The 106,113-nt window shown below is 46.7% G+C and carries 98 protein-coding genes, 2 tRNA genes and 1 pseudogene (1 of these 101 running past the window's edge); 30 read left to right on the forward strand and 71 right to left on the reverse strand.

Features of this window, described 5'->3' with window-relative positions; all coding sequences use genetic code 11:
• The 5 genes from P364_RS0117700 to P364_RS0117720 form a co-directional block, all read right to left on the reverse strand.
• Nucleotides 1-23 carry the 5' end (the start) of a carbohydrate ABC transporter permease gene (locus P364_RS0117700; protein ID WP_024631420.1) on the reverse strand. It extends 880 nt beyond the left edge of the window, so the window shows 23 of its 903 coding nt (coding positions 1-23); it begins with the start codon at nt 21-23; the stop codon falls past the left edge of the window.
• Nucleotides 24-38: 15 nt separating this feature from the next.
• Entirely contained in the window at nt 39-1,022 is a 984-nt protein-coding gene (locus P364_RS0117705; RefSeq protein WP_024631421.1) for an ABC transporter permease, read from the reverse strand.
• Between the two features lie 363 nt (nt 1,023-1,385).
• Entirely contained in the window at nt 1,386-2,984 is a 1,599-nt protein-coding gene (locus P364_RS0117710) for a response regulator transcription factor (protein WP_024631422.1), read from the reverse strand.
• The gene (locus P364_RS0117715; protein WP_024631423.1) at nt 2,977-4,767 is read right to left on the reverse strand and encodes a sensor histidine kinase; all 1,791 of its coding nucleotides are present in this window, start codon (nt 4,765-4,767) and stop codon (nt 2,977-2,979) included. Before P364_RS0117715 ends, P364_RS0117710 begins: the two co-directional genes overlap by 8 nt.
• Nucleotides 4,768-4,961: 194 nt before the next feature.
• Nucleotides 4,962-6,140 carry an MFS transporter gene (locus P364_RS0117720; protein WP_024631424.1) on the reverse strand — a complete coding sequence of 393 codons (1,179 nt, stop codon included), beginning with the start codon at nt 6,138-6,140 and terminating at the stop codon, nt 4,962-4,964.
• A 142-nt stretch (nt 6,141-6,282) separates the two neighbouring features.
• On the opposite strand from P364_RS0117720, the gene P364_RS0117725 reads away from it, so the two are divergent.
• Complete coding sequence (locus P364_RS0117725) at nt 6,283-6,894, forward strand: TetR/AcrR family transcriptional regulator (RefSeq protein ID WP_024631425.1); 612 nt, start codon at nt 6,283-6,285, stop codon at nt 6,892-6,894.
• 100 nt (nt 6,895-6,994) lie between these two features.
• Here the strand turns inward: P364_RS0117725 and P364_RS0117730 are convergent, their stop codons facing one another.
• The 5 genes from P364_RS0117730 to P364_RS0117750 form a co-directional block, all read right to left on the reverse strand.
• A complete protein-coding gene (locus P364_RS0117730) occupies nt 6,995-7,417 on the reverse strand; it encodes an OsmC family protein (protein ID WP_024631426.1) in 423 nt (140 codons plus the stop codon).
• A 201-nt stretch (nt 7,418-7,618) separates the two neighbouring features.
• Nucleotides 7,619-8,365 carry an amino acid ABC transporter ATP-binding protein gene (locus P364_RS0117735; RefSeq protein ID WP_024631427.1) on the reverse strand — a complete coding sequence of 249 codons (747 nt, stop codon included), beginning with the start codon at nt 8,363-8,365 and terminating at the stop codon, nt 7,619-7,621.
• 16 nt (nt 8,366-8,381) lie between these two features.
• Nucleotides 8,382-9,026 carry an amino acid ABC transporter permease gene (locus P364_RS0117740; protein WP_024631428.1) on the reverse strand — a complete coding sequence of 215 codons (645 nt, stop codon included), beginning with the start codon at nt 9,024-9,026 and terminating at the stop codon, nt 8,382-8,384.
• Between the two features lie 31 nt (nt 9,027-9,057).
• Nucleotides 9,058-9,891 carry a substrate-binding periplasmic protein gene (locus P364_RS0117745; RefSeq protein ID WP_024631429.1) on the reverse strand — a complete coding sequence of 278 codons (834 nt, stop codon included), beginning with the start codon at nt 9,889-9,891 and terminating at the stop codon, nt 9,058-9,060.
• A 176-nt stretch (nt 9,892-10,067) separates the two neighbouring features.
• A complete protein-coding gene (locus P364_RS0117750) occupies nt 10,068-10,700 on the reverse strand; it encodes a TetR/AcrR family transcriptional regulator (RefSeq protein WP_024631430.1) in 633 nt (210 codons plus the stop codon).
• Nucleotides 10,701-10,939: 239 nt separating this feature from the next.
• On the opposite strand from P364_RS0117750, the gene P364_RS0117755 reads away from it, so the two are divergent.
• Nucleotides 10,940-11,728, forward strand: a complete 789-nt coding sequence (locus P364_RS0117755; RefSeq protein ID WP_029881063.1) for an undecaprenyl-diphosphate phosphatase — start codon at nt 10,940-10,942, stop codon at nt 11,726-11,728.
• A gap of 210 nt (nt 11,729-11,938) precedes the next feature.
• On the opposite strand, the gene P364_RS0117760 is transcribed toward P364_RS0117755, so the two are convergent.
• The 5 genes from P364_RS0117760 to P364_RS0117780 all read right to left on the reverse strand — a co-directional run bounded on the left by P364_RS0117760 (nt 11,939) and on the right by P364_RS0117780 (nt 15,159).
• Nucleotides 11,939-12,265 (reverse strand): thioredoxin family protein, encoded by a 327-nt coding sequence (locus tag P364_RS0117760; RefSeq protein ID WP_024631432.1) that lies wholly within the window; start codon nt 12,263-12,265, stop codon nt 11,939-11,941.
• A gap of 84 nt (nt 12,266-12,349) precedes the next feature.
• A complete protein-coding gene (locus P364_RS0117765) occupies nt 12,350-13,258 on the reverse strand; it encodes an aldo/keto reductase (protein ID WP_024631433.1) in 909 nt (302 codons plus the stop codon).
• 147 nt (nt 13,259-13,405) lie between these two features.
• A complete protein-coding gene (locus P364_RS37850) occupies nt 13,406-13,585 on the reverse strand; it encodes a hypothetical protein (protein ID WP_024631434.1) in 180 nt (59 codons plus the stop codon).
• Between the two features lie 173 nt (nt 13,586-13,758).
• Nucleotides 13,759-14,502: a 2,3-diphosphoglycerate-dependent phosphoglycerate mutase gene (gene gpmA / locus P364_RS0117775; protein ID WP_024631435.1), complete on the reverse strand. Its 744-nt coding sequence runs from the start codon at nt 14,500-14,502 to the stop codon at nt 13,759-13,761.
• A gap of 72 nt (nt 14,503-14,574) precedes the next feature.
• Nucleotides 14,575-15,159, reverse strand: a complete 585-nt coding sequence (locus tag P364_RS0117780) for a DUF420 domain-containing protein (protein WP_024631436.1) — start codon at nt 15,157-15,159, stop codon at nt 14,575-14,577.
• Between the two features lie 377 nt (nt 15,160-15,536).
• On the opposite strand from P364_RS0117780, the gene P364_RS0117785 reads away from it, so the two are divergent.
• Complete coding sequence (locus P364_RS0117785) at nt 15,537-16,727, forward strand: cation:proton antiporter (RefSeq protein ID WP_024631437.1); 1,191 nt, start codon at nt 15,537-15,539, stop codon at nt 16,725-16,727.
• A gap of 147 nt (nt 16,728-16,874) precedes the next feature.
• On the opposite strand, the gene P364_RS0117790 is transcribed toward P364_RS0117785, so the two are convergent.
• The 10 genes from P364_RS0117790 to P364_RS0117835 all read right to left on the reverse strand — a co-directional run bounded on the left by P364_RS0117790 (nt 16,875) and on the right by P364_RS0117835 (nt 25,904).
• Nucleotides 16,875-17,360: a DedA family protein gene (locus P364_RS0117790; RefSeq protein ID WP_024631438.1), complete on the reverse strand. Its 486-nt coding sequence runs from the start codon at nt 17,358-17,360 to the stop codon at nt 16,875-16,877.
• 13 nt (nt 17,361-17,373) lie between these two features.
• A complete protein-coding gene (gene pssA / locus P364_RS0117795; protein WP_024631439.1) occupies nt 17,374-17,919 on the reverse strand; it encodes a CDP-diacylglycerol--serine O-phosphatidyltransferase in 546 nt (181 codons plus the stop codon).
• Nucleotides 17,920-17,939: 20 nt separating this feature from the next.
• Complete coding sequence (locus P364_RS0117800) at nt 17,940-19,697, reverse strand: sensor histidine kinase (protein WP_024631440.1); 1,758 nt, start codon at nt 19,695-19,697, stop codon at nt 17,940-17,942.
• Nucleotides 19,694-20,374 (reverse strand): response regulator transcription factor, encoded by a 681-nt coding sequence (locus P364_RS0117805; protein WP_024631441.1) that lies wholly within the window; start codon nt 20,372-20,374, stop codon nt 19,694-19,696. Before P364_RS0117805 ends, P364_RS0117800 begins: the two co-directional genes overlap by 4 nt.
• 241 nt (nt 20,375-20,615) lie before the next feature.
• A complete protein-coding gene (thiD, locus tag P364_RS0117810) occupies nt 20,616-21,428 on the reverse strand; it encodes a bifunctional hydroxymethylpyrimidine kinase/phosphomethylpyrimidine kinase (protein WP_024631442.1) in 813 nt (270 codons plus the stop codon).
• Between the two features lie 105 nt (nt 21,429-21,533).
• Entirely contained in the window at nt 21,534-22,232 is a 699-nt protein-coding gene (locus P364_RS0117815) for an ABC transporter permease (RefSeq protein WP_024631443.1), read from the reverse strand.
• Complete coding sequence (locus tag P364_RS0117820; RefSeq protein ID WP_024631444.1) at nt 22,225-23,148, reverse strand: ABC transporter ATP-binding protein; 924 nt, start codon at nt 23,146-23,148, stop codon at nt 22,225-22,227. Before P364_RS0117820 ends, P364_RS0117815 begins: the two co-directional genes overlap by 8 nt.
• Nucleotides 23,149-23,276: 128 nt before the next feature.
• Entirely contained in the window at nt 23,277-24,182 is a 906-nt protein-coding gene (locus tag P364_RS0117825; RefSeq protein WP_029881067.1) for a sensor histidine kinase, read from the reverse strand.
• 23 nt (nt 24,183-24,205) lie between these two features.
• Nucleotides 24,206-24,874, reverse strand: coding sequence for a response regulator transcription factor (locus tag P364_RS0117830; protein ID WP_052016671.1), 669 nt, complete (start codon nt 24,872-24,874; stop codon nt 24,206-24,208).
• Between the two features lie 187 nt (nt 24,875-25,061).
• Nucleotides 25,062-25,904, reverse strand: coding sequence for a DegV family protein (locus P364_RS0117835; protein WP_024631447.1), 843 nt, complete (start codon nt 25,902-25,904; stop codon nt 25,062-25,064).
• Between the two features lie 305 nt (nt 25,905-26,209).
• Between P364_RS0117835 and P364_RS0117840 the strand changes: the two genes are divergently transcribed.
• The 4 genes from P364_RS0117840 to P364_RS0117855 all read left to right on the forward strand — a co-directional run bounded on the left by P364_RS0117840 (nt 26,210) and on the right by P364_RS0117855 (nt 29,547).
• Entirely contained in the window at nt 26,210-26,986 is a 777-nt protein-coding gene (locus tag P364_RS0117840; RefSeq protein WP_024631448.1) for an ABC transporter permease, read from the forward strand.
• Complete coding sequence (locus P364_RS0117845; protein WP_024631449.1) at nt 26,983-27,783, forward strand: ABC transporter permease; 801 nt, start codon at nt 26,983-26,985, stop codon at nt 27,781-27,783. The genes P364_RS0117840 and P364_RS0117845 overlap by 4 nt, the downstream gene beginning before the upstream one ends.
• Before the next feature lie 22 nt (nt 27,784-27,805).
• Entirely contained in the window at nt 27,806-28,774 is a 969-nt protein-coding gene (locus P364_RS0117850; RefSeq protein WP_024631450.1) for an ABC transporter ATP-binding protein, read from the forward strand.
• A 95-nt stretch (nt 28,775-28,869) separates the two neighbouring features.
• Complete coding sequence (locus tag P364_RS0117855) at nt 28,870-29,547, forward strand: succinylglutamate desuccinylase/aspartoacylase domain-containing protein (protein ID WP_024631451.1); 678 nt, start codon at nt 28,870-28,872, stop codon at nt 29,545-29,547.
• A 120-nt stretch (nt 29,548-29,667) separates the two neighbouring features.
• Here the strand turns inward: P364_RS0117855 and P364_RS0117860 are convergent, their stop codons facing one another.
• From P364_RS0117860 to P364_RS0117905, 10 genes are all read right to left on the reverse strand, one after another.
• Nucleotides 29,668-30,075, reverse strand: coding sequence for a MerR family transcriptional regulator (locus P364_RS0117860; protein ID WP_024631452.1), 408 nt, complete (start codon nt 30,073-30,075; stop codon nt 29,668-29,670).
• 25 nt (nt 30,076-30,100) lie between these two features.
• Entirely contained in the window at nt 30,101-31,603 is a 1,503-nt protein-coding gene (locus P364_RS0117865; RefSeq protein WP_024631453.1) for an alpha/beta hydrolase family protein, read from the reverse strand.
• Between the two features lie 164 nt (nt 31,604-31,767).
• The gene (locus P364_RS0117870) at nt 31,768-33,315 is read right to left on the reverse strand and encodes a glycoside hydrolase family 32 protein (protein ID WP_081718014.1); all 1,548 of its coding nucleotides are present in this window, start codon (nt 33,313-33,315) and stop codon (nt 31,768-31,770) included.
• Between the two features lie 45 nt (nt 33,316-33,360).
• Nucleotides 33,361-34,188, reverse strand: a complete 828-nt coding sequence (locus P364_RS0117875; RefSeq protein WP_024631455.1) for a carbohydrate ABC transporter permease — start codon at nt 34,186-34,188, stop codon at nt 33,361-33,363.
• Nucleotides 34,188-35,072: a carbohydrate ABC transporter permease gene (locus P364_RS0117880; protein ID WP_024631456.1), complete on the reverse strand. Its 885-nt coding sequence runs from the start codon at nt 35,070-35,072 to the stop codon at nt 34,188-34,190. The genes P364_RS0117875 and P364_RS0117880 overlap by 1 nt, the downstream gene beginning before the upstream one ends.
• Nucleotides 35,073-35,258: 186 nt before the next feature.
• On the reverse strand, nt 35,259-36,581 hold the full coding sequence (locus tag P364_RS0117885; protein WP_024631457.1) for an ABC transporter substrate-binding protein: 1,323 nt from the start codon (nt 36,579-36,581) through the stop codon (nt 35,259-35,261).
• 164 nt (nt 36,582-36,745) lie between these two features.
• Nucleotides 36,746-37,726 carry a LacI family DNA-binding transcriptional regulator gene (locus P364_RS0117890; RefSeq protein WP_024631458.1) on the reverse strand — a complete coding sequence of 327 codons (981 nt, stop codon included), beginning with the start codon at nt 37,724-37,726 and terminating at the stop codon, nt 36,746-36,748.
• Between the two features lie 89 nt (nt 37,727-37,815).
• A complete protein-coding gene (locus tag P364_RS0117895) occupies nt 37,816-38,259 on the reverse strand; it encodes a FixH family protein (protein ID WP_024631459.1) in 444 nt (147 codons plus the stop codon).
• A 17-nt stretch (nt 38,260-38,276) separates the two neighbouring features.
• Nucleotides 38,277-38,729, reverse strand: coding sequence for a disulfide oxidoreductase (locus tag P364_RS0117900; protein ID WP_024631460.1), 453 nt, complete (start codon nt 38,727-38,729; stop codon nt 38,277-38,279).
• Nucleotides 38,730-38,991: 262 nt separating this feature from the next.
• Nucleotides 38,992-40,620 carry a copper amine oxidase N-terminal domain-containing protein gene (locus P364_RS0117905; RefSeq protein ID WP_024631461.1) on the reverse strand — a complete coding sequence of 543 codons (1,629 nt, stop codon included), beginning with the start codon at nt 40,618-40,620 and terminating at the stop codon, nt 38,992-38,994.
• A 329-nt stretch (nt 40,621-40,949) separates the two neighbouring features.
• Here P364_RS0117905 and P364_RS0117910 point away from each other — a divergent pair, with 329 nt between their 5' ends.
• The 3 genes from P364_RS0117910 (at nt 40,950) to P364_RS0117920 (ending at nt 43,179) form a co-directional block, all read left to right on the forward strand.
• Entirely contained in the window at nt 40,950-41,156 is a 207-nt protein-coding gene (locus P364_RS0117910) for a hypothetical protein (protein WP_024631462.1), read from the forward strand.
• A gap of 414 nt (nt 41,157-41,570) precedes the next feature.
• Nucleotides 41,571-42,677, forward strand: a complete 1,107-nt coding sequence (locus P364_RS0117915; protein WP_029881071.1) for a stalk domain-containing protein — start codon at nt 41,571-41,573, stop codon at nt 42,675-42,677.
• 226 nt (nt 42,678-42,903) lie between these two features.
• Nucleotides 42,904-43,179, forward strand: coding sequence for a WXG100 family type VII secretion target (locus P364_RS0117920; RefSeq protein WP_024631464.1), 276 nt, complete (start codon nt 42,904-42,906; stop codon nt 43,177-43,179).
• 95 nt (nt 43,180-43,274) lie between these two features.
• Here the strand turns inward: P364_RS0117920 and P364_RS0117925 are convergent, their stop codons facing one another.
• The 9 genes from P364_RS0117925 to P364_RS0117970 form a co-directional block, all read right to left on the reverse strand.
• Complete coding sequence (locus tag P364_RS0117925) at nt 43,275-43,544, reverse strand: DUF4176 domain-containing protein (protein ID WP_024631465.1); 270 nt, start codon at nt 43,542-43,544, stop codon at nt 43,275-43,277.
• A gap of 18 nt (nt 43,545-43,562) precedes the next feature.
• The gene (locus P364_RS0117930; RefSeq protein WP_442952278.1) at nt 43,563-44,297 is read right to left on the reverse strand and encodes a hypothetical protein; all 735 of its coding nucleotides are present in this window, start codon (nt 44,295-44,297) and stop codon (nt 43,563-43,565) included.
• The gene (locus P364_RS38265; protein WP_024631467.1) at nt 44,298-45,260 is read right to left on the reverse strand and encodes a hypothetical protein; all 963 of its coding nucleotides are present in this window, start codon (nt 45,258-45,260) and stop codon (nt 44,298-44,300) included.
• 41 nt (nt 45,261-45,301) lie between these two features.
• The gene (locus P364_RS0117945) at nt 45,302-46,108 is read right to left on the reverse strand and encodes a hypothetical protein (protein WP_024631468.1); all 807 of its coding nucleotides are present in this window, start codon (nt 46,106-46,108) and stop codon (nt 45,302-45,304) included.
• A gap of 199 nt (nt 46,109-46,307) precedes the next feature.
• A complete protein-coding gene (locus tag P364_RS0117950; RefSeq protein ID WP_024631469.1) occupies nt 46,308-47,354 on the reverse strand; it encodes a hypothetical protein in 1,047 nt (348 codons plus the stop codon).
• Between the two features lie 59 nt (nt 47,355-47,413).
• On the reverse strand, nt 47,414-49,102 hold the full coding sequence (locus P364_RS0117955; protein ID WP_024631470.1) for a DUF6138 family protein: 1,689 nt from the start codon (nt 49,100-49,102) through the stop codon (nt 47,414-47,416).
• A 357-nt stretch (nt 49,103-49,459) separates the two neighbouring features.
• Entirely contained in the window at nt 49,460-51,112 is a 1,653-nt protein-coding gene (locus tag P364_RS0117960) for an extracellular solute-binding protein (protein WP_024631471.1), read from the reverse strand.
• 99 nt (nt 51,113-51,211) lie between these two features.
• The gene (locus P364_RS0117965; protein WP_024631472.1) at nt 51,212-52,804 is read right to left on the reverse strand and encodes a response regulator transcription factor; all 1,593 of its coding nucleotides are present in this window, start codon (nt 52,802-52,804) and stop codon (nt 51,212-51,214) included.
• A complete protein-coding gene (locus tag P364_RS0117970) occupies nt 52,779-54,539 on the reverse strand; it encodes a sensor histidine kinase (RefSeq protein WP_024631473.1) in 1,761 nt (586 codons plus the stop codon). Before P364_RS0117970 ends, P364_RS0117965 begins: the two co-directional genes overlap by 26 nt.
• A 331-nt stretch (nt 54,540-54,870) precedes the next feature.
• On the opposite strand from P364_RS0117970, the gene P364_RS0117975 reads away from it, so the two are divergent.
• Nucleotides 54,871-55,830 carry an ABC transporter permease gene (locus tag P364_RS0117975; protein WP_024631474.1) on the forward strand — a complete coding sequence of 320 codons (960 nt, stop codon included), beginning with the start codon at nt 54,871-54,873 and terminating at the stop codon, nt 55,828-55,830.
• Between the two features lie 12 nt (nt 55,831-55,842).
• Nucleotides 55,843-56,721, forward strand: coding sequence for a carbohydrate ABC transporter permease (locus P364_RS0117980; RefSeq protein ID WP_024631475.1), 879 nt, complete (start codon nt 55,843-55,845; stop codon nt 56,719-56,721).
• A gap of 62 nt (nt 56,722-56,783) precedes the next feature.
• Here P364_RS0117980 and P364_RS0117985 read toward each other — a convergent pair whose 3' ends face one another.
• The 6 genes from P364_RS0117985 to P364_RS0118005 all read right to left on the reverse strand — a co-directional run bounded on the left by P364_RS0117985 (nt 56,784) and on the right by P364_RS0118005 (nt 60,913).
• Nucleotides 56,784-56,966, reverse strand: a complete 183-nt coding sequence (locus P364_RS0117985; RefSeq protein ID WP_024631476.1) for an aspartyl-phosphate phosphatase Spo0E family protein — start codon at nt 56,964-56,966, stop codon at nt 56,784-56,786.
• 229 nt (nt 56,967-57,195) lie between these two features.
• Nucleotides 57,196-58,212 (reverse strand): hypothetical protein, encoded by a 1,017-nt coding sequence (locus P364_RS0117990; protein WP_024631477.1) that lies wholly within the window; start codon nt 58,210-58,212, stop codon nt 57,196-57,198.
• An 18-nt stretch (nt 58,213-58,230) separates the two neighbouring features.
• Nucleotides 58,231-59,229: a hypothetical protein gene (locus tag P364_RS0117995; RefSeq protein ID WP_024631478.1), complete on the reverse strand. Its 999-nt coding sequence runs from the start codon at nt 59,227-59,229 to the stop codon at nt 58,231-58,233.
• Between the two features lie 25 nt (nt 59,230-59,254).
• Nucleotides 59,255-60,175, reverse strand: coding sequence for a helix-turn-helix transcriptional regulator (locus P364_RS0118000; protein ID WP_024631479.1), 921 nt, complete (start codon nt 60,173-60,175; stop codon nt 59,255-59,257).
• 84 nt (nt 60,176-60,259) lie between these two features.
• Nucleotides 60,260-60,448: a hypothetical protein gene (locus P364_RS36920; RefSeq protein WP_072735590.1), complete on the reverse strand. Its 189-nt coding sequence runs from the start codon at nt 60,446-60,448 to the stop codon at nt 60,260-60,262.
• Nucleotides 60,449-60,589: 141 nt separating this feature from the next.
• Nucleotides 60,590-60,913: an ArsR/SmtB family transcription factor gene (locus tag P364_RS0118005; protein ID WP_024631480.1), complete on the reverse strand. Its 324-nt coding sequence runs from the start codon at nt 60,911-60,913 to the stop codon at nt 60,590-60,592.
• A 210-nt stretch (nt 60,914-61,123) separates the two neighbouring features.
• Between P364_RS0118005 and P364_RS0118010 the strand changes: the two genes are divergently transcribed.
• Together P364_RS0118010 and P364_RS0118015 are read left to right on the forward strand one after the other, a co-directional pair.
• Nucleotides 61,124-62,500, forward strand: coding sequence for an MFS transporter (locus tag P364_RS0118010; RefSeq protein ID WP_024631481.1), 1,377 nt, complete (start codon nt 61,124-61,126; stop codon nt 62,498-62,500).
• A gap of 199 nt (nt 62,501-62,699) precedes the next feature.
• Complete coding sequence (locus tag P364_RS0118015; protein ID WP_024631482.1) at nt 62,700-63,914, forward strand: sugar efflux transporter; 1,215 nt, start codon at nt 62,700-62,702, stop codon at nt 63,912-63,914.
• A gap of 182 nt (nt 63,915-64,096) precedes the next feature.
• On the opposite strand, the gene P364_RS0118020 is transcribed toward P364_RS0118015, so the two are convergent.
• Nucleotides 64,097-64,504 (reverse strand): Rrf2 family transcriptional regulator, encoded by a 408-nt coding sequence (locus tag P364_RS0118020; protein WP_024631483.1) that lies wholly within the window; start codon nt 64,502-64,504, stop codon nt 64,097-64,099.
• Nucleotides 64,505-64,615: 111 nt separating this feature from the next.
• Complete coding sequence (locus P364_RS0118025; RefSeq protein WP_024631484.1) at nt 64,616-65,452, reverse strand: helix-turn-helix transcriptional regulator; 837 nt, start codon at nt 65,450-65,452, stop codon at nt 64,616-64,618.
• A gap of 118 nt (nt 65,453-65,570) precedes the next feature.
• Between P364_RS0118025 and P364_RS0118030 the strand changes: the two genes are divergently transcribed.
• Together P364_RS0118030 and P364_RS0118035 are read left to right on the forward strand one after the other, a co-directional pair.
• Nucleotides 65,571-66,575 carry a Gfo/Idh/MocA family protein gene (locus P364_RS0118030; protein ID WP_024631485.1) on the forward strand — a complete coding sequence of 335 codons (1,005 nt, stop codon included), beginning with the start codon at nt 65,571-65,573 and terminating at the stop codon, nt 66,573-66,575.
• A gap of 21 nt (nt 66,576-66,596) precedes the next feature.
• Nucleotides 66,597-67,544 (forward strand): aldo/keto reductase, encoded by a 948-nt coding sequence (locus tag P364_RS0118035; RefSeq protein WP_024631486.1) that lies wholly within the window; start codon nt 66,597-66,599, stop codon nt 67,542-67,544.
• A gap of 213 nt (nt 67,545-67,757) precedes the next feature.
• On the opposite strand, the gene P364_RS0118040 is transcribed toward P364_RS0118035, so the two are convergent.
• Together P364_RS0118040 and P364_RS0118045 are read right to left on the reverse strand one after the other, a co-directional pair.
• A complete protein-coding gene (locus tag P364_RS0118040) occupies nt 67,758-68,777 on the reverse strand; it encodes a Gfo/Idh/MocA family protein (RefSeq protein WP_024631487.1) in 1,020 nt (339 codons plus the stop codon).
• A 27-nt stretch (nt 68,778-68,804) separates the two neighbouring features.
• The gene (locus P364_RS0118045) at nt 68,805-69,581 is read right to left on the reverse strand and encodes a sugar phosphate isomerase/epimerase family protein (RefSeq protein WP_024631488.1); all 777 of its coding nucleotides are present in this window, start codon (nt 69,579-69,581) and stop codon (nt 68,805-68,807) included.
• Nucleotides 69,582-69,725: 144 nt separating this feature from the next.
• Here P364_RS0118045 and P364_RS0118050 point away from each other — a divergent pair, with 144 nt between their 5' ends.
• The 6 genes from P364_RS0118050 (at nt 69,726) to P364_RS0118075 (ending at nt 77,084) form a co-directional block, all read left to right on the forward strand.
• Nucleotides 69,726-70,544, forward strand: a complete 819-nt coding sequence (locus P364_RS0118050; RefSeq protein WP_024631489.1) for a helix-turn-helix domain-containing protein — start codon at nt 69,726-69,728, stop codon at nt 70,542-70,544.
• Between the two features lie 197 nt (nt 70,545-70,741).
• Entirely contained in the window at nt 70,742-71,440 is a 699-nt protein-coding gene (locus tag P364_RS0118055; protein WP_024631490.1) for a response regulator transcription factor, read from the forward strand.
• Between the two features lie 20 nt (nt 71,441-71,460).
• Nucleotides 71,461-72,903: a sensor histidine kinase gene (locus P364_RS0118060; protein ID WP_024631491.1), complete on the forward strand. Its 1,443-nt coding sequence runs from the start codon at nt 71,461-71,463 to the stop codon at nt 72,901-72,903.
• A 125-nt stretch (nt 72,904-73,028) separates the two neighbouring features.
• Nucleotides 73,029-73,787 (forward strand): ABC transporter ATP-binding protein, encoded by a 759-nt coding sequence (locus P364_RS0118065; RefSeq protein ID WP_024631492.1) that lies wholly within the window; start codon nt 73,029-73,031, stop codon nt 73,785-73,787.
• Nucleotides 73,788-73,790: 3 nt separating this feature from the next.
• Complete coding sequence (locus tag P364_RS0118070) at nt 73,791-76,193, forward strand: ABC transporter permease (protein WP_024631493.1); 2,403 nt, start codon at nt 73,791-73,793, stop codon at nt 76,191-76,193.
• Between the two features lie 33 nt (nt 76,194-76,226).
• Complete coding sequence (locus P364_RS0118075) at nt 76,227-77,084, forward strand: DUF4097 family beta strand repeat-containing protein (RefSeq protein ID WP_024631494.1); 858 nt, start codon at nt 76,227-76,229, stop codon at nt 77,082-77,084.
• Nucleotides 77,085-77,327: 243 nt separating this feature from the next.
• Here P364_RS0118075 and P364_RS0118080 read toward each other — a convergent pair whose 3' ends face one another.
• The 5 genes from P364_RS0118080 to P364_RS0118100 form a co-directional block, all read right to left on the reverse strand.
• Nucleotides 77,328-78,530, reverse strand: a complete 1,203-nt coding sequence (locus P364_RS0118080; RefSeq protein ID WP_024631495.1) for a Ger(x)C family spore germination protein — start codon at nt 78,528-78,530, stop codon at nt 77,328-77,330.
• On the reverse strand, nt 78,527-79,624 hold the full coding sequence (locus tag P364_RS0118085; RefSeq protein WP_029881075.1) for a GerAB/ArcD/ProY family transporter: 1,098 nt from the start codon (nt 79,622-79,624) through the stop codon (nt 78,527-78,529). Before P364_RS0118085 ends, P364_RS0118080 begins: the two co-directional genes overlap by 4 nt.
• A 27-nt stretch (nt 79,625-79,651) precedes the next feature.
• Nucleotides 79,652-81,346, reverse strand: a complete 1,695-nt coding sequence (locus P364_RS0118090; RefSeq protein WP_024631497.1) for a spore germination protein — start codon at nt 81,344-81,346, stop codon at nt 79,652-79,654.
• A gap of 149 nt (nt 81,347-81,495) precedes the next feature.
• Nucleotides 81,496-82,416 (reverse strand): methyl-accepting chemotaxis protein, encoded by a 921-nt coding sequence (locus P364_RS38615; protein WP_236642147.1) that lies wholly within the window; start codon nt 82,414-82,416, stop codon nt 81,496-81,498.
• A 339-nt stretch (nt 82,417-82,755) separates the two neighbouring features.
• A complete protein-coding gene (locus tag P364_RS0118100; RefSeq protein WP_024631499.1) occupies nt 82,756-83,589 on the reverse strand; it encodes a MurR/RpiR family transcriptional regulator in 834 nt (277 codons plus the stop codon).
• 204 nt (nt 83,590-83,793) lie between these two features.
• On the opposite strand from P364_RS0118100, the gene P364_RS0118105 reads away from it, so the two are divergent.
• The 4 genes from P364_RS0118105 (at nt 83,794) to P364_RS0118120 (ending at nt 88,215) form a co-directional block, all read left to right on the forward strand.
• Nucleotides 83,794-84,681, forward strand: a complete 888-nt coding sequence (locus P364_RS0118105; RefSeq protein ID WP_024631500.1) for a hypothetical protein — start codon at nt 83,794-83,796, stop codon at nt 84,679-84,681.
• Entirely contained in the window at nt 84,674-86,566 is a 1,893-nt protein-coding gene (locus P364_RS0118110) for an ABC transporter ATP-binding protein (RefSeq protein WP_024631501.1), read from the forward strand. The genes P364_RS0118105 and P364_RS0118110 overlap by 8 nt, the downstream gene beginning before the upstream one ends.
• A complete protein-coding gene (locus tag P364_RS0118115) occupies nt 86,541-87,368 on the forward strand; it encodes an energy-coupling factor transporter transmembrane component T family protein (RefSeq protein ID WP_024631502.1) in 828 nt (275 codons plus the stop codon). Before P364_RS0118110 ends, P364_RS0118115 begins: the two co-directional genes overlap by 26 nt.
• Before the next feature lie 67 nt (nt 87,369-87,435).
• Entirely contained in the window at nt 87,436-88,215 is a 780-nt protein-coding gene (locus tag P364_RS0118120; RefSeq protein WP_024631503.1) for a PHP domain-containing protein, read from the forward strand.
• Between the two features lie 91 nt (nt 88,216-88,306).
• Here P364_RS0118120 and P364_RS0118125 read toward each other — a convergent pair whose 3' ends face one another.
• On the reverse strand, nt 88,307-88,750 hold the full coding sequence (locus tag P364_RS0118125; RefSeq protein ID WP_024631504.1) for a VOC family protein: 444 nt from the start codon (nt 88,748-88,750) through the stop codon (nt 88,307-88,309).
• Between the two features lie 88 nt (nt 88,751-88,838).
• Here P364_RS0118125 and P364_RS0118130 point away from each other — a divergent pair, with 88 nt between their 5' ends.
• The gene (locus P364_RS0118130) at nt 88,839-89,825 is read left to right on the forward strand and encodes a helix-turn-helix transcriptional regulator (RefSeq protein WP_024631505.1); all 987 of its coding nucleotides are present in this window, start codon (nt 88,839-88,841) and stop codon (nt 89,823-89,825) included.
• A 57-nt stretch (nt 89,826-89,882) separates the two neighbouring features.
• On the opposite strand, the gene P364_RS0118135 is transcribed toward P364_RS0118130, so the two are convergent.
• Nucleotides 89,883-91,070 (reverse strand): MFS transporter, encoded by a 1,188-nt coding sequence (locus P364_RS0118135; protein WP_024631506.1) that lies wholly within the window; start codon nt 91,068-91,070, stop codon nt 89,883-89,885.
• 160 nt (nt 91,071-91,230) lie between these two features.
• Between P364_RS0118135 and P364_RS0118140 the strand changes: the two genes are divergently transcribed.
• The 3 genes and pseudogenes from P364_RS0118140 to catA form a co-directional block, all read left to right on the forward strand.
• Nucleotides 91,231-92,127, forward strand: coding sequence for a LysR family transcriptional regulator (locus P364_RS0118140; protein ID WP_024631507.1), 897 nt, complete (start codon nt 91,231-91,233; stop codon nt 92,125-92,127).
• A gap of 5 nt (nt 92,128-92,132) precedes the next feature.
• Nucleotides 92,133-92,807 carry a VOC family protein gene (locus tag P364_RS0118145; RefSeq protein WP_024631508.1) on the forward strand — a complete coding sequence of 225 codons (675 nt, stop codon included), beginning with the start codon at nt 92,133-92,135 and terminating at the stop codon, nt 92,805-92,807.
• 143 nt (nt 92,808-92,950) lie between these two features.
• Nucleotides 92,951-93,602, forward strand: a pseudogene (catA, locus tag P364_RS0118150) (type A chloramphenicol O-acetyltransferase); the annotation flags it as partial.
• Between the two features lie 359 nt (nt 93,603-93,961).
• Here catA and glmS read toward each other — a convergent pair.
• The 10 genes from glmS to P364_RS0118200 all read right to left on the reverse strand — a co-directional run bounded on the left by glmS (nt 93,962) and on the right by P364_RS0118200 (nt 106,082).
• Nucleotides 93,962-95,794, reverse strand: a complete 1,833-nt coding sequence (gene glmS, locus P364_RS0118155) for a glutamine--fructose-6-phosphate transaminase (isomerizing) (protein ID WP_024631510.1) — start codon at nt 95,792-95,794, stop codon at nt 93,962-93,964.
• A gap of 245 nt (nt 95,795-96,039) precedes the next feature.
• Complete coding sequence (locus P364_RS37595) at nt 96,040-96,213, reverse strand: hypothetical protein (RefSeq protein WP_161634269.1); 174 nt, start codon at nt 96,211-96,213, stop codon at nt 96,040-96,042.
• A 322-nt stretch (nt 96,214-96,535) separates the two neighbouring features.
• Nucleotides 96,536-97,876 (reverse strand): phosphoglucosamine mutase, encoded by a 1,341-nt coding sequence (gene glmM / locus P364_RS0118160; protein WP_024631511.1) that lies wholly within the window; start codon nt 97,874-97,876, stop codon nt 96,536-96,538.
• A gap of 73 nt (nt 97,877-97,949) precedes the next feature.
• Nucleotides 97,950-99,431, reverse strand: a complete 1,482-nt coding sequence (locus P364_RS0118165; RefSeq protein ID WP_024631512.1) for a CdaR family protein — start codon at nt 99,429-99,431, stop codon at nt 97,950-97,952.
• Nucleotides 99,424-100,263, reverse strand: a complete 840-nt coding sequence (gene cdaA, locus P364_RS0118170; RefSeq protein WP_024631513.1) for a diadenylate cyclase CdaA — start codon at nt 100,261-100,263, stop codon at nt 99,424-99,426. The genes P364_RS0118165 and cdaA overlap by 8 nt, the downstream gene beginning before the upstream one ends.
• 393 nt (nt 100,264-100,656) lie before the next feature.
• Entirely contained in the window at nt 100,657-101,271 is a 615-nt protein-coding gene (locus P364_RS0118175) for a zf-HC2 domain-containing protein (RefSeq protein ID WP_024631514.1), read from the reverse strand.
• 136 nt (nt 101,272-101,407) lie between these two features.
• Nucleotides 101,408-101,974: an RNA polymerase sigma factor SigW gene (gene sigW / locus P364_RS0118180; protein WP_017692117.1), complete on the reverse strand. Its 567-nt coding sequence runs from the start codon at nt 101,972-101,974 to the stop codon at nt 101,408-101,410.
• 256 nt (nt 101,975-102,230) lie between these two features.
• Complete coding sequence (ppc, locus tag P364_RS0118185; RefSeq protein WP_024631515.1) at nt 102,231-105,023, reverse strand: phosphoenolpyruvate carboxylase; 2,793 nt, start codon at nt 105,021-105,023, stop codon at nt 102,231-102,233.
• A gap of 905 nt (nt 105,024-105,928) precedes the next feature.
• Nucleotides 105,929-105,999 (reverse strand) — tRNA-Gly (locus P364_RS0118195).
• Between the two features lie 9 nt (nt 106,000-106,008).
• Nucleotides 106,009-106,082: transfer RNA gene (locus tag P364_RS0118200), tRNA-Pro, on the reverse strand.
• Between the last annotated feature and the right edge of the window lie 31 nt (nt 106,083-106,113).

Raw genomic sequence — 106,113 nt, forward strand, 5'->3', positions numbered from 1 at the left:
GCATTGAATGCTTTGTTCGCCATAATGTCGTCCCCTCCCTACATGATGCTTTCTTTGGTGAATTTTTTGAACAATCCGTTCGCTGTAAACAGAAGGATGATACTGACAACGGAATTGAATATGCCTATGGCTGTACCATACGAGAATCGTCCCATATTCAAACCATAATTGAGCGCGTATAGATCAAGAACTTCCGAGTAGTCGGTGACCAGACTGTTGCCAAGCAAGAACTGCTTCTCGAAACCGATACTGATCAGATGCCCGATCGACATGATGAAAAGTACGGAAATCGTGGTCCGTATGCCTGGCAGCGTGATGTGCCACATTTGTCTCCAGCGGTTCGCTCCATCCACACGGGAGGCTTCGTAGAGCTCTTGGTCAATACCCGTAATGGCTGCGAGATAGATAATGGCATTCCAGCCCGTTTCTTTCCACATATCTGAAGCGGTTACAATGTACCAAAACAAGTTCCCCTTGGCCATGAACTGGATCGGCTGGTCAATAATGTTTAGGTTTACCAAAAGGTCATTGATAATCCCTCCATCGGTGGAGAGCATCTTGGTAATAATCCCTGCCACTACGACCCAGGATACAAAGTGAGGCAGATATGATACCGTTTGCACGGCACGCTTGAAGAACATGCCTTTCATCTCATTCAAGAGAATCGCAAAGAAAATCGGCACGATAAAACCGATAACCAGTCCCATCAAGCTCATTGCAAGCGTATTTCGAAGTACCAGATAGAAGCGATCATCACTGAACAGCTCTGCAAAGTGTTTAAAACCAACCCACTGTTGATCGCCGAACGATCTGGCCGGTTTATAGTTTTGGAAAGCCATCGTCCATCCCCATAGTGGCAGATAGTTAAATACAAAAACCCAAACTACGAATGGCAATGACATGAGATAGAGATACTTTTGCTGTTTCATGCTGTCCCAAATTCTGTTCCGCCGTTTTTGTGTTGGCTGATTGGGGTCACTGCTTCTTTTCGCGGAAGCGGATTTTTTTGTTAGCGTTTCCATCTCCGTTCCCCCTCCTCTGTTTTATAAAATAATCATACCTGATAGAGCGTTTTCAAAATACCAGCTGGATTTTAGAGAAAATCATATGAAAATTAGATATCCCCCTATAAAATCCGATATTATATCTATAAAATTAGTGATAATGACGCTGTCTATTATTTATTAATGGAATTAAAAGGGAATTTAATTTGAAAATGGTAAATTCCGAAAACGTTTTATAGTAATCGTTTACTTTGCATAAATGGAATAGAAAAAAGGACCTCAAGGGTCCTTCAAATAGACTTTATGTTCGAAAACGTTTTATGACTAATTTGGAGAAATGCCTAGCGACAGAAGCACCTCCACTGAAATCACGGGCTACTCCTATTCCGGCTCTCCAGAAGAATCCTTAGACTGTGATCTGGCAAGCTCTCTAGCATGCTTGTATGCGGAAGGTGATTCCCCTACATACTTCTTGAATTTGCCGTGGAAGTAATCCACGTTGGCATACCCTACTCTTGCGGCAACCTGGTGAACCTTTAACCCTTCGTCTAGCAGTTCCTTCGCCTTCTCCATTCGAACCTTATCGAGAAATGCATTGAAATATTCCCCGGTATGGTTCTTGAACAGCTTGCCCAGGTAACTGCTATTGTAGTTAAATACCTCTGCAAGTACCTCCAGCTTGAGATTTTCACCCGGATTACGACGGATAAATTCAATCATCTGTTTCAGTACCGTATCCTTGCTGCCTCCACCCATGCGCTGAATAAGCCGGTTCAGGTGTTCAGCGGCCATCCCTTTGAGATCCAGCAGCGTTAATTGATGGTAAACCTCCGTAATGAGAACGGAATGCTCCTGCATAATGGATTGCATATGTTGATTGGCTGCCGCAAGTTTGTTAATCGCTAATGAAAACACTTGGGAGAACGCCGTCTTAATCGCTTGTTCTGTCTGGTGATGCGGAACCAGGCGTTCCTCCATCTCGGTCAGCACACGCATCACGGACTCACTGCTCCGAATGTCGAGCGCATAATACAGCTTGTCTGCTAATTCTGCTTCATCCGGTTCACCACTTTCTTCCCCAAGCACTACAACGGGCCCAGACACACCTTCGCTGTTCTCCTCTTCGTTCCATAACATTACGCGTTGTTCCGCAAACAGAAAACGTCTGCCTAATACTCCGTTGGCCTGAGTATAGGAATGTGCGATGTCTGCTGTGGAATTCACAGGTTGACCTGCTGCAACATACATGTGAATATTCCATTCTTCGAGCATGACTTTCAATTCATCGTATAAACTCTGCGCAGATTGTACAGTCAAAATAGCCTCTTTACATAACAATCCCAGTCCGGAATGGAATGAAAAAACAATGCCCCGATCTTTCTGGTCAAAAGCTTCCGCAAGTCTGCGTTTCACCACACTACCACGCTGTAAATCAGGTTCGGCATGCATCTCCACCAGCACAACCTGATACTGCGACCAATTCAACCCTAGAGCATTTGCTTCCATCGTGCCTGCACCTTCCAGGCTATCAAAAAGCAATGCTTCAATCTGGTGCTCCCGGTAGGCTGTATCCTCACCAGCATGGCGGGCCAGTGTTTCCCTCTCTCGTTTCAGCATCACAGAAATCCGCTCCAGCTCACTGATAATCTCCTCTTCATCCACTGGCTTGAGCAGATATCCATCCACGCCAAAACTGATGGCTTTCTTAGCATAATCAAAATCGGCGTATCCACTCAGGATCAGAAAGTGCGAACCCGGATGGGTCTGCCGCACTTCTTCAATGACATCCAGTCCGGTCATGCCGGGCATGCGAATATCAATGATCGTCAGGTCCGGTTGCAGTTCTTCGAAGCGGGTAATGGCCTCACGCCCACTGGCAGCTGTGCCAATCACTTGAAAGCCGTATTGTTCCCAATTAATAATCGTTGTCAATCCTTCACGTATGCTCGGTTCATCATCTACCAAAAATACTTTATACATGCTGGTCTCCTCCTGCTGGCAAGGTGAAAGAAACCTCTGTTCCTTCCCCGTACACACTCTTGATCTGTAATCCGTATGGCTCGCCGTAGGTCAACGTTAAACGTTGATGTACGTTACGCATGCCGATCCGGCTCTTCTCCTGCTCTTCCGGTCCACAGATGAACTGCATCACTTCAGCCAGACGCTCTGGTGTAATGCCTGCCCCGTCGTCATCGACTCGCACCTGCACTTCATCTTTCACCAAACGAATATCTATACTCACACGGACCGTGCCCTCTTTATTTTCCAAACCATGCACAATCGCATTTTCAACCAGAGGCTGAATGATCAAAGGAGGGATGTACATCTTCTCCACCTCCGGGTCGATATGGATCTGGAAAGCAAGACGGTCGCCGTAACGGAATTTCTGAATTTCCAGATAAGAACGTACCATCTCCAGTTCGGCTCTGAACGTCGTTTTGCCGCTGCCAATCTCTAGACTCTTACGCATAAGCTTGCCCAGCAATCTGACGATATTGGCAATCTCCGCCTCCCCTTTGATATGGGCTTTCATGCGGATCGACTCCAGTGCATTAAACAAAAAATGAGGATTGATCTGGCTGGCCATCATTTTCAGTTTAATCTCTTTCTGTGCTATTTCCAATTGATTGTTCTGTTCCGTAGCCTCTACCACCTGTGTCATCAGTTCATTAATACTCTTCACCATGTAATTGAACTGCCTGGACAGCTGCCCGATCTCATCATTCCCGTCAATACGGGAGGTGACATTCAGATCACCCAGCGCGAGCTTGTTCAGATGTTTACTCAAGCGTAACAATCGGTTCGACGTTAGAAAGGAAATGATATATACAAGCAGCAAGGCAATGACCAACACAAGCGTAATGAAAAGCATACCGATCATGCTAATGGTATTGGCGTCTTTGACAATATTTTTGGTTGCAAAAACTGAAATGATCTTCAGGCTGTTCATGCTCGATCCAGGACGCAGCTCATCAATGACAATATTGGATGGCTCCCCCCGAAAATCTGCTTCTATTGTGCCTTTGGTCTGATTTTGTAGATCTACACCAAAATCAAGCTCGTCCAGCGTCTTGCCCACTAGTTCGGTATTTTTGGCCGCAACCACATAACCCTGTTCGTCCGTAATCAACGTCTCGAACGGTTCCTGACGTAATAATCCATTCAGCTCATCCTGATTGATTACAATCATCAGCACACCCTCGGTCCTATATTCGGCAAAAGGCACTTTGCGCACCAGACTGAGCTTATGCACCGGATTATCTCCCTTGTCAGGAATATAAAACCAGCCGATGCTCGTCGTTTTAAGTGCCTTTTGGTACCAGTAGCTCTCCTCGGTCTGCTTATCCACCGGAATGAACTCCAGATTGTTGATCAGCGTCGGATTGGTGGAGTAGAACCGGATGCCCGCAACCTCACGGTACAGACGCTTATATTCCTGAAAATCTTTATACGCGAGGTAAGCCGAGGTCAGCTCCACAACGCTTTGGTATCGTTTGTTCACAATTTCCTTCAGTTCATTGTTGAACATCAGAATGTTGGAAATATCCGTAGGCACACGCAGTAGTGTGATGGTCTGACTCTTGACCTTGTCCACGTTGTTGATCGTCTGTCCAATGGCATTGTCCAGCGCCTGCTTGCGAAAGTATCCGGTTACAGCAAGTCCAATAATCAGTACCGGAATCATGACGACAAGTACATAGGATATGAGCAATTTATGCTTTAATTTAAGATTATTGGATGTTCGTATGAGCCTTCTAAACATATCTGCACCTTCCGTCGCTTATAAGCGCTTACATATAAAGGTCAGTACATATTACGTCTGCCCTTCCAATTTATCATACCACATAACAGCAAAAGCCCTGCAAGAGGGCTTCAAAAAAAAGGGCTGTATGCTGAATGATAAAACAAACAATATGCTTATATAGGTCATTCTAATGTAGGAAGGAAGTCAGAAGCTTATCGGCTGCGTGTTGAGCGGAATCCATGTCCTTTGGCACGCAGCGCGACAGTTAGAGCCACAAGGGATAGAAGCAGAATAGCCCAGGAAAAGGACGAAGCTCCCCATTGATTCAGAAGTACACCTCCCGCCAATCCGCCAATGGCAATAGCCAGATTCCAGACGGTCGTATTAATCGGCATAACGATATCCACACCCTGCTCCCCGGCTGCTTGGGCAAGCGCGGTCTGCAACAGTGTAGCCGCGCCACCAAATGTGAGACCCCACAGCGCAACAGAACCTAAGACAACGGCAGCGTGCTCACTCCAAAGACCCAATACAAGTGAGATCAGCGCAAAGCCCGCAAGACTTATGAGAACCAGCATACGCAACCACCGATCAATCAGAATGCCTGTAATCCAGATGCCTACCAATGCCATTAGGCCAAACACAAGTAACATGAATCCAACCTTTGATTCCAGACCAACATTGGCGAGGAAAGGAGCAATATACGTGTACAGAATATTATGAGCCAGCATCCAGGTCAGTACGACCGCCAGAATGGGAATTACGCCTGGGGTCAGCAGCACTTTTAATGAAGAAATGCGTTGATCAGCAGACTGTCCCGGATAATCAGGTACTTTCCAGAGCACCCAGAAAATCAGTACAAACGCCAGCAATGACATTAGCCAAAATACCGAGCGCCAGCCCATATAGGAACCCAGCAGTGTACCTGCCGGAACACCGAACGATAAGGCAATCGGTGTACCGATCATCGCAACAGCCATGCCCCTGCCCTTGAGATGGTCAGGCACCATCCGCAGCGCATAACCGCCAATTAGGCCCCAGGAGACGCCAGCTGCAACACCGGCAAAAAAACGAGCGCCAAGTGTCAGTACATAGTTGGACGAGAGGGCTGTAATGGTCTTGAAGACGAGAAAACCGATAATCGCTAGAAGTAAAAGCGGTCGGCGTCGCCAGCCTCTTGTCAGCACGGCCACAGGTATGGCGGCAATCAACGATCCAACTGCATAAAATGTGACAAGCTGCCCTGCCCCTGCCTCAGAGACCTGCAGTCCTTCCTTGATTTGCGGCAGCAGCCCCGCCGGAAGTGTTTCAGTCATGATGGCTACAAAGCCAGCCATAGCCAAGGCTAGCAGTCCTAACCACGGGAAGCGTAGAGAATATCTATCGGACATCTGTGCAGCTCCTTTTCAGATAATATAGGTCAACAATCGAATTGTGGATCGATCATTCCTTATATTATCCACCCCCTTCCAACTTGTCAACGACTTTTGGATCGATTAGTATATAATTAAGAAAAACAAGGGGGAATCTCTTATGGCAAGAACCGGACGTCCGCGCATTTTTGATCGGGAAGAAGCCTTATTACAGGCAATGATGCTCTTTTGGGAACAAGGATTCGAGGCCACCTCATTGCTTCAGCTACGAGCGGCCATGGGGGATATTTCTGCTGCCAGCTTCTATGCGGCCTTTGAGTCCAAAGAAGCTCTGTATAAAGAAGCGGTAGAACGATATATGGGTACGTTTGGACGCGTAACGGAAAGCTTCTCGGATCTTACGCTGTCTCCAAGAGAAGCGATTGAAACAACTTTAAAAAGTACCGCCAAAATGCAAACAGACAGCACCCATCCATCCGGCTGTTTAATTGTGCTGTCAGCCAGCACATGTTCTTCCAGAAACAATCATATTCGTGATATCGTCGCTGAGAAAAGAAAGCTGACTCGCGGCCGTCTGCAGGCATGCATCCAGCGTGCTGTGGAGATCGGTGAACTGCCAGCCTCCACTGATGTATCCATGTTGACCACCGTTTTTGATACCTTTATGCAAGGTATTTCTACACAAGCCCGGGACGGCGTCCCTTTTGCAACGCTTGATCAGGCCATCACGAAAATTATGGGCATCTGGAATCTGGCTCAACAGCCTGCCTGACCTGATTACTGCTTTTTCTTACTGACGATGGTGTAAAAAAAGCCAAAAGGCACTCCCATGATTGGAAGTGCCTCTTAAGTATAGAGTTTTCTCATTTGCATTATGGACGCGGAGTGTCTACCCCATTCAAAATTAACTTGGGATGAATATCTGCGCTCAGCGAAGCGGAAACTGCACAATACTTCTCTTCAGCCATTTGGATGGCTTTCCAGATCCGGTAATCCGGGATATCGCCGTCTACTTTGAAAATCAGATCAATGGATGTGAAGCCTTTTGGCATGCCTTCACTGCGAGTACCTTGTGCTTCAATCTCAATACCAGTAATTTTGTCCAGGAAAGCGTCCAGAATCATCGTGATATCGATCCCCATACAGCCTCCGAGACCTGCCAGTAACAATTCCATGGGTGTAGCACCCTTGCTGTCACCACCATAGGCAGCTGTGGCATCCATGCCAACCGCGTAGCCAGAGGGTCCTTCGGAAGTAAACGCGCGTTTGCCTTTCCATACAGTTGTTACATTCATGATGTTTATCCTTCTTTCTTAGAATAGTTTACGCTCTGCAGATATCCGTTCCGGGTACGGATCGTTCTTCCGATCGCTGTTGTCTCCAAATGTTTTTGATCTATTCCCATAAAGGATAACATTCGGAGACAAAGGCGAACGCTACGCTTCTTCAGAATCGATTCCGTCCCCTTCACTCAGACTGCTTATCTCTGAGAATTCTTAGAATTCAGTAATTTGCTGCAAAAATCTGCGTGTACGCTCCTGCGTTGGATGTTCAAAAAAAGCCTGTGGACTTGCTTCTTCCACGATCGATCCATCCGCCATAAAGACGATTTTGTTCGCCACATTCCGGGCAAACTTCAATTCATGCGTGACCACCAGCATCGTCATGCCTTCCTGTGCCAGCTCCTTCATAACGGAGAGTACTTCCCCCACCAGTTCAGGATCAAGGGCTGAGGTTGGCTCGTCAAACAGCATCACTTCTGGCTCCATGGCAAGTGCGCGAGCAATTGCCACACGCTGCTGTTGTCCACCAGACAAACGGGATGGATATGCATCCTGCTTGTCCGACAGCCCGACCCGATCCAGCAGAATCCGGCCGCGTTCGGCCGCTTCGTCCCGCTTGATTTTTTTCACTGTCACGAGACCTTCCATCACATTGCCAAGCACCGTCTTGTGCGGATACAGGTTGAACTGCTGGAATACCATACCGGTCTGCCGACGGATTTCTAACACCCGTGCCCGCTGGATTCGCTGCGAGTCGGCACTGTCCACTACCACTCCATTGACTTCAATCTTCCCGCCAGAGAGCTCTTCCAGACCGTTCAGACAGCGCAACAACGTACTTTTGCCTGATCCACTGGGTCCCAGCAGTACAACAATATCTTTTGCATCGACATGCAAATCTATATTTGTGAGAACTTCATTTTTCCCAAAACGTTTGGTCAATCCTGTCGTTGTAATCATCGCTTCTCCCCTCCTATCAGTAAGCCCGGGCTAGCCGGCGCTCCACTTGTTCCAGAATGGCCGAGAAGCCGATACTCATGATCCAGTAGATCACACCAATCGCCAGATAAAACGGCATATTCACCGCATATTGCGATACAAGCAATTGTGCTGACCGCAACAACTCAGTAACACCAATTGCTGCCACAAGGGATGTTTCCTTCAGCATGCCAATAAACGTGTTACCCATTGGCGGTATGGCAATGCGAACAGCCTGCGGGAAGATAATCCGTCTCATCGCTTGAGCCGGGGTCATTCCCGTTGCGTATGCAGCTTCCGTCTGCCCTTTCGGTACAGCTTGAATCGCTCCGCGGAACGTCTCGGACAGAAAGGCACCTGCATTAAGACTAAGACCGAGACAGGCTGCCGTGAGTGAGCCCAAGGTTACACCGTAATCCACCAGCCCATAATAAATAACGAATAATTGCACCAGCAGCGGGGTTCCCCGCATGATGGATACGTAAAAACGGGCGATCATCCTGAGCCACATCGGTCCTTTCAGACGCGCGATAGCGACGAGCACCCCGATAATAAAAGCAAAAAACATGGAGATTACAGTTACATACAGCGTGTAATATGCCCCCTTCAAAAAGAAGGGGATATTCTCAAATACCAATTCCATCGATCAAACTTCCCTTCGCCCTGCCGGTTCATTATTGCGCAGGCTCTTCACCAAACCATTTTTTGAAGATGGTATTGTACGTACCGTCATCTTTCATGCCTTTGAGCGCATCATTCAGTGCTGCTACGAGTTCCGGATTGTCTTTGCGCACAGCAATACCCGCCTGGTCACTCTTAATCGGTTCACCTACGGCTTTGATTTTTAATCCGTTGGCATCCACAATGGGTTTCAGCGCATACATGTTGTTGATTGTGGCATCGATCCGTCCAGCATTCAGGTCTTTGAGTGAAGAGATCACATCGTCATAGGTTTTAATCGTGAAGTCGCCCACTTTTGGCAACACTTCATTACGCAGATATGTTTCATCATTGGTACCCAGACCTACACCAATCGTTTTTCCTTTGAAATCTTCCAGCTTGGTAATATCATTGTTATCACTTTTCACAATGATTTTGACTTCGTTTGTAATATAAGGATCACTGAAATCCAGTACTTTCTTCCGATCATCGGTAATCGTCATCTGGCTGATGATGGCATCCAGCTTTTTGGCTTGCAGACTTGGTGTCAGGCCGGAGAACTCCTGGGATACAAATTCAATCTTAACCCCAAGACGCTTCGCAACCTCACGTGCGATATCTGCATCGTAGCCGTCCATTTCTTTCTTATCGTTCAGGAAGTTGTATGGTGCGTATGTGCCCATCATGCCCACTTTGATGACGCCAGCAGACTTGATCTGCTCCAGTTCATTATTCGCCTGTGCTCCATTACTGCTTCCATTGTCCGTAGCTTTACTGCCACAAGCGCTCAGTACCAGCACGGTCATAAGCAGCAGAGCTGTTAAAGTCCAGCCTTTGCGAGATTTCATTCCATATGTTTTATTCATGTCATTAACTTCCTCTCATCCATCTAGTCATGTCTTGTTGAAACTTATGTTTCCTTAGTTCTTTAACTACAGTTGTACCCATTATTCCCTGCTGCTGGCTTAATCATGTGAATATTTAATCCCGTTATTGAAAATAAACCTCCGGGGCCATCACACCTTTAAATACCGAGCAGTCCGTAAAACTCAAAGCTTGCCGCCTCCGCAGCGAGCGTTGTTGCGGTCATTGATGAGAACTCGCTGTGCAACTCTTCCGAGCCAAACAGCCAGCGCGTAATCATACCTTCAATCATGCTAACCAGCAGCGCAGCGCGGAGCGGAACATCCATGGACTGTGGCAGCATGCCCAGTTCAATGGCCCGCTGCATGTTGTGACGAAATGCTTGTTCTACCGCACCCCGTGTCTCTTCAACCAAACGATGTACCGACTCTTCCGACACGATGCCTTTGAGCAACAATTCCATAAAGTAACGATTGTCCGCTGCAAAGGAAAACAGGTCGGTGAACAGCCGTTCCGAAGCTCTCACCATATCCTCAACTGATCCGGCATCCTTGCGGTAACCTTGCCCGATCGCTTCAAGCAGCTCCTCCCTGCCGGTTAACACAATCTCCGAGGCAATGGCTTCCTTGCTTTTGAAGTGCCAGTAAAAGGTGCCTTGCGCTACACCGGCTTCGCGGACGATATCAGAAATTTTGGTCTGATGATAGCCCTGGGTTGCGAAACGCTCCATCGCTATACGTATAATTTGGTCCCGGCGTTCTTCTCCGGGTTCCAAATGATTAATTTTAGACATTTGCCTACCCTCCCGATTGATCAGTCAGTCAGTTAATGTATATCCTATTGGATAACTAGGTTTTTGTCAATATGGTTTTAAACAATTCATTACAAGCATAAGTTGAAGTTGAGCGCATTTGTGATCATAATAGATGATAGCCTTGTTCAAATGAACAGGCATTGTCACGCAGGACAGCCTTTATGCTGTCATCTGCATTTCAAGGAGGAAGAGAATTGGACTTTATATCATCAATTATTATGGGCATCATCGAAGGTTTGACTGAGTTTTTGCCCGTGTCCTCGACCGGACACATGATTCTGACTGCCCACTTGCTGGGATTATCGGAGGGCAACGAGTCAGTCAAAACGTTTGAGGTGGTTGTGCAACTCGGAGCTGTACTTGCTGTCGTTGTGCTGTACTGGAACAAATTCATTGATATGTTCCGCTTCACCGGAGGCAAAAGGAGCTACACCTCCCGTCTGAATCTCATACATATCTTTTTGGCGATGGTTCCTGCCGTGGTCATTGGACTTGTATTCCGGGACTGGATCAAAGCGCATCTGTTTGGTGCACAGACGGTACTGTACAGTCTCGTTATAGGTGGTATTCTGATGATTGTCGCTGAACGTTGGAGTCACCGCAGCGAACGCATTACAACCCATGATGTAGACGATATTACGTATAAACAGGCGTTTGTTGTGGGGCTTTTTCAGATTCTCGCATTATGGCCAGGCTTCTCCCGTTCCGGTTCGACGATCTCCGGTGGACTGTTCGCAGGAGTAAGCCGGGTTGCAGCAGCGGAATTTACATTCCTGGTCTCTGTGCCGATTATGATTGGAGCCACAGGATACGATCTATACAAAAGTATCGATCACCTGAACAGCAGCGATCTCCCGATCTTCGCGATTGGATTCATTGCCGCATTTATCGTAGCCATGCTTGCCATTAAGACGTTCCTGTCCATTTTGAAAAAACTGAGCCTGACCGTCTTTGCTGTTTATCGCTTCGTGCTGGCAGCCGTATTCTTTATCATTTTAATGATGTAACCCTATCTTCAATTCATGTAACCAAAAAGCCAATGGCGACCTGTTCCCTTACGGAACCTGGTCGCCATTTTTATTTTACACTACCTCATCATCAACCCGATTTCACTTCCACTCTAACTATTCCCTTCTCTTTTTCTTTTCCAATAGAAAAAACACCCCCTATTAGTGATAGGAGGCGTTTCGTCTGACTATATACACGAAGGATTCCGCTTATACCTTGGACTCCAAAGTCTGCAGGTACTCCGAGATTTGAGCAGGCGTTTTTGCCCATTTGCTGTGCAGATGCGCAATTTTCTTGCCGTTCTGGAATACCAGCAGACTTGGAATACCGCGTACACCGTTCTCTTCAGCAAAAGGCAGGAACTCTTCTGCATCCAGGGCATAGAAGGTTTTATCCGCATGCTGGTCGATAACGTCCCCGATAAAACGATCCAGGTTTTTGCAATCCGGACACCAGGTTGTATCAAATTTAATGACGGTAAGCCCGTCAGAATTGATTGTATCGCGATATTGTTGCTCACTTTGAATTCTTTCCATATGTCTTCTCTCCCTTATTTGATTCTTTATGGTTGACCTTCATTGTACCTCGTATAGTTACAATTGAAAATAGGCTACCAACGTTTAGCGGTGCTGCTTGTACAGATTGGCAGGGCTGAGCTCCCGTATTTCGTTAATCTCCGCATCCGTAAGTGCTGCTGATTCCGAGGCTGCGATATTATGCAACAACTGCTCTCTCGAACTGGCTCCTGGCACAACAGCGGCAACAGCCGGATGCGCTAGTGCATAACGAATGGCTGTTTGAGCCATGCTGCGATTGTCTGTAACCAAACGGCTCAGTCCTTGGCGTATGGTATGCAACTCCTCTGGTGTATAATCCAGATAACCTTTATCTGCCTTGGCAGCACCAGAATCGGCGAGAACCCCACTTGCCACGGGTCCACGAGCGATAACGCTAATGCCCTTTTGCTCCAATAAAGGCAATACTTCCTCTTCGGCCCGACGATCTGCTACGCTGTATTGATTCATTACACTGACAATGGAAGCCCTCTGCACATATTCCCGAATCACGTTAGGACGAATGGAGGATATGCCGTAACACCGGATAAGCCCTTCCTGCTTCAGTTCCTCAAAGGCTTCTATCGTCTCTTCGATTGGATCATCCATTGTACCGCCATGAAGCTGATACAGATCAATATAATCCGTCTGAAGCCGTTTCAGGCTGTCTCGTACAGCTTGTTTGATATAGGCTTTGGACGGGTCCCATGACCAGCCTTCTTTCCCCGGTAGGCGACGATTGCCAACTTTGGTTGCCACAATCACCTGATCCCGGCGGCCCTGAATGGCCTGTCCCACGATTTCCTCGTTTTTCCCCGCATCATAGAGGTCAGCGGTATCCAGAAGATTAACACCACGATCCAATGCTTCATGAATCAAGGCGACAGCAGGTCCCGCTTCGATTCCAAGCGACATACAGCCAAGCCCAATTTCACCAACCATGAGTTCGGATGAACCCAGACGATTTTTCTTCATAAGTTGCACATCCCCTTCCATACGTTCTGCAAGTTTCCATTGTATCATTCTTGCTGGCAAAAATCGCATATGACATATGAGCGCACACAAAAACCCGGGACCATACCAGCTCCGGGCTTCTCATGCAAAGTACTTTTATACCAAAATCTATTTTACATCCACACGTGAACCTGTTTTGCTTCCATACGTCGGTCTTGAAGATGAACTTGAATTTTTCATCAGTCCTGACACCGTAGAGAACAGCTTATCCCTTGCCTGTTTGTTCCTCATCAAGTACGTCACGCCTGCTCCAATAGCTGTTACAATGATTCCACTTTTCTTAGACATATGTTGTTCCTCCTTCAGGATTAATGTACATTGTGTCTTGCTTGAATTTACCCTGTAGGAGAAAAACGAAACGTCAGATGCCATCTCAAAATTAAAGAATGGCCTATTATAACGTCAAAAAATGGCACCTGAGAATTCAGGAGCCATTTTCTAACGTGTGTATTAGCATTCAATCAATCGGACGGTGGCGCGACATGAGTCATTTCCTCATGTTTGTACGTAGAGCCATCCGCAGTCAGGTAAAAGTGACCGATCGGATGCAAATCTTCATCCAGTTCGTAGACCAACGGAATGCCTGTCGGAATATTAAGCGCCATTACGTCTGCCTCGGACATTTGGTCCAGATGCATGACGAGTGAACGGAGCGTATTGCCGTGCGCGGAGATTAGCACCCTTTTGCCTGCTGACACAACCGGCTTGATCTCTGCATTCCAGTACTCCAGCACCCGCTTCGATGTAACCATCAAATTTTCGGTACGCGGGATGGTACAGCCCAACCGTTGATACTTGTCCTGGTCCTGTACATAACGATCATCTGTTTCGTCCAGCGCCGGGGGAGATACGCTGACGGAGCGTCTCCACTCCATCACCTGCTCCTCGCCATACTTCAGAGCAGTCTGCTGTTTGTTCAGTCCTTGCAAGGCACCGTAGTGGCGCTCGTTCAGCTTCCACGTCTTCGTGATCGGAATCCACATCCGATCCATCTCATCGAGTGCAATATCCAGTGTACGAATGGAGCGTTTAAGTACCGAAGCATAGGCGTAGTCAAAATCAAAACCCTGTTCCTTCAGGATCTTTCCCGCTTTGCGCGCTTCTCCGTATCCATCGGTCGTCAGATCCACATCCGTCCAACCGGTAAAACGGTTCTCCACGTTCCACATACTCTGTCCATGGCGAATCAATACAACTCTGTACATAAGCGTGAATCCTCCTTCCATGAAACCATTACCCGCAAGGCGAGACGGATATGCCCATGATATGTGAAATGATTAATAGTAAGGCGCCATCATCAGATATACAACTACGCCCGTTGAACTAACATAGAGCCAGATTGGCATCGTCCAGCGAGCAATTTTACGGTGTTTCTTCAATTGATTCGTCCAGCCCCATACCAGAGTGAACAGAGCAAGCGGCACAATGATGGCTGCCAGTATGCTGTGCGAAATCAGAATGAAGAAATAGATGGAACGAATGATACCTTCCCCGCCGTATTTGGACGTCTCAGGAGACAGATAATGAAACGACAAATACGTAACTAAAAATAAAAGCGTCGTTGAGAATGCAGCAAGGATGAACCTTTTGTGCAGTTTTACATTCCGTTTGATGATGGCAATTAATGCCGCGAGCAGAAAGATAAAGGTGAAGCTGTTGAACACGGCGTTAAACCGCGGCAAAATTGTAATGTCAAAGGCCACATCGCCTTTGTATCCGATAGATGGTGCAAAGAACAACAATAAAATAATGACGTTGGCGAGAATGGAAATGGTAATAATGAGACCTGCGAAATTTTTATTACTGGTCGGGGCAATCTGATTGGATTGAATGTTCGGGTCCCCTTTGTCCTGTTTGCCCAATGAAAAATCCTCCTCATATCCTAACTTCTATGTTCTATCTCATTATATCTTGCCAAATCTCGACTGTTAAGTGACAACACTCTGAACAAAAAGCCTTGTCAGGTTCCTTTAAAGTGCCCTCTTATGGCTATTTTCATTAAAAGCTCGCCTTCACTGGTTTACCCCATCCTGTATTTGTGGTATAATTAATGCAATTAAACACATACGCGTTGAACTGGAGGAGCCTGTCACCAAGGGCCCTCCTTGTCTTTTTTTAAGGCATAAAGCGGCACTCTTACAAGCGCTGTTTTATGCCTTTTTTTTGTTCGTCAGGCTTGGAATGATCCCCCCTTGGACAGGTAATCCTATAAACGCTACTGCTGGAGAGGAGCACACCTATGGAATTTATTTTGGTTCTTGCGCTAATTCTGATTTTCACCAAGTTAGCCGGAGATTTGTCGGTAAGACTTGGTCAACCCTCCGTATTGGGTAAATTGATCGTTGGTGTCATTCTCGGACCTGCTTTGCTCGGTTGGGTTCAACCGAATGATTTCATCCATTATATGGCCGAAATTGGTGTATTGCTGCTCATGTTCATTGCCGGACTTGAGACCGATTTGGAGCAATTAAAGAAAAACTGGAAGGCAGCCTTTGCCGTAGCCGTTGGGGGTATAATTTTACCTTTTATGGGGGGTTACGGTTCCGCAATAGCCTTTGGCATGTCGCAGACACATGCATTGTTCTTTGGACTTTTGTTCTGTGCAACATCCGTAAGTATCTCTGTCCAGACATTGAAGGACATGGATCAGTTGGGCTCACGTGAAGGCACTACGATTCTGGGGGCAGCTGTTGTAGATGATGTCCTGGTCGTGGTCATTCTCGCTGTCATGATGAGTTTGCTCGGAACAGGTGCTGGAGACACATCCATCCCTCTTCTCATTGGTAAAAAGCTGCTGTTCTTTGTTATTATTATCGCAGCCAGCTGGTTCCTTGTTCCACGCATTATGAAATGGATGGCACCGCTGAAGGTTACGGAAACCGTCATTACCGCGGGCCTGATCATCTGTTTCGGATTTTCGTACTTTGCGGAGTGGATGGGTGTTGCCGGAATTATCGGTGCATTTGCGGCGGGTATCGCCATCTCCCAAACCAACTTCAAACATGAAGTCGAAACTAAACTTGAGCCGATCGCTTACAGCATTTTTGTCCCCGTATTCTTTGTAAGTATTGGCTTGAATGTTACCTTTGAGGGTGTCGGTTCACAGATCTGGTTCATTGTTGTCATCAGTCTCATCGCCATTGTTACCAAGCTTCTCGGCGGAGGAGCGGGTGCACGGCTGACTGGATTTGATCGGGCCTCATCCTTGGCTATTGGATCAGGTATGATTTCCAGGGGGGAAGTTGCTCTTATTATCGCTTCCACCGGACTCGCTTCCGGATTACTGGATCCTGAATATTTCACTAGTGTGGTTATTATGGTTATCATTACAACACTGGTTACACCACCTCTGCTCAAAATCACCTTTGCTCGTAAAAAAGGCGAAGCCCGAGTTGAACAAGGCATTGAAGACTCGCATTTAAGTGGGTAAAACGAAATGTTATGTACCAGCTCGCCGTGGAAATTTCACGGTGGGCTTTTTTTATTTTCAATAGAGTTGATTCATGTACAAACAAAAAAAGACCCCTTACATGCAAAAGGTCTTAATCCTCGCCTGTTTATAACAGTCTGTCCCATTTTAAGTTAGCACCCCTACATAAAAACCGATGGATATAAAGACAACACACCATATAAACGCCCCAATGCCGGAGACCAGAACGTAACGCCCCATAGCCATACGGCTAATCCCGGAGAAGCAGCACATCAGATGACGAATGCCTGGAATGAAGTATCCCAGTATGATGGACCAGTACCCGTATTTCAAAAACCAGGACTCTACCCTGCCGAGCCGTTTGGCGTTGACCCCGACCCATTTGCCATACTTCTCAACCAGTGGCCGACCAGCCTTTTTGCCAATGGTGTAACTGAGAAGTCCTCCGGTGAACGCTCCGCCAAAACTGACAACGATGGACACCGAATAATTCAGCACCGAGATGGAGGCGAGATAACCGACAAAGGTCATCATCACCTCATCCGGAATAGGCATGCCAATTACGCCAAGAGCCAGCAGTCCGTAGATTGCGAAATAACCATATTGACCAATAAATTCTCTTGCAAATTCCATACTGACTCGCTCCTTATTTCGGCTCCACAATATCCTTCTCATGGGGGGCTAGCACTTGTTTTAGAGACGGGAATCGGATTTGGCTAACCATAAGACCGGATAATACGATAATGACAAGATAGGCTACACCATGAGTGAAATAAGGACTCCAGAGCGCAAAAAAGGACATCAGACCGCCTGCAAACGTAATCGGCATGCCAACAAAACCATGGCTTGCTGTCTTCTGGCAATTGTAACGGGCGAGACGCAATGCACCACATACCGGGAACAGTGCTGTCAGCGCCATACCCAGCGTACTTACTTCGTACATAGAGTTCAAATACAGGATCAGCACGGGGGCTGTTCCGAACGAAATGACATCAGCCAGTGAATCCAGCGCTTTGCCGAACTCCCCTTCACAATGCAATTTCCGGGCAGCGAACCCGTCAAACAGATCAAAGAACATCGCTACCCAAATCAGCGTCACGGCCAGTGCAAACTCGCCATGGATAGCCATTATGACAGCCAGCATGCCTGAAGTTAGGTTGCCCAACGTAAGAATGGACGGTAAAGATTTCATAGACTTGACTCCCTTTCGTTCTAAGCATTAGGAAAAATAATATAAAAACGGACTCCATCCGGCGTATTTTCTACGCCATAGCTGCATCCGTGCAGATCGAGAATTTGCTTCGCAATGGCCAGGCCCAGCCCGGTTCCCCCCATTTTACGATTACGTGAACGCTCCACCCGGTAGAACCTTTCCCAGATATACTGGCGTTCGACTTCCGAAATCCGTTCCCCTTTATTCTCAATCGAGATTCGAACCTGCCCTTCCGGCCTGCTGATCTCAATCACAATATCGGTATGGGGAACGGCATGGCGTATGGCGTTCATCATCATATTGTAGATCACTTGCTCCAGCTTGCTACGATCCCCTTCCACAGACTGTTCTGTGGTGGATACAAGCACAACTTCCAGCCCTTTATCCTTCAATTGCGGCCCAAGACGTCCCGCAATATCCTCAATCATATCTCCAAGAGCCACTGCATCGGTATTCAGCCTAACCGCTTGGGATTCAAGCCGTACCAGATCCAGCATCTCTTCTACCATCGTTTCCATTTTCACAGCTTCATCGGCAATGATCTCAATATATCGCTCTCGCTTGCCCTCACTTACACCATCCTTTAACCCTTCGGAGTACCCTTTGATGATGCTAATCGGGGTTTTGAGCTCATGAGACGCATCGGCAAAAAATTTACGCTGCCGTTGTTCGATCTGCTGCTTCATTTCCATATCCGTACGCATCTGGCTGTTAGCCTGCCTTAGCTCTTCCAGGGTCTGACCCAGTGTCGTTGATAATGCGTTCAGGCTTTCGGAAAGGCTGCCAATTTCATCATTGCGGCGAATTGGCGATTTCACGGTGAAATCAAGGGTCGACATTTTTTTGGCAACATGGTTCAGAGCGAGCAAGGGTTTGGTGACAATTCGGGACAAGAGCAGGGAAAGGAATACAATGAGTACAAATGCAGCAATACCGAAATACGCATAGAATAGCTGCGTCGCTTTACTCGCCTCTCTCATTTCTTGCAGTGATGTCAGCGAAAAAATAAGTTGCTGCTGGGGTCCTGAGCTGTGTACAGGTGCAATGGTAAGCACATTTCGTACACCGCTCCAGCTATCGGTCCATTCTTCATTGATCATCTTACCATTGGCCAGACTCTGCTGATCTTCCTTAGCCAGCGGGAAGCGGCTGTCCAGTGCCTGCACAAGCAAGCCCTGCCTTTGACTCCAGGTTGCCAGATTAGGAAGAACTACATCCGTTAATACCCCAGACCATTCCTGTACCGGTTCGGCTAATTCCTGAAAACTTTCTGTTCCCCACACAGAAGAGCTGGCATCTTTGATCTTAAATGGATAAACCATCGGTTCCGTCAACCCACTGGCTGGACCTGTTACCGTTAATTGCTGTCCATATTTGAGATGGGAAGCAATCCAGCCTGCATTCTCACTGTTGATAAACAGTGACAAGGATACCTTCACCTGAGTGCCGTCCTCACGGAGCAATGTAATGTGGAACGGATCATTGACCAGCTTGCCCGTATTCGTCAGGATGACCAGATGCGATTGATTCTGTCGCATGAAATTCCCGGTTTCCTTGGCCAGCTGTACATCATTCCAACGTCTGGCTGAATATTGCTGCTCGAATTTGGTCAGATTTTTCTTGATACTGCTAATCTTCTGATGTTGGTAAAAGTCCGGGAACCAGACCAGTTGGGCAATCACCGTGGTTCCATATAGAAGGAGAAGGAACCCGGCCATGACCAGAAACAGCTTCATCGTTACACCGTTACGTCTCATGCCTCAACCTCGAATCGATAGCCGGTACCAATGACGGTACGGATACACTTGGCTTCATCGCCAAGTTTGCTGCGCAGTTTCTTAATATGGGTATCCACAACACGGGAGTCCCCATCAAAGTCGTATCCCCATACCCGGTTGAGGATGGCATCACGGGACAATACAATTCCCTGATTACGAGTTAAATACAGCAGCAGATCATACTCTTTGGGTGCAAGCTCCACCTCAGCTCCATCCTTCTCAAGCCGACGAGCCCAGGGATCGAGCGTTACATGTCCAAACCGGATTACGCCCTGCTCCCTGCTAACTGCACCCTCTACCCTTTTCATTAATGTCTCTGCACGTGCCACCAGCACACGAGGACTGAAAGGCTTCGTTACATAATCATCCACACCAAGCTGAAAGCCATGAATCTTGTCATCATCTTCCGATCTCGCAGTCAGCATTATAATAGGTACGGTAGACTGAGAACGAATATGCCCACATAGGGTCCATCCATCCATTTCGGGCATCAGCACATCCAGAATGACCAGGTCCACTTCATGCATTGCCAGCAATTCCAGCGCCTCAACCCCATGTTCTGCTTCAATCACGTTCCATTGTTCTTTTATGAAATAATCGGCCACAATCTCACGAATGCGGCTTTCGTCTTCCACCAGAAGCACTGTTCTGACCATGGCCGACTCTCCTTTTAGCATTCTGTTGATAACATAACGATTCCATGTGTCGTCCGTGTGTCCATCCATGTTCTGGAACGGACTCCATCTTATATACGATTAATATATACCAGAAGTTACTAAATTTTATATGCAGCCGCAAAAAAAGAAGCCGTCAACGAGCAACATCCTGCTCATTGACAGCTACTCAAGTTGAAACCACGCTTTTTCTCCGCGATTACACACTACACGTGCGCACCGCTTAGCTTTGATGCTCCAGTCGGTGTGCCACATGCAATGTTGGGCCAACAAAGCGGTTCAGCGGGAATCCGCCAGCAATCGCTTTGGTCACGAAGGCTTTACCTTCACGAACAGCCTCTTTCACGGTCAGACCGCGCGCCAAACCTGCGGTAATAGCCGCAGATGTAGTGCAGCCTGCACCGTGTGTGTATCCGGAGCCAACAACATCGGCTTCAAACCATTCGTAGTTCGTTCCGTCATAGAGAAGATCCATCGCTTTGCCTGGGTTAATAACGCCTCTGTCCTTGATCAGGACATGCTTCGCCCCATGAGCGTGAATGACAGCTGCTGCAGCTTCCATCTGCTCCTTGGAGCGGATCAGTCCGCTTTTCGCCAGCTGCGATGCTTCAAATAAATTTGGGGTAACCAGATCAGCACCCGGCAACAGGAATTCAATCATCGCTTCTGTATTCTCAGGTTGCAGCACCTCGTCCGTACCTTTGCAGACCATTACCGGATCGATAACAATCTGTGGCAATCCACTCCGGCGGATATGCTTCGCAACCAATTCAATGATGTCTACAGAACCCAGCATGCCCGTCTTCATGGCATCAAAACCGATACCATCCAGAACGGTACGCAGCTGTGCCTCTACTACATTTAATTCCACAGGAAAGACCTGGTGATCCCACGTGTCAGGCTCCATCGCCACAACAGTAGTCAGCACCGTCATGCCATACACACCAAGCTCCTGAAAAGTTTTCAAATCTGCCTGAATCCCTGCGCCTCCGCTCGTATCTGAACCAGCTATTGTTAATGTTTTTGGAATCGTCATGGTAGTTGCATTCTCCTTCGTCCTTCAGTTGACATTATCCTATCCCTTGTACGAGCGGATGTCAATGGCATCTGAAGCCATACGGAGTATGGTTTCCAGAGGAATTCAGTTCATATCTTTTGTCTCCAGACTGAACATGGACAGTGAAGCAACCCATATTCCTATGGCCCCCAATGTCAGGGGAATCACGATAATCGTGTTAATTGAAAACGAAGGCCCGTTAAAGCCCGAACATACCACCATAACAAGCAAAATGGATGACACCAATGTAGTCGTGACCGAATGTTTACGCATCCCGAAGAATAAGGGAATCAGGGCCATGCCTGCAGCGGAGAGGGAACTGACGACATACTTCAACAGCAGTACCCATGCATCACGTATCGTCAACGTATCGGGAATGAAGTCATAGAAATGGTTTACCGCAACTAATAATGCCCCCATCAGCACATCGGTTAATAAAATCATCATGAAAGTAAACACAAACACTATAATCAATTTGGCAGCAATGATTTTATGCCTTTTAATCGGGTAGGTAAACATGACATTCATCGTTTTATTTCGATACTCACTGATAATCAGCTTCGCTATGAGCGCACCGCCAAAGATAATAAAAACAGCTCTGGCGAACGTATCGATTAACATGAAGGAAACGGAGTAATCGGCAAAGGCATAATCTTCAGCACCCAAATCGGTGTACCCAATCAGGAATAGAAACAGGATCAGGACGAGAACGGCAATACCTGCGGTTCTGAAATTCCGGGCAAACCGATGTTTGCGCAGTTCCAGCTGGATTAGTTTAAGCAACGTCCTCATCCCCCTTCATTAAGTTCATGAAGTGTTCTTCCAATGAATGTGCCCTTTTGAAAATGGATTCAATCTCAACGCCATGCTGGATCAGCTTACCTGTCAATTGCGATGGAGCGATACCTGGATCATAGATGCGTATGGTTTGATCATTGACCATTTTATAATTATTCAACTCCAATTGGTGCTCCAGGACATAGGCCGCTTTACGCGGGTCCAGCGTTTGCAGTTCAATGTATTCGCTATGGCTGCCGCGGATGCTGTCCATTGATACTTCCTCGACCAGACGTCCATTCCGAATGACCCCAACGGTGTCCGCAATCTGTTCGATCTCCCCAAGGATATGACTGGAGATTAACAGAGTAATCCGATACTGGGAGCTGAGACGTTTGAATAAATCGCGCATCTCCTTTATACCTAGGGGGTCGAGCCCATTAATCGGTTCATCCAAAATGAGCAGTTCCGGTGTTGTGATAAGCGCACGGGCTATGCCCAGACGCTGTTTCATCCCCAAAGAGAAGTCTCGTACCGGCTTCTTGCCCGTGTCCTTCAGCCCTACATTTTCCATCATGTTGTCAATGACCTTTTTGTTGTAGAATCCCATGTATTCACAATGGAGCTCCAAATTCTCCTTCGCGGACAACTGATCATAGAAAAAAGGATATTCAATGATGCTGCCCATACGCTTCAGCAGTTCATAGGACGTTGGGGTCAGCTTCTCACCGAATAATTCAATCTCCCCTACAGTCGGTTTGACCAGGTTGGTCAACATTTTCATCATGGTCGTTTTTCCCGCTCCGTTCGGACCAAGAAACCCGTAAATCTCCCCTTGCTTGATATTCATATTGACGTTGGATACAACCTCTGTCCCTGCATAGGTTTTGGTCACACCTATTGTCCGCGCAATATATGTCATGTTCTTATTCTCCTTTACGTTCGTCCCTGACGGGTTCTTATATCTGTATTGTAAAGAGAAAAGTCTTCTTTTTTATTACTCAAATCTTACAAAAATCTTAAGCTTAACGAAGTCCTTATTGAATGCACCTAAAAGGGTTTTAAAACAACCGAAAACGTCGTTCGTTCATAAGGAACACTGCGCAAATCAATGATCCCACCCATTCGCTCAACCAGCCGCTTCGTAATGGTCAGCCCCAGTCCGCTACCCTGATAGAGACGATTACGGGAATCCTCCAGCGTATACATGCGTTCGAATACACGGCTATGCTCCTGTTCTGGAATGCCCCTGCCCCGGTCCCAGACGCTAAGCTTTACCTGCTCCCCTGTCGAATAATCGATTGAAAGACCAAGCATCTTGCCATCCGCTCCATACTTCATGGCATTGGTAATCAGATTATCCAGTACACGGTCCAGTGCTTCTTCGTTGGCTCTCACAAAGATATCCGCTTCGGGAATCTCCAGCTCCACTTGCAGACCCAGATTCGTTAACATCTCATAAAAAGAAAGCATCTTCACTCGGCACAATTCGCTTAGATTAACCTTTGTCAGTGCAAGCTCGGTGTCTCCAGACTCCAGCTTCGCCAAGTCAAAAAATGAATGAATCAGACGCAGTACCTCCTGCGCCTTATCCTGAATTTTGCCAGTCATGACCACGCGTTCCTGATCTGTTAGGGAAGGGCTGTGCAGGAGTGTTTCACTATAACCGAGCACGACCGTTAGCGGCGTCTTCAGGTCATGTGAGATGTTGGAGAGCATATTGCGCATTTCCTTCTCCTGATTGGCATAACCCGCTTTGGCCCGGTGTGCATAATCCAGCAGCTCGTTCACATCCTTGAGAAGCTGGCTGATTTGAGCATCGCTATTAAACACGAGCAGGCGCTCAAAGCTCCCTTGATTCACAATCGCCGTTAATTTTTCATGGATGTAGAACAGATCTTTACTGCGTTTATGCATCCTTACGCTCAATAGGATAACGATAATAGCCAAGATCATGGTAGAAACAGCAAAGAGCAGCGTCACCCCGGGTCCACCTCCAGCTTATAACCAATCCCCCACAGCGTCTTGATGTATCGCGGCTCTGAAGGATCAGCTTCCAGTTTCTCGCGCAGACGGCGCATATGAACGTTAATGATATTTTCGTCACCATAGTAGTGATCGTTCCAAACGGAAGCGTAGATCTGGGCCTTGGTAAATACTTTGCCGGGATGGGTCACAAACATCTTGAGAATGCCAAATTCCTTGGAGGTAAGCCTTACGGGTGTCCCATCCCGCTCCACCTCATACGTCTCCATATCGACCGTAATGCCGCCAATCTCAATGCGCTGGGACTTAGGAGGGGCTGTAATCTCAGACTGTGCATTATAATTGGCACGCCGAATAGCCGCCTTGATCCGGGCGGTCAGCTCAATTAACGAGAACGGTTTGCTCAAGTAATCATCAGCACCGAACCCAAGTCCAAGGGCTTTGTCCACCTCCCCGTCCTTCGCAGACAGGATGAGAACAGGCACCAGACTGACGGCACGGATGGCCTGAAGCACTTCCATACCGCTTTTATGCGGCAGCATCAGATCCAGGATGACCAGATCATAGCCTGGCTGGGATTGGCTGAATTGGCGTTCTGCCTCTAATCCGTCATATGCATAAGAGACGTCATAGCCCTCTTTTTCCAAATAAGGACCGACCATCTCACTAATTGAGCGATCATCTTCAACAAGCAGCAAGCGATAACTTGACACGAGCTTCCCTCCAACATGAACGTTTTCCTTTATTACCTCACAGTTTGCATGAATTGGCAATGAAATACGAAAAACCCGGCCGGATCGCCACTTTATGTTTCAAAGTGAACCACCTGCCAGGTCTAATAAACAAATCCTATACCGTCTCGCTGCGTATCCAGCACAGTCCGATCGTCCCCGCACCTGCATGAATGCCTACCACAGGGATAAAAGGCATAATTTCCGTCTTTAAGCGGGGAAGCAAATCTGCAATCTGCTGTTTGATTGTAACAGCTTCTTCCTGATTGTTCGCATGCATGATGCATACATGCTTCACTTTCCCCATATCCACCTTGAGCACATCCAGCATGCGCTGTTTGGCCCGTTTGAACGTACGAATTTTCTCATTCACAACCACTTTGCCCTCTTCGAATCGCAAGAGCAGATGAATCTTCAACAATTGGCTAAGGATAAGCTGGGTCCCCGACACACGACCACTGCGGTGAAGATGCTGAAGACTGGCCGGGATGAGGTAAAAGGACATGTTATCAATCATCTGTTCGATATGAATTTTGATCTCGGATGCCGTACAGCCTTGCTTCTGCCATTCCAGTCCTTGCAGGATCATCTCTCGCAACGGATACGCACCTGCTCTGGAGTCAATGGCGGTAATCGTCACACCTGCAATCTCGGCAGCCTGCATCGAAGTGTGCAGCGTACCGCTAAGTGCAGTGGAGCAATGAATGGTAATAATCTCATCGTACTGGCCTTTCAACGACTCATACAGTTCAATAAATTCACCAATCGGCGGCTGTGAACTGCTTGCCCGTGATGCCTCCCCAAGTTTCTCATAGAATAGTTCCGATGAAATATCCTCCGTCTCCCGGTAACATTCCTCTCCAAATACAATGCGCAGAGGTACGATGTAAACATGATTCTGCTCAGCAAATAGCGGATCGAGTGTGCTCGTACTGTCGGTGACCCATGCAATTTTCCTCATTCCAACCTTCTCTCTTGCCGGATTGTTGAAGCTGTATCCTCAATCGTCAGGCTCATACCCGGCGGATTATTTATAATTTGAATAGTTTATATTGTAAACGTTTGCGTTCTTGCCCCTCAATTATAAAGGAACGGACAAACCACTGTCTTGTGGCGCATTGTTGAACAGCCTCATTTCTTCCGGTATATGCCAAAAAAATGTCTTGCCTGTGAAGGAATAAATTGGTATGCTGTTGTCCTTCTCTCTTTTTCGCCTTGACTGAAGTGAACGGAATCGCCGTTCAACCAACTTATCGGAGGTGTCACATGCTTTATTTCACTCTGGCTTCCAAAGCCTACTCTCGGAACCTGCAATACCGCGGGGCTCACATGGTACATAACCTGGCAAGCGCCATGTTCGGTTACATGTACGCCTGCCTCTGGATCGGCATCGGGGCCGACCACTCTCTCGGAGAATACGGGACACAGGGGATGATCAGTTACATTGCGTTTACGCAATCCTCTCTCTGGATCTCAGGTTTTCTCACCAATGGACTTGGTATTCCACTCACGGTCAGGACAGGGCAGATCGCGCTTGATCTCATGAGGCCGGTTCATCTGTTCACCCACCTGATGGCACGTGAATGGGGGCAAATTGCCTACCAGTTCGTGTACAAAAGCATTCCGATTTACCTGCTCTTCTCCATCGTATTTTCTCTGCAATGGCCCTCAGAAGCTTCAACCCTGCTATTTGCCGCAATTGGTCTTGCCGGCGCATCCTATTTATCCATCTGTATGAATTACATTATTGGCGCGACCGCGATGTGGACTACGGAGTCCTCCTGGCTGCATTGGGGCAATCACGCCATGATGAATCTGCTCGCAGGTTTCTTCATCCCGCTGGAATGGCTGCCAGACTGGCTGGAACGAATCGCCTGGTTATCACCCTATCCTTTCCTGCTCTATGTCCCAACCCGAATCTATCTGGGTTACGAAAACGGCTCCTTGCTATGGGGAACCTTGATTTGGTGCGTCCTCATGACGTTCGTCTGTCTGGCGATAACCCAGGTACTGCGCCGTAAAGTGGAGGTGCAGGGCGGATGAAAACCACTTCCTGGTTCACTTTATATAAAATGCTCATTCAAACTAGCATCCGTAGTCGGATGCAATACAAGTTCAATTTCATCATGGCCTCCGTTCTGGCCGCATTGATTCAAATCTCCGAGTTTCTAATGGTTGCCCTGGTGCTGCACAAATTCGGAGCCATCAAAGGTTGGTCCCTTCATGAAATTGGTTACCTCTTCGCGATCATGACCCTATCCAAGACGTTATATCGAACGTTTGGCAACGAAGTGCATCATCTGGAAAAATATTTGGTCGGCGGCGAACTCGATCAACTGTTAACCCGACCCATGCCCGTATTGCTGGCGTTACTGCCCCAAAACTTTCGAATTATGGCCGGTGAGGTGTTACAAGGCGGGTTTATTCTTTGCTGGTCGCTGGCGGGCATGATGCATAGCGGACAGATCGGCTGGACTGTCATCCCCTTCTCTCTGCTCGTCATCCTGACCGGGTCCATTATTCTTTTTTCGATTGGGCTGGCCACGGCAACGCTTGGATTCTGGACCACACGCATTGAGGAGCTGCAGACCATCACCGAGGATGCGGCCCGTACGGCTGCCCAATATCCGCTGACGTTATATCCCAAATGGATGTCCGGCATACTGCTTACCGTGATCCCGGTGGGGTTTGTTAACTATGTTCCGTCACTCTATCTGCTTCGCGGGGAATTAGGGGCATGGGTTCTTGTTGCGATTGTCGTAGTTGCCATCCTGAGCCTGGCCGCAAGTCTGCGTTTCTGGAAATTCGGTTTAACCAAATATCAAAGTACGGGTAGCTAAGGGGGAAAATATCGTCATGACCATGATTACAGCGCGCCATCTGCAAAAGGAATTCAAAACTCCTGTGGTACGCGAAGGCCGGTTCTCCGGGCTTCGCACCTTGTTTTCACGCGAATATCTGTCCAAGGAAGCGGTGCGAGACATTAGCTTTGATATTGGCAAAGGAGAGTTTGTTGGTTATATCGGCCCGAATGGGGCTGGCAAATCCACCACGATCAAAATGCTGACGGGTATCCTCCATCCAACCTCGGGTGAGGTGTTGCTCGGTGGCATGAATCCACATCAGGAAAGACGCCGCACGGTTGGACGTCTAGGTGTGGTATTTGGACAGCGCAGCCAGCTCTGGTGGGATCTGCCTGTGAAGGATTCGTATGATATTTTGGCCGAGATGTACGGAGTCCGTGCCGAGGACAAAAAGAGACGATTGGCCCAGTTCGCTGAGCTGCTGGATCTTGAATCATTCTGGGCCACGCCTGTCCGCAAGCTTTCGCTTGGGCAGCGGATGCGTGCAGATCTCGCAGCTTCCATGCTGCATGATCCGGAACTGCTCTTTCTCGATGAGCCGACGATTGGACTAGATGTGAATGCGAAGCGGAACATTCGTCAATTTCTTCGTACATTAAATGAAGAGTTTGGCAAAACGATTTTGCTGACCACCCATGACATGGACGATATTGAGCAGCTATGCAGTCGGGTGATGGTAATCAATCACGGTCAACTTACGTATGACGGCTCAATTCCCTCCCTGCGTGACACCATCGGTCTGCCAACGCTTATCCGGGTGACGTATCGGGGTTCGTTTCATATGCCGGATATCATATCGTCCGCCATTCAGATTACAGGGGCAGAAGGCCAAGTCGTCACCGTCGAAGTTAATCGTAAAGAGTGGAGCACGATGGACATTCTGAAACAGCTCGAACAATGGGGCCAGATTGAAGATGTCGAGATGAAAGAACCCGATTTTGAGGATATTATTCATCGGGTGTACTGACTGACCTATTTTATTCGGATCTGGATGAGGGCCTGTTCAAATGCCGTTACATGCAGGAAGGACATGACGTACTGTAATATTGGAGGTGAAGTGTCATGCTTGTTACCAAACACACACTTGCTGCATCCAGTGCACACGCCACTCCCTATTACATCGTTCGAGGCACGAAGCCCGGACCCGCCATCATGATCACATCAGGAGTTCACGGGAACGAAACCGCAAGCATGGCCGCTGCGCAGAAGCTGGCTAATGACTGCATGACAGGACGACGACACATGGTTCGCGGAATCCTCATTATTGTTCCACGAGTGAATCAGAAAGCCTATCGGAATAATAGCCGAGGAAAACCTGATTTAAACCGCACATTCCCGCGGCATCTCTCTGGCAAAGCCAAACATCCGCTTGCTTCCGCTGTCTTTCGGCTTGCCCGTCAATATGGACCTGCCTGGTGGCTGGACCTGCATGAAGCAAACGGGTTATCCCAACGCAGTTCACGGGTACTGGGACAAACCTTGATTACCAATCCAGGCAGCCGGGCTGTTCCGGTATGCAAACGAATAATAGCGCGAATGAATCGGTCGATTCCCATTCGTGACAGACACTTCAACCTGAAGCAACACGAATTGCCCGGTTCAGCACGCACAGCCGCAGCTCGCCTGCTTCAAGCGCGCTCGGTTACGGTAGAAACCTGCTGGAGTCTGAACCGTTCGGAACGGATCAAGTACCAGACGGCAATTGTGCACCATTTTCTGCGTGAAGCAGGTTTGTTTTGAATCAATTTCGGGATGGTTGGAACAACAAAGACACCTTCAAGGATATCTCTCACGCCGGACGCGTCAGAGATAATTCTTCGAAGGTGTTAATTGTTTACTGGGTTACATTATGAAGTCACCTTACGTATTCCCCTCCTCCCTATTGATTCGGAAAGATTCAATATAATTGTGAATATCATGCTCTGGCGTCTGAAGCAACCCAGCAAGAAGCGTCTGCATCTGCTGCAGGTTATCGATATGCAGTTGAATCTCTTCAATTCGGTCACGAACGAGTGCTTTTAGTGCTTCATTCTCCATATCCTCCTGACTAAGCAACTGTAACGTATCCTGTATTTCCTTTAGGGAATAACCCAGAGATTGAGCATCCTTAATGAATTTGATCTTAACCAGATAATCTTCGGTATACACACGGTATCCGTTGGATGAACGACGGGGAGCAGGCAGAATGCCGCTGTCCTCGTAATATCGAAGTGTTGCCATGCTTACACCCGTACGTTTGGCCAACTCTCCTCTTGTCATAGTTTTCATGCCTACTCCTCCATCCTTCTATGCATTATTCCGCCTGCTTGCTGCGCAGCTTGGTATACTTCATATCATAGGTGGCCTCCGGAAAATGGTTTGACGGCCCTTCCAGCAATGGTTGCTCCTCTTCACCCTTCAAGTAACGGTCAAAGAATGCCAATGTATACGATCTGGTAATGTCCACATTATGCTCCGGCGTCATGCCCTTGGCAAACATCTTGGGTGAAATTAAGGAAATATCCGTGAAACTCTGATGGAAGAAGCCATCCACGGTCAGATAATACGTGTCATTGAGACTGCTTGTCATCACTCGATCCAAATCCGGTTCAAACTCGGGATAGAACACCTTGTCTCTCTCGGTTACGCTCGGGTCCAGGCTTTTGGCTGTTTCTCCCGACATAATATACATAAACGGCTGTTTCAAGGCTGTCGTGGATACGGTCCCCCAGAATCCGCCTTCCAAACTGAGTCCTGCTTTGAAACGGCTATCCTGCGCCAGCGCTTCCGCTGTTGTCGCACCACCGTAGGAGTGACCAAAGATACCGACATGATCCAGATCAAGTTTGCCTTCGAGCAGTTGATTCGGATCATGTTTATTCCACTGGGTGAGCGTATCCAGTACAAAGCTTGCGTCAGCTGCACGAATACCAACACCTTCTATATTATGTTGATATAGTTCCTCTGACGTTGGATAGTCAGGATCCGGCTCATAAGAAGCAACATGTCCATCCGGGAATGTCACTTGGGCAGATGTATACGGATGGTCGATCCCAACAACAATGTAGCCATGGCTTACCAGTTCCTCAATCGCGGTCATACTTTGAAAGCGTACTGAGCGTACCCCAGGGGAGAACAGTAATACTGGATATTTACTCTGGGCGGCAGATACCTCAGCACCCTTAACAACATGTGTGGGAATCGTATCCAGGTAACTGAACACCATCGGCGGAATTCCAAATACGAGACTGATCGCCTCTCCCAACTCGGCCGGATAATGTTCTAGCGGCAATCCTTTGGCCGTTTCCTGGTCTACAGGATACCAAACATTGATCATAAGCTCACGCTTATCACCCGCTTCAGCCGTCTTGGTCTCTTCGCGGGATTCATCCGTTAGCTGCTGCGAAAAGGTGCCTATGGCGAATGAACCTGTTGGTTCAGGCATCGTGAACGCAGGGAAAAGCGACGTCAACACCATAGAACCTGCACTAAGAGCCAGCACCAGAACAGAGGACAGGGTCGTTGTGATCCATGGGCAACGTCTGGATTTCAACGTGCTCTGAGGTGCGTTGTGAGAATAGTGTCTACGGCGTCCCCATCTTACGAATTGAACGCTCCACAGAATTATAAGTACAAGCGACACGATATAGGTAGGCAGCATCTGCACTCGTAAATGATTGATAATGCCATGCAGCAGCACCGCCAGCACGAGAGCGGAAAACATCCCCATGGAATACGCACGGCGCTTAGGAGCCACCAGCAAAATTGCCGTAGCTAATATCGTGATGAATACCAAGATCCATTCTAAAATCCTCATTATTCTACCTCCAACTTGATGTAATACACCAAGGATAAACCTTGAAGTATACTTCAAGGTCAAGGTCCAATTTCAAGTCAGACTCCACGTATTCGAATGTTCTCGTTTAAGCAAAAAGAACTGTTCCTGACGCAGCAATCCGCGTGGGAACAGTTCTTTTCCATCTATACCTTCAGATCCCATTTGAGAACTTCAGTCAACGTGCAGTTACCGGAGGAAAATGCTGATATTCCCGTTGAGTCCGGTCCCGGATAAATACGCGCTGTCATGACCTTCTCCCCGCCTTGAATAAATACTTCAACCGATGAGACATCCACAAAAATTCGCAGCTCCAGCCTGCCGTCGTTCAGCTCCACGTCTGCAGCACGTTCACCACTCAGACCAGCTCCCGAACGATCCCGATTAAGACGGAGCTTACGCTCTTCCACCTGATAGGTGATAACGGTCTCTTCCCCCTCACCCACACGTAACTTCAATCCAAAGTTCTCTGCCATTCCCGTTTCAAAAACAACATACAGTTCATAGCGGTCACCCGGCATATCCAAATCACGTATCCCGTCCAAATGGATATTTTGTTGCTTGATCTCGTTCGTGCGATATTGCTCCAGCTCCGAGATCGGCAGAAAGAACAATCGCTCCCCTCTCAAAACAATCTGGCGTGGCAGCGTCATCGCTCCTGCCCAATGATGGTCATGCTGCGTAGGGATATCCGTTTCCCATGTTTCCATCCACGCCACCATGATGCGTCGGCCCTGCTCATCGTCCGTTGTCTGCGGTGCATAAAAATCAAACCCGTAATCGAGTGGATAATACTTCTCATATTCCAGCACACCCAGCTTATCATCCAGTGTGCCAATCATATAAACCGTGGAATGTAAATTTCGATAATTATCCATCTGAGCGGGCATCCGCTGCGGAGACATGATCAAAATATCTCGGCCTCCAAGAGAAAATAAATCGGGACATTCCCAGTTGTCTCCAAGGGTACCGTCGCTTTGCGCCATGACGTTAACGTAGTTCCATTTTTCCAGATTAGTGGATTGATACAACAGAATTACGCCTCGACCTGCCGCGTCGTTTGAACCCAGCACGCAATAGTAGATCCCATTTCGTTCAAACACCTTGGGATCACGGAAGTCCTTTGGACTTGTATGCTGCGGAATCTGATCCAGCCCAATGACCGGGTTCAGCGCACTTTTGACAAAATCAACGCCATTGTCCGATACAGCGATATTCTGCGTCTGCCTGTAATCATTGTCTTTGTCTGGTCCAGTCACGACATGTCCCGTGTACATAAGCAGCAGCTTGTCGCCCTGAACAAGTGCACTCCCTGAGAAGCACCCTCCACTGTCATAACTCTGATCCGGAGCTAACGCCACCGGGAGATAAGACCAGCTGACCAGATCCTTGCTCACCGCATGGCCCCAATGCATCGGTCCCCATACCGGAGCATAGGGATAGTACTGATAGAACATGTGGTACATCCCGTTGTAGTATACAAAACCATTAGGATCATTCATCCAGCCCACTTCAGGCATCAAATGGTATGCCAGGCGGTAAGCCGGATTAACCTGTTGCCGATTTTCCCTGATATACGCATTGGAGCGGGCTAGTGTATAAGTTTCCTGTCCAGGATGCGATATATCCAGTAGTTCATTGTTCGAGTCTTGTTTTGTTTCTGTTTCCCGTTTCAAGTATGATTCCTGATTCATATGTCTATCACTCCTGTCTCTCTACTTCAATCAATCTGAAACCAATTATTTGATGGACCCTTGCATCACGCCTTGAATAATATACTTCTGTGCAAACAGATACACGACTAGCACCGGCAACAAGGTGAGCACCAAACCAGCCATTAATGGACCGTAATCAACCGTATAGGTACCATAAAAATAAAAGGTGGATAACGGTAGTGTCCGCTGTTCGGATGAAGTCAGTACCAGAGAGGGCAATAAGAAATCATTCCAGATCCACAGGACGTTCAGCACGGTAATCGTAACGCTTGTTGGCAGGAGCACCGGCAATACGATGCGAAAGAAGGTCTGTACTCGGCCACAGCCGTCTATCAGGGCCGCTTCTTCCAGTTCCAGTGGGATGCTCTTGATGAAGCCATGATAAATAAAGACGGCGAGTGGACTGCCAAAGCCGATATACATATAGATAAGTGACCATTTGTTGTCCAGCATCCCCAGTGAACCATATATTTTCACGAGTGGAATCATGATTGCCTGAAAAGGAATAATCATTGCTGCCACCATCAGAAAAAAAAGATATTGGTTCAGCTTGCTTTTGTGCCGTACAAAATAATGAGCTGTCATCGCAGCGAGCATTGCAATCAGTAACACACCTGCCACCGTAATTAGCAATGAATTTCCGAAGGCAGACATATACCCCATTTTATCGAAGGCGCTAACGTAATTATCCCATTGAACGGACACTGGCAGGCCCAGTGGATCTGAAGTTATGGCCTGATTTGCCTTAAATGAATTCGTAATGAGCAGCAGAAACGGAAAAATGAACAACATCATCGCTACGATTAATAAAAACAGCTTGGCCCAGCCCATCATGCGCGATTGTCCTGCCATTATGCCTCCACCTCCAATTTCTTGCTGAAATAGACTTGGAGTAATGTAATAGTAGCGACTAGAATAAACAGTACAAACGCCTCTGCTTGACCAAGCCCGTAATCACGTGCCAGAAAGGCCTGTTCATACACATGCATGGATACCATTTCTGTGCTTTTGAAGGGTCCTCCGCTAGTAAGGGAGACATTGAGATCATAAACCATAAAGCCCCGTTGGAGGGACAGGAAAATGCATACGATAAACGACGGTACCATAAGTGGCAAAACGATCCGTGCCAGCATTCTGCGATTGCTTGCTCCATCAATACTGGCCGCTTCCATGACATCCTTGGGCACATTCATCAGCCCTGCAATATAGATCACCATCATATATCCTGCGTACTGCCATACGGTAACGACAACTAGTGCCCAGAACGCTTTATCGGGGTCCGATAGCCATGATGTTCCGAACAGCGGAATGTTCATTTTCTGACCGGCAAAAACCAGTACTTGATTGAAGATAAACTGCCATATGAATCCAAGCACAATTCCGCCGACCAGATTGGGTAGAAAAAAGCCAGCCCGGAACAAGCCCTGTGCCTTCATACCACGTGTTACCGCGTAAGCAAGTAGAAATGCCACGCCATTGGTCAACACCACGGTAATAAATACGTATTCCAGAGTCATCCCGAATGACTTCCAGAACACGGTATCCTTGAACACGCCGATATAATTGTCCCAGCCCACAAGACTTTGCTCAACAGCAATACCATCCCAATCCGTAAACGTCAGATAAATCCCGTACAGAAACGGAATAATCATGACCGTTGCAAACGCAAATAGTGTTGGACCCGTAAAAATTAGCCGGGTGCGCAATCGGGTCCATAATCCTTTTTCGGTAAGCATCGTTATCCTCCACTCTATCCCAGGGTGTATACAGTCGGTTGCCCGAAGACGAAGCGGGCGCGGAAAGTTGATCTCCCGCCCGACTAGTGTCCCCGATATCCCCACCATTCTCTATGTGAAGCATCCAAAACCCGGTGGACAACAGATAAAGAGTTGCTTTTATCTATGCCCTAACGCTGCTCCAGTTTATTTCACGTTGGTCCAATAATCTTGAATTTCCTTGGCGAGTCCATTACGGTCAATCACATCAGCCAAATATTTCTGCATGGAAGCACCCAGTTTGGACCAATGGTCAGCTGGAAGCGCGCTCATCGATTCCTCAATTTTGCCTGCCTTAATGTATTCACTAATCGACTTGCCCAGCGGATCAGCCGGTTCAAGTGTAATATTGCTGAATGCAGGAATGACGCTGGCCTGATTCACCAGGAAATCTTGACCTTTAGCCTCATAGACTATCCAGTCCAGAAATTTTTTCGCAGCTTCCTGCTGCGCTGGTGTGCTTTTTTCCTTGTCGATCAGAATGCGTTTGGATACGGCTGCAGAAATTTGCGTGTTGCCAAAATCATCGGGATTGTTGCTTATAGGAACCGGTAGGAAGCCATATTGTCCATCCGCGGTATCAAAGCTGTGAATTTGCGGCCATGCCCAGTTGCCTTGAAACCAGATGCCAACCTCGCCTTTACCCAGTACTTCGGGTCCACGCTCATACGTCCCGGACAACGGGGAGGCTTTGTCGATGTTATAGGTCTTCATCAGATCGAACGTATCCATCAAGCCATTGAATACAGCGTTGGAAGCCAAATCCACTGTACCTGCTTTCAGATCACTTATGAACTGATCCACTTTGGCGCGATCCGGAGACTGTCCGCCATATGCAAGTGCCAGATAGTGGGCGCCAAGCGACCAATCCATAGGTGATACAATTAAGGGTGATTTTCCGGTTGCTGCAATCTTCTGAAACAATTCATCGAGCTGTGCAGTGGTTTGCACCGATTGGGGATCAAATGTGCCGCCTACGGCCTGATCCAGTATCTTCTGGTTGTAGATGAAACCATATCCTTCAATGGAGAGTGGAAATGCATAATTTTTCTCCTCAAATGTTGTTGCCGTGGTGCTATTTTCGACGGCATCCTTCATCCACTTTTCAGAGGTAAGGTCCATGACACGGTCCTTGAATTTCTCAACATCTCCTGTATCCAGCATCATCATTGTTGTCGGATTGCCAGATGCATAGAGCGCCGAGGCTTTCTCAAAAGGAGATTGCCCACTTCCTACAGGTACGATTTCCAGTGTTATATTAGGGTTCTCAGATTGAAAATCCTTTGCTGCCTGCTCCAACTGACTGTTTATTTCAGCTTTGGAATTCAGCAGTGTAATTTTGACAATATCACCGGATGCGGACGATGACTCCGTTCCCGCTCCTGACTTGGCACCGCCACATGCCGAAAGAATAACTACCATAACCAATGATAAGACTGATAATTTCATCCATTTCCATTCTTTTTTCATCTGTTATTGCCCCCGTTCAATAATATAAAAGGAACCGCTTACAAAATTGATTATAGTGTCAAAGGTTTGACATGTCAATCGTTTGACATAAAAATAAATAAGTTACCTTTCCATTAATTATTAGAATGTATAGACGAATAAAAGCATGCAAAAAACGACCTTGTTTAGGTCGTCTCTCTCTCCACCAGTGTGACTGGCAATATATGCTCCATCCCGATTTCCTCCTCAGCGATCTGGCCTCGGATCAACTCTACGGCTAGCTCAGCCATGGCCTCCATTGGCTGCCTTATGGTTGTAATTCCTGGCATCGCGTAACCCGCCGCCTGGATGTCGTCATAACCAACAATTGCGATATCCTCGGGAACTTTGCGACCATGAAGCACGATTTGCTTCAAGGCATGAATGGCCATCAGATCACTGGTTACGAACAGTCCATCCACTTCGGGATGCTGAGCAAGCAGTTTTCCGACCAATTCGGTATACTGATGCTGACTGAACACATTCAGGTCGGTTTCATGGATCATGACCGGCTGGATTCCATGTGCCTTCAGTGTGTCCGTGAAACCTGTAGTTCTGCGATTAGACAGCATTTGCAGCCCTAGATTGCCGCAGATATGCGCCACGTGTCGTCTGCCCTTGGAGAGCAGCAATTCGGCTGCCATAACCCCACCCTGATAATTATCAGATGAGATGAACGGGATGTCAGTACTAATCTGTCGGTCCAATGTAACGATGGGAGAATGCAGATTCATGTACTCATCCACTTCGAGCGTATGACTGCCCATAATAATGCCGTCCACCCGATTCCCCTTGAGCATCTCCACGTACTCTCGCTCTTTGGAAGGGTCCATGTGCGAGTTGCACAGCATCATTTTTAACCCGTTCCGGTATGCATAATACTCAATATAATTTGCCAGTTCACCAAAAAACGGATGTGAAACATCAGGAATAATCAAGCCAATGACGTTGGACTGCTTGCGCAGCAGAGAACGGGCAATTTCATTGGGACGATAATTCAGTTCGTTCATGGTTTGGTACACTTTATCCCGAGTCTTCTGACTGATGTAACCCCGATTGTTCAATACACGCGACACGGTAGTTACGGAAACGCCTGCTTTGAGTGCAACATCATGAATTGTTGCCATAACAACCTCTTTTCCTACAACATTCTTCATATCTTAATAATTATATACGTATTTTCAGCCCCAAACCAATCCGCACGCCAGTCTGCTCTTTACTTCGCCTGGATCTTCGCTCTGGGCATACTATGCATGGCCCCATGTGTCACATGGGCCTGAACCACATACGTACCTGCCTGCTCAAAAGTATACTGCACCTCATACAGACCATTCTCTACCTCGCTTGCCTTCAAGGCGCCTTGTTCCTCCAGCTTATCCTCTGTCATCATTCCTAGTTCAGGCGAGACTGCCGGGGCATCCTCAAGCTCATCCCATATCTGGAATTGAACTTGATCCGCATCGCTTACCGGCACTTCACCCTGAGTAAGCTTCACCTGCAAGGTCACAGGCTTATGGAGAGAAGCCTTGTCAGGGACCACCAGCTGTACTTTGATCATCTCCGGCATCTCACCAGACTGGGACTGCTCCTCATAGGAGCATCCCGCAATCAGGAGGGTCAGAATGATGAAGGGCATGAACCAACGGACTTGTCCGCTCATCAATTATCTGTCCTTTCTTATGAAGAAGATTTTGGTGTTTTGCCAATTCCCCACAGCATCACAATAATGATGATAAATGCGATCAGTGCAAGTAACGGTATCGTAATAAAACCAAACCAGTTCAAGTAATCGGTATAACACGGAATTTGTCCACATGCCACTGAACTCCCCGTAGCGGAGTAAATACGCTGAATCGTTACATGATATAACGAGATTCCGCCCCCAATGAAACTAAGCGGAAGAACATATTTGGTGATGCCCACATCATCCTTGAAGTAGGCAATCCCCAGTAAAATCGTTAACGGATACATAAAGATCCGTTGGAACCAGCACAGATCACAGGGGATGTATCCCTTAATCTCACTAAAATAAAGGCTGCCTCCAGTCGCAATGACTGATACAGCCCAGGCAATAAACAGACGGGTATCAATGTTTTTTGCCCGTCCCTCAGGCTTTGAAGCTGTGTCCATCCGCTTGAACCCCCTTTTCTTGTTTGATCATACCGAATAATAATACAACATACATGACTCCAACGGGCTAGTGTTACAATTATGTACAGTCCATAACCGTACCGTGATCCATATAGACGTTTCGGTGAGGTTGCTGACTCCCCTGATTATACCAAATATTTGAATATTTTGATGTGGTCTTTTTGCGTCCAGGTGAAGCCGCTGAAACGGAAAAAAGCTGCCGTATGGGGCAGCCTTTTCGTTCTTCTTTTATAAATAGCGATTACATTGATTTAGTCAGTGTGATGGAACCATCTTTTTGAGCCCATTTTACATCCCAGCCAAGAAGCTCAGCGATGAAACGCAGTGGCACTTGTGTACGTCCATCTTTGTTTACAAAGACCGTTGCACCTACATTTTTCTTCATGCTGTTCACTTCCATAACGTTGTTGTTCACCCAGAATATCAGCGTATCATTACCAGCCATTACGGTTACTTGCTGTGCTTTTTTATCCCATTTCACAGTTGCACCAATTCCTTCACTCAGGAAACGCAGTGGAATGTAGGTTGTGTTTTTCCAGAGCATTGGTGTTGTGTCCATATTGGTTGTTTTGTCATTGATTTTCAGCATTTTGCTGTTCAGTTGCATCCATACAGTAGTTGTATCTGTTTCGGGCATTGTCGGTGTCGTGGGCTGCTCTTGGAATTTGTCGTTGAATTGCGTCACGATTGCATTACCAAGGGCTTGACCTACACCAAACATAACTTTGAATCCTTCACGGTTGGTGGTGTGCGAACCTTCGTAGTTAGCCGCAGCGTATTGATCCAATACTTGCTGCACTTGCTTCTCATGTGTAGTCAGTGCTTGTTGTCCGGCAGCTTTCGGCAGGTTACCTGCAGTTGCGGAATCCAGGAATGTCGCGAACTCCGTCGTGAATCCATCAATACGTTTTTCGACAGCTGCACGAGCCGCTGCATCATTGTTTTTAACGGCTGTTACATAGTCGCTTTGTGCATTTACATGGTTGGTTACCCAAATTTTCTCGAACGCATTTGCACCGTCGTTACCGTAAATGGAAGCGATCGCTGCTTTGAAATCCGCTGTGTTTCCAGCTTCAGCTGTAACCAGTGCATTCGATGCTGCTGGGCGACCATCATATTGCTCTTGCATTTGCAGAGCCGACAGAGCAAAGTGCTCGGAAGCCAAGTGATTCAATGCGGATCTCAGATCAGCTGCTGGTGTATCTGCTTTGCTATTCTCGAATTTCTCAGGCATTTGTGTTGTGATTGCTGTGGAAAGTGCTTTACTCACGTCGAACATTTCTTTGAAGCCTTCACGATACGCTTTGTATGCATCTGCGTAGTCACCAGCGACATATTCATCAAATACTTTTTGCACGAGATCTTCATGTACTTTCAAAGCATTTTTGGCTGCTGCTTTTGGCAATTTGCCTTCGGTTGCGGTGCTCAGGAATGTAGAGAATTCTTCTACAAAACCATTGATGTTATCCTGTGCCTGTTTGATCCCAGCCTGGTTGCCCATTTTAGTTGCTTTCACAAGATCGTCTGTATATTTGTTATGAGCGCGGAAGATGCGTTCGAATTCTTTGGCTCCTGCATCACCGTAAAGGGAAGCGATTGCCGGCTGCATATCCAATGCATTTTGGTCGAGTGCTTTGTAAGCTGCGTCCGCATCTTTTGCTCCGTCATACGCTTTCGCCATTGCGGTTACTGCGAGTGCAAAGTGTTCGGATAACAGATGATCCAAGCTCGCTCTCAGGTCAGCAGCAGGTGTATTAACACTTGCCTTCATCGTTGTCATCGGTGTCTGTGGTGCTGAAGCAGCCCCGGCGATTCCTGGCATCAATAACGTCAAGCTCAGCATGGGTGCGATAAATTTCTTCATTTTCATTACGTGTTCACTCCTCGGTTAGTTTTGTTTATCCTTTGTTTCCTCGTCGTCGTCTTCATAGGGTGTAACGTAGAGTTCTTCCATCTGGATCACCTCTCTGGGCAAAAAAAATCGCCGCCTCCGTCCAGGAAAGCCGCGAATGCGTGCCACAACAAGGTTTATCTCAAATTTAAAATTTTAAAATTATATTGATCCGCTCCATTCAGCACTACATACATACTGTAAGTGAAGAACTTTATTTTCCTATATTTATCAATAAAAGCTTACATCCAAGGTGAACCTGAAGTACAATGAACAGAACGATTGATTTCAATGAAGGAGGTCATCGCATGACATTGCTACCCTATATTTTAATTATTGGTATTGCCCTGTTCGGTGGTATTGCTACAATGATCATCGGGAATTCGAAAGCGAATCAGACCAGCAACCCCGAGTATGATCGCAGGACCAAGCAAAATTTGAGCAAACTTACCTATGTATACGTTGGTGCCATCGTTCTCGGCATAGGCGGTTTCGTCCTGTATTTATTCAACTGAATAACCTTACTCTCCGCAAAGTACATGTTTGAACTTTTTGAGTAATTGAAGGTTTCGTTGTACATATGGGATGGTTTGGCGAACCATTCCTCTCTCTCTTATGACGTTCAAGAGTCCACGTACCACCCACAAATGCATTTGTTCGTACAGGCTTGTCCTGCTGAACGAATTACCTCCCTGTGCATATCCCTGCTCAAAGTCAGCTACAATCTCTCCTGCTTCTCACTCCTTGCTTCTCCATCATCTATAATGTGAGTGCTCTCCTCTGTATATAACAAATTTCAAATGGCAAGATCCTTACACATGTTTACAAGTTGGAGATAATTCAGAATTATTCTGGATATGTTCAGCGGGTAATATAAAGCCATAAGGACAGCAAGCCATTATAAATAACAAAATTTAAAGGAGAGATATATGATGAAGAAAAACTTGAAGAAATCCGCAGCAACGATGATGGTATTGGGCATGACATTAACAGGAGCAACGGGTGTATTCGCTGGTACTCAATTGGAGAAAATCTCGGCATATCTTAACCACGGTATCAGCTTCAATGTAGACGGTGCGGCGTACTCACCAACGGATGGCAATGGCAACAAACTGGCTCCAATCACTTACAACAATTCCACTTATCTGCCTGTACGTGCCATTGCTGATGCGCTGCATGTACCTGTATCGTATGACGGCAAAAAAGGACAGGTCATTATCGGAGAAGCTACAAGCAATCCTTCCACTTTGAGTAATGTAACCTATAGCGCAGCGCAAAAAGAAGCCATTCAAAAGGCATTTGCACAGTTCGATGGTTTCGAGGCAGCTTACGCTCCTCAGCAAATGATTGCAGGTGATACGTTCAAGAGTGTAGGAGCTGGAGAAGACGGCGTAAGCTTTACGTTCAGTCATATGAAAGTGGGTGTGTCTCCAAGAGATTATTCGGACGGTTACAATGGTAAAGACGTAAAACTGTCTAATGGCGTCTCAGCCAAATGGTACACACCGGATCAAACGGGTATGCTCACGTTCAAACTGGATGATCGTTACGTTACGATTAGCTCACCGGATCATAAGCTGACTCAAGCTCAGCTCCAGCAAGTGGCTGTATCTGTGCAAAAGGTACAAGGCAACGATCAGGGCGTTACCGGGTTCGCTGATGTGAAATATACACAAGAACAGTCGGCTGCCATCCGCAAAGCATTTGCAAAATTCCAAGGATTTGAGACTGCTTACGCACCACAACATATGATTGCCGGGGATACGTTTAAAAGTGTAGGTGCTGGCGGGGACGGCGTAAATTTTGTTTTTAATCACATGAACGTGACAGTTTCACCCAAAGACTATTCCTTCAGCTATGACGGCAAAAATGTAAAACTGCCCAACGGCGTTACCGCCAAATGGTATACACCGGATCAAACCGATATGCTGACATTCAAACTGGATGATCGTTATGTGACCCTCAGCTCGCCAAAAAACGCATTAACTCACACACAGCTGGAGCAAATGGCGGTATCTGTGCAAAAAGTGAAATAATTTCGAATTTAAAATTAAGGAATCACTTTGAAAATCATACACCATAACAAACACACATCATTCCGTTCTTCCTGATGAGGGACAGATTTGATGTGTGCTTTGTCCTATTCCAAATGATCGCTATGATTCTAAAAACAAGGCTTTTGTCCAGATTCATTTCATATTGAATAACGTTATAATGAAGTATACTGCATTTAACAGAAGAAAAGATAAGGAGTAGATCATAATGGACCAGCGGATCGATCTATCCCCGGAGGAACTGCAGCAACTTGCGGGTGAATTCAACAAGGCCTCGCAAAACGGACATGATATCCTTGCGCAGCTCAAAACGATAATTGACCAGTCTGAAGGTCAGTGGGAAGGTGAGCGCCAGCGTGAGTTTTTACAACGAATAAATGGTAGCATAACGTCTATGAGCCATTATTTGCGTGGATTGCAGGAGACAAGCAATAGTCTTCAGCAGACGGCGACCCGTTTTCGTGAAGTAGATCAGTCCCGATAAAGCAAAACACATGTCACATCACATTGCATCAAAAAAACCATGTACCCGAAGATGATGATTTATCATTCTTTCAAGGCCATGGCTTTTTGAGATTTCTATGATTCACTCAAACTTACAGCAAACGCCTCTTCTTCCTCATCGGCATAACCCCTGAAAATGATCTTTTCGATATCTTCATGATTAAATACATACGTATAATCCGCATTGATATACCCTTCCGGATACAAACAGCCAATATAATCGAACTGACGTGGTGTTTCCGTCATCAACATTTGCTTGCGTCCATAGATGATTAGCTTTTTGGTGCCTTCTTTTAAAAGGATGACGGAGCCATTGGGCAGTAAAGTGGATGTTTCTTTTTCCATAGTGATCATGCTCCTTTATCATTTTATGTTTTTATTGGCATGAACTTCATTAGACTTGTTCAACACCCGGCGAAGCCAGTAATATCGGTGTACATCCATAATAAAGTGAAATACGACAAAAGCCAGCATAATGTACACACACATGAGCACAACAGCTACGGTCTGCTGCGTAATAAAAGCCAGTGAAATGTTGGCCAGAAGATATCCAGCTCCCGTTAACATCGTTAACATAGCGACTGGCATTCTGGAGCCCATTTCCCCTTTTTTTCGGTGAGGGGACTGTCGCAGTTTACGCAAATGAAACTTCGCATACTGATATAAGGCAAATCCATATAAGACAAACGATCCAATGGCGTACCACGGCGTTGTGAAGCCCAACATGCCGTATGCGAACTTTTGCACAATAATCATAAAGCCCAAAGAACAGACGATCCCAAACACACCCCGAAACAGGACATAATTCAGCTGCAACTTTCGTGGTGTTACGATCAAGGCGACGGCCCACACATTCATCACCACCAGCAGCGGCAGGAGAATATAAGCGTATACGGGTTGGAACGGAACACTGAACACGGGAATCAACAGAAATATGTTAAGAAAGAAAAGTACCAGCGTACCCGCACTGAACCGAATGCCCTCTACCGCATATACAGCCAGATAGTTTTCGAACGTCTCCCGGTGATAGGACGTTCCTTCGTACATTGCAGAAACCGTGGTACCGGTCGTTGAATTTTTACGTTTTTTGCTTGCCATTTATTTAAACCACCCCGCTACTGTAGACCAGGCTTTCTTCGCACCATGCTTAACGACATCCTTCACAGAATCATCCTTCCCATCGCCGTCCAGATCCATATTCATCGTTACCCCTTCCGCAAGATAAGTCAGGCCTACGGATACGCCCAAACCAACTGCGCCTACTGCCAACACAGGTGCTGCAGCAGGCAGAATAGCCGCTGTCAGGAGTGTTGCGCCAACGGTTGTTGCGCCGCCGACAACAACATTACCGATGATATCTCCAGCAATTTTGTCACTAGTCGCATTATGGCTAATGTTCTCCTGGGTATCTGTGAAGACATCAATGCCAACACTTGCCCATCCCAACTTGTCCGTTAATGCAGACTTGACCGCATAACCCGGCTTGACCATAGAGGCTATTTCCTTAATCTGCGGGGTAGCGGTTCCATTGGTAAGTTTGGCTTCAATGTCACGGACATAGTGAATTTTGTAGTCTCTGGGTCTTCCGTTCACAATCTTGTTATCTTTGACCGAGTCGTAGCTTTCACGAACCAAAATACGTGGCGTATTCCGGTCCAGCTGCGGCTTGACCATAAATCCGTTTTTTACGCGATATCCCAACCGTGCAACAGCCGCAGCTCCTGTCAGTGTTCCTACCGTGCTTCCCGGTCCATCGAATGGAGCGAATGGATTAATTCCGGTCAGCCCAAATGTACCACCTGACTGATCCTCTTGTTCCATTCGCTCACGGGTGGTTTTCACAAATGCCGCCAGTTGCTGCATATTCTCTCCAGCGTTCTGAAACCGCTGCTGGTGTGTCTGGTATAACCCAATGATGGTTTGACGATTCCCAGACTGCCAGGCTGCACCCTGAATGGAACGTTGCAGAGCGCCATCTACCTGCTGCAGTTGTGCGGTAACCTGTTCAATCTGCTGTGCGAGGGAGTTCAGGTACTCCGCTTTCATGATAATTTTGGTCAACTGGACTTCCTCCTTCGACTTAAGAAGATGCTTCCACCTGTTTAAACCGCAGGCAACATAGATAATGAACGTGTCGTTAGCAAAAACAGACTCTGCACCAACTCTTCTTCGGTCACCTTGAATGCGGTCAGATCTGTATCGTTACCTTCTAGGAATAACCAATTGCCATCGGTACTGCCCAGAAAATAAATGGTTTGCGACTTACCCTCCGTGCCACGAGTGTACACGTCAAATTGCCCCCTTCTCCGGATCGTCGAAAAAGCATGGGATAGCTCGTTGATCAACGATTCATTGAGATGATGGTCCTGCTGTAGAATCGATTGCATGGTCTCGAAGTCCGATCCAATCGGTAACGCGGATAGCTGCTGCAACGTTTCTGCCTGAATGGGTGTGCGCATCATTTCCTCTGCCGTATCGGGCAACTCGATCCGGTTTCCCATGAGTTGGAACAGATCCTGCAATTCTTCGAAAGAAGACAGTAACGCCTGATCCCGTGTGGGTGTCCATACCCATTCAACAATTTGCATGCCTGACAAAAAACCATAAATCACGGACGATTCACCATCCGCAATATGCAGATCAAGTCGGGTAACTGCACTACTGAGCTTACACCCCATCAGCAGGTTATGTACTTGCGGATCTATAGTGACTTGTCCACCTTCTACTTCAATGACACTATCTTTAACCAGACGGTTAACAACTTGTTTATACATGCACTCCGCCTGCTTACCCTCCAATGGGGGATCATTCAGATCTCTGATAAGCTGGTCAGCTTCGGGAATATTCATCAGTTGAAACAGAAACAAGGCCTCTCGGCCGGAACATTCAAACGATGTATATGAAGGCAAGACATTCCCTCTTTTCCTTAGTATAGGTTAAACATGTTATGGAAAAGGTCTATCATTTTATTGTAAAAGGTTATACAACTGCACTCAATGCGCCCTCGCTCCTGATATTGGGGTGATTAACCTGATTATATTTACCCAAAAAATGCATAGAGGCACAGCAAATGACACCGTCCCCCTACTAATTTGTCCACTATAAAATTCACCTTGCCCAATCGGCTAAACGGATCACTCTCCGATAATTCATATAATCGATCATTTCCTCCCAGTCCAACTCACCAGCATTACCATCACGATAGTATACGGCTGCAGCGGGCAGAAAACCAACCAACAGTCCCATGCCACCACAGATCATTGCGCCACCGTCGCCCCCTTTGGGTATCATGGTTCCAGATGCATCAACCGTAAGTTCATACGTATAGGGATCTCCTGCAAACTGGATACCAAAAAAGTTGGGCAGCTCCAGATCATATGGACGCTCATCCTCTTCCAATAGGGAACGGCCCGGCTCTGCCCATTCATCCACTCTTCCCTCAACCGCTTCGAGGCTCCCAAAATGCTTTAATTTCATCGTGTAGTCAAAGCTGTCTCCCCATGGAAATAATGTGCGGCAGCCACCTCCATACAGATACTCCCACTCATCTTCAGTTAGTAAACCAAAACCCGATTTTTCTTCTTCCTTGATGAGGTAATCCAGTGTTAAATCTTCATTGAACGAAAAAATCTGCACTGCCTCACCTTGACGTACCAGACGGAATTCTTGATGCAGTTCATATTGGTTCAGATCGGACAGCTTAAATTTCTCCAACTCTTCTGCCAAACAGGCATTCTCCTGCGCTACCGCTTCAGCTTCCGTCACTTCAATCCAGCCAAGGGAATGGTTGCTGCACTCCACTAACATGGGCGCAATATGGACTTCTCTCACAGGAGACATCTGGCTACATAAAAAAGAATCCACATTCTCCACACCATACTCACTGACCGTCTCCAGCAAATCCGCGGAAGTCTCGTCGTTCATCCCATCCTGCCAGCGATTCCACCCGAGTATTACCCGGTCACCAGGCACAAACACAAATTTCTGCTCATCATATGAAAATACACCTGTCTCGATTCCCTGATCGTATCGTTCAAATGTCTCTAATCCTTTATACTGCATACCTACGGGAAAATGACTAACCAAACCACGCAATAGTTCCTCTTTTTCCTGAGCAGATAATCCTTTCCATGCCTCCCGATTTAATGCTTCCACGCACTCTCCCACCTTTCACTTTTGCCCTCAACTACCTTAAAGCCCTCACGGGCATACCCTTATTTCCCAGCCGCCTTTAACAGTTCTAATAGCAATTCTTTCCGTCTTCCGTCGGCCTTGCGGGCCAGCGTTGCAAGCTTCTCCACCTTGCCCCAGATCGGATATAGCGCTCGCTCCACTTCATAAGACTCCAGCTTTTGCAACTGATTCACCAAAGGCTCAAGCTTCTCTTCATTTTCCAGTTCCGGCTGGATCTTGAGCTTCAGATAATCCGTAGAACGTCGCAAGCAAGCAACTAACGCAGGTATAGAACTAACCGTAACACCATGTGTCTCCGTAAAGGCAACGGTGAACTTATCCTGTACCAGCTGATGCTCATCATCTACTTGGCCCATATAATATTCAACCAAAGGGAAATACCGCTCATCTGTCAGCCCAAGTCCGAATGTTGCGTAGCTGCCTGGCATACAGCTTTTCTCACCTTCGGTATCCTCGTAAAATTCGAATTCTTCAATGGCTTCACGTGCATATTCTTCAAGAAGCGGTAACAGCTCTGGATATGATAATGCGTTAGCAAAAAAGCGATGCGTATCCGACTTCGCGAGTCCTTTAATCGGCAGGTATTGCTTTACGCTGGATTTGAGCTTGATCTTATAGCTTTTTGGAAAGCCCTGCTTCAACAGACGGATGATAAAAGCAATGGCCTGTTCGTAGGCAGCTGCTTCTTCCTTGCGAATGTGGATGGTAATCATCGAGAACACATCGTTCGCGGTGAACTCCACCAGCTCATTTTTCACATGAATATCTTCCTTGGCATAGGTTCCGCTACCTTCCGTCATCATGCGAACCGCACGGCTGCTGCCCAATTGTTTGGCCAGCTCCAAGAAAGTAAGGCCTTTCGGTTTACTGTAACTAGGCTCATAACGAAGAATCATTACGGCTGCATATAGCAGCAGATCAATGGGCTGTGCCACGTGCTTCTCATGCTCACTCTGAGCTTCGTCTTCCTCCAAAGAAGCACCTGGCTTAAGTGTATATACATTGGCGCTGTACGCTGAAGGCTGTACATCAAAGTATTGTGGCAAAAAATAATTCTCCGCCCACGACGTTATCGCACGGATAATATCACCACGATGCTCCGCCAGGGCTTCCTGACGCCCTTTATTTAACTCCTGAATCCGGTCATATTGCGCTATAGTCCACGCTACGTTCAGTTCAGGAAACAATTTTGGATCAAGCAGATGACGCGTCAGAAAAAAGGATTCCAACGGCTTTGTTGGATATGAACCTTTCAGCAGCTTTTGGTCTACGTATGTATGAATGCGCTCAAGCAGCTGCTGCCTTTTCCCTTCGTTGTTGTATTCGAGCATGGTCACTTGAAGTTTTCCTTCTGTCGTGGGGAATTTCCCGCGAAAGGTAAACCGATAGTCGATCAACGCTGTATCCACCAACTTGTCCAATTTCTCTTGAACGACTTCTACAAGCTTGGGCTGGATTTCATTTCGCACCTGTTCCTCGGTAAAAGGACCCGTTTTCTTCGATTTGAATCCTTCATCTAATCCAAGATCCACACTGTCTACCGTGGTCCGTCCAGGTCTGTAATCCAGCAAAATATCATTAAAGATCCCCATTTGCAGTGTTGTTCGCTTCACAGCCTTTTCCAGGTCATTCCGCTTCATCTGTTCCTCAAACCATTCATGAATTACCGCAATCATCTCTTCCATTGCCTGATCATAGAGTGTACTCATCCTCTCGACCGCCTTCCCATTTATCTAATGTCTGCTGATGTCCACTAACGTCTTCTGCCCAAAAAGCTCCTACTAATCTCTGATAACTTCGCATACCATCTATATAAAATACGTATATACGTTCGTAGTTCCACCTATTATTTTACTCTCTCAAGCTCACCCGGAACAATAAGTCTTACGCACGGTTGTTCGCTGAAAAAAGAATGATCCTCTCTCCTGCCCATGTCTGTGCATCCCGCATACCAAGACAAAAACACCGGATTAGGCGATTTCCCGCCCATATCCGGTGTATTCACGAAAATAGTACGATCCTTTTTATAACTTTAGTATGATTCATCTGGTGAATTATACACGGTATTAATTGACTGTTTTGAACCATTCATTGACTTCAGTTGTAATTTCATCGCCGCCCATGGATTTCCATTTCGTCACAAACGCGTCGAATTCATCGATGCCAACCTGACCATAAATGATTTTGCTGAACGTATCTTTCTCCAGCTTGTCGAGTGCATCTTTCTTCATTTTCATCGTATCCGTAGGTGCACCCGTGAATTTGTTCTTGATTGCATCATCCTTATGAGCTACCACGACTTGAGCCGCAGCGAACACTTCAGGTTTGTTGGCAATTTTCGTATTTTTCTCAAATGGTGTTTCAGGCTCCTTACCCGAAGCAAGCTCAGCCAGGGTATCCATCATCAGGTTTGGAATCCGTGCACCATCATAAGTGAGTGTGTACTTCAGAGGAGATACGCCGTCTTTCAAATCAGCTTCACCAAGCACTTTGCCATCTACAATATCAAAGTCATATCCTTGGGCAAAGCCATGCTCAAACTCCCCACCCACTTCTGGATTAGCGAAGTTATCGAACAAATAATTTTGATATGTGAAGAAAATTTCCGGGTTGGCCATATCTTTATTGATCAACACAACTCCGTTGCTCGCACCTGAACCGTGGTGATGGCTCTCTCCAGTTGGTCCAGTTGGCAGGGCGATTGCTTTGTAGGTAGCGCCGTCCACGTTTTTCTTCACATCATCGATCGGCCAGTTCGGCATCCAGTGTGGCCCCACAATGATTCCGGCTTTGCCTGCTGTAAACAGTTCGGCTGCCTTGATCTCGTCATATACGCCAGCTTCCTTCGGCAGATAGCCTTTGGACAACCAGTCTTTCATCGTTGCAAGTCCTTCTTTCACACCTGGTTGAATTGAGCCGTATTCCAGTGTTCCTTCAGAATTCAAATTCCACTGCCCCGGCATCGTATTATACATTCCAAAGATCCAGCCGGATTCACTCATCCACGTATTGAGGGCAATCTTCATGCCGACTGTCAGACCGTACGTATCTTTCTTCCCGTTACCATCCGGATCTTTATTCGTAAATGCATCCATTACCGTAACGAGCTCATCGATCGTTTTTGGTTCTTCCAGCCCCAGCTTCTTCAGCCAATCTTCACGGATAAACATAACCGGGTCGCCGTTGTAGGCATAGTCGAAGATCGGAATACCATACCGTTTACCTTCGTACATGTACGGGTACCACTCTTCCGGTGCGGATTCGGCAGCCCCTTTCCATGTGTCGGATGCATACTTGTCGAACAATTCACCTGCATCGGCGAATTTACCTGACTCAATCAACTCACGTACCAGATTGTAGTCACCACGGATGGAGACGATATCCGGCAGCTCTTCGTTAGCTGACAGGGAGAGGCGAAGCTTCGTGTAGAAAGCATCGTTGGTCACCGACACAGCCCAAGGTGTAGTCAGGTCGATGCCCAAGCGTTCTTTGGCCCATTTCGTCTGCACGTTGTTCTGTGCAGTCTCTCCGTTCTTGAACTTTGTATCATCATTCCAGGCTCGCAAATAGCTCATCTGAACCGCAGGTTCATACTTGCCGTCTTGCAGCGCAAGTGGCGCAGCCGCTTCCTTGGACGGTTCTTCCTTTGCCCCCGAACTGCATGCCGTTACGGCAACCATCGTCAGTGCAAGCAATGCAGTCATCATTTTTCTATACATGAAACCCCTCCTCAATCACTTTGAATACCCTTACATGAAAAGGATAGTGCAGCCGGGGATGCAAACATATATCACAATTTCAATGTTCATATTGATTTGTTAACCGTTCCGAAAATCCTGCGGGGTCAAGCCATAATGTTTTCGGAATACTTGAATAAAATAAGGGGTATTGTTGTACCCCACTTCCTGGCCAACTTCATAGATCTTCATTGCCGTATGCTTCAGCAAGTGAACAGCACGTTCCATCCGGGAACGGATAATGTAGTCACTGATGCCTTCACCTGTCGATTGTTTATACATTTTAGATAAGTATACCGGGTGCAGATGTACCTCCCCGGCAATAACTTGCAAGGAAAGATCTTCGCCCAGATGATGGTCAATCCATTGTTGGACCTGTCTAATCATACTTGATCCACTTTCCTGGCCCGTATCGGTTGCACTTTGAGCCCATTGTTCCATCACACTCCGGGTCCATGCTTCCAGACTGCGAAGCGACACACCGTAACCATCCTTCAACAGCTGTTGATACTGCTCACCAAGGACATCGGACAGCTGTCTGCCCTCCCGATGAGCCATGTATGAGAAAGCCGCTGCGAGATAGTGAAAAGCGACATACACATGCTCGGGGAACACACTATCCGATAACTCGGCGAAAATCGAATCAATCTTGCGGTTTGCATCCTCCATCCGTCCTGCTTCCAGCAGTGCAGTCAGTCCAGGTGGCTCATACAGTGCGGCAAGTGATTTCAATGTTGCCCCATGGGAGCCGGCAGCCGCATTGAGATGCAGTCCTTTGCCCGCTTCCGCCTGCTTGCGCAAGGCACTAACTGCCTGATGGTACAGCTGCGGAACCTGCTCTGGAAAACGACCGATCCGGCTAACGGACAGTGAGATCGTCGCGTTTAAATACTGCTTCACACTGTGAAGTAATCGTTCTCCAAGCCGCCCCATTAAGATTTCCGGTTCAGACTGTGCCTGTTTGGGACTAGCCATGAAAACGAGATCATCATAGGCATCGTCCGTATGACAGAGATGATAGCTGCTGCCAAAGATCTCCTCCACCACATTGGAGATAGCGTATTTCATTAATCGGAATGCCTTGTGCGTTGGCTGCGGATCATCATAACGAATGAGCATCAGCTGCATTTTGTCCTGAGGGCGGAAACCAATCTCCAATTGCTCCAGCTTTTCCACAAGTTCACTCTCTGCAAATTTGTGCCCCAGCAGCACATCCTTCATTAATCCAGCCCGCTTCTCCGGTAAATGCTCTCTCACCGAATACATAGCGCGCTGATGCATCAATTGTTTCTCTCCCTCCAGCCGAATCTGGACGGAGGCCTGCTGCACGGCTTCAATCAGTTCCTCATCCCGTACTGGCTTCAGCAGATAACTCACTGTTCCATGACGGAGTGCCTGCTTCGCATAATCAAAGGATGCGTGTCCAGATAAAATGATACATTTGGTACGCTCCCACTTTTGCCGAATATGACTCACCAGATCCAGACCGGACAAGCCCGGCATACGAATATCGGTGATGATAATATGGATTTGATGTGCCGTCATTTGCTGCAAAGCCTCTTTAACTGAATACGCCTTATACACCTGTCCAATCCCATGTTCCCTCCACGGTATGGAGGATGCAATCGATTCCACCGCTGAATGTTCATCATCCACGACCATTAGATTCATCATTAGGATATTCCTCCTCAAACCATCGTATTTCTACACTGAGCCCCCCATAAGGGATCGATGCAAAGTGAAGCCCCGAAGAATGACCATATCGTGTAACGAGCCGCTGGTGTACATTCCAGGTACCCGTGCCAATCTCTTCACCCATCGGTTCATTGATTTCTCGTTCAAGACCAGCAATCTCTTCCGGCGTCAAAGTAACACCATCGTTATCAACAAACAGACTGTATCGTGTGTATTGCCTTCCATCCATTTGCTCTTGTGCTGCCATGCCTGTAACCACGATGTGACCGCTACCCTCCATCGGTTCAATGCCGTGAATGACTGCATTTTCCACGATAGGCTGGATCAGCAGCCTTGGAATGTGCTGCTGCATCAGCTCTTGCGGTACAGCGATCTCATACGACAAACGATTGGTACGCATCTGTTGGATGGACAAATAATTGTCCAGCAACCGAATCTCCTCTTCCACGGTCGTCATATCGTTCTCATCACGTGTGATGTAGCGATAGTAATCTCCCAGACTGAGTGACATGGCAATAACCGCTTCGCGGTTGCCGAGCTGCGTCATATTTTTAATATAAAACAGGCAATTGTATAGGAAATGAGGATTAATCTGTGATTGCAGATGCTTTAACGTTGCTTCTCGTGAACGGATGCGTTCCTCGTATACCTTTTCGATCAGCTCCTGGATCTGCTCGGCCATGTGATTGAAGCTTTGCGTCAGATACGCGAATTCATCACGGGAGTGATCGACCGGAATTCGTGTGGACAGCTGTCCTTTGCGAATCTGTTGCAGCCCTCTCATGAGACGTTGGATCGGCACCTGTACCTTTCGGTATAACAACAGTGCAGCACCAATACTGAGCACGAGCAGCAGCAAAATGGAAGTAATAAACATATTTCGACTCTTGTCCATCGGCGTAAGCAAATCATCCAGCACAACCGGGTTAACATAAATTCCGTTCAGCTGTTTGGAGAGCACATAACTGACCAAGTACTGCTTGCCCCCCACCTCCAGCTGATGGTTGCCTTCACTGCCCAACGCGTTTATCGGCATGTCCTTCATGATGGCCTGGATTAGCTCAGGGTCCGCACTTCGATTCAATAACGGCTCATTGCCCGGTACAAATAGAAAGGGATCTCCCCCTTGGGCCTCCTTGAAGTCGTCCAGCATGGCTACAATGTTCATTGGATCAAAATTAATCTCCATCACGGTTCGAACACCCGTAGTCACCGGTTTTGCACTCCACTCATAATTATCCGTGAAGAAGTAGGTGAAACTCCCTTGATCCAATTGCCACTGTCCAGGTTGGGGAAACTTCAACATGTTCTCATTGTATACGGTTCGACTTGTCTTGGTGGATAAAACCAACTCTGCCTGAGGCAGAACAATGGTAATATCGTTCTTCCAGCGGCTGGTGGACTGGTACAGCGACAATTTGTCGAGAATATCGAGATAGATGCTATTTTTCTCATATTGGCTGGTCGATTCCGTCATGTAACGATAGTGCAAAATACTTGGATCGCGCAGTAACGTCAGCCCGTAGAGCGAAAGCTGCTCAATATTTTTATCCACCTGAGAGCTAAAATAGTTGAACTGGTTCAAGCTGGACTGCTGCTTCTCCTCGACGATCATGTCCACGTTCGCCTGATTGGCGTAGGTGTAGAGCAACAAGATAGGTACCAGCAAGCAGACCAGCAGCATAACTGTTTTTGAGAATACTGTAAATTTCATTGCTTCACCCTGTCCCGGTTAAAGTAAAGATACACATCGAAGTCCTATTTTATATTGAAACCCCTTACATATCTATACTGAATTTCGCATGAAGCCCTTTTCGGCCTCTCTGTCCGCTGCTTCATTTGATGTTCATTTTTATTGAAGAATGCTCTGCTTCCCCCTTTATGTGTTGTTATATCAACAAGTTAATAAATCAACATCCGCCTTGAAATGTTGTTCTATAGCCCACCCGTTTCCATTGCTATAATTCAGTTGCTCCACTTTTTGCAGAGGCTGACTGGCCTCATGATGCAGAGGCTGGACGATATAAAGGAGGGACCTGATGGCTATGGAACAACCACTAACGACCAATACGCCGGTGCGGCAGGCAACACACAATCCACGCAAACGTACCCGCTGGAATTTCAAACGCAATTGGCCGCTGCATCTGATGCTGCTGCCTTCGGTACTGCTCACATTGCTGTTCGCCTATGTGCCTATGGGCGGCATTATTATTGCTTTTCAGGATTTCAAACCATGGCTGGGCTTCACCGGCTCCAAATGGGTAGGATGGGATAACTTCCGATTCATGTTCGAATATCCGGACAGTGTTCAGGTCATCTGGAACACGGTGCTGATCGCTGCCATGAAAATTGTGGCCGGACTCGTGGCCCCGGTTGTGTTTGCCATTTTGCTGAATGAAGTACGGAACTCCACGTTCAAAAGGTTCTCGCAGACGCTGGTATATCTGCCCCACTTCCTGTCCTGGGTTGTACTGGGCGGCATCCTGCTGGATATGCTCTCTCCCGAAGGCGGACTGATAAATCAGGTGCTTGCGGCTGTTGGCATTGAACCGATCTTCTTTCTTGGCGATGGCGACTGGTTCCGTGTAACCGTGGTTATCAGTGATGTATGGAAGGAATTTGGATTTGGTACCATTGTCTTTCTTGCAGCCCTCGCGGGCATTAACCCTGCGCTGTATGAAGCTTCCGAAGTTGACGGGGCAACACGGCTTAAGCAGACTCTGCACATTACGCTGCCTGCACTCGTGCCGATGATTATTGTCGTGGGAACACTATCACTGGGGAATATTCTTAATGCCGGATTTGACCAGATTTTCAACCTGTACAATCCACTTGTATATGATAAAGGCGATATTATTGACACGTTTGTTTACCGGATGGGTATTTTGAATGGCAAAATGAGCTTTGCGACTGCGGTTGGTTTGTTCAAATCCTTTGTCGCCATGTTCCTCGTTATTACTGCCTACCGGATGGCTTACAAAATCGCCAATTACCGCATTTTCTAAGGAGGAATTAAGGTGTATCACAAAACGACCGGATACCGTATATTTAACGGCTTCAACCTGTTCTTCATCGCGGCCGTCTCGCTGCTGTGTGTGCTGCCGCTTGTCCATATTCTGGCGGTTTCCTTCAGCGGTAAAGCGGCAGCTTCCGCCAATCTGGTAACGCTCTGGCCGATTGATTTTACCGTCGATGCCTATACCAAAACGTTTGGTAACAGTAACTTTCTCAGCGCACTCTGGATCTCGGTGCAACGTACTGTTTTCGGTACACTGCTCAGTATGGTTCTGGTCACCCTGACGGCATATCCTCTATCCAAGGAAAGTCTGAATTTCAAGGGACGTTCGCTGTATGCGTGGTTTTTCATCTTCACGATGCTGTTCAGCGGCGGACTGATCCCGTCCTATATCCTGATTCAAAAGCTGGGACTGATTAACACCCTGTGGGCTCTGATTTTGCCTGGGGCTGTGGCGGTCTGGAACCTGATTCTCATGATGAACTTCTTCCGTAACGTGCCCAAAGAGCTCGAAGAAGCAGCGTTCATCGATGGTGCCAACCATATCACTACACTGTTCCGTATTTATCTGCCCGTATCCATGCCGGCCATTGCGACGATCTCCCTGTTCACGATGGTGGGGCAATGGAATTCCTGGTTCGACGGACTGATCTATATGAATGACGCAGCCAAATACCCGCTCGCTACGTTGATGCAAACCATTATCGTACAGCAGGATTTCTCCAACATGAATGTCGATGCAACACAGCTTCAGAACATGTCGCAGCGTACTGTTAACGCAGCCCAGATCTTTATCGGGGCACTGCCGATCCTGCTCGTGTATCCGTTCTTGCAGCGATTCTTTGTAAAAGGTATTGTGCTTGGGGCTGTAAAAGAATAGGGTTCGTATACTGAATGCATTCGCATAAATTCGCATAAATCATCCCGAGGTTCATAACGCATTTATTTACTTCGGGATGATTTCCCGCGAATGGCGTTGTTATATTCATTAATGAGTTCATCCAGAACCATCGATTGACGAATGACTTCCGGATGCCACAGTTCTTTATGAGAATTTGCAATCTGGTAGAGCCTTTGTCTTGCCTTTTCAATACATTCCTGAATGGTTTCCGGATTATGCACCATACTCCCGCCCCCTGTTGTCCTTCAATATCCTCCATCCAAAAAAGACCATCTAATATAATATTCGGAACAAAGGGAGCTGCACATTACCCCAAAATCGAATTTATGGATATTTTTTCTTGTCCAGGTTGAAATAAGGATGAGCTATGGACTCAGATGATGCAAAATATGAAAAATACCGGATAGGCTTATCAGCCTAATCCGGTATTTTTTGTACCCATTCGATATCTATTCATCTTAATCCAATATCCTCAAAACGATTACCAATCGTTTCTGGGAAGGCCTGTTTAATGGCATCGATGGCTCGCTGTTCCGTTTCCCTCGCCTGCTTAATCAGGTTAATCACCCTTAGCACATGCCCTGGCTCCTTCGCATCCCATGCTGCTGAATCCTCAACCTTCTCCATCATTTGTGCATATAGGTCTGCGAGTAACGCATACTCCTGCACCACATGATTCATCTGATTGGATAAATGCCCAAGCTCTGCAACATAGACGGCCATATCCTGTCTTGAATTAGCATAATAGCGCAGGACCTTGGCGGCTTGATCGGTTTCATATATTCCGGATTGCAGTGCAGCAGCAATGGCTGCATATGCAGCAGGTCCACAGGCGTAATCCTGGGGTGGCAGCATATAGTCATGGGTTTCCCATTTGTACACAGCCTGGATTAATGATTCCTTGCACAATTCCCATACGTCTACGGTTGTATGAGATTCAAGCACCTGATAGTACCAGTATGGTGTACTATTCCGACCAAAAGAATCATAGGGCAGACGAATGACTTCATTTCCTTTACTTTCACAGATAAACAGTACCTGCTCCCCATCATCATATCCCGTGCAAATGACAAACTGATCATGCCACAGAATAGCGCCCACACCCCGGTCAATAGATGCCTTGATAGCCAGCAGGGCCTGCTTCTGATAGAGCGGAAAGGTCGGCTCGAACGAAAATCCCGCTGACTGACTCGCTGTCACACCAATGAAATCAGCTGCTACAAAGTTCTCCGCCATCCAGTTGTACGCCGAGATCGATTCTGTCGTCAGACGCCGATCCACTACTAATCGAAACACATTTGCGGTCATCCCCGCAATCATATGACGCGGTAAATCCGTCCACTGTTTATGCACCAGAATCCGGTACATCGCATCTATATAGGAGCCTGCTCCGTTCCATGATATGTGTTCACATGCAGAATTTCTGCTCTGTGGAACATAAATTAAATCCAGCAATATTTTGCTTCCCATCGTCTAAGCCTTCCTTTCCTACCTCGCCGAGTGTGCTCCCCACCGGGGTACAGTAGTCCTTTTACGGTCAGGATACTTTAGAGAGATCAAGCGAAAATAATCAACAGCCTGTTCTTCCAATGCTTTCGCTTCCAATAAAGCCTGTGCCAGCTTCTCTGTGGCGTCTGCCTGTATGATCCATTTGTTATTCTCCTGAATCATGCATTCCTTCATCTGGAGAATCAAAGCTCCAAGCTGTTCATAGCATGCATAGGCTTGGTCCAGTTCAGTCCATATCCCTCTCGCATCCTGCAAGTACATCTGAATTTCAGTTCGCGACTGGCAATAGGATTGCAAAATATACGCAGCACCCGATGGATCGTAATCTCCACTCCGAAGGGCTTGCACCCACACCTCATACGCCAACCTGCCCGAAGCGATATTTCGATCAGGCAGCAATCGATAAGGGATATCCCAATCCTCTATCGCCAATCTCAATGATTCCAGCAGCATCTGTTGTTCGGGGATATGTACCTGTTCACCAAAAACCTGACAATACCAGAACCCGGTGAAGTTTAATCCGAAATTGTCATACAGTAAAATCTGGGGTTCCTTACTCCAGCCGTCTTGCACATAAAAGATGCGATCACTGTCATCATAACCATGAATGACACCAAATTCCGGAATCCAGTAGATCACCCCGATGCCTCCATCCAGACTGCGCTTCACCCAATTTACTGCATCCTGCTGGTAATACCCGAATGTGGAATGACGTGTGCGTCCTCCATCACTAATCGTGAATATTCCCAAATTATCGATTCCTTGGCGATGGGATTCGCCCCATTGACCGTAAGCTGTAACCGACATATGCAGCAGTCTGCGGTGTACCGAAAGTTTGAATGCCATGCCCGTATATCCAGCGAGCACATATTTAGAACCCTGAAACAGACCCGCATGGGTTAATATGGCGTGCAGGCTATCCACATACGATTTGGACTCTCGCTTCATCATCAGGTTTTCTAACAAAACTTCAGTCAAAAAAAGTCTCCTCTCCATGGTTGTTCTAATTCACGTCAACCTTGCGCTGTATTGCAAGTCTGTCGATTATTCCTTCAGCACTTTGCTGAAGCTTTCGCCTAAGCCACGTTGGAGACAACAGTTCCTCCCACTCACTAAAGAACAAATGCTGTAGAAAAGCATCTGTGTCATAAAATTCAATAAAGTGAATCTCATCTTGCTTCGCCCGAATCCGATATCCTTGCCACAGGTCTGTTTGCTGCACTTCTTTCAACCTTATCTCAGCGACAAACGGTTTACGAACAGGCAAAACCTCTTCCCATACACCCAGCAACCCGTCTGTTTGACACTGAAACGTCTCGTTCGTCATCTGCACATGAATCATGCCCTCCAGCCGGATGGCCGTTTGCTGTAACGGGTCCATTTCATAACCAATCACATAATCGGCGTTGAACTGGGACATCATCCTCAATGGACACCAGGTAAATTGCCGTTCTCCGGCATGATCTCTGTAATGAATATGTACTTTGCGCGATTCGGCAATCGCATGGGACAAAATCTCAAAGAACTGAAGCTGCTGCGGATCTGCCTGAAACACAGGAAGCTGACTATTTCCAGTCTGCTGCTCCTCAAGTGTAAAACGCTCCAGCAAATGTGCTACACGTTTCACCGCATCCGACTGGTCATAATTGTAATGCCGATAACGATGTGCCAGATACTTAAGCACCCGCTGCTCTTCTTCCGTCATATATAAATGGGGCAGCCGGTAGGTCTGATCCTCGTAACAATACCCCCGATATTTTGCTATATACACCAGGGGGGCACGAAGGGAAATTGACATATATTCAATATCACGCTGGGCCTGCCGCCTGGATATCTCAAATTCCCGTGCAAGCCAGCTGCTGTTTGGAAAACGTCCGCTTCGAATCTGCCCGTCAAACCAGTGAATACGATGCATATTGCTCATTTCCCCGCCCCCTGGTTCATTCCGTATTAAGTAATTGTATTATACCAAAAGACATGGCCTGTTCCGAAGAACAGACCTGTTATGTTATACGGTTACCTTGTCCACTCTGGACTGCACAGCTTTGGAGCATTTCTTGCATACTTTCAGACTTGTACCATCTGTTTTGGTTTGCGAATACAACAATTTAATCCGTGTACTGCTGCACACCGGGCATGTTCCTCTTCCTCGGGATGGTAGATTCCACAGGACGCGTCCTCTTTTTGTTTTTGCCAACGTTTGTGAACCTCTTTTCGATAGGGTTTATGTGTTCACCGTTATTATAAAGGGCATGGTACGACATAGAATGTCGCAGCAGTATGGAACATGCCAAGCATAAAAAAATGTCCCCTCTTCAGCTTGAAGAAAGGACATTTTTCAGGAATCATGTATTTCAGACTGAGCTGCCGCTTGTAACAAAGGCTGCAACAGACCAGGAAAACGCACTTCCAGATCCTCGGATCTTAGCGTCAGGAAATGCTGTGTACCTTGCACTCTCACCCGAATGACTCCGGCTTCCCGCAGGGTTCGAATATGGTGTGACATCGTGGATTTCACAACAGGTGCACGAAAATGACTGCATGGCTGCTCACCACTTCTGGCTGCTTCCGTTACAATCCCTAGACGGATGGGATCACTTAAAGCGTACAATACGGAGGAAAGTTCAATATCCTCCACTTGGGGATGGTGTAAAATCTTCATCGTTGTAGTCTCCTTTTTTTCAGACTATCCATTGTATTTTAACACAGTTCCATGATATATTTCTAATGTTCGATACCAATCGAACTTATAAACCTATTTCGTTTATGTATCCCCTGCTGTCAGGCATGGGATTCACACATACCCCATTTTGCAAATGTTACACTCCGTTTCTGAAATGTTGCGAAATACAAATTAAACTGGGAGGTTTTTATGAACAACACCGCAGCTGCATCATCTGGGGAACGGACAGCAGGAATACAGGAAGGCTTAATCGTAGGTCTGCTGGGCTTCACGGTTGTACTTGTCGTTATGAACACGATGATGTTCAATCTGGCATTGCCCAAAATTGCAGCCGAATTTATGCTTTCATCTGTCTCTTCTTCCTGGATTGTCACCGGTTATTCTATCGTTTTTGCTATTTCCTCAATTACGTTCTCACGTCTATCGGATTTTGTACCAATTCGCACCCTGTTTACGACCGGTCTTACCTTGCTTGGTGCGGCATCCGTCCTTGGCTTCTTCAGTAACCATTTTATCCTCCTGCTCATTGCACGTCTGATTCAGGCTGCGGGCGCAGCTTCTGTACCGGGGCTCGCCATCGTGCTTATTACTCGTTACATTCCAAGTGACCGCCGGGGTAAATCCATGGCTGTTGTCATGTCTGCAAGCTCACTGGGTCTTGGACTCGGACCTGTGATCGGCGGCAGTATTACACAGTTTCTCGGATGGCATGATCTGTTTATCGTTACCGGACTAACCTTGTTTCTCATTCCTGTATTCTTCAGACTGCTTCCAAGTGAAATGCCGAAAAAGGGTTCATTCGACTTGCTCGGCGCGCTGCTACTGGCGATCGGAACAACTGGTGTCCTGCTATTCCTGACTTCACGTGAATGGGTAACCCTTGTCGTTGGTGCGGCTGCACTGGTTCTGTTCTGGTTGCGTATTCGCCGTGCGACTGATCCCTTTGTTCAACCGGCCCTGTTCAAAAACAAAAAATATATGATGCTCAGCTCACTCGGGATTGTATCGTACATTAACAACTTCTCAACGCTGTTCCTGCTGCCACAGATTCTGGCACATCTGTATGCCCTCACTCCGGCCCAATCCGGGCTCGTCATCTTCCCGGGTGCAATTGTATCCATGCTGTTATCGAATCGGATCGGCCGCATGATTGACCGGCATGGCAATACACAACTGCTCAAATTTGCACCTTGGTTGCTGCTCGCTGCTGCAGGACTGTTTGCTCTATTTGCAGACGACAGCATCTATGCCATTATGGCCGTATACATTCTGCTTAGCGTAGGCTTCTCTGCATTGACAACCAGCGTATCCAATGAATTGTCAGGCAATCTGACGATGGATCAGGTCGGTGCTGGCATGGGACTGTTTCAGCTTAGCCAGTTCTTCAGCGGTGCATTTAGCGTTGCGGTAACTGGTGTGGCATTGACCGCGATGCAGCAAATGCCATTATCATCAGCTTACACCAACATTTTCTGGGGCATGACCGTGGTTGCTCTGGCATCCATTATTTTCTCACAAGTGTATCTGAGAATGCAGTCACGGAAGAAAACTGTCGCTTCACACTAAGCAGTTTAAAAGGCTCGCAGTAGACTCTTCATATAAGAAAGCCAGGGATTGGACCGATGGGGTCTGATCTCTGGCTTTTTTGGTATTTTATTAGGAAAAATTATCCCTCCGTATTACTTTCTCTCTGTTTTTCTTATATGATAACCAGATAGTATATGTATTTAGAGAACGATAAAACCAAGGGGATGTCTACTCACATATGAAGCTTCAAAAGTTTAATTCACTATTTCGTATCCCTACATACCGGCTGTTTCTCATTTGTATGTTGTTGCAAGGCATGGCTATTTCAATCAGCGCTCCCTTTCTGGCGGTCTACTTTACAACCCGTCTCGAAGTATCCATCGCTACATTTGGACTATTCACTGCAGTAACTCTTATGGCGGGTGTGCTATTCAGTTCCTGGATCGCCAGACGATCAGATCAACCCGGGGCTCGCAAAGTAATTTTGGTGACTGCTACGGTTTGCAATGCCCTTGCTTTTGCCGGGTACCTGTGGATCCACGACTTCACTCTATTGTTTATCTACATGACGGTGATGACTGCAGTCGGCTCACCCGCCATGCCACAATTGTTCGCAGCTGCAAGAGAAGCGGTTAATGCCGCAACGGACGTCGATCATGCTGTGGCCAATTCCACCTTGCGCTCCGCGTTTTCACTGGGATTTATTACGGGACCTTTACTCGGAACTTTATTGATTGCGTACATTGGATACACCGGCATATTCAGTTCAACATGTCTTATTTTTTTAATCAATGCACTATTATTTTTCTTTCTCTTAAAAAAGGCTCCCGAGCCTTCTGCACTCCGTCCATCTACAGGTGGCATACACATGAAATTGCATCAGGATGCAAGAATCTATATGCCTTTTCTCATTACTACACTCCTGTATATGGCACATTGGATGAATAACCTGAATGCATCACTGTTCATTATTCACCATCTGGGCGGGGGGACCCGGGAAGTTGGCTGGATCGCCAGCCTATGCGCGGGGCTTGAAATTCCCATTATGCTAGGCTTGGGCCTGCTCGCCTCAAGGTATCCAAACCGCTTACTCATGTTATGGGGCTCTCTGGTGGGTGCCGCTTATTATGTCATTGTTTTGTTCTCCAGTGAACTGTGGCACTTGCTGGCAGGGCAGCTATTGCTCGCATTCTTTGTCGCTGTCATCTCTGCTATCGGTATCAGTTACATGCAGGATCTGCTTCCGTCCATGCCCGGCTATGCGTCGACACTTTATTCCAATGCTTCCACGTTGGGAAGATTATTTGGCAGTCTGATAGGGGGATGGGCAGCCGGGGCGTGGGGGTATCGAAATTCATATTGGGTATGCCTGCTGCTTGTTCTGCTTTCGTTAGGCATGCTAATTGTCACACAACAATTTTCAAAAGAGAAACGTCAGACGCTCTCACTCTAAACAGATCCGGATCGAATTCTTAGTAAACGTAAAAACACGAACACACCAAAGCCCCACCAAGGACGCAGCAATAGCGTTCTAGTAAAGCAAAAAATCCTTCCATTCCCTTTAAGCGGGAGGAAGGATTTTAAATTTGCCCTTCTGGGGCGAAGCTCTAGGATTGACTGCATCTCCAAATCAAGTTATACGGAATGTGCAGCTTTCATCTGGGCAGCCAGCTCAGACATTTTTTTATTGTTCAAATAGCTCTCCATCTCTTCTTCCGCACGAACCATCACCTGCTGAATCAGGCAGCCTTCGTTATGATCCTGTGAGCATTCGAACAGGGAAGCCTTGCCTTCAATCGCATGGATAATCTCCAGAAAAGAAGGATCCGGATTCTTCCGGCTAAGCCGATAGCCACCATTGGCACCCGAAGTTGATTCGATCATGCCGGCTTTGACCAGCTTCGTCAATATTTTGGATAAATAGGTTGGAGATACTTTCTGCATCTCAGCTAATTGATGTACACTAACCAGTTGTTCCGGTTCGGTCGCAACCAGAAAAAGCATGGTGTGCAGGGCATAGTTTGTAGCTTTCGAATATTTCATGAGGGCACCTCATTATATACGGATTTAATTTATCTATAATAGACTTGATTGAACGCTCTGTCAAACGTCGAAAATTCCAACAAAATCAAACAAACGGGGACATCTGCACATTTAACTGTGATAAAGCCCGCGATAATCCGTTGGAGTCATGCCCTCATGAGCTAGAAATTGGCGATTGAAATAACTGGCATTGGGATATCCCGCCTCCTCGGCGATCTGCCCAATGTTGGCCATTGGACGTTCCAGCAGCCACTGCTTCGCCATCTGCAGCCGGGAACGGGTTATAAATTCCATCGGGGTCATCTCCACGGCACTCTTGAACATTTTGCAAAAGTAATACGAACTTACACCCGCCTTATCCGCCCAATCCTGTAACAAAAATGGCTGGCATGCCTCCTGCTGCATCTGTGGGAGCAGTCCAAGGATACGACTCTCGGCCTTGCTCGTACGTGTGCTTTTCAGTGGAACAGCATGCTGCACAAACTCGGCCAGCACAGCGTAAGTCAGGGTAGATAGTTGGGCTGGACGCAGCATCCGGTTCTGCTCGGCCTCATTCAGTAGAGCCATATGTGCTTCTTCCCACGGAGCCTGCTGCCGCAGCGTCCACAGCAGATTACGATGCAACCCCCGCTCAATCATATAATCATGCAGCCGTTCGCCGTAAAAATGAACCCATCGCACATCCCATGGATCGTCCTCGCTGCTGTAGTAATGCTGCCGCTGCTGCGGGAAATATAGTACAGCCTGGCCCGCTCGAAGCTCATGCACTACCCCCTCCACTTCCACGTACCCCTTGCCAGAAGCAACGTAGTGAATATTGAAGTTGTTAAGTGCGCCTGCCTCCCGTAATACGGTGTGCTCGGGGTGGTCGATATAAAGTCCAACGGACTCTGGATAACAAAAATAGGGAATATCCTGCAAGGTTAGCAGTACCGTCTGTCTCATCATGGCCTATTCTCTTTTCTAAACAATATTGTGTTAACTCACTTCAATATATTATCATTTTCATTCATTCATCTATTACTTATAATCACAATATACATTCATTCATAGGAGGAAACAACAAATGAATTCAGATCGAAAATTGCGCTGGGGAATTCTTGGTAGCGCTAGCATTGCCGTACGATCCGTTATTCCAGGTTTGCAGCAATCCGAGTTGAATGAAGTGACCGCCATTTCCAGCCGGGATGAAGAAAAAGCGAAACAAACCGCTGACCAACTCGGCATTTCTCAAGCTTATGGCAGCTATGAAGCTTTGCTTGCTGACGATTCCATTGATGCGGTCTATATTCCGCTTCCGAACCATCTGCACCGGGAATGGACACTCCGTGCCGCTGAAGCTGGTAAACATATTTTGTGTGAAAAGCCCTTGGCACTAACGGAGCAGGAAGCTCAGGAGATGGTGCAAGCCTGCGAAGACGCCGGTGTTCATCTCTCCGAGGCACTCATGTACCGACACCATCCACGTTATGATCAGATTAAGGATATTATCGCCAGCGGAGAAATTGGTGAAGTCCGCGGCATTCATAGTACATTTTCGTTCAACAGTTCCGGCTCGACGGGCAATGTCCGTTTCCGACGTGATTGGGGCGGCGGTGCTCTGTATGACATCGGTTGTTATTCCATCAGTGCAGCACGGTTACTGCTTGGTCAGGAGCCTTCGGCCGCGACCGTCATTGGCATGTTCTCTCCCGAGCATGGTCATGTGGATATGATGGCATCCGGCTTGCTTGAGTTCGACAATCATATTGGCGTGACCTTTGACAGCAGCATGTGGGCTGCCTTCCGCAACACACTGGAGGTGCTTGGTTCAGATGGCATCATCGAGGTACCATCTGCTTATATCAGCAATCCAGACCGCGGCTCCAACTTCTTCGTAATTGTTGACGGCGAGCGTAAAGAAATTGAAGTCCCACAGGTAAACCACTACTCCCTTCAGGGAGACGACATGGCACGAGCTGTGCTTCAAGGTAAGGCTCTGCGCTTCGCTCCATCCGATGCTGTAGCCAATATGAAAGTACTCGAAGCTTGTCTTCGTTCGGCAGAAGAACGTACACGAATCACACTATAAGAAAAGGGGATGAACTGAATTATGGAATACATTGAAATTGCTGGTGCAGGCAAACCGATCTCCCGATTGATTAAAGGAACCGATTATTTCTACAATGATTCCTATGAGAAAGCAGCTACGAACATGGATGCATTCCTGGCGATTGGCGGTAATACCGTTGATTCCGCGCATATCTATTGTGGCGGGCAGAGTGAAGAAGTGCTCGGACGTTATATGCAGGAACGGGGTAACCGTAACGAGATCGTTATTTTGACCAAAGGTGCACATCACGATCAGAATGGTCCACGTGTTAACGCTGATGCTATCCGCAGCGATCTTCTTACCAGTCTGGAACGGCTTCAAACCGAACATGTGGAGCTCTATGCCCTGCATCGGGATGACCCAAACATCCCCGTTGGTGTAATTCTTGAAGCGTTGAACGAACATATTGAATCCGGTAAAATCGGCGCGATCGGCGCCTCCAACTGGACCTGGCAGCGGCTGGAGGAAGCTAACGCATATGCAGCCGCTAATGGTCTGAAAGGTTTCACATTCAGCAGCCCGAATCTCAGTCTTGCCAAAGCAAACGAACCGTTCTGGGCAGGCTGTGTATCGGCAGACGAAGAAACGCTGGCATGGCATGAGCGCACCAAGCTTCCTTTGCTGTCCTGGTCATCTCAGGCTCGTGGCTTCTTTACCGGACGATTCACACCTGAAGTGCGGGATAATGAAGATCTGGTTCGTGTATTTTACAGTGACGGCAACTGGGAACGTTTGCATCGGGCGGAACAATTGGCCGAGTCCAAAAATACCACGCCAATTCAGATTGCACTTGCTTATGTATTAAACCAACCATTTCCGACCTGTGCGCTGATTGGCGCTCAAAATCGGGAAGAGCTTCTGTCCTGTGACGAAGGTTCCCGTATCACATTGACACGTGAGGAACTGAATTGGCTGGACCTGGGCAGTAATGTAAAACCAAGCGTTTAATTCAAATATGTGCTGTGATCCAACCTTAAAGGTTAAGGGGCTGACTATTCCGCAATGTAGCGGAGTGGTCGGTCCCTTGTATTCTACATATATGATTGTCTTGAAAAAAGTAATAAAAAGAGACTACCTACCAGAAATATTTTTCTGGAGGTAAGCCCCTTTTTAATATGAAATAGTCAAACTTTTAAAGTATTGACGATAAAATCGTAACGATTACAGCTTCACAATCTGACCTGTCTTCTCGGATTCGAATGCTGCCAGAATGACTTGCAGGGAACGCAGACCTTCTTCACCGGAAATGCTTGGAGGTGTTTGCGTTACAATTGACTCTACAAAAGCATCAATGACGCCGCTTGGTACTTGTTTCTCGTTCGTAGCCATCGCACCAACTTTGTATGTCTCAACCGTTCCGTTGGTCAGTTCAACAATAACCTCGTCGCCTTCTAACGTTCCGATCTTCATCACACCATTTTCACACCACAGAACCGTACTGTTATCTCCTGCTCTGTATTGTGTCCAGCTGGCAACCAGCGTACCGATAGCACCGCTCTTCATACGCAGCAGGCAAGTTGCGTTATCGTCCACTTTGGTATTTTCCTTGTGCAATGTGCTGATAAATCCAGCAACTTCGGACACTTCATCATCCAGCAAATAACGGATAAAGTCCGATTTGTGCACGCCCAGGTCACCCATGGCACCCATAATCGCTTCTTCTTTACGGAAGAACCAGCTTTCTGCACCGTCTACGCTCCAGCCTTCCGGACCCGGATGACCAAAGGAAGTACGGAAATTCAGAACTTTGCCGAGTTTGCCGGAATCCAAAATTTCTTTGGCTTTTATGTGCGGAGGCATCAAACGCTGGTTGTGTCCAACCATCAGATACACACCGTTTTTCTTGGCAGCTTCGATCATTTGCTCGCCTTCTTCGGTTGTAACCGCCATCGGCTTTTCTACCAGTACATGCTTGCCGGCATTCGCCGCAGCAATTGCCATCGGAGCATGCAGGTAGTTCGGCGTACAAACGCTGACTGCATCCACTTCTTCGCTTGCAAGCAACTCTTCGTAGCTGGAGTAAGCTTTACCGCCGTAAGTTTCGGCCATCTTCTCTGCACGCTCCACGATCGGATCGGCAAAAGCGACAAGTTCTACGTTCTCATTGGCAGCGTATTCTGGAATATGTCTGCGCTCGGCAATGGCTCCACAGCCGAATACAGCAACTTTAATTTTACTCATGTACAAATGTCCCCTTTGACAAATAAATTAGAATTGGTTCAGGTAATTCTGCTTCAACCAGTTATGGCTGTTAGCTACGCTTTCAAGCGGTGGATTCTGGCAAACGTCCTGTTCCACGATCAGCCATTCTACACCTGCACTTGTAGCTGCTTCAATAACAGCTGGCAGATTAACCGAACCTTGTCCCAGTTCCAAAGTCTTCATCTGACCCTGTTCGTCTTTGCTGAAGTCTTTCAAGTGAAGCAGCGGCAAGCGGCCTGCATATTTATTGATGTACTCAATCGGATTTTGTCCGGCAAATTGTACCCAACATACGTCCATTTCCACTTGAACCGCTTCAGGTGTCGTTTGAGCAAACATTGCATCAAAGGCATTTTCGTCGCCAACCTGACCGTGGAATTCGAAATCATGGTTATGATAACCGAAGATCAGACCTTGTTTGGTTGCTTCTGCACCATATTGTTGCAATTCGTTAAACAGTTTGGTCCAGCCTTCTGCATTCTCTGGACGATCTTCAGGCATCAGGTAAGGGCAGATCATATATTGAGCACCAATGGTTTTGAGGTAGTCGATTTGTTGTTGTAAATCTTCACGCATCGCATGCAATGAAACGTGGCTGCTGAAACCTTTCAGTCCAAGCTCATCCAACAGCGCTTTCATTTCTTCTGCAGGAATGTCACCATATCCGGCGAATTCGACACCTTCATAACCAAGCTCTGCTACCTTACGCAACGTTCCACGGAAATCTGCTGCAGTTTCATCACGGAGCGTAAACAATTGCAAACCAATATTAAGTTTTTTCATATTAGATACACCTCTGCTCTCAAATTTGCTTTCATTGCTCTATCTGGTATCATACTAACGCAAAACAGGCTAGAATGAACATATACAATATCGTCAGAACATGAACTATCTGATCAAATTTTTCAATTTGGAGGATTACATCTTTTGGAAACCTCAGTACTGATCTGTGACTATTCCTATCACTATAAGGCGTTTAACCACAATATGAAGGGCGAGTTGCAAACGTACTTGTTCCGTCTGCAAACCGAGGGCTCTTGCAAGGTATATGTACAGGATGAAGAATTTAAGATGATTGGCGGGGATTTACTGCTGCTCAAACCCGGGGACGACTATCATCTCGTTGTTGAAGAACCTCACAAGGAGGGCAGGTTGTCCAGCGGAGACTATTATTTGTTCTGTGAAGGGACGTGGATTGAAAGCTGGTGGAAGCGTCACCATCGGTCCACCGTGAGTCACATCGGACTGGATGATAAATTGGTGAGCCTCTGGCGCAATATGCTTCTGGAGAAACGTCGCGGACCACTGGAGGAAAATATAGAACTGAGTGACGCACTGCTGCGGGGCTTGTGCCTGTATATCGATCGGGCCATCAAGGAGAATATTCAGACGGATCGATCTGTTTCTTCGACGCTGAAGCTGAAACGATTCATCGAAGAGCATGCTACCGTGACCTTCAAACTCGAAGAAGCCGCACGCTACGCAGGACTAAGCCTGTCTCGTGCGGTGCGATTATTCAAGGAGCACTACGGCCAAACGATGATTCAGTATGCGATTGAGATTCGGCTGAACGCTGCCCTGGAGCGTATGAAGTACAGCGATATGACCCTGGAGCATATTGCCGAAACCTGCGGCTTTGCAAGCTATTCCTATTTCCACCGGGTATTCCGTTCCCATTTTAGAATGTCCCCTGCTGAATATCTCAAATCCCAGGCCCATCAGTCCATTGATCTGGAGCATTTATAAGGGTTAGTTGTGACTTGATTCTCTCCTTACTTCAGGAAGAAAGCAGCCGATTCCCCACCTGCCACTTTCTTCCAAAAAAACTCTCCTAATTCACATGACGCTACAACCACAAACCTGTATAGTTAAATATAGTATTCTTATAGATTCATACATACTCAAACTTATAATCTATTAATCTACAATTTGGAGAGATTTCAATGGAATCTAAACGCAAAATTCTCATCATTGAGGATGAACATGATATTTCACGCATTTTAAGAGACTACTTGACCAAGAACCAGTATGAAGCAGCAGTAGCCAGTAACGGGCAGGACGGGTTGCAGATGATGGACATTCTGCAGCCGGACTATATTATTCTGGACATCATGCTTCCGGATATGGACGGAATTGATGTATGCCGGGAAATTCGCCGGAGAAACAACATTCCTATTCTTATTTTGAGCGCAAGGGGAAGTGACACGGACAAGGTTCTCGGCCTGGGGTTCGGGGCGGATGACTATATGACCAAACCTTTTTCCCTGAGCGAATTACTTGCCCGAATCAATGCCCACTTCAGACGATATGACAGTCTGAGTAAAGAACGTGATCTCACTCACCTGCTGCGTTTGTCTAATCTGGAAATTGACAAGAAAGCCTATAAGGTTACCCTCAACGGGAATGAAGTTTCTCTCTCCGCCAAGGAATTTGAGCTGTTGTTTTATCTGGCAAGCCATAAGAATCAAGTGTTTTCCAAATCCCAGTTACTTGACGCGATTTGGGGATATGCCGAGTATGGAGATGAAAATACGGTTACCGTGTACATACGAAGATTGAGAGAAAAAATCGAAGCAGACCCTTCCCGCCCTTCTGTTCTGAAAACAGTGTGGGGCGTCGGATACAAATTCAACCATGAATAAGTGGGATGGGAGACGACTGTATGTCACTACACACCTGGACCAAACGTTGGCTCAAAACGTCATTAACTCTCCTGTTTATTCTCATTGCATGCAGCCTCGCTTTCTTTCTTGATTTACTTATAGGCAGACATTCAGGTGAATCCAATCTGGCAATCAATCAGGTTCGTCTCAAGGTTAACCCCATTCTGCTCCAACTGGAGCAAACCCATGATCAATTGAATGATTCCAATATCCAGGAACAGTTGCGTTCCCTCGCCGAGAAAAGCATCGTTGATTTCGACTATGTCGGATTGGATGGAACAGTGCTGCTATCCTCCACTCCTTCCTTCGAGGGCAGAAAGATTAATCTGCGATCTGAATTGCATTATGATCTGAATCATGCTTTAGAAGCTATGGATGGGAGAAATTCACTTAACATCGCTTTTCCTGTTATGGACGGCCCGGTGGGCAGACAGATCGGTAACGCCATTTTTACGATTCCGCAGTCGCTTGTCATCGTTCAGAAGTCCTCTACGTTCACTTTTTTTGTCCTGGGAACCCTGTTTATAATCTCCCTCATCCTGGGGCTTCTACTGATCGTTATGAAACGTAAGATCAGAAAACGAGTGCTCTCCCCTATCCAGCAGCTGAAGCAACATGCTGAATTCATTCTCAAGGGACAGTATGATGAGCAGATCCAGTACAACCGGACAGATGAAATGGGCGAACTGTACGCCATGCTGGATCTGATGCGCACCGAAATTATGCATTTGAGTGAACAGCATATTAGGCAGGAGAAGGCACAAAAAGAACTGATTACGAATATATCCCATGAACTCAAAACTCCGATTACAACTGTAAAAGTATACATAGAAGCCATTCTTGAAGGGTTGTGCTCCGATGAGGAGACGCTGATGGAGTACATGGAGATCATGCGTACTCATACGGACAAAACAGCTCGTCTCGTTGAGGACCTGCTTGTACATGCCTTGCAGGAGCTGGGCCAGATTTCGGTGGAGCCGCGTGAAATGTACAGCCTTTCTGCATTCGAAGCCATGTTGAAGCCCATCGGACATATCGTACGATTGAACGGCCTGAATTATGAGGAACCTGAGCACATTCCCAATGTGCTCATACGAATGGACCCCATACGAATCGAACAGGTTTTATCCAATCTCGTATCCAATGCGCTCAAACATACTGTTCCGGGAGACTCCATTCGCATTAATACAGTACTGGATTCGGGACAATTCCGGTTCAGTATTTCTGATTCGGGGCAGGGAATAAGGGCGCAAGATATGCCTTTTGTATTTGAGCGGTATTTCAGGGAAAATTCCTCATCGTCCTCAAGGAATGTACATGAAGGAACCGGCCTCGGTCTGTCCATCTGCAAAAGCATTATCGAAGCGCACGGGGGGCATATTTCCTTTTCGAGCAAAGAAGGTCAGGGTACCCAGTTTCAGTTCACTCTTCCGATCTGCTGAGCAGTTAAGTAAATTTCCATTGTCTCACCCAAAGCACACTGTAATACTTTATTCATAATTTGATAATTCTTCCTCAACATCCTCCCCATAGAATGAACCGTATACTGCAGTGGGGAGTGATCCGCTTGACCAAAACAAACATTATCCGGGCTCAAAACTTGTGCAAAACATACAATACTGGAAGTGAACAATACCACGCCATACGAAATGTCGATCTTGATATTTATGAAGGGGACTTCACGGTCATCATGGGCAATTCTGGTTCAGGCAAATCCACGCTGTTATATCTGCTGAGCGGACTGGACCAAGTGACAGCCGGGGAGGTTTACTTCCGTGATCAGCGCATTGATACCTATAGTGAAAGGGAAATGTCCGAATTCCGCACTCGTAGAATTGGCTACATCTATCAGAGCATCAACCTGGTGCCCGACCTTTCCATTCAGGACAACATTGCTTTGCCTGGATATATTGCCGGTAGTAAAAGAAATGAGATCAAGGCACGTACTTCCCATCTCATGAAGGCAATGGATATTGATGGACAGAACAGCCGCCTTCCCTCCCAAACATCGGGAGGACAGCAGCAACGGGCAGCAATCGCACGCGCACTGATTAATTCACCTGACATTATCTTTGCGGATGAGCCCACCGGGAGCCTTAATCATGACCACGGGAAAGCGGTACTGGATATCCTGACCGATATCAACCGGAAGGGACAGTCGGTCGTCTTGGTTACACATGATATCCAGGCAGCGTGCCGGGCTGATCGTCTGATCTTTATCCGGGATGGCAAGGTTGGTGGTACCCTCGAGTTTGACAAATATGACGAACACCAGATACAGGATCGGGAATCAATGGTCTTCGCGTTTGTATCGGGAAAGGAGTAATTTATGGCTGCCATGTTGAAACTGAGCCTCTCCTACCTGAACAAAAACAAAATACAAAACGGGTTCATCACCCTGCTCATTTTGCTATCGACCCTTCTGGTATCCACTGCGGTCATCATTCTGGCCAATACAGGTAACCTATTTAACGAAATGCACAACCGAACCAATGGGTCTCATCAAATACTGACGTTTGATAAAGGGCTGAATGACCCTACAGCCGTGCATGACTGGTGGGCAGCCCAGGACGGAGTTGAGGTGTCACCTCTGCTGACTTACCGTACGCTGTCTGGCATCACTTTCAAAGGCACAGATATTCCCAACCTGTATCTGTACATGATGAATACCCCTTCACCACCATGGGCTGTGGATGAATTGGTCTTCTCAAGCGGTACACAGAGCTCTGCTCCAGCACAGGGGACGATATGGATTCCCACTTCCATGGCGAATGGCTATGATATGGCTGTAGGAGATACCGTTAATTTCAAGACCGGGTCGACCACCCTTGATCTTCGCGTTTCCGGGATTGTAGTCGATGTGCCTTATGGGGCACCTTTCACTAATACGGCAAGGATCTGGATGAACAGTACAGACTACCAGAGTGATTTTCAGGCAATCGCAGGAAAAGATAATCATATGATGGGCATACATTTTGACGATTATCATACGAATTCCAGCTATTGGGAGCGTTATGCCAGCGAGACGGGTGCACCATTTCTGGAAACCAAGATGGAGTTTGAGAGCATCTCTTCCTTCTATCTGATCATCAATCAGATTATTGGATTCATTATGATTTTCCTGGGGGCTGTCATGATGGTTATCGCTCTCATCACCATTGGATTTACCATTTCGGATGCCATTCTGGCCAACTACAAAACAATAGGGATTCTGAAATCACTGGGATTGACCTCCGGGAGAACAATCGGTACCTATGTTATTCAATATGCTTTACTGTCCATCATTGCCGTTATTCCAGGACTGGCGATGAGCGTGTTTGTATCCAAATTCATTATCAACATTTCTGTGTCTTCTCTGCGAACTGGCAATGGAGATGTACCGATGGAAGGCATCGGAGCAGCCATGTTAGTCGGCATACTGCTGTTTGCGCTGGTAATATTATTCGTTGTGTTATACGCCAAAAAGGCGCGCAGCATCGAGCCTGTTCAAGCCATCCGCTACGGTATGTCGGAAACAGAAAATACCCGGTTGGCCCGACGCATGAATTCGCCTCTAGCCAACCGGGTTGGATTTGCCCGGCTGCCAGTAGCCGCCGTCATTGGCATACGAAATCTGATCAAGAATACCAAGAGCTCTGTTCTGATGCTGCTGTTAACCACGATGGCTGCCTCTGTGCTTGTCCTTGGATATGTTGTACTGACCAGCATTACCGGAATCTATCAGACGGCGGCCAAATGGGGTTATGACAATGCTAACATTGCCGCAGTCGTTGTAAACAAAACTACGTTTCCGAGAGCAGAGCTGCAGAACGTATTGGAAGAAGACCCTCGCATCAAAAATGTGGGCTGGCAAGGGAACATCACCGGAGTTATCCTTCCAGATGATTCAACCGACGTGGCCAGCCAGTCTACCAGTCTTTATCTAAGAGTACTGGATGGAAGCTATCAAGATCTTGGTTTTGAGACGTTGAGAGGAAACAATCCGGAACTCGAAAATGAAATTTCAATCGGGGTTAGTGTTGCCAAGATGTTCAACAAGGATATGGGAGATCTCATTGATCTCTACATTGAAGGAGAGAAGCGCACGTTCATGATTTCGGGCATCTATCAGGCCATCTCCGACTTGTCGGTATCCGGAAGAATCACAGCTCAAGCGGTTCGAAGCGTGAATCCGGATTACGGAGATGTAAATGTCGCGTTTATCAATGTCAACGATCCTTCACAGGCAGGAGCCATTGCTAACCAATTGAATGAGCGGTTCAAAGACTCTGCTTCCATCGTCACGCAAAAAACGCTGCTGGATTCTGTTTATGCAGAAGCTGCAAGCATTTTTGTGTACCCCATGGCTCTCATCGGTCTGTTGTTTATTCTGGTTACGTTCATTATCATTTTCAGTACCTGCCGGATTAGCATTCGCAAAGAAAGTAAAACCTACGGAATTTACAAGTCCATAGGCATGACATCCCGAAGAATTCGATTGTCAGTTGCACTGGGGGTTGCAGCTCTTTCCACAATTGGGGCAATTCTTGGAATCGTCGTAGGTGTATATATGCTGCCAATTCTGCTTGAAAAGGTCCTCTCCGGATACGGAATTGTACAGATTCCCCTCATCCTGAACTGGGGAGGCATACTATTATTTGCATGCATGAGCATTCTTGCAGCAGCTCTGGGCTCCTGGGTATCATCCAGAGTGATTCGTGATGCTTCCCCACGCATTCTGGTCGTTGAATAATACTAAACGTATGAAGAATGAAGGAGGCATAACATGCGCAACGTTTATAAAAGAGCTCTCGTTGCTTTGGGTTCAGTCGGTCTGTTGACTGCATGTACAAACAACCCCATCACACCCCACTCTGGCGAAAGCACTTCCCAGGGAGCAGAGTCCGGATGGATGAAGCTGATCAGCAGTAATGCCATTAACAAGGAGCTTGCCGAAGTAAACCTGCAAGAAGTATCTAACACGCTGATCATTGAAAATGCTGTTGGGAATATTGAGATACGTCGCAGCGAAGACACGGGCCTCCGTGTACGAACAACCTTTCAGGCATTAAATAATCGTTCCGGTGAATCCACGCTGGAGGAGCTGGCCCAGAATGCAGAAGTCTCCTTGATAACCAAAGGGAAAAAGTCTTCCGTTCAGATTCACCCCAAAGGCCAGGATGGAACAGATCTGTGGTCTTGGGCCGATAAAAATCTGGGAAACTCCCATTTTACCGTTAACTATGTTGTTGAGGTTCCTTCCCATGTCGCAGAATATGAAATATCCACAGAGGTAGGCAACATTTCACTCACTGGTCTAAAGGGGAGTTATGACGTATCCAACAATGCAGGATCGATTGATCTTGCGGAATTAGAAGTAGATGGGAAATCCTCGGTTAAATCCGATGCGGGTACCATTCGTCTCGATTTGAATAATCTTGGGGATGGAAGCCAGCTCAAAGTTTCAACGGAAGTGGGTACTGTTAAAGCCTTAATCCCTTCCAACCTGTCATATACGCTAAAAACAGAGACAGATCTGGGCACAGTCTCGGGTGCTGCCAAAGGAAGAACAGATGTCCTTGGCGGCGGCCCTCAGCTCTCCATCAAGACTTCCGTAGGTTCCATTACAGTGGAGAACAAATAGCAGGACAGCTCACAACATTCACTGGTACGAACTTCTTTGCAGCTAACTTAAACAGTTTATAGCTTGTATTCCTTGAATAAACAACACAATAAGAGCTCTTTCAAATCCGTTATGGATATGAAAGAGCTCTTAACATTTCGAAATCCACATGGCAACAACCGTGAGGCTATCAGGCTCAGGCTGTTCACCAACAATTAAATATCATCATCCATTTGTGGATAAAGGAAATCTCCAACCTCATCTTTAATCCGTCGATGATCCATAATCTGTGATTTTCATTTTCACATCATAGGTCACGGGAATCTGACTAAAGGTTTCATCCCAATTTTTTTTGACCTTTTTCCATACCTTCGGGTATTTGATCCGCAACTGCTCTCCAAATCCGGCCACTTCCACCCGATAGGTGTCCTGCATTTTGTTCATGACCTGCTGTATTTGTTCTTTGGCTGTATCAGCGAACTGAACCTCACATTCCCGAATGTACTTTTCCGTAGAAGGAATTTCCGGAGCACTCCAATCTTCCATGAGCTGACCTTCTGATTCAACCTTTACATGAAAAGAAATGTCATCTCCGTGGACTTTTGGCACAATTTTGCTCTTCGTAGACTTGATTTCATAGACTATCGTATGTTTCTTTTTCGGTGCATACGATTTTAAGGCCCCTCCCTTAGCCTCCCCAGTGATCCAGGACAATCCTTGAAGGTCCACCTGATTTAAGGAGCCGATCCACTTTTTCGTTTTCCCTTTATAGACGCCTGCGCCTGAGAATTTATGCTCCCCATCAGCAGTAAGGACATTTTGCAGCAAAAAGCTTGATCCTGACTGCATTTTGCCATCAAGTTTCGCGAGGGATACAGGAGGAAGAATTTTATTGGTACGATATGCATTATTCACCAACCCCCTCAAATAAAAGGCTGGGATTTCTCCCGGCTCCTTGGAGCTAAGAGCATCCAAAGCGCGTCCTTTGCTCACCAGAACAAGGGAACTGGGTCGGATATCATTGTCCCGCAAAACAAAATCAAGCAGCTGCTCCATGCTATATTTCTTCGACAACTCTTGGGAAACGACAATAACCTTTAAATGATGACCAATGAGCGGACGGTCTCTTCTTAGAGCAAACTGACGAAAGATCTGAAAAAGGGAATCTCCGGTCAACTGTTCATTCAAAAAGGTTTGTCCGCCGGAAGAACCACTGGAACTGCTTTGATTTTCCTGTTTTCCCCCAACACGTGGGACAATCTGTACGGTAGATGTAAATACATTGTTTTTGGGATAATGACCTCCTTGTTTATTAATGTCCTGTTCAAATTTCGATTCCTCAGCGACGTCCAGTCCCAGACCCACATAGACACTTAAATCTTCGATCTCTTTACTGCTCCAGCAACCTGAGGTAAAAACCAGCAGGGCCGTTGACAAAAGGGTTAATTTCTTTCTGATCCTGTTCAATTGTACTTGCCTCCTTTCTTTCGGAACATGCTCAACAACAGAAGCAATAGTGGCAAAACACCAAACAAATAAATGGATACATTCCCCAAAGCATCTCCGAGTTTGAACGTTTCGTCCACGTTCTGCGGAAGCATAGCAGTGATGTAACTGATCGGGAGCAGAATGATCAGAAAAGGCAGCATTTTTTTCTTGAACAATTGAGAACATCCAAGAGAAGCGGCATAATGCGTGATTGTAGACGTAGAGAAAATTTGCATAATCCAAATAACCAGCAGCAGGGATTCGAACCGTTCAAAGAACAATCCCTCAATCTCAAAACTGCGCATCAAATCAAGGGTTGGCCACGTTCTTGTTCTCATGCCTTCAATAGATAAACTGCCAACAACCATAACCAATGTGATGAGGTAGATCACCATAGGGATAAGGATTCCCCAGACCATGGCTTTCTTGCCCTTCTCTGGATTTTTCATAAATGCCATCACCACAAACATGACTTCATAACCCGTATAGGCAAGCACCGAAGATTTTAGCCCTTTAAACACCGGCATGATCCCCTCTCCCAGCACAGGTCTCAAATTATTGATCTCAAACAGACTGCTGCTCAGAAAAATGGCCAGTACAAAAAGAATAAGCGTAATGGGTAAAATGATCTCATACAAACGCGCCATGGAGTTGATCCCTCCTGAGATCAAATAAAAGCCGATCCACATAAACACCATGACAATGGCCCACACCGGGGTTCCCTCCAATAAATATAATCGGGTGACTTCAGCCATCACCCTGATTTCAAAGGCAGAGATGACAAGGAAATACAGGATGATCGCAGCTCCCAAAATATAAGCAATCCACTTCCCTGTGATTTCCTCAGTGAATTGAAAAACGGTCTTCCCTGGGAATCTTCGGCACAGGGTCACCAGGATTATACCCAGCAGCATAACTAACAGAGCGGACAATATAATTGAAATCCACACATCAGGCGTTTTGACCGCCGTTACCGTAGTTCGGGGAAGTGTTAGTATTCCTGCACCGAGCATGTAATTGATGATAAAGACTGCGGCTTGAACTGTCGTCAGCTGATCCTGTTTAGGATTCATGATCCACCTCCTGAATATCGGATATGCCTACTTTTTGCGATCAGGGTCTTTCGGATGCATCATGCTTGGGCGCTGCCTCATCATTCGTAAGGGTACCCGAATTAAGAAATCCTTCCAATCCGACAGGCTGAACGGCACCGCCGGGGTGACGTAAGGAACTCCAAAGCTTTTCAACCGAACCAGATGACTGCAGAGCAGCAAGAAAAACATGACTACCCCAAACAATCCATAGACCGCCGCACTGAACATTCCAAAAAAACGTAATATACGCAGTGTAATCCCCGCACTATATGAAGGGATTGAGAACGAAGAAATCGCAGTGACGGCCACAACTATAACCAGAAATGGACTGACCATTCCGGCCTTCACCGCGGCCTCCCCAATAATCAAACCGCCAACGATGCCCATCGCAGGTCCGATCGGCTTCGGAAGTCGAATTCCCGCTTCCCGCAAAATTTCAATGGAGACTTCCATAATCAGCGCCTCAATAATAGAGGGAAAAGGCACCCCCTGTCTGGTTTGAATAATGGTTAGAGCCAGCTTCGTTGGAATCAGACCCGGATGATAAGAGATAAAGGAGATATACAATGCAGGCGCGAACAGGGCAAGCATGGCCGCCAGAAAACGAAGCATACGCAGAAACGTTCCCGGAATCCATCGCTCGTAATAGTCTTCGGGGGATTGAAGCAGCATGCTGAAGGTCGACGGCACAATTAATGCAAAGGGTGTTCCATCCAGTAAGATGGCTACGCGTCCTTCCAACAACCCGCTGATTACACGGTCGGGTCTCTCTGTATTCTGAACCTGTTGAAATGGGCTCAGTTCATCGTCTTCAATCAACTGTTCCACATAACCTGATTCCAGCATCATATCCATGTCCAGGCTTTGGATTCTTTTCTCCACCTCAGTGACAAGATCGGAACTTGCAATATCTTGGAAATACGCAATGACGAGATCCCTTTTGATCCGGGTACCAACCTGATGCTTGGTCATAAACAAAGCCTCGTTACCTCCGAATAGCCGTAGTATGCCGGTATTATCACTCAGCCGTTCGGTGAAGCCGATTCTTGGCCCGCGAAGCAGTGCTTCAGATAGCGGCTCTTCCAGGCTGCGGGTTTTCCCTTTTGCTGATCCGACAAGAAGAGCTCCTGGCATCCCGTCAATCAACAATACATTTTTGCCGATAAGAACTGCCCGTGCCGCTTGTTGCAACGTCTCCGCTTCCTGAACTTCACTAACAGGCAGCAGCTGACTGCTTATATAAGCTTTGAGTTCATTTTCATTTTCGGGGTGTTGAAATGTTTCCCGCTCTGTTTTGGGTACCCCCTCAGTCATAAGGGGTGTGATGAGGTGCGTATCGATCAGATCATGATCTACCAAACCATCCACGTACATGACAGCCGCGGGCGTATGGGTTCCCCTTATCGTAAACTCCCGTATATGTACGTCTGCATTTTGACCAAACGTTTCTTTTACACTAATCAGATCCGTAGCATACTTCCCGGTAAGCCTTATATTTGCGTAACTTCCTGTCTCTTCGCCCGTAGAAGGATTGGAGTCAGCATCCCGATTTTGTTGATTTTTATTCGAAAAGGTCCCTTTCTTTAAGGATGAACGCACCCACTGGAATCCTTTCAAGAACAAGATTGGTATCAAAAGTAATAAAAATGCCTGTCCCCAAGTAGACCACTCCGGCACATAAGAGAATATTTTCGGCCACATCCGTCTCACCCCATTATCTAGACTTTCTTGGTATCATTGAGTATTGTTACCCTGACTGTTCACAATAATTCCCGATTTTTTGAACAACAAAAAAAGCAGATGCCTCTATCAGCACTGCTTCCCTATAGGGTTAATGGAGTTTACCTTATTTATACGATTTGGGCTACGTGTTGCGCTTTGGCATCCAGCAGTTGCGCAGACGCCGCAATGGTTGTAAAATCATTCAACGCCACCTCGATTTGCTGCTGGCTACGCTCCACGTATCCTTCAACCTTCTGTGTTCCGCCAGAGATGTTCGTAATCTCTTTCGTTATCCCATTCACACTATCCCGAATCTCATTAATGGAATTTTCGACCATGGCCGAAAGTTTCCGTACTTCCTTCGCTACAATATCAAACCCGCGTCCATATTCTCCTGCATGTGCCGCTTCAATCGCAGCGTTCAGGGCCAGAAGCTGGGTCTGCGATGCAATTTCGCGAATCGTTTTAACGACTCCCTGAATAGAACGTGCCTGTTCCTGCAAATGAGTCAGTGTTGCTCGGTTCTGGGTGGAAACTTCAGAGATATACGTGATACTGGACATCAGCTCACGGCTTCGCTCAATGCCGATATCTGCATGCTCGTTCAGATCATGTGACATCGTCTTCAATTCATTAACGACAGCTGAAACATTGTTCTGACGGGTAGTTATATTTGTAGCTATTTTGGAGACACCTAGTATGTTTTGATTCCATTCATCATAGACAGGCATATAGGTTGCCTCAAGCCATACGGAATTGCCCTTTGCATCCTTGCGTTCAATCTTGTCCTGAAAGCTGGCGCCGTTAAAAATACTGCTCCAGAATGCCTCATACTCGGGGCTGTTCACAAATTCATTAAAGCAAAACTGCTGATGGTGCATGCCATACATCTCATCTACCGTATAGCCCATCGTCTGGGCAAACACTTCATTAACATAAGTAACCCGTCGATCCAGATCGAATCGAATCATGGCCAGGCTTTTCTCCATGGCCTTGATGACCAGCGCATCGGTGACAACATCTTTCTTTTCCACATCTACTATAGGCAAAGCGATCCCCACTCCCTGACTTCTTCCCGTGATTAAACCGTTCTCCTTCTGGCAGTTCCTGCTGTTTTGCAATTATGTATCCAACTGAATAGAGACGACTCTATTAATGTATACTCCAATTGCAGTCAATTGGATCACTCCCAAATCAATTTTCAGCAATTGGGTTACGGCTTGCCTTTTTATACCCCATAACTCACCCGTCTAAACATTATTTTTCATCAACAATTTCTAACACAAAAAGAGGCGGTATAACCGCCCCTAATAGTGGTATAACTTTCCATATCTACGTTGTGATCTGTATGCGTCTCTATGCATTACGTTACGTTGCCTGTTCATCCATCAGCCTCTTGGCAATTTATCCGCGTACCTACTGCGAAGTTCAGCTAAGTGCTCCAGCTTGGACAGCGCATGCTCCTTCTGCATCAATCCCACTGCCAACACCAGTTGCTCCATTAACAGGAGTGGAGTAACCATGGAATGAAACTCGCCAAGTTCCCCTCTGCTGACATAAAAAGATAACGCCGTCGTCAATCCATATAACAGGTCTTCGCGATCTGTCACAAGTACGGCTTTGCTGCCTGTATCTTTGGCATAATCCAGAATGACTTCTGCTTCAGGAAGCAGCCTTGTGAAGCACATCAACAGTACCACGTCCTCCTGCTGCATATGCATTAGCGATTCCAATAATTCATGACCTCCACCAGCGAGATGGATGACCGTCAATCCGAATCTGGACAGCCGAAAGGACAATAACTCCGCCAAACCGGCGGATGGCCCTGGGGCATAGATATATACTCTTCGTGCTTCTGCAAGGATGGAGGCTCCCTGCTCCAGATCTCCCTGCTTCATATGAGACAACGTCTCCTGCAAATGGGTGACGGAGGCTTCCAGCAACTGAACGGGAAGGCTGTCCGTATCCATGCGGGAGATTGTTTTATTTAATTTGAGGGCAGGTGTGGTGTCTTCGGATGTACGAAGCCGGATTTTGAATGCTTTGGCATTGTCATATCCAACTGCCCGCCAGAAACGGGATACTGTTGCAATACTAACCCCCAGCCTGTCTGCAATCTCCTGCTCCGTCATGAATAGGATTTCCTCCGGATTGCGTTCAACAAAATCAGCAATTTTCAGATGCCCTGGTGACAGCTGTTCTTTATGAGTAAACAAATTCATTCTGTATGCACTCCTTTTCTCGCTCTGCACTCAGTATATCAGTTGAACGAAGAGGAAGTCGTTTGTGTATGTAATATTTTTTTCATTAATTTAAGTTTATGTAATAAAAATTACATTCGATTTACAAATGTCTTCTTTCCCGTTAATACTCTGCCCCTAGACTGTGGCTATGATGATCACCAACTTTCAGGGAGGTATGTAACGATGAAGAAGATGACTGAGCGTTATACGCTGACGTCTTCACAGAAAATGATGGTGTTTGTGCTTTCCATGTCACTGTACGGCTTGTCCAACATGTTCACAGAGCTTATTCCCAAGCTTCAGCTGGGACCCATTGAGTTGTCTGTTGAATATTTTGCTTTCATTCCGCTGACACTCTGCATTTTGTTTCACCCTATGATTGCCGCTCTTGGTGCAGCTCTTGGCGAAGTGATCTTCGGTGAGCTGATGCTGGGTCAATTCGGCGGCTTGGGCGAGCTGGAGAAATTCATTACCTTTTCCTTTGCCATGTATGTGGCAGGACGTATGGTCAGTGACCCTCGCAATCGCAGACAGGTTGGAATCGCAGCCATGACGGGAGTCATTATTCATCAGTTCCTCAGTTCACTGGTGGATATCGGTAAAGTGTGGATTGGTGTGGAGCAGCTGGAAGCAGTTCCTGGACTTGCGGAAAGTATTGTACTGATCGAAGGGGTTGGCTTTCTGAATGACGTACTGTTCTCAGGTATCCTGTTCGCTCTTCTGCCGACGCTGTATCTGGTTCCTCTGCTCTACGGCAAAATTGAACCGCTGCTCGGCATCAAGCCTCGTAATCCAGGTATGAAATATGAAGGCATCGGCTTCTTCCGTCCAAAATTGATCCTCATCGGTGTGCTTCTGCTCGCAGTGGCCTTTGGCGCGGAATCTCTGTCCGAAATGGACATCAATTTCGCAGTGTGGGAGACGGATTACGAAGATCAGTACGGTTCTGCTTCGATCTGGATCAGCATCGGTGCTGCGACCCTGGTCGCCGTAGTAACACTTTTAATCATGCGGGCAAGACGCAACAAGAACAAAGGCGGCCCAGGTACGGAGAACAGACCCTATGCATAAGCATAATGTCCTACCCACATCTGACCTTATTACTGCACCGGATTCCGCCATTTCCATTCAAAATGTCATTTTCACCTATCCTGGCTCGGAAGAGCCTGTCCTGAACGGAGCTTCGCTAGAACTACAGCTAGGCAGTTTCACAGCTATTATCGGGGGCAACGGGTGCGGCAAATCCACCCTGTGCAAGTTGTTCAACGGCCTTATCCCCCAATTCTATACGGGTGACTTCTCCGGTGAAGTCCATGTGCTTGGCGTACCTGCCGAGGGCAGAAGTGTTGCAGATCTGTCCAGAAAGATCGGCTACGTCTATCAGGACTTCGACAATCAGCTCGTGCGGCCTACCGTCCTGGACGAGGCTTGCTTTGCACCTCTCAATTACGGACTGCCCAACTATCGGGAGCTCGGCGAACGCGCACTTGCCATGTGTGGTCTGGATGCCATTCATAATCGATACATCTGGGAGTTGAGTGGTGGTCAGAAACATTTGCTCGCCCTGGCTGGGGCTCTGTCGCTCGACCCAGATATCCTGATCGTGGATGAACCTGTCTCACAGCTTGACCCGCAGCATGCAAGACTCATCTATGAGTGCCTTTCCAGATTGAATACCGAATATGGCAAGACGATTATCGTCATTGAACATCATACTGAATTTATTGCCGACTTCTGTGCGGATGTGGTCCTGATGGACAAGGGCCGGGTCTTGTGGAATCTTCCGGTTAAGGAAGGTTTGAATCGAATCGCCGATTTGGAGCGGCTTGGCATTCAGCCTCCTGAGGTGACACGTGCAGCTATTCAGGCTGCTGAGTTATCGCAGGGAGCAAAAAAAGAGGCAGGCCTCTCAGGTTCAGCCCAACGTTTCCCGGTCACTGTGGAAGAAGCTAAGGTTTATTTTGCCGAGCATTACTCGTTCATTCCATTCGGTACTTTGCAAAATGAACATTCATCTTTTTCAACCTTGGCACGCGATACTTCCAATCGGATTGTGAGTACCGAGCGTCCAATTTCGGCTTCTACTGCTGAACCGTTGATTCCTATTGTACAGTTTCATCAGACCCGATTGCGTTACAGAGGACTGGGCAAAAAAGAACATGAGGTCATTCGCGGTGTTAATATTTCACTCCATGAAGGAGAACGGATTGCCTTAATTGGCAACAATGGTGCAGGCAAATCCTCATTATTGAAGCTGATGGCTGGTATTAGCCTGCCTCAGGAAGGCAGCGTCAGTGTTCTGGGTGAGGTTACCCACCGTTCCTCTTTGGAGCAGCTGGCGGGCAAGGTTGCTTATATTTTTCAAAACTCTTCCGAAATGTTTATCGAAGACAGTGTCCGCAAAGAAGTAGCGTATTTCCTGAAAAACCGGCGCATCCCTGAAGCTGAGCAGCAGATTGCACATGTACTGGAGCGTTTCCGGCTCACTCCACTGCAAGAGCGAGATGCACGACTTCTCAGTGGTGGACAACAACGGCGGGTCACACTTGCTATCGGTGCAGCCATGAAACCATCACTCATGCTGCTGGATGAACCCACCGCCAATCTGGACCTCGCCACCCGCGAAGAACTGATCGGTGTGCTGGATGAGCTGGATCAGCATGTACGAACAACTATCATTGCCACGCATGACATGCAGCTGGTTACCCAATGGGCTACTCGTGTTATCGTGCTTCACAATGGCCAGGTGGAAGCAGACGGTACACCTGCGGACGTATTTGCAGATGAATCCCTTCTGCGCCGCTCCGGACTTGCGCTTACACAGATCATGGAGCTTTCGCACCGGATGGGACTGTCAACACTTTCACCGACAACCGAGGCTTTTGTTGATAGCCTGTTGAATCAATCAATCACCAAGGAGGATGCGCATCATGCAGCTTGTCCGCAACTGGTTTGACAAAATTTCCATTGAACGCATTCAGCTTGAGCTAATGAATACCGTATATGGCAGCGGGCATGCCAGCCTGTCGCGGATTGATCCCCGTGCCATGCTGATCTGGTATCTCTTTTTTGCCATCGTTCCCTGGTTTGTTCATAACGGGACTGTGCTGCTTGGCATGTTCCTGTTGATGGTGACTACCACCATATTGTCCAGAGCCGCACCCTTTATCATTATCATTCTCTGCCTGGGGTTGATCGGTCAAGTCGGATGGATGTTCATCATCTCGCTGTTTTTCGGTGGCAATCTGGAATCGGCATTCCCTCTGCTGCTGTTGACATTGAAGCTGTCCATCGTCTCACTGGCGAGTATCACCGTCTTTTCGGGCATGGACCCGGAACGCATCGGCGATGGATTACTTGCGCTTGGCATGCCTGCGACGTTCTCCTTCAGCCTCTCTTATGCCTACCGCATATTGCCGGTGCTGTTCGGTGAATTCCGCAATATCATGCTGTCCTACAGACTACGGGGTCAGGTTCCCTCCCGGCACGGATGGCTCTATTGGCGGCTTGTTGTTTATTATATGAAGCTGTTCGTTGTGTCCTTCTTCCCACTAATGCTGGCTACCGCCAAGCGTTCCCGTACAACCGTAGAAGCACTGGAGACACGTGGTTTCTCGTACGGCATGAAGCATCCCGAGTCCAAACGTCTAAAGCTGGCCCATCTGAAAATCACCTCGCGTGACCTCGGATTTCTCGCCGGATCGGCAATCTATGTTGCACTGCTGTTCTGGCTCGGTGGGCATTACGAAATACTGTAATCCAAAATGAAATTCTGTAATTCAAATTCATATCATTAACCATTCATGGAATAAAGGAGTGTCTTTTATGCGCATTGATCTTCATACACACGGTAAACTATCCAAAAACTCTGACTTCTCGGTCGATTACTTCACCGAAATGGTTAGCGAAGCCAAAGCCAGCGGGCTCGAAGCTCTCGCGCTAACCGAGCATTTTAATACCCGCAACTTCTACGATGTCTACGAGACACTGGATCGTCTCTATCCTTATAACGGAGAGTACTATGATGCAGACGGGCTGCGCATTTTTCCCGGCATGGAAGTGGACATTCAGGAGACAGGACATATTTTGCTGATGGGTCAAAAAGAACATATCCTTGCCGTCCGCAGTGGCCTGGAACAATATACGGCCAAAGGTTCATTCATTCCTTTTGCCGAACTGCTGGATTTGGCCGAAGCCTGGCCCCTGCTCAAGATTGGCGCACACCCTTTCCGCGAATCCACTCCGCTGTATCAGCTGGATCGTGATTTGCTGGGACGTCTGGACGCCTTTGATCTGAACGCCAAGGACATGTATGAATACGGCATCGAGACGTGCCGCAATCAGGTTGATCCATTCGCCCAGTCCCTCGGCAAACCAGTCACTGCCGGAAGTGATACCCACCAGTGCCTGCAATACGGCAGTGTATTCAATGTATTGGATCGTCCATGCGCATCGGTTGCCGAGCTCAAAGAGCAGATTCTCGCCGGAGCGTACAGCATCGAAATCTCCCCGGACCTTCCCCTCCGCGTCAAAGCTTCCGTGATGCTTAAGAAAGTGATGAAACGTCTGGCCAAGCTGGACGCCTCACGTTTGCAGGAAGTTTAGAGTTTAGAGAAAACGACAGCTTCTAAAGAATTCAAAATGAGCCCAAAGGATATACATCCTGCAGGCTCATTACGGATTCATTTTTCCTTAATTAAAAATCATGCACCGTCACACATAATTGAATCACGATTCCGAACGGGTCACGGACAATTCCATACCCCGGACTAAACTCGTTTTGTTCATAAGGCACCAGCACCGTAACCTCTTCATGTTGCACAAGAGAATGATACAGCTCAGTCATTGTACTTTTGTCTTTCGATTGAATACATAGTGAAGTGCTGTTTCCCAGCTGCCAAGGCCGCTCCCTATCCATTTCCTCCTCAGCAATCATCAATTTGTTTACCCCGATCTGAAGCACCGAATGTGTAATATATTCATCCTGGCCTTCAGGATATTCAAACCCCGGGTTCATTTCCTTCATCTCTTTATAATTTTTCTTAAACAACACGTTAGCACCCAAGTACTTCTCATAAAAAGCAATGGCTGCCGCAGCGTCTCCATTCATCGACAGAAACGGGATCACTTCAAAGTTCATCTGTATTGCCTCCTTCGTTTGATTGGATTACACTGTTTACTATAACGACAAATGGTGCCAATCCATGGCACCATTGAGAGGTGTTTTTATGAAAAAATCAGAACGCATGAACCAGATGCTGCGCTTTATCAATCAAAAACAACACTTTACCCTGCAAGATCTTATGCAGGAGTTTCAGATATCCAAGAGAACCGCATTAAGAGACATCGCATCATTGGAGGAAATCGGTGCACCTATTTATGCTGAGTACGGACGTTACGGCGGTTATCGTTTGCTTCAGCAGATGCAGCTGCCACCTATTTCGTTTAATACGAGTGAGCTTCATGCCCTCTACTTTGCCATGCAGGCTTTGCGAAGCTTTACCAATTTGCCCTTTCAGGTGTCTTTTCGTTCCATTCACGAGAAGTTTCTAAGCGCCCTCTCCGAAAACCAGAGACAGGATATCGAGCGAATCCAGCATCGTGTCTCTTTCCGACACACCGAGCAAATCCGGGATAGTGAGCATCTGGAGTTTCTATTGATGGCTGCTGTTCAGAATATAGTGATACAAATTACGTATCAGAACATTCGCAGCAGTAGCAACCCACATCACAGCTCTAATCCCGACAAACCAAACCCTAAGCCTAGTATCCGCACCATTCAGCCAATTGCCCTTTATGCCATGAAAGGCTACTGGTATTGCCAAGCGTATGATCTGGGTAAACAGGCGTACCGTGTGTTCCGCTGTGACCGTATCACATCACCTCAGATGACAGACATCGAACCTATAACGCATATTAATGAACTGAATCTACAGGATGCCCATTCGTTATGGAAACCATCAGAAGACGCCATCCTATTCAAATGTCTGATTAATGAAAAAGGGATCGAGCTGTTCCAGCAAGAACAGTTTCCTTCCATGCAGCTTATCAACGATTCTGGAGAGATGACTCTTGTCGGGTCGTATGAAGCCCATGAGATTGAATTCATCATTCGTTATCTCGCAAGCTTCGGCAAATCCATCAAGATCATGGAACCCGATACATTAAAAGAGTCTTTAAGACAGCACTATCTGGATTTGCTCGACCATGTTTAGTTATCGCTACAAATGATATAAGTTAAACTAATGATTTCACTTTGGATCATTGGGCGGTCAGAACTTTCGTTTATCATGAACCGCTGGAGAGCTTTTTTTATTGCCAATCGCCAACTGAACGATGATTTGCAGCACAATGATGATAGCCAGACCATAGAACGCTTGAATGAAGCTGCCCGTGGCATCGTGTAGCCAGCCGATCCCCAACGGACCAAGTGCGCCCAGAATATAGCCGCCGGATTGAGTCATCGCTGACCATGCGCTGGCTTCCTGAGCGTTATTCGTCTCATCAATAGGCAGCATCAATGCAATTGGGAACAGTCCCCCGGCACCAATGCCGAGTGGGATCGCGGCCAGCCAAGGACTGACGGACAGGTTCAGCATCAAGACGCCAATTAACTCCATTAACGCACACCCTACAAGCCAGAACACACGTCTTTGGTATCGATGTACCAGCATTGGGATCAACAAAGTAGATGGTAATGAAATCAACGTAAATAACGTTTGGATGCTGCCGGCAGTCTCTTTCGTATATCCCTGGCTTTGGATCGCGGGTGCAAGCCAGGCCGTTAAGGAATAGAAAATCGCTGCCATCAAACCAAAGAACAACGTCAGTATCAATGCTCGACTATTTTTCACCGGAAGAGCTTCAACGTTCACGGCAGAAATCTGCCCGGATTGTCGAACCTTTCTTGCTGACAAGGCTAATTTCACCCAGATCGGCAAAGCAATGAGGGCAAGTAATGCCCACAGCGCAAGTGAACCTTTCCACGACCCACCTAGAATATTTTGAAGGGGAACTGATAACCCAACACTAATACTGGCTCCCACGACCATTGCTGTAGAGTAGATACCCACCATGGCAGCAACTCGCGTGGGGAAGTATTGCTTGATAAAGCTGGACAACAGCGGTCCTGCCAAAGCAATCCCTACTCCGGATAGAAAAGAAGTAAACATCATCAGAGGCGTTGCACCAACGAACAACCGCAGTGCCGTACCTACTCCAATGAGAATTAAAGCCAACACGATCGCACCCTCATTCCCCCACCTCCTGCTTAACTTTACGGAAAATGGAGCGAATATGCCCATACATAATACGGGAAGCGTAGTTAACAGACTTGCGGTAATTCCGTTTATACCCAGATCACTTTGTATGGTACTCATTAATGGAGAAATGGATGTAATGGATGGTCGCAAATTCAATGAAGCCAGAATAAGCGCCAGGACGATATAAAACAGTTTCACTATGATCACCTCATGTATGGTTATATGGTTGCATTCACTACTGATCCAGGCTGTAGTTCTTATTGTGGTGCAAGACTAGTATAGAAGTATTATGATGATTGAACAATACAATAGTTTCTATTAAAATGATTATAAAAACCAATGATTAGAGGGTAAGCATATGGAAATCCGTCAAATGGAGAACTTTATCGTCGTTTGTGAAGAGCTCCATTTCACACGAGCAGCAGATAGAATTGGCATTTCTCAACCTACCTTGAGCCAACAGATTCGAGCCTTGGAGGATGAATTGGGTGTCCCCTTGTTCGACCGGGTGGGCAAAAAGATTGTGATGACCCAGGCGGGAACGCTGTTCCTGGAGCACTGTGTTCAAATGGTTCGCCATTTACAGAATACCCAGGATGCGTTAGCTGAATTCCGCAATGATCAGCGAGGTAAGCTGGTGATTGGAGTCCTTCCGTCCGATTTGGACTACCGCCTCACTCCATTGCTCGTTAATTTTCACTCCCGTTTTCCTAAGGTCAAATTAAAGGTTGTTTCTTCGATTTATGTATTGAATCAAGTGCTGGATAACGAAGTAGACATCGGTATCGAGCTAACGACTGCTCCTGATGAGCGTCTTGTCCGCATCCCTTTATGCAGCGAAGAATATGTACTCGTCGTTTCTGAGAACCATGTCTGGGCCGAACGAAATATGATTGAAATTAAGGAACTGCGCGACATTCAAACGGTAATGTTTCCGGAAGGGTTCACTGGCCGAGAACTGGTTGATGGCTATTGCCGGAAATATGGTTTTACCCTGAATACGATTATGGAGACAAGCTCGGCTACCTCAATCATTAGTCTGGTTAAAGCTAACGTTGGCGGAACCGTGCTGCCATATCCACTCATCAAGGCGATGAATGAACCAACACTTCGCATCATTCGGATTACGGACGATGCCCCTTACCGTCACTTTGAAGTCATTCATCGTTCCGATCGCTACCTGACCCAATCTGCCAAAGCATTTATTGAGAAAACCGTTGATTATTTTAATCAAGGATACGTAGAGGGAGAGTGACTTGAATGCAAATAAAAGAGGTGGGCTTGCTCACAGATCAAATGGAGGCAATGAAGCAGTTTTACGGTACGTTATTGGAGTTTGAGCTACTGAAGGAGAATACAACGGTTGTATCCTTCCGCACAGGAAATTCAATCCTTTCATTTCAGCAAGCTCCTGGTCAGGAAAAGCCTTTCTATCATGTGGCATTTACGATTCCGACAAACCAACTTGCTGCAGCCAAGAAGTGGGTTCAAGATCGAAACATCTCATTGCTTTCCAAAGATGATAAGGATGAGTTCTACTTCCCCTACTGGGATGCAACAGCTTTCTATTTCTATGACCCCAGCGGCAATTTAATGGAGTTCATCGCTCACCATTCGTTGGATAATGCAGTCGAAGAAACCTTTGATTCTAGGCAGCTACTATGCATTAGCGAGATTGGTCTGCCTGTCGATGATGTACCCGATACCATAAGCAAAATGAATGGGCATTATCACCTTGAACCCTTTGCCGGAGACGGAAAACAATTTGCCCCCATCGGTGATGCAGAAGGCATGTTTATTGTAATCGACAAAGAGATGCCCTGGTTCCCAGACGGGCGTATGCCTGGTGTTTTTGCCACGGAGGTAAAAGTTGAAACTGGACGGACTGGGGGGATGCGGATACAAAATGATGTGTACTCTATTATTTCGAATTAAATTAGAGATTCGTGTGTTGATTTTCAAATAAATATTTATGATACAATAATAGGGACTCTAAAAAAAGGGATTGATTCTAATGAAGAAAGCAGACAAGTCAGCCTCCTAATTTCACTTTAGATAAAAATTAGGAGGCCTATCAAATGAACTTTAATAAAATTGATATAGACAATTGGAATAGAAAAGAGATATTTAATCATTATTTGAACCAACAAACGACTTTTAGTATAACCACAGAAATTGATATTAGTGTTTTATACCAAAACATTAAACAAATAGGATATAAATTTTATCCTTCATTAATTTTCTTAGTGACAAGTGTGATAAACTCAAATACAGCTTTTAGAACTGGTTACAATAGCGAGGGAGATTTAGGTTATTGGGATAAGTTAGACCCACTTTATACGATTTTTGATAGTGTATCTGAAACATTCTCTGGTATTTGGACTACTGGAAAGAATGACTTCAAAGAGTTTTATGATCTTTACCTCTCCGATGTAGAGAAATATCAAGGTTCTGGGAAATTGTTTCCCAAAACACCTATACCTGAATATACTTTTTCCATTTCTATTCTTCCATGGACTTCATTTACTGGGTTCAACTTAAATATCAATAATAACAGTAATTATCTTCTGCCCATTATTACAGCAGGAAAATACAATAAGGAAGGTAATTCAATATATTTACCGTTGTCTTTACAAGTCCATCATTCGGTTTGTGATGGTTATCATACAGGATTGTTTATGAGCTCTATACAGGAATTCGCAGATAGATCTAATGACTGGCTTTTATAATAATTAGAAAATGAGATGTCTCACAAGCTCTTAAAAAATGCATATCGATGAAGAGTACTAACCTGATATGTTAAAACGGGACGAAGCAAAGGTCTATCCTGCTTCGTCCCGTTTATGCTTTTCCATCATTCTTTTCAAATGGTTGGGTGTACTTCCATTTACCAAGGAACGGTTTCTTTTTGCTTTACAATTTAAAAACGGGGCTGTCCCTAGCCATTTTATGACTTATGGGACAGCCCCGTTCTAATGTCACTAACTTGCCTGCTAGCTAAATAAAGTATCGCCAGTCTAACATTTTATTTTCTCGGTATATATAGAACTTTATTTTCATCTGTCATCTTTGAAATTAAAGTCTATCCCTTACTCTACTGTTACACTTTTCGCCAGGTTACGTGGTTTATCCACATCGTGACCAAGGGCCAGAGAAGCGTAGTATGCAAGCAATTGCAATGCTACAACAGACAGAGCCGGGCTAAGCAGTGGCAGCGTCTTAGGAATAGCAAACGCTTGGTCAACGGATTTCAGCAATGGTGCTACGTGCTCTTCGTACGTAATTGCCAGTACATCTGCGCCACGTGCTTTCACTTCTTTGATGTTGCTCACGGTTTTCTCCAGAACGTTCTCTTGCGTTGCCAGAGCAATGACAGGGATACCGTCCTCGATCAATGCGAGTGTACCATGTTTCAACTCACCCGCAGCATACGCTTCGGAGTGAATATAAGAGATCTCTTTCAGCTTCAACGAACCTTCTTGTGCTACTGCATAATCCAGACCACGGCCGATGAAGAAGAGATGTTCATGTTTGGAGATTTGTTCTGCATATCCTTTAATGGCTTCCGCTTGCTCCAGCATGGATTCCACTTGTTCAGGCAATGCTTGCATTGCTGCCAGCGTGTGAGCAATCTCTTCTGCTGTTTGTGTTCCACGAACTTGTGCAAGGTACAGACCCAGCAGGTTGAACGCGATCAATTGCGAAGTGTACGCTTTAGTGGAAGCTACAGCAATTTCCGGTCCTGCCAATGTTGCAATCACATCGTTCGCATCACGTGCAATGGAGCTGCCCACAACGTTAGTGATGGCGAGTACATGTGCACCATTCGACTGTGCTTCACGCAGTGCAGCAAGGGTATCTGCTGTCTCACCGGATTGGCTCACCACGATTACAAGTGTATCTTTGCTCACGATCGGGGAACGATAGCGGTATTCGGAAGCAACATCTGTTTCTACCGGAATACGCACCAATTGCTCAATTACAGTACGTCCAACCAGACCCGCATGGTACGCCGTACCACAAGCGATGATTTGAACGTTACGAATATTTTTAATTTGCTCTTCTGTCATTTTCAACTCAGGAAGTTGAACTTTTTTCCCTTCATTGTCGATGCGACCCAGCATTGTATCACGATATGCTTTTGGTTGCTCATGAATTTCTTTCAGCATGAAGTGCTCAAATCCGCCTTTTTCTGCGGTCACAGCATCCCAATCGACATGAATCATTTCCCGAGAAATAAAGTTTCCTTCAATCGTCATCAATTCGACAGCATCATGTGTCAAAACAGCCATTTCACCGTCATTCAGAATGTACACATTACGTGTATGCTCCAGAATTGCCGGGATATCGGAACCGATAAAGTTCTCGCCTTCACCAATACCGATAATCAGTGGGCTTGCTTGACGCACAGCTACGAGTTTCTCAGGCTCATACTCTGTCAGAACACCCAGCGCGAACGCTCCGCGCATCAATGTGATCACTTTTTGCACAGCTTTAACGATATCTCCATCGTATTCACGTGCAATCAGGTGAGAGATAACTTCAGTATCTGTCTCGGATGTGAAAGTATGGCCTTGAGCAATCAGTTCGTCTTTCAGATCCAGATAGTTCTCGATAATTCCGTTATGAACAACAGAGAACTTCTGGCTCTCATCCGTGTGGGGATGGGAGTTCTCATCCGATGGTTTACCATGAGTAGCCCAGCGAGTGTGTCCGATTCCGGCATTACCTACCAGCGGAGCACCCTCCAGTTTGGCTTCAAGGTTCGCAAGACGTCCCAGAGCTTTGGAAATTTGCAGACCTTCCGGCGTAAATACCGCAATACCTGCAGAGTCATAACCACGATACTCAAGCTTTTTCAATCCTTCGATCAATACCGATTGAGTGTTCTTATTACCAATATATCCAACAATACCGCACATAGTTTAGTTCCTCCGATTGTATATGAATACTGTGTCACGAAGAGAAACAGGCTGGCACGGCATATCAGAAAAATGAAAATGATTGCCTAACGTATCATGAATACTTTTCAACTATTCAATTATCAATGATCAGAGCAGCCTCTTGCCGCTCCGCAGTCATAAGCTGTTATTAGATGCAATCATGAATGTACATCATTTTCCCGTCCGCGCACTGTTCACGCTCTTCGCGCACATTCATTTGAATTTTAGTTGACTCTTGCACCTACCGGCGCGTTGTGTGGACAGTCACCCATCCATTTTCCGCAATCCGGTTTACGGCTCTGGTGCATCACCGGGAGGTCCCCGCCGAACAATCCGAACACCTCCACCTCGTCAGCTTGATTGCCGTCGATCCTGCTCAGTAGTCTCTTATACTTCAAGATTCGTACCGATCAAAATCCTTCCCGCGCAACTTCAAGCTCTGGCGCTTGTGTAACTAGTACCTTACGATCCTCACTTTCTGTGTCTGAATGACGACTCCACTCATTATATGCACGTCAGGTTCATTTTGCAATGGAGCAAAGTACCTGTGACAATTTCGGCATATTTACCCACAATCCCGACCCGATAAACAGACCCATGGTCTCACTAGGCCGGGACGTAGGAATATGGGTTTATATAGAATAAACCCTGTTAGATTAAGCCTTATGTGACAGTGATTCCCTTGAAGCAACTGTGTCTGTAAGACCTATCGATCAGGTCCTATACCAGTTCTTTTTGCACTACATCTGCAATTTGAGACACGAATTGTTCAAGTTCATTCTTATCTGGTCCTTCCGCCATAACACGGATCAGGGATTCGGTCCCGGAAGCACGAACAAGTACGCGTCCATTATCACCCAGCTGTTGCTCTACTGTAGCAATCGCTTGCTCAATGGCAGAATTGCCCTCGTATTTGCTCTTATCTTCAACACGCACGTTCACCAATACTTGTGGGTACTGGGTCATCAGCGCCTTAAGCTCACTCAGCTTTTTACCGGAAGCTTTCAAGGTATCCACGAGCTGAATCGCTGTCAGCATGCCATCGCCTGTTGTATTGTAATCCAGAAAAATAACATGACCGGACTGCTCTCCACCCAGGTTGTAACCCCCACGGCGCATTTCTTCCATCACATAACGGTCACCTACGGCAGTCTTTGCTGTTTTCAGTGCCAGTTTCTCCGTTGCTTTGTAGAATCCGATGTTACTCATTACGGTAGATACCACGGTACTGTCTTTCAGCTTGCCTGCACGATTCATCGCATCACCACAGATGCACAGAATAAAGTCACCATCAACCTCAGCACCTGTCTCATCAATAGCAATCAGACGATCCGCATCCCCGTCAAAAGCAAGACCCAGATCCGCTTTATGTTTCAGCACCTCTTGTTTCAAATTCTCCGGGTGAGTTGACCCGCATTGCTCATTGATATTCAGGCCGTTAGGCTCAGCTCCTATAGCAATGACTTCTGCACCAAGATCTCTGAACAATTTGGGTGCCAGCTCATAAGCTGCTCCATTAGCGCAGTCCAGAACAATTTTGAGTCCTGAGAACGACTCATTTACGGTTGTTTTCAGATAGTCCAAATAACGATAACGGGATTCTTCATCCACGGTCACGGTTCCTAAACCACCACCTACAGGACGCGGCAATTGATCCGTTTCTGCATCCATCAGTTCTTCGATCCGGTTCTCCGTCTCATCCGACAGCTTGAAGCCATCTCCGCCAAAAAATTTGATTCCGTTATCCTCAACCGGATTGTGGGAAGCCGAGATCATTACCCCTGCATCGGCCTTCAGCAGACGAGCAATATACGCCACTCCAGGAGTGGATACAACGCCCAGACGAATTACATCAGCGCCAATGGATAGCAAACCTGCAACCAGTGCGGATTCCAGCATTAGCCCCGAGATACGGGTATCCATACCGATAACCACTTTTGGTCTTTCCACACCACCTGCAAGCACATAACCACCACAGCGTCCGATGCTGTAAGCCAGCTCCGCCGTTAACTCTTTATTGGCAACACCTCTTACACCGTCTGTACCAAAATATTTCCCCATGATCTAACTCCTTCTATTCGCATCATATAAGAGCATAAACGTTATTTTAAAATTTTGATCTGAACATTTTCTTTTACGGGTTGGAGCCACTATTGCTGCTGCCGCTGTTATTGGAGTTACCTCGATTGGTATTCCCCTGCTGGCTCTGCTCCTGATTGTCCGTATTCGATTCTGTTTCTTCTTCTCCAGGAGCAGTTTCGGTATCCCCATTCTCAACTTCGACTGGTGAAGGATCAGGCCCTATCGTCCCTTCATCCTTCGGATCCTCGCCGGGAGCAACCGTCGTATCATCAGCCTTTTCACTAATCTTGACGGTAGCGCTCAGATCATTTGATGATTCATCCAGTTTGGCAAAACGAGGCAAGTCAGCCTCAAGCTTTATTTCATGCGTGCCTACCGTAAGTCCAGCAAGATCCGCAGTCAGCTTAATATCATCGCTACTTAGACCTTCAAGCATCGTTGAAGAACCTTTAAGCGTAATATTTAAGCCACCGCTTTTGGGAGTAACCAATGTCCCTTCCAGCCCGTTCCCGGCGCCAGTAAGCGTAATGGGTACGTTCGGAAAGACTTTGGTCGTCTCCTGAAGCTCATCGAAAGGCGATACCGTCACCTTAAGCTGAATCGAACTAGGCTCGATTTTCTCAAAACCGGAAGGCGGCGTCAAGTCCACGTTAACTGTCGACGTTCCTGCCTCATCAAACTGTGTAAGATCAAGGGTTACTTGGTCGTAGGACTGTATACCCGCAAGAGCATCCTCTGTACCGTAAACCGAGACTTCTTTCACGCTTGGCTCAACCGTGGAGAGCACCAGCCCCTCCGGCAGTTGTCCTGAATATTTGATTCTTAAGGGTACAGTTGTATAGGGCTGCCTGACCGGAATCCGAACTTCAACGGTCTCTGGTGTAACAATCGCATTTTCAATGACCTTGCCCTCGGCGTCCAATGCCTGAAGCTTCACTTTTTTCTGAACCACGTCATCCTTCGCATCCTTCACGCTCACACTGCCCTGAACCTTCGCTACGGCGTCAAGCTGCCCTTCCGGCAGAGTTACCTTAACTGGACCCGAAGGTTCAACAACGGGCGTTCCAGCGCTGTATCCGGCGGAAGGTTCTCCTTCGGGTACAATATTCACGTCGAAAGATTTGGTGCCCAGTTTTTCCACGTTGACTGTAACCATGGAAGGCTCCATGCTTACCACTTCAACTCCTGAAGGCAGATCGGGTACTAACGGTAACGTATTGGACCCATCTTTCACCTGACTCAAATCCACTAGCACTTTATAATCATCATTCGTAAAAATCGAAGTCAACATCGAGCGCTGCCCTTTAATCTCCAGACGTACTTCATCCGTACTTAATGAAGTAAGGACGTAGGAGTTGCTGTCGAGCCCATAGGGCTGAATAGGCACGGTACGCTCCACAACCTTATTGGTCGTCCCAGTTGAGATTGTCGGCGTAGTTGGTACTTCATCCAGATGTATCATGAACCAAAGCAACAAACTCACCGCTAAGGCTAGAATCTTCGCAAAATTGTTATTGTTAAACCATTTATCCATTTTTACGCCCCCCCTTCCGTTTCCAGAAGGTAGTCCAACCATTCTTTTTACTTAGATTGGATGTTGGACGCAGTTCTTCGTACAGTTTGGCAATCAGCGATTCTTCCTTGATATCCCGGACGACCTGTCCATTCATTGCAAGAGACACTTGTCCCGTCTCCTCTGAAACAACCAGACAGATCGCGTCTGCCACCTCAGTAATCCCGATCGCTGCACGGTGACGCGTTCCCAGCTCCTTGCTGATAAACGGATTCTCGGACAATGGCAAATAACAGGCTGCCGCCGAAATCTGTTTGCCCTGTATAATGACGGCTCCATCATGGAGCGGTGTATTCGGAATAAAAATGTTAATCATCAGCTCCGAGCTAACCAGTGATTGCATCTGGATCCCGGACTCCGTGTAATCGTTCAGGCCTGTTTCGCGTTCGAATACAACCAATGCACCAATTTTTCGCCGTGACAAATAATTGACGGACTTAATGATCTCACCAATTAACACCGTTAATTCTTCGTCACTTGCCGCTGCCGAGCGTCCAAACAGCTTGCCACGGCCCAATTGCTCCAGACCACGGCGCAGCTCCGGCTGAAAGATAATAAAGACCGCAACGACACCAAACGTAAACATCTGGTTCATCAGCCATTTGAGCGTATAGAGATTTAGCCACGTACTTAGTGCCCAGATCACCACAAGGAACAATATACCTTTTAGCAGTTGAACCGCACGGGTGCCTCGCACGAGCAAAATCAGTTTGTACATAATATAGGTAACGATCAATATATCGATAACGTCCTTAATGGACTCTTTCCACGTTAAGTCAGCAAAATAGTTCATAAGCCAGCCCCCGCTATCCCCATTGATGAGTAAACCCTGATCTCATATTAACCCATTAGGATTTAAATAATCCTTATCTCGCATTTTTGCATCATTCGATTCAAGCTCGCTCCCAGGCACAAAATATAAACGAATTGAACCATTTCGATCTATATTTTGCTGATTGAAGAACGCTCTTTGAATTTAGGCAAAATGCTTTTCTATATGTAGTAGTATGTTCTCTTTAGTATCTAGGTTATAACGTTAACGTTCAGGTTGCAAGTTACGGGAGTCACAAACTGCGCAGAAACAACACAAATCCCATAAATTACAAAGTTCATAAGATAAAAAAGAGTACCCCAGCAATCTGGAGGTACCCTGCTTGGTATATACCATTGAAGAAGTCACCCTATATTAGCGGTATGCCACTTCATTTACCATATTGGTTATTTTGTACCAGAACCAGTCCAGCGCCTGATCAATACTTTTCACCTGACCGGAAATATGCGCCGTTGAAGCCTGATACAGCTGTCCGTCGATGACCGTCAGATTGCCATTTACATCACCGTACACCTGGGCAGTTCCATTCTCTATCGTAAGATCGCCAGCAATGGACTTGCCCTCCGGAACAATAACCGTGTTTCCTTCAATCACGATCTGGTCCAGATTATTTCCCTTAACGACCATTTCGTTATTCTGATTCCAGAAATTCCAGGCGCTAAAGAGCATCACGACCAAAAAGAAGGCTGCCGCCGTCAGCGCGGGATGTCCTTTGACCCATTTGAGCCATACTTGCTGTCTCTTGGGCTGGGGCAGAGCATTCATAATTCGATTGGTCAGCTCATCCGAGGCAGACGGTGAATAGTGTTTCATGGCAAAGAGTAGCATTTCCGTCTGTTCCAACTCTTTAAAGCGCATGCGACAATCCGGACAGGTCACAAGGTGACTTTTCAGGTCAACCTTCTGGGCCGGGGACAACGACTCATCCAAACATTCATGCATTAAAGAGACGGCCGAGTTGCAATCCATATGAGAGCCAATCCTTTCTTTAGATCACTTAGTCCTTGCATTGCCAAAAAGCACGCATAAGACTTGCATACATTACATACGCATCCGTTTCGGATATGTTTCAAATAATTTCGCCCAAAATAAAGACGTTTTACATTTACAACTTATACTCCAGTTTTTTACGCAAAAAATCACGACCCCGATGAACACGAGTTTTAATCGTTGTTACGGGCATACCTGTCACATCACTGATTTCCTGCAGCGACAAGTCCTGTAAATATCTCAAAATCATGACTGATTTATACTTGGCCGGCAAACTGTCAATCGCTTCACGGATAAGTGTCTGTGTCTCAGACAAAAGTGCTTCGCTCTCTGGTGTACGATCATCACTAGGAAGCATCGCATAACCGTCAGATCCTTCCTGATCATTCAGCTCTGCATCCAATGAGTAAGAAGGCTTCTTCCGTCGTAAGCGGTCAATACACAGATTGGTTGCAATCCGGTAAATCCAGGTTGAGAACTTCTGGTTCGGATCATACTTCTCCATATTGCGAAACACACGCAAAAACGTCTCCTGTACAACGTCTTCGGCTTCATGACGATTGTTCAGCATCCGGTATGCCAGATGAAACAGCTTGTCCTTGTATAATTCAACGATTTCTGCAAAGGCTCGCTGGTCACCCTTCAGTACCAGCTTAACAAGCCTGTTCTCCAAATTGTCCACCCTTATTCCCCCAGACATGCTGATGGGTCTTCCGCCTTCTAATACCCGTCCACACTTGTAATTCACCAATCAAATCGTAAATCAACTTTGGTCAAAAATCAAGACTGTGCCGGAAAATATCCGCCAAAAACAGTAAAAACGGGAACTCCAGAAGGAGTCCCGTTTCATCTCTCACCCAAGCTGAGGAAAGAATTAAGCTTTTTGCTGTCTACATGGCTGTAAAATTCATTTCATTAATTCTTAAGCAGCTTAACGATCAGCCCGTATTCCGAAGTCCTGCAGCAATACCGTTAATCGTCAGCAGCACTTCACGCAGCAGCTCTGTGTCATCCTCGCCGCGCTCACGCATGTCTCTGAGCTCACTCAGAAGTTGGACCTGCATGTAGGACAAAGGATCGACATACGGATTACGAAGTCGGATCGACTCTTGAATCACCGGTACATCATCCAGAATTTCAGCTTCTCCGGTAATTTTCAGAATCAGCTCTTTGGTAAGCTTGAATTCCGATTCAATCTGACCATAGATACGATCACGCGCTTCCTTATTGGAAGTCATGGCCGAGTATTCTTTCGCAATGACCAGATCTGCTTTGGCAACAGCCATCTGCACCGTATCAATTAGTGTACGGAAGAATGGGAAGTTTTCATACATTTCTTTCAAGACAGTCAGATTTTCTTCCTTATCCTGATAGTAACTTTGCAGTCCCGTTCCTGCCGCATACCATGCGGGAAGCAGATAACGACTCTGGGTCCAGGCAAATACCCAAGGGATCGCTCTTAGATCCTCGAACTTGTCGCTGTTTTTCCGTTTGGATGGACGTGAACCAATATTTAGTTCTCCCACCTCAGGCAGCGGTGTCGATTCCTTGAAGAAGGTAAAGAAGTCTGGATCACGGAAAATAAGATCCTGGTATTTCGTCAGGGATACTTCGGAAATATCCTTGATAATGCTGTCCCACTGTTGCTCCGATGCCGACTCTTGCGGCTCCAGGCTGTTCAGCGCAGCTGTGATCAAAGCCGATGTGGCCTGCTCAAGACTGCGGTATGCAATTCCCTGAAGGGAATAACGGGAAGAGATAACCTCACCCTGCTCTGTAATCTTAATGCCCCCGCCAATAGTATGTGGTGGTTGAGCAAGAATACTGCGGTTGAGAGGCATACCTCCACGTCCAAGCGCTCCGCCACGTCCATGGAAGAACTTCAGTTTAACGCCATGTTCATTACCAACAGCGGTAATGGCATTCATCGCTACACGCAGCTCCCAGTTCGCTGTAACAACCCCGCCATCCTTGTTGCTGTCCGAATAACCCAACATGATTTCATGCAGCTCATTCCGCCCGCTTACACTTGCACGGTATACTGGAAGGTTGAACAGCTTCTGCATAATTTCCGAAGCGGCATGAAGATCATCAATCGTTTCAAACAATGGAACTGCTTGAAGCGTAGATACCACTTCACCGTTATGTTCTTTGCGGAACAAACCTACTTCTTTGGCAAATACCATAACTTCGAGCAGATCACTTGCCCCTTGAGTCATACTAATCAGGTAACTTGTGATACAACCGGTCCCAAACTCGTTCTGTGCACGCTTGATCGTACGGAATACGTCCAGACACTCTTTGGTCCCCTCTGTGTATTGGTGATAAGGGGAAGTCAGCGGACGAGGGTCATCCAGCAAACGAGCCAGCAAATCAATTTTGCCATCCTCCGTCAGACGAGCATAATCTTCTACGATGTTCATCTTCGCCAAAATCTCCGACATCGCATTTTCATGTTCCTTACTGTGTTGACGCACATCCAATGCAGCTGTATGGAATCCGAACAGCTCCACTTGACGGATCATTTTGCGAATAGTCGTATCGGCTACGTAATCGGCAAAGTGATGGCGCAGGCTGCGATCAATAATCATCAGATCATCCATCAGTCCTTGAGCGTTGTCATAGCGGTCTGGCTGTCCTACTTTGTTCTCATCCAAAACATTGTTTAGCTTGGCAATCATGTAAGCCAATTTGATGCGGTATGGCTCTTTTTCGTTCCGCCACATATCCACTTTTTTCAATGTTACACAACTACGGTCCTGCTCAATCGACTGCACCAGCTCATCCGATACGCTGATGATGTTCGTGCTGAAGCTGAGATGCCCCATAAGTTCAATCATAATCCGTTGATACTCACGCAAAGCGAGCTTCCGCTGCATCAACAGGGTCTGCCATGTTACATCTGAAGTTACCGAAGGATTTCCATCCCGGTCTCCACCGATCCAGGAACCGAACCGCAAATACGTCGGCACATGCCAGTCATGGTCAGGATAAAATTTATTCAGGCAGCGTTCAAGCTCCTGGTATACATCCGGAAGTACGTGGAACAACGTTTCATGAAAGTAATACATCCCGTTCCGCACTTCATCGAGCACAGTCGGTTTACGGTCACGAAGCTCATCGGTCTGCCATAGAGTAATGACTTCGTTCAGCAGCTTCTCCCGCAACTGTTCACGTTCACGCAACGTCAGCGTAGGATTATCAAGTGACATGACATCTTCGGATATCCGTTTGTGGATGTCCAGAATAACCCGACGCATAGCTTCGGTTGGATGAGCTGTCATTACCAGTTCCAGCGATAAATCGTCTAGAATATCCTCTACTTCCGTATGAGAAAGTCCACGTTCCTTCAGATCCTGTACTGCTTTTTCAATCGAACCTGGCTGCACAGAATCTCCTGCAGAACGTTCATAATCCCGTTTACGCCGGATCCGATGGTTTTGTTCAGCAATATTAACTAATTGAAAATAAATCGCAAAAGCTCGAATCACCTGATGGCGATTTTCCGAGTCTAATTCCTGGATCATCGTTTTGAACTCTGCATAAAGTTCTGGCAAGAACTCTGCACGCAACGATTTGCTCGTTTCCCGAATCTTCTCAACGATATCTAGAAGCTCCGTGCCTCCTTGATGGACAAGAACTTCTCCGAGTATATTGCCCAGGAACCGCACGTCTCGCCGAAGCAGGTTGTTGGATTGGCTTTTGCTGGCGGTTACCATAGTTTCAGTCATGCTTATCCTCCCATCTGATCGTTCCATTCGTACACGTAAATTTGACACCTTCATAACATCATACAATAAAATGGTACGAAAATCTTTATTTTTCTACTAGTAAAAATGGGGATTTACCCTGATTTGCAGCACAAAAACACGCTTTATTATTCATTTTCTTGTTCTGCTTCGATTAATGGTCAGATGCTGTCGCATGATACCCTTTTCACGTACTTTTTATCATTCTAATCACTCATATCTATACTTATTTTCTCATAAATATACAGTTAGACTGAGAATGCTCATTGTACCTGATTGGGTTCATACTGCACTATTCCATTGTTACAAACCAGACGAAACATAAAGAAACATGACCGGCAAAGCAAGCTTTTGTATACTTTATCACAGTGATGCAATAAATTAAAGAGTGTATTTATAATTTTTTGCTTCTTTTAGCAGAAATAATGAAGAGGTTAGAGGTATTCTTACACTTATCAAACCGTTTGTGGCGAGTTCAGTATTTCAACAAGGTGTGCTGCCCATATAACAGTACCTCCACCTTCAGCTTCCGAAATAAAATTAAAACATATATTACTAATTCAAAATACTTTTCTGTAACGCTTAAGAGCCTATTGGAGTAAGTTATCTCCCTTACAGTCTGTTTATCTTCCGTCTATCCTATGTATGGGAGTAATAATGGTTTTATGAGCGTATCCTCGGAGTCATTGAAGCTACTCCAGCTTTATATATAGATCTCTCTTCTATTTATAAAAAGGCTTTGCCGATGAAAGCCTACGGCCTCTATATATGTATTAAACAAGCCATGCACTTTATCAAACAAAGAGACTGGCTTGTTTAATGCTACATACGTTCCGAGAAATAAAGAAAAGCCTCTGCAAGAGCAGAAGCTTTTCGATAAATCATGAAGCGGGTGATGGGAATCGAACCCACGCTATTAGCTTGGAAGGCTAAAGTTCTACCATTGAACTACACCCGCAAACAAAAATCGGGATGACACGATTTGAACATGCGACCCCCTGGTCCCAAACCAGGTGCTCTACCAAGCTGAGCTACATCCCGATACTTATGAAAATAATGGCGCGCCCTGAGA

The sequence above is a fragment of the Paenibacillus sp. MAEPY2 genome (assembly GCF_000499205.1).
In the GTDB taxonomy this organism is placed as follows: Bacteria; Bacillota; Bacilli; order Paenibacillales; family Paenibacillaceae; genus Paenibacillus; species Paenibacillus vandeheii.

What these genes read in the sequence shown, in the direction of transcription:
- P364_RS0117705 (WP_024631421.1), bottom strand. Translation starts at nt 1,022, where the DNA reads ATGGAAACGCTAACAAAAAAATCCGCTTCCGCGAAAAGAAGCAGTGAC.
- P364_RS0117710 (WP_024631422.1), bottom strand. Translation starts at nt 2,984, where the DNA reads ATGTATAAAGTATTTTTGGTAGATGATGAACCGAGCATACGTGAAGGA.
- P364_RS0117715 (WP_024631423.1), bottom strand. Translation starts at nt 4,767, where the DNA reads ATGTTTAGAAGGCTCATACGAACATCCAATAATCTTAAATTAAAGCAT.
- P364_RS0117720 (WP_024631424.1), bottom strand. Translation starts at nt 6,140, where the DNA reads ATGTCCGATAGATATTCTCTACGCTTCCCGTGGTTAGGACTGCTAGCC.
- P364_RS0117725 (WP_024631425.1), top strand. Translation starts at nt 6,283, where the DNA reads ATGGCAAGAACCGGACGTCCGCGCATTTTTGATCGGGAAGAAGCCTTA.
- P364_RS0117730 (WP_024631426.1), bottom strand. Translation starts at nt 7,417, where the DNA reads ATGAATGTAACAACTGTATGGAAAGGCAAACGCGCGTTTACTTCCGAA.
- P364_RS0117735 (WP_024631427.1), bottom strand. Translation starts at nt 8,365, where the DNA reads ATGATTACAACGACAGGATTGACCAAACGTTTTGGGAAAAATGAAGTT.
- P364_RS0117740 (WP_024631428.1), bottom strand. Translation starts at nt 9,026, where the DNA reads ATGGAATTGGTATTTGAGAATATCCCCTTCTTTTTGAAGGGGGCATAT.
- P364_RS0117745 (WP_024631429.1), bottom strand. Translation starts at nt 9,891, where the DNA reads ATGAAATCTCGCAAAGGCTGGACTTTAACAGCTCTGCTGCTTATGACC.
- P364_RS0117750 (WP_024631430.1), bottom strand. Translation starts at nt 10,700, where the DNA reads ATGTCTAAAATTAATCATTTGGAACCCGGAGAAGAACGCCGGGACCAA.
- P364_RS0117755 (WP_029881063.1), top strand. Translation starts at nt 10,940, where the DNA reads ATGGGCATCATCGAAGGTTTGACTGAGTTTTTGCCCGTGTCCTCGACC.
- P364_RS0117760 (WP_024631432.1), bottom strand. Translation starts at nt 12,265, where the DNA reads ATGGAAAGAATTCAAAGTGAGCAACAATATCGCGATACAATCAATTCT.
- P364_RS0117765 (WP_024631433.1), bottom strand. Translation starts at nt 13,258, where the DNA reads ATGAAGAAAAATCGTCTGGGTTCATCCGAACTCATGGTTGGTGAAATT.
- P364_RS37850 (WP_024631434.1), bottom strand. Translation starts at nt 13,585, where the DNA reads ATGTCTAAGAAAAGTGGAATCATTGTAACAGCTATTGGAGCAGGCGTG.
- gpmA (WP_024631435.1), bottom strand. Translation starts at nt 14,502, where the DNA reads ATGTACAGAGTTGTATTGATTCGCCATGGACAGAGTATGTGGAACGTG.
- P364_RS0117785 (WP_024631437.1), top strand. Translation starts at nt 15,537, where the DNA reads ATGGAATTTATTTTGGTTCTTGCGCTAATTCTGATTTTCACCAAGTTA.
- P364_RS0117790 (WP_024631438.1), bottom strand. Translation starts at nt 17,360, where the DNA reads ATGGAATTTGCAAGAGAATTTATTGGTCAATATGGTTATTTCGCAATC.
- pssA (WP_024631439.1), bottom strand. Translation starts at nt 17,919, where the DNA reads ATGAAATCTTTACCGTCCATTCTTACGTTGGGCAACCTAACTTCAGGC.
- P364_RS0117800 (WP_024631440.1), bottom strand. Translation starts at nt 19,697, where the DNA reads ATGAGACGTAACGGTGTAACGATGAAGCTGTTTCTGGTCATGGCCGGG.
- P364_RS0117805 (WP_024631441.1), bottom strand. Translation starts at nt 20,374, where the DNA reads ATGGTCAGAACAGTGCTTCTGGTGGAAGACGAAAGCCGCATTCGTGAG.
- thiD (WP_024631442.1), bottom strand. Translation starts at nt 21,428, where the DNA reads ATGACGATTCCAAAAACATTAACAATAGCTGGTTCAGATACGAGCGGA.
- P364_RS0117820 (WP_024631444.1), bottom strand. Translation starts at nt 23,148, where the DNA reads ATGACATATATTGCGCGGACAATAGGTGTGACCAAAACCTATGCAGGG.
- P364_RS0117825 (WP_029881067.1), bottom strand. Translation starts at nt 24,182, where the DNA reads ATGATCTTGGCTATTATCGTTATCCTATTGAGCGTAAGGATGCATAAA.
- P364_RS0117830 (WP_052016671.1), bottom strand. Translation starts at nt 24,874, where the DNA reads ATGGTCGGTCCTTATTTGGAAAAAGAGGGCTATGACGTCTCTTATGCA.
- P364_RS0117835 (WP_024631447.1), bottom strand. Translation starts at nt 25,904, where the DNA reads ATGAGGAAAATTGCATGGGTCACCGACAGTACGAGCACACTCGATCCG.
- P364_RS0117840 (WP_024631448.1), top strand. Translation starts at nt 26,210, where the DNA reads ATGCTTTATTTCACTCTGGCTTCCAAAGCCTACTCTCGGAACCTGCAA.
- P364_RS0117845 (WP_024631449.1), top strand. Translation starts at nt 26,983, where the DNA reads ATGAAAACCACTTCCTGGTTCACTTTATATAAAATGCTCATTCAAACT.
- P364_RS0117850 (WP_024631450.1), top strand. Translation starts at nt 27,806, where the DNA reads ATGATTACAGCGCGCCATCTGCAAAAGGAATTCAAAACTCCTGTGGTA.
- P364_RS0117855 (WP_024631451.1), top strand. Translation starts at nt 28,870, where the DNA reads ATGCTTGTTACCAAACACACACTTGCTGCATCCAGTGCACACGCCACT.
- P364_RS0117860 (WP_024631452.1), bottom strand. Translation starts at nt 30,075, where the DNA reads ATGAAAACTATGACAAGAGGAGAGTTGGCCAAACGTACGGGTGTAAGC.
- P364_RS0117865 (WP_024631453.1), bottom strand. Translation starts at nt 31,603, where the DNA reads ATGAGGATTTTAGAATGGATCTTGGTATTCATCACGATATTAGCTACG.
- P364_RS0117870 (WP_081718014.1), bottom strand. Translation starts at nt 33,315, where the DNA reads ATGAATCAGGAATCATACTTGAAACGGGAAACAGAAACAAAACAAGAC.
- P364_RS0117875 (WP_024631455.1), bottom strand. Translation starts at nt 34,188, where the DNA reads ATGGCAGGACAATCGCGCATGATGGGCTGGGCCAAGCTGTTTTTATTA.
- P364_RS0117880 (WP_024631456.1), bottom strand. Translation starts at nt 35,072, where the DNA reads ATGCTTACCGAAAAAGGATTATGGACCCGATTGCGCACCCGGCTAATT.
- P364_RS0117885 (WP_024631457.1), bottom strand. Translation starts at nt 36,581, where the DNA reads ATGAAAAAAGAATGGAAATGGATGAAATTATCAGTCTTATCATTGGTT.
- P364_RS0117890 (WP_024631458.1), bottom strand. Translation starts at nt 37,726, where the DNA reads ATGGCAACAATTCATGATGTTGCACTCAAAGCAGGCGTTTCCGTAACT.
- P364_RS0117895 (WP_024631459.1), bottom strand. Translation starts at nt 38,259, where the DNA reads ATGAGCGGACAAGTCCGTTGGTTCATGCCCTTCATCATTCTGACCCTC.
- P364_RS0117900 (WP_024631460.1), bottom strand. Translation starts at nt 38,729, where the DNA reads ATGGACACAGCTTCAAAGCCTGAGGGACGGGCAAAAAACATTGATACC.
- P364_RS0117905 (WP_024631461.1), bottom strand. Translation starts at nt 40,620, where the DNA reads ATGAAAATGAAGAAATTTATCGCACCCATGCTGAGCTTGACGTTATTG.
- P364_RS0117910 (WP_024631462.1), top strand. Translation starts at nt 40,950, where the DNA reads ATGACATTGCTACCCTATATTTTAATTATTGGTATTGCCCTGTTCGGT.
- P364_RS0117915 (WP_029881071.1), top strand. Translation starts at nt 41,571, where the DNA reads ATGATGAAGAAAAACTTGAAGAAATCCGCAGCAACGATGATGGTATTG.
- P364_RS0117920 (WP_024631464.1), top strand. Translation starts at nt 42,904, where the DNA reads ATGGACCAGCGGATCGATCTATCCCCGGAGGAACTGCAGCAACTTGCG.
- P364_RS0117925 (WP_024631465.1), bottom strand. Translation starts at nt 43,544, where the DNA reads ATGGAAAAAGAAACATCCACTTTACTGCCCAATGGCTCCGTCATCCTT.
- P364_RS0117930 (WP_442952278.1), bottom strand. Translation starts at nt 44,297, where the DNA reads ATGGCAAGCAAAAAACGTAAAAATTCAACGACCGGTACCACGGTTTCT.
- P364_RS0117955 (WP_024631470.1), bottom strand. Translation starts at nt 49,102, where the DNA reads ATGAGTACACTCTATGATCAGGCAATGGAAGAGATGATTGCGGTAATT.
- P364_RS0117960 (WP_024631471.1), bottom strand. Translation starts at nt 51,112, where the DNA reads ATGTATAGAAAAATGATGACTGCATTGCTTGCACTGACGATGGTTGCC.
- P364_RS0117965 (WP_024631472.1), bottom strand. Translation starts at nt 52,804, where the DNA reads ATGATGAATCTAATGGTCGTGGATGATGAACATTCAGCGGTGGAATCG.
- P364_RS0117970 (WP_024631473.1), bottom strand. Translation starts at nt 54,539, where the DNA reads ATGAAATTTACAGTATTCTCAAAAACAGTTATGCTGCTGGTCTGCTTG.
- P364_RS0117975 (WP_024631474.1), top strand. Translation starts at nt 54,871, where the DNA reads ATGGAACAACCACTAACGACCAATACGCCGGTGCGGCAGGCAACACAC.
- P364_RS0117985 (WP_024631476.1), bottom strand. Translation starts at nt 56,966, where the DNA reads ATGGTGCATAATCCGGAAACCATTCAGGAATGTATTGAAAAGGCAAGA.
- P364_RS0117990 (WP_024631477.1), bottom strand. Translation starts at nt 58,212, where the DNA reads ATGGGAAGCAAAATATTGCTGGATTTAATTTATGTTCCACAGAGCAGA.
- P364_RS0118000 (WP_024631479.1), bottom strand. Translation starts at nt 60,175, where the DNA reads ATGAGCAATATGCATCGTATTCACTGGTTTGACGGGCAGATTCGAAGC.
- P364_RS0118005 (WP_024631480.1), bottom strand. Translation starts at nt 60,913, where the DNA reads ATGAAGATTTTACACCATCCCCAAGTGGAGGATATTGAACTTTCCTCC.
- P364_RS0118010 (WP_024631481.1), top strand. Translation starts at nt 61,124, where the DNA reads ATGAACAACACCGCAGCTGCATCATCTGGGGAACGGACAGCAGGAATA.
- P364_RS0118015 (WP_024631482.1), top strand. Translation starts at nt 62,700, where the DNA reads ATGAAGCTTCAAAAGTTTAATTCACTATTTCGTATCCCTACATACCGG.
- P364_RS0118020 (WP_024631483.1), bottom strand. Translation starts at nt 64,504, where the DNA reads ATGAAATATTCGAAAGCTACAAACTATGCCCTGCACACCATGCTTTTT.
- P364_RS0118025 (WP_024631484.1), bottom strand. Translation starts at nt 65,452, where the DNA reads ATGATGAGACAGACGGTACTGCTAACCTTGCAGGATATTCCCTATTTT.
- P364_RS0118030 (WP_024631485.1), top strand. Translation starts at nt 65,571, where the DNA reads ATGAATTCAGATCGAAAATTGCGCTGGGGAATTCTTGGTAGCGCTAGC.
- P364_RS0118035 (WP_024631486.1), top strand. Translation starts at nt 66,597, where the DNA reads ATGGAATACATTGAAATTGCTGGTGCAGGCAAACCGATCTCCCGATTG.
- P364_RS0118040 (WP_024631487.1), bottom strand. Translation starts at nt 68,777, where the DNA reads ATGAGTAAAATTAAAGTTGCTGTATTCGGCTGTGGAGCCATTGCCGAG.
- P364_RS0118045 (WP_024631488.1), bottom strand. Translation starts at nt 69,581, where the DNA reads ATGAAAAAACTTAATATTGGTTTGCAATTGTTTACGCTCCGTGATGAA.
- P364_RS0118055 (WP_024631490.1), top strand. Translation starts at nt 70,742, where the DNA reads ATGGAATCTAAACGCAAAATTCTCATCATTGAGGATGAACATGATATT.
- P364_RS0118060 (WP_024631491.1), top strand. Translation starts at nt 71,461, where the DNA reads ATGTCACTACACACCTGGACCAAACGTTGGCTCAAAACGTCATTAACT.
- P364_RS0118070 (WP_024631493.1), top strand. Translation starts at nt 73,791, where the DNA reads ATGGCTGCCATGTTGAAACTGAGCCTCTCCTACCTGAACAAAAACAAA.
- P364_RS0118075 (WP_024631494.1), top strand. Translation starts at nt 76,227, where the DNA reads ATGCGCAACGTTTATAAAAGAGCTCTCGTTGCTTTGGGTTCAGTCGGT.
- P364_RS0118085 (WP_029881075.1), bottom strand. Translation starts at nt 79,624, where the DNA reads ATGAATCCTAAACAGGATCAGCTGACGACAGTTCAAGCCGCAGTCTTT.
- P364_RS0118090 (WP_024631497.1), bottom strand. Translation starts at nt 81,346, where the DNA reads ATGTGGCCGAAAATATTCTCTTATGTGCCGGAGTGGTCTACTTGGGGA.
- P364_RS0118100 (WP_024631499.1), bottom strand. Translation starts at nt 83,589, where the DNA reads ATGAATTTGTTTACTCATAAAGAACAGCTGTCACCAGGGCATCTGAAA.
- P364_RS0118105 (WP_024631500.1), top strand. Translation starts at nt 83,794, where the DNA reads ATGAAGAAGATGACTGAGCGTTATACGCTGACGTCTTCACAGAAAATG.
- P364_RS0118110 (WP_024631501.1), top strand. Translation starts at nt 84,674, where the DNA reads ATGCATAAGCATAATGTCCTACCCACATCTGACCTTATTACTGCACCG.
- P364_RS0118115 (WP_024631502.1), top strand. Translation starts at nt 86,541, where the DNA reads ATGCAGCTTGTCCGCAACTGGTTTGACAAAATTTCCATTGAACGCATT.
- P364_RS0118120 (WP_024631503.1), top strand. Translation starts at nt 87,436, where the DNA reads ATGCGCATTGATCTTCATACACACGGTAAACTATCCAAAAACTCTGAC.
- P364_RS0118125 (WP_024631504.1), bottom strand. Translation starts at nt 88,750, where the DNA reads ATGAACTTTGAAGTGATCCCGTTTCTGTCGATGAATGGAGACGCTGCG.
- P364_RS0118130 (WP_024631505.1), top strand. Translation starts at nt 88,839, where the DNA reads ATGAAAAAATCAGAACGCATGAACCAGATGCTGCGCTTTATCAATCAA.
- P364_RS0118140 (WP_024631507.1), top strand. Translation starts at nt 91,231, where the DNA reads ATGGAAATCCGTCAAATGGAGAACTTTATCGTCGTTTGTGAAGAGCTC.
- P364_RS0118145 (WP_024631508.1), top strand. Translation starts at nt 92,133, where the DNA reads ATGCAAATAAAAGAGGTGGGCTTGCTCACAGATCAAATGGAGGCAATG.
- glmS (WP_024631510.1), bottom strand. Translation starts at nt 95,794, where the DNA reads ATGTGCGGTATTGTTGGATATATTGGTAATAAGAACACTCAATCGGTA.
- glmM (WP_024631511.1), bottom strand. Translation starts at nt 97,876, where the DNA reads ATGGGGAAATATTTTGGTACAGACGGTGTAAGAGGTGTTGCCAATAAA.
- P364_RS0118165 (WP_024631512.1), bottom strand. Translation starts at nt 99,431, where the DNA reads ATGGATAAATGGTTTAACAATAACAATTTTGCGAAGATTCTAGCCTTA.
- cdaA (WP_024631513.1), bottom strand. Translation starts at nt 100,263, where the DNA reads ATGAACTATTTTGCTGACTTAACGTGGAAAGAGTCCATTAAGGACGTT.
- P364_RS0118175 (WP_024631514.1), bottom strand. Translation starts at nt 101,271, where the DNA reads ATGGATTGCAACTCGGCCGTCTCTTTAATGCATGAATGTTTGGATGAG.
- ppc (WP_024631515.1), bottom strand. Translation starts at nt 105,023, where the DNA reads ATGACTGAAACTATGGTAACCGCCAGCAAAAGCCAATCCAACAACCTG.